General features: G+C 45.8%; 106 protein-coding genes and 1 tRNA gene (1 of these 107 running past the window's edge). 58 read left to right on the top strand and 49 right to left on the bottom strand.

What is annotated here, in order from left to right; translation table 11 throughout:
• The 4 genes in view from B0G85_RS06645 to B0G85_RS06630 are tightly spaced (at most 24 nt apart) and all read right to left on the bottom strand, a layout consistent with a single transcriptional unit that may run on beyond the window.
• Window positions 1-918, bottom strand: the 5' portion of a protein-coding gene (locus B0G85_RS06645; protein ID WP_100379673.1) for a 3-deoxy-7-phosphoheptulonate synthase. The gene continues 207 nt to the left of window position 1, outside the view; 918 of the gene's 1,125 nt are visible here — the first part of the coding sequence; the start codon lies at window positions 916-918; the stop codon falls past the left edge of the window.
• Window positions 919-937: 19 nt separating this feature from the next.
• On the bottom strand, window positions 938-2,428 hold the full coding sequence (gene tldD, locus B0G85_RS06640) for a metalloprotease TldD (protein WP_100379672.1): 1,491 nt from the start codon (window positions 2,426-2,428) through the stop codon (window positions 938-940).
• A gap of 24 nt (window positions 2,429-2,452) precedes the next feature.
• Window positions 2,453-3,289 (bottom strand): carbon-nitrogen hydrolase family protein, encoded by an 837-nt coding sequence (locus B0G85_RS06635; protein ID WP_232725976.1) that lies wholly within the window; start codon window positions 3,287-3,289, stop codon window positions 2,453-2,455.
• Window positions 3,290-3,291: 2 nt separating this feature from the next.
• Window positions 3,292-7,509 (bottom strand): YhdP family phospholipid transporter, encoded by a 4,218-nt coding sequence (locus B0G85_RS06630; RefSeq protein ID WP_100379671.1) that lies wholly within the window; start codon window positions 7,507-7,509, stop codon window positions 3,292-3,294.
• 78 nt (window positions 7,510-7,587) lie between these two features.
• Here B0G85_RS06630 and glnE point away from each other — a divergent pair, with 78 nt between their 5' ends.
• Window positions 7,588-10,401 carry a bifunctional [glutamate--ammonia ligase]-adenylyl-L-tyrosine phosphorylase/[glutamate--ammonia-ligase] adenylyltransferase gene (gene glnE / locus B0G85_RS06625; protein WP_100379670.1) on the top strand — a complete coding sequence of 938 codons (2,814 nt, stop codon included), beginning with the start codon at window positions 7,588-7,590 and terminating at the stop codon, window positions 10,399-10,401.
• Here the strand turns inward: glnE and recN are convergent.
• Window positions 10,398-12,068 carry a DNA repair protein RecN gene (gene recN, locus B0G85_RS06620; RefSeq protein WP_100379669.1) on the bottom strand — a complete coding sequence of 557 codons (1,671 nt, stop codon included), beginning with the start codon at window positions 12,066-12,068 and terminating at the stop codon, window positions 10,398-10,400. The genes glnE and recN overlap by 4 nt on opposite strands.
• A gap of 26 nt (window positions 12,069-12,094) precedes the next feature.
• The gene (locus B0G85_RS06615) at window positions 12,095-13,000 is read right to left on the bottom strand and encodes an NAD kinase (protein ID WP_100379668.1); all 906 of its coding nucleotides are present in this window, start codon (window positions 12,998-13,000) and stop codon (window positions 12,095-12,097) included.
• A 37-nt stretch (window positions 13,001-13,037) separates the two neighbouring features.
• Between B0G85_RS06615 and hrcA the strand changes: the two genes are divergently transcribed.
• The 5 genes from hrcA to dnaJ all read left to right on the top strand — a co-directional run bounded on the left by hrcA (window position 13,038) and on the right by dnaJ (window position 19,103).
• Window positions 13,038-14,048 (top strand): heat-inducible transcriptional repressor HrcA, encoded by a 1,011-nt coding sequence (gene hrcA / locus B0G85_RS06610; protein ID WP_100379667.1) that lies wholly within the window; start codon window positions 13,038-13,040, stop codon window positions 14,046-14,048.
• Window positions 14,049-14,069: 21 nt separating this feature from the next.
• Window positions 14,070-15,164 carry a ferrochelatase gene (hemH, locus tag B0G85_RS06605; RefSeq protein ID WP_100379666.1) on the top strand — a complete coding sequence of 365 codons (1,095 nt, stop codon included), beginning with the start codon at window positions 14,070-14,072 and terminating at the stop codon, window positions 15,162-15,164.
• Between the two features lie 81 nt (window positions 15,165-15,245).
• On the top strand, window positions 15,246-15,794 hold the full coding sequence (gene grpE / locus B0G85_RS06600) for a nucleotide exchange factor GrpE (protein ID WP_100379665.1): 549 nt from the start codon (window positions 15,246-15,248) through the stop codon (window positions 15,792-15,794).
• Between the two features lie 144 nt (window positions 15,795-15,938).
• Window positions 15,939-17,879: a molecular chaperone DnaK gene (gene dnaK / locus B0G85_RS06595; protein WP_100379664.1), complete on the top strand. Its 1,941-nt coding sequence runs from the start codon at window positions 15,939-15,941 to the stop codon at window positions 17,877-17,879.
• Between the two features lie 99 nt (window positions 17,880-17,978).
• On the top strand, window positions 17,979-19,103 hold the full coding sequence (gene dnaJ, locus B0G85_RS06590; RefSeq protein WP_100379663.1) for a molecular chaperone DnaJ: 1,125 nt from the start codon (window positions 17,979-17,981) through the stop codon (window positions 19,101-19,103).
• 14 nt (window positions 19,104-19,117) lie between these two features.
• On the opposite strand, the gene panB is transcribed toward dnaJ, so the two are convergent.
• The 6 genes from panB to B0G85_RS06560 form a co-directional block, all read right to left on the bottom strand.
• Window positions 19,118-19,933, bottom strand: coding sequence for a 3-methyl-2-oxobutanoate hydroxymethyltransferase (gene panB / locus B0G85_RS06585; RefSeq protein WP_100379662.1), 816 nt, complete (start codon window positions 19,931-19,933; stop codon window positions 19,118-19,120).
• Window positions 19,934-19,950: 17 nt separating this feature from the next.
• Complete coding sequence (gene folK, locus B0G85_RS06580) at window positions 19,951-20,478, bottom strand: 2-amino-4-hydroxy-6-hydroxymethyldihydropteridine diphosphokinase (protein ID WP_100379661.1); 528 nt, start codon at window positions 20,476-20,478, stop codon at window positions 19,951-19,953.
• A gap of 72 nt (window positions 20,479-20,550) precedes the next feature.
• A complete protein-coding gene (gene pcnB / locus B0G85_RS06575; protein WP_100379660.1) occupies window positions 20,551-21,951 on the bottom strand; it encodes a polynucleotide adenylyltransferase PcnB in 1,401 nt (466 codons plus the stop codon).
• On the bottom strand, window positions 21,948-22,628 hold the full coding sequence (locus tag B0G85_RS06570; RefSeq protein WP_100379659.1) for a histidinol-phosphatase: 681 nt from the start codon (window positions 22,626-22,628) through the stop codon (window positions 21,948-21,950). Before B0G85_RS06570 ends, pcnB begins: the two co-directional genes overlap by 4 nt.
• 6 nt (window positions 22,629-22,634) lie before the next feature.
• Window positions 22,635-23,393, bottom strand: a complete 759-nt coding sequence (gene hda / locus B0G85_RS06565; protein WP_100379658.1) for a DnaA regulatory inactivator Hda — start codon at window positions 23,391-23,393, stop codon at window positions 22,635-22,637.
• Between the two features lie 12 nt (window positions 23,394-23,405).
• Entirely contained in the window at window positions 23,406-24,395 is a 990-nt protein-coding gene (locus B0G85_RS06560) for an AI-2E family transporter (RefSeq protein WP_100379657.1), read from the bottom strand.
• Window positions 24,396-24,468: 73 nt separating this feature from the next.
• Here B0G85_RS06560 and purM point away from each other — a divergent pair, with 73 nt between their 5' ends.
• Window positions 24,469-25,521 carry a phosphoribosylformylglycinamidine cyclo-ligase gene (gene purM, locus B0G85_RS06555; RefSeq protein ID WP_100379656.1) on the top strand — a complete coding sequence of 351 codons (1,053 nt, stop codon included), beginning with the start codon at window positions 24,469-24,471 and terminating at the stop codon, window positions 25,519-25,521.
• 2 nt (window positions 25,522-25,523) lie between these two features.
• Here the strand turns inward: purM and miaA are convergent, their stop codons facing one another.
• Window positions 25,524-26,540 (bottom strand): tRNA (adenosine(37)-N6)-dimethylallyltransferase MiaA, encoded by a 1,017-nt coding sequence (gene miaA / locus B0G85_RS06550; RefSeq protein ID WP_100379655.1) that lies wholly within the window; start codon window positions 26,538-26,540, stop codon window positions 25,524-25,526.
• A gap of 76 nt (window positions 26,541-26,616) precedes the next feature.
• Between miaA and B0G85_RS06545 the strand changes: the two genes are divergently transcribed.
• Window positions 26,617-27,270: a VTT domain-containing protein gene (locus tag B0G85_RS06545; RefSeq protein ID WP_100379654.1), complete on the top strand. Its 654-nt coding sequence runs from the start codon at window positions 26,617-26,619 to the stop codon at window positions 27,268-27,270.
• 16 nt (window positions 27,271-27,286) lie between these two features.
• Here the strand turns inward: B0G85_RS06545 and B0G85_RS06540 are convergent, their stop codons facing one another.
• Both B0G85_RS06540 and murJ read right to left on the bottom strand, forming a co-directional pair.
• The gene (locus B0G85_RS06540) at window positions 27,287-28,129 is read right to left on the bottom strand and encodes a SirB1 family protein (protein WP_100379653.1); all 843 of its coding nucleotides are present in this window, start codon (window positions 28,127-28,129) and stop codon (window positions 27,287-27,289) included.
• A gap of 5 nt (window positions 28,130-28,134) precedes the next feature.
• On the bottom strand, window positions 28,135-29,688 hold the full coding sequence (gene murJ, locus B0G85_RS06535) for a murein biosynthesis integral membrane protein MurJ (protein ID WP_100379652.1): 1,554 nt from the start codon (window positions 29,686-29,688) through the stop codon (window positions 28,135-28,137).
• 154 nt (window positions 29,689-29,842) lie between these two features.
• On the opposite strand from murJ, the gene rpsT reads away from it, so the two are divergent.
• Window positions 29,843-30,109 carry a 30S ribosomal protein S20 gene (gene rpsT, locus B0G85_RS06530; protein WP_100379651.1) on the top strand — a complete coding sequence of 89 codons (267 nt, stop codon included), beginning with the start codon at window positions 29,843-29,845 and terminating at the stop codon, window positions 30,107-30,109.
• A gap of 80 nt (window positions 30,110-30,189) precedes the next feature.
• On the opposite strand, the gene B0G85_RS06525 is transcribed toward rpsT, so the two are convergent.
• Window positions 30,190-30,510: a DUF3579 domain-containing protein gene (locus B0G85_RS06525; RefSeq protein ID WP_100379650.1), complete on the bottom strand. Its 321-nt coding sequence runs from the start codon at window positions 30,508-30,510 to the stop codon at window positions 30,190-30,192.
• A gap of 155 nt (window positions 30,511-30,665) precedes the next feature.
• Between B0G85_RS06525 and argF the strand changes: the two genes are divergently transcribed.
• The 3 genes from argF to ppnP are packed head-to-tail and all read left to right on the top strand — an operon-like array spanning window position 30,666 to window position 33,219.
• Window positions 30,666-31,604 (top strand): ornithine carbamoyltransferase, encoded by a 939-nt coding sequence (gene argF / locus B0G85_RS06520; protein WP_232725975.1) that lies wholly within the window; start codon window positions 30,666-30,668, stop codon window positions 31,602-31,604.
• A gap of 24 nt (window positions 31,605-31,628) precedes the next feature.
• A complete protein-coding gene (locus B0G85_RS06515; protein WP_100379648.1) occupies window positions 31,629-32,861 on the top strand; it encodes an argininosuccinate synthase in 1,233 nt (410 codons plus the stop codon).
• 52 nt (window positions 32,862-32,913) lie between these two features.
• Window positions 32,914-33,219 (top strand): pyrimidine/purine nucleoside phosphorylase, encoded by a 306-nt coding sequence (gene ppnP, locus B0G85_RS06510; protein ID WP_100379647.1) that lies wholly within the window; start codon window positions 32,914-32,916, stop codon window positions 33,217-33,219.
• Window positions 33,220-33,311: 92 nt separating this feature from the next.
• Here the strand turns inward: ppnP and B0G85_RS06505 are convergent, their stop codons facing one another.
• Window positions 33,312-33,764, bottom strand: a complete 453-nt coding sequence (locus B0G85_RS06505) for a DUF192 domain-containing protein (protein ID WP_100379934.1) — start codon at window positions 33,762-33,764, stop codon at window positions 33,312-33,314.
• A 106-nt stretch (window positions 33,765-33,870) separates the two neighbouring features.
• Window positions 33,871-34,074, bottom strand: a complete 204-nt coding sequence (locus B0G85_RS06500; protein WP_096672093.1) for a cold-shock protein — start codon at window positions 34,072-34,074, stop codon at window positions 33,871-33,873.
• Window positions 34,075-34,350: 276 nt separating this feature from the next.
• Between B0G85_RS06500 and clpS the strand changes: the two genes are divergently transcribed.
• Together clpS and clpA are read left to right on the top strand one after the other, a co-directional pair.
• Window positions 34,351-34,707, top strand: coding sequence for an ATP-dependent Clp protease adapter ClpS (gene clpS, locus B0G85_RS06495; protein WP_100379646.1), 357 nt, complete (start codon window positions 34,351-34,353; stop codon window positions 34,705-34,707).
• The gene (gene clpA, locus B0G85_RS06490) at window positions 34,704-37,019 is read left to right on the top strand and encodes an ATP-dependent Clp protease ATP-binding subunit ClpA (RefSeq protein ID WP_100379645.1); all 2,316 of its coding nucleotides are present in this window, start codon (window positions 34,704-34,706) and stop codon (window positions 37,017-37,019) included. Before clpS ends, clpA begins: the two co-directional genes overlap by 4 nt.
• An 83-nt stretch (window positions 37,020-37,102) precedes the next feature.
• Here clpA and dut read toward each other — a convergent pair whose 3' ends face one another.
• From dut to B0G85_RS06465, 5 genes are read right to left on the bottom strand one after another with little or no spacing between them, the layout of a single operon-like run.
• Window positions 37,103-37,552, bottom strand: coding sequence for a dUTP diphosphatase (dut, locus tag B0G85_RS06485; RefSeq protein WP_100379644.1), 450 nt, complete (start codon window positions 37,550-37,552; stop codon window positions 37,103-37,105).
• A 42-nt stretch (window positions 37,553-37,594) separates the two neighbouring features.
• Window positions 37,595-38,806 (bottom strand): bifunctional phosphopantothenoylcysteine decarboxylase/phosphopantothenate--cysteine ligase CoaBC, encoded by a 1,212-nt coding sequence (gene coaBC, locus B0G85_RS06480; RefSeq protein WP_100379643.1) that lies wholly within the window; start codon window positions 38,804-38,806, stop codon window positions 37,595-37,597.
• 9 nt (window positions 38,807-38,815) lie between these two features.
• Window positions 38,816-39,304: a signal peptidase II gene (gene lspA, locus B0G85_RS06475; RefSeq protein WP_100379642.1), complete on the bottom strand. Its 489-nt coding sequence runs from the start codon at window positions 39,302-39,304 to the stop codon at window positions 38,816-38,818.
• Between the two features lie 27 nt (window positions 39,305-39,331).
• Complete coding sequence (gene ileS / locus B0G85_RS06470) at window positions 39,332-42,211, bottom strand: isoleucine--tRNA ligase (RefSeq protein WP_415836304.1); 2,880 nt, start codon at window positions 42,209-42,211, stop codon at window positions 39,332-39,334.
• Window positions 42,186-43,136: a bifunctional riboflavin kinase/FAD synthetase gene (locus B0G85_RS06465; protein WP_100379640.1), complete on the bottom strand. Its 951-nt coding sequence runs from the start codon at window positions 43,134-43,136 to the stop codon at window positions 42,186-42,188. The genes ileS and B0G85_RS06465 overlap by 26 nt, the downstream gene beginning before the upstream one ends.
• 61 nt (window positions 43,137-43,197) lie before the next feature.
• Between B0G85_RS06465 and purN the strand changes: the two genes are divergently transcribed.
• The 3 genes from purN to B0G85_RS06450 are packed head-to-tail and all read left to right on the top strand — an operon-like array spanning window position 43,198 to window position 46,676.
• Window positions 43,198-43,827 carry a phosphoribosylglycinamide formyltransferase gene (gene purN / locus B0G85_RS06460; RefSeq protein ID WP_100379639.1) on the top strand — a complete coding sequence of 210 codons (630 nt, stop codon included), beginning with the start codon at window positions 43,198-43,200 and terminating at the stop codon, window positions 43,825-43,827.
• Entirely contained in the window at window positions 43,824-45,446 is a 1,623-nt protein-coding gene (locus tag B0G85_RS06455) for an RsmB/NOP family class I SAM-dependent RNA methyltransferase (RefSeq protein ID WP_100379638.1), read from the top strand. Before purN ends, B0G85_RS06455 begins: the two co-directional genes overlap by 4 nt.
• 60 nt (window positions 45,447-45,506) lie before the next feature.
• On the top strand, window positions 45,507-46,676 hold the full coding sequence (locus B0G85_RS06450) for a DesA family fatty acid desaturase (protein WP_198508764.1): 1,170 nt from the start codon (window positions 45,507-45,509) through the stop codon (window positions 46,674-46,676).
• A 109-nt stretch (window positions 46,677-46,785) separates the two neighbouring features.
• Here B0G85_RS06450 and rpmG read toward each other — a convergent pair whose 3' ends face one another.
• The 3 genes from rpmG to radC all read right to left on the bottom strand — a co-directional run bounded on the left by rpmG (window position 46,786) and on the right by radC (window position 48,026).
• Window positions 46,786-46,953: a 50S ribosomal protein L33 gene (rpmG, locus tag B0G85_RS06445; RefSeq protein WP_100379636.1), complete on the bottom strand. Its 168-nt coding sequence runs from the start codon at window positions 46,951-46,953 to the stop codon at window positions 46,786-46,788.
• An 11-nt stretch (window positions 46,954-46,964) separates the two neighbouring features.
• Window positions 46,965-47,198 carry a 50S ribosomal protein L28 gene (rpmB, locus tag B0G85_RS06440; RefSeq protein ID WP_011903570.1) on the bottom strand — a complete coding sequence of 78 codons (234 nt, stop codon included), beginning with the start codon at window positions 47,196-47,198 and terminating at the stop codon, window positions 46,965-46,967.
• Between the two features lie 150 nt (window positions 47,199-47,348).
• Window positions 47,349-48,026, bottom strand: coding sequence for a RadC family protein (gene radC / locus B0G85_RS06435; RefSeq protein ID WP_369405931.1), 678 nt, complete (start codon window positions 48,024-48,026; stop codon window positions 47,349-47,351).
• A gap of 42 nt (window positions 48,027-48,068) precedes the next feature.
• On the opposite strand from radC, the gene B0G85_RS06430 reads away from it, so the two are divergent.
• Complete coding sequence (locus B0G85_RS06430; RefSeq protein ID WP_157799296.1) at window positions 48,069-48,515, top strand: FKBP-type peptidyl-prolyl cis-trans isomerase; 447 nt, start codon at window positions 48,069-48,071, stop codon at window positions 48,513-48,515.
• A gap of 3 nt (window positions 48,516-48,518) precedes the next feature.
• Window positions 48,519-49,469, top strand: coding sequence for a 4-hydroxy-3-methylbut-2-enyl diphosphate reductase (ispH, locus tag B0G85_RS06425; RefSeq protein WP_415836296.1), 951 nt, complete (start codon window positions 48,519-48,521; stop codon window positions 49,467-49,469).
• A gap of 59 nt (window positions 49,470-49,528) precedes the next feature.
• Here the strand turns inward: ispH and B0G85_RS06420 are convergent, their stop codons facing one another.
• Together B0G85_RS06420 and B0G85_RS06415 are read right to left on the bottom strand one after the other, a co-directional pair.
• Window positions 49,529-50,734 carry an acetylornithine transaminase gene (locus B0G85_RS06420; RefSeq protein WP_100379633.1) on the bottom strand — a complete coding sequence of 402 codons (1,206 nt, stop codon included), beginning with the start codon at window positions 50,732-50,734 and terminating at the stop codon, window positions 49,529-49,531.
• Window positions 50,735-50,761: 27 nt separating this feature from the next.
• Window positions 50,762-51,826, bottom strand: coding sequence for a CDP-6-deoxy-delta-3,4-glucoseen reductase (locus tag B0G85_RS06415; RefSeq protein WP_100379632.1), 1,065 nt, complete (start codon window positions 51,824-51,826; stop codon window positions 50,762-50,764).
• Between the two features lie 36 nt (window positions 51,827-51,862).
• Between B0G85_RS06415 and B0G85_RS06410 the strand changes: the two genes are divergently transcribed.
• Window positions 51,863-52,750: an SDR family oxidoreductase gene (locus tag B0G85_RS06410; RefSeq protein WP_100379631.1), complete on the top strand. Its 888-nt coding sequence runs from the start codon at window positions 51,863-51,865 to the stop codon at window positions 52,748-52,750.
• Here the strand turns inward: B0G85_RS06410 and B0G85_RS06405 are convergent.
• From B0G85_RS06405 to B0G85_RS06395, 3 genes are all read right to left on the bottom strand, one after another.
• On the bottom strand, window positions 52,731-54,503 hold the full coding sequence (locus B0G85_RS06405; protein ID WP_100379932.1) for a glutamine--tRNA ligase/YqeY domain fusion protein: 1,773 nt from the start codon (window positions 54,501-54,503) through the stop codon (window positions 52,731-52,733). The two genes, B0G85_RS06410 and B0G85_RS06405, sit on opposite strands and share 20 nt — an antisense overlap.
• Window positions 54,504-54,586: 83 nt before the next feature.
• Complete coding sequence (locus B0G85_RS06400) at window positions 54,587-56,089, bottom strand: tripartite tricarboxylate transporter permease (RefSeq protein WP_100379630.1); 1,503 nt, start codon at window positions 56,087-56,089, stop codon at window positions 54,587-54,589.
• A 19-nt stretch (window positions 56,090-56,108) separates the two neighbouring features.
• Window positions 56,109-56,594 (bottom strand): tripartite tricarboxylate transporter TctB family protein, encoded by a 486-nt coding sequence (locus tag B0G85_RS06395; RefSeq protein WP_232725974.1) that lies wholly within the window; start codon window positions 56,592-56,594, stop codon window positions 56,109-56,111.
• A 101-nt stretch (window positions 56,595-56,695) separates the two neighbouring features.
• Between B0G85_RS06395 and alaS the strand changes: the two genes are divergently transcribed.
• A complete protein-coding gene (gene alaS, locus B0G85_RS06390) occupies window positions 56,696-59,320 on the top strand; it encodes an alanine--tRNA ligase (protein WP_100379629.1) in 2,625 nt (874 codons plus the stop codon).
• An 8-nt stretch (window positions 59,321-59,328) separates the two neighbouring features.
• Entirely contained in the window at window positions 59,329-59,556 is a 228-nt protein-coding gene (locus tag B0G85_RS06385) for a sulfurtransferase TusA family protein (protein ID WP_100379930.1), read from the top strand.
• 78 nt (window positions 59,557-59,634) lie between these two features.
• Here the strand turns inward: B0G85_RS06385 and galU are convergent, their stop codons facing one another.
• Window positions 59,635-60,519 carry a UTP--glucose-1-phosphate uridylyltransferase GalU gene (gene galU / locus B0G85_RS06380; protein ID WP_100379628.1) on the bottom strand — a complete coding sequence of 295 codons (885 nt, stop codon included), beginning with the start codon at window positions 60,517-60,519 and terminating at the stop codon, window positions 59,635-59,637.
• 15 nt (window positions 60,520-60,534) lie between these two features.
• Window positions 60,535-63,438, bottom strand: a complete 2,904-nt coding sequence (locus tag B0G85_RS06375) for a valine--tRNA ligase (RefSeq protein WP_100379929.1) — start codon at window positions 63,436-63,438, stop codon at window positions 60,535-60,537.
• A gap of 24 nt (window positions 63,439-63,462) precedes the next feature.
• Between B0G85_RS06375 and B0G85_RS06370 the strand changes: the two genes are divergently transcribed.
• On the top strand, window positions 63,463-65,847 hold the full coding sequence (locus B0G85_RS06370; RefSeq protein WP_100379627.1) for a UvrD-helicase domain-containing protein: 2,385 nt from the start codon (window positions 63,463-63,465) through the stop codon (window positions 65,845-65,847).
• 32 nt (window positions 65,848-65,879) lie between these two features.
• On the opposite strand, the gene B0G85_RS06365 is transcribed toward B0G85_RS06370, so the two are convergent.
• From B0G85_RS06365 to B0G85_RS06355, 3 genes are read right to left on the bottom strand one after another with little or no spacing between them, the layout of a single operon-like run.
• Window positions 65,880-66,662 carry a BPSS1780 family membrane protein gene (locus tag B0G85_RS06365; RefSeq protein WP_100379626.1) on the bottom strand — a complete coding sequence of 261 codons (783 nt, stop codon included), beginning with the start codon at window positions 66,660-66,662 and terminating at the stop codon, window positions 65,880-65,882.
• The gene (locus B0G85_RS06360; RefSeq protein ID WP_100379625.1) at window positions 66,659-67,636 is read right to left on the bottom strand and encodes a homoserine kinase; all 978 of its coding nucleotides are present in this window, start codon (window positions 67,634-67,636) and stop codon (window positions 66,659-66,661) included. The genes B0G85_RS06365 and B0G85_RS06360 overlap by 4 nt, the downstream gene beginning before the upstream one ends.
• Window positions 67,637-67,663: 27 nt before the next feature.
• Entirely contained in the window at window positions 67,664-68,035 is a 372-nt protein-coding gene (locus B0G85_RS06355) for a hypothetical protein (protein ID WP_232725973.1), read from the bottom strand.
• A 116-nt stretch (window positions 68,036-68,151) separates the two neighbouring features.
• Between B0G85_RS06355 and polA the strand changes: the two genes are divergently transcribed.
• From polA to B0G85_RS06340, 3 genes are read left to right on the top strand one after another with little or no spacing between them, the layout of a single operon-like run.
• Window positions 68,152-70,983: a DNA polymerase I gene (gene polA, locus B0G85_RS06350; protein ID WP_100379623.1), complete on the top strand. Its 2,832-nt coding sequence runs from the start codon at window positions 68,152-68,154 to the stop codon at window positions 70,981-70,983.
• 34 nt (window positions 70,984-71,017) lie between these two features.
• On the top strand, window positions 71,018-71,914 hold the full coding sequence (locus tag B0G85_RS06345) for a dienelactone hydrolase family protein (protein WP_100379622.1): 897 nt from the start codon (window positions 71,018-71,020) through the stop codon (window positions 71,912-71,914).
• Between the two features lie 6 nt (window positions 71,915-71,920).
• A complete protein-coding gene (locus B0G85_RS06340) occupies window positions 71,921-72,694 on the top strand; it encodes a ZIP family metal transporter (protein WP_100379621.1) in 774 nt (257 codons plus the stop codon).
• Here B0G85_RS06340 and B0G85_RS06335 read toward each other — a convergent pair.
• Window positions 72,691-73,521, bottom strand: coding sequence for a sulfurtransferase (locus B0G85_RS06335; RefSeq protein WP_100379620.1), 831 nt, complete (start codon window positions 73,519-73,521; stop codon window positions 72,691-72,693). The two genes, B0G85_RS06340 and B0G85_RS06335, sit on opposite strands and share 4 nt — an antisense overlap.
• Before the next feature lie 64 nt (window positions 73,522-73,585).
• Entirely contained in the window at window positions 73,586-74,692 is a 1,107-nt protein-coding gene (locus tag B0G85_RS06330; RefSeq protein WP_100379619.1) for an aromatic ring-hydroxylating oxygenase subunit alpha, read from the bottom strand.
• A 161-nt stretch (window positions 74,693-74,853) separates the two neighbouring features.
• Between B0G85_RS06330 and xseB the strand changes: the two genes are divergently transcribed.
• Genes xseB through dxs form a run of 3 tightly spaced genes read left to right on the top strand, consistent with a single transcriptional unit; the run spans window position 74,854 to window position 77,965 of the window.
• Window positions 74,854-75,087: an exodeoxyribonuclease VII small subunit gene (gene xseB, locus B0G85_RS06325; RefSeq protein WP_100379618.1), complete on the top strand. Its 234-nt coding sequence runs from the start codon at window positions 74,854-74,856 to the stop codon at window positions 75,085-75,087.
• Between the two features lie 17 nt (window positions 75,088-75,104).
• Window positions 75,105-76,019 carry a polyprenyl synthetase family protein gene (locus B0G85_RS06320; protein WP_100379928.1) on the top strand — a complete coding sequence of 305 codons (915 nt, stop codon included), beginning with the start codon at window positions 75,105-75,107 and terminating at the stop codon, window positions 76,017-76,019.
• Between the two features lie 56 nt (window positions 76,020-76,075).
• Window positions 76,076-77,965: a 1-deoxy-D-xylulose-5-phosphate synthase gene (gene dxs / locus B0G85_RS06315; protein ID WP_100379617.1), complete on the top strand. Its 1,890-nt coding sequence runs from the start codon at window positions 76,076-76,078 to the stop codon at window positions 77,963-77,965.
• Here dxs and tsaD read toward each other — a convergent pair.
• Complete coding sequence (tsaD, locus tag B0G85_RS06310; RefSeq protein ID WP_100379616.1) at window positions 77,962-79,038, bottom strand: tRNA (adenosine(37)-N6)-threonylcarbamoyltransferase complex transferase subunit TsaD; 1,077 nt, start codon at window positions 79,036-79,038, stop codon at window positions 77,962-77,964. The genes dxs and tsaD overlap by 4 nt on opposite strands.
• A 77-nt stretch (window positions 79,039-79,115) precedes the next feature.
• On the opposite strand from tsaD, the gene rpsU reads away from it, so the two are divergent.
• The 3 genes from rpsU to dnaG all read left to right on the top strand — a co-directional run bounded on the left by rpsU (window position 79,116) and on the right by dnaG (window position 81,947).
• Window positions 79,116-79,328, top strand: coding sequence for a 30S ribosomal protein S21 (gene rpsU, locus B0G85_RS06305; protein WP_100379615.1), 213 nt, complete (start codon window positions 79,116-79,118; stop codon window positions 79,326-79,328).
• Between the two features lie 154 nt (window positions 79,329-79,482).
• Window positions 79,483-79,929, top strand: coding sequence for a GatB/YqeY domain-containing protein (locus B0G85_RS06300; RefSeq protein ID WP_100379614.1), 447 nt, complete (start codon window positions 79,483-79,485; stop codon window positions 79,927-79,929).
• 68 nt (window positions 79,930-79,997) lie between these two features.
• Complete coding sequence (gene dnaG / locus B0G85_RS06295) at window positions 79,998-81,947, top strand: DNA primase (protein ID WP_100379613.1); 1,950 nt, start codon at window positions 79,998-80,000, stop codon at window positions 81,945-81,947.
• Between the two features lie 217 nt (window positions 81,948-82,164).
• Here dnaG and B0G85_RS10405 read toward each other — a convergent pair whose 3' ends face one another.
• The gene (locus B0G85_RS10405) at window positions 82,165-82,665 is read right to left on the bottom strand and encodes a hypothetical protein (RefSeq protein WP_232725972.1); all 501 of its coding nucleotides are present in this window, start codon (window positions 82,663-82,665) and stop codon (window positions 82,165-82,167) included.
• Between the two features lie 118 nt (window positions 82,666-82,783).
• Between B0G85_RS10405 and rpoD the strand changes: the two genes are divergently transcribed.
• The 5 genes from rpoD (at window position 82,784) to B0G85_RS10395 (ending at window position 86,304) form a co-directional block, all read left to right on the top strand.
• Window positions 82,784-84,823, top strand: coding sequence for an RNA polymerase sigma factor RpoD (rpoD, locus tag B0G85_RS06290; RefSeq protein ID WP_232725993.1), 2,040 nt, complete (start codon window positions 82,784-82,786; stop codon window positions 84,821-84,823).
• A 13-nt stretch (window positions 84,824-84,836) separates the two neighbouring features.
• Window positions 84,837-84,913, top strand: a tRNA-Ile gene (locus B0G85_RS06285).
• Between the two features lie 337 nt (window positions 84,914-85,250).
• Entirely contained in the window at window positions 85,251-85,721 is a 471-nt protein-coding gene (locus tag B0G85_RS06280) for an excisionase family DNA-binding protein (RefSeq protein WP_100379611.1), read from the top strand.
• A 1-nt stretch (window position 85,722) separates the two neighbouring features.
• Entirely contained in the window at window positions 85,723-85,929 is a 207-nt protein-coding gene (locus tag B0G85_RS10400) for a hypothetical protein (RefSeq protein ID WP_232725971.1), read from the top strand.
• A gap of 6 nt (window positions 85,930-85,935) precedes the next feature.
• A complete protein-coding gene (locus B0G85_RS10395; RefSeq protein WP_232725970.1) occupies window positions 85,936-86,304 on the top strand; it encodes a PIN domain-containing protein in 369 nt (122 codons plus the stop codon).
• Window positions 86,305-86,689: 385 nt separating this feature from the next.
• Here the strand turns inward: B0G85_RS10395 and B0G85_RS06270 are convergent, their stop codons facing one another.
• Window positions 86,690-87,718: a LacI family DNA-binding transcriptional regulator gene (locus B0G85_RS06270; protein ID WP_100379610.1), complete on the bottom strand. Its 1,029-nt coding sequence runs from the start codon at window positions 87,716-87,718 to the stop codon at window positions 86,690-86,692.
• A 225-nt stretch (window positions 87,719-87,943) separates the two neighbouring features.
• Here B0G85_RS06270 and B0G85_RS06265 point away from each other — a divergent pair, with 225 nt between their 5' ends.
• From B0G85_RS06265 to infA, 12 genes are all read left to right on the top strand, one after another.
• Window positions 87,944-88,594, top strand: a complete 651-nt coding sequence (locus B0G85_RS06265; protein WP_100379609.1) for an ABC transporter permease — start codon at window positions 87,944-87,946, stop codon at window positions 88,592-88,594.
• Window positions 88,591-89,379: an ABC transporter permease gene (locus tag B0G85_RS06260; protein ID WP_100379608.1), complete on the top strand. Its 789-nt coding sequence runs from the start codon at window positions 88,591-88,593 to the stop codon at window positions 89,377-89,379. The genes B0G85_RS06265 and B0G85_RS06260 overlap by 4 nt, the downstream gene beginning before the upstream one ends.
• 3 nt (window positions 89,380-89,382) lie before the next feature.
• Entirely contained in the window at window positions 89,383-90,180 is a 798-nt protein-coding gene (locus tag B0G85_RS06255) for an ABC transporter ATP-binding protein (RefSeq protein WP_100379607.1), read from the top strand.
• Between the two features lie 31 nt (window positions 90,181-90,211).
• A complete protein-coding gene (locus B0G85_RS06250; RefSeq protein WP_100379606.1) occupies window positions 90,212-91,276 on the top strand; it encodes an ABC transporter substrate-binding protein in 1,065 nt (354 codons plus the stop codon).
• Between the two features lie 84 nt (window positions 91,277-91,360).
• Complete coding sequence (gene hpsN, locus B0G85_RS06245; RefSeq protein ID WP_100379605.1) at window positions 91,361-92,674, top strand: sulfopropanediol 3-dehydrogenase; 1,314 nt, start codon at window positions 91,361-91,363, stop codon at window positions 92,672-92,674.
• Window positions 92,675-92,682: 8 nt separating this feature from the next.
• Window positions 92,683-93,444, top strand: a complete 762-nt coding sequence (locus tag B0G85_RS06240) for an SDR family NAD(P)-dependent oxidoreductase (RefSeq protein WP_100379927.1) — start codon at window positions 92,683-92,685, stop codon at window positions 93,442-93,444.
• 9 nt (window positions 93,445-93,453) lie between these two features.
• Entirely contained in the window at window positions 93,454-94,461 is a 1,008-nt protein-coding gene (locus tag B0G85_RS06235) for a galactitol-1-phosphate 5-dehydrogenase (protein WP_100379604.1), read from the top strand.
• Window positions 94,462-94,481: 20 nt separating this feature from the next.
• Window positions 94,482-95,630, top strand: coding sequence for an iron-containing alcohol dehydrogenase (locus B0G85_RS06230; RefSeq protein ID WP_100379603.1), 1,149 nt, complete (start codon window positions 94,482-94,484; stop codon window positions 95,628-95,630).
• Window positions 95,631-96,251: 621 nt separating this feature from the next.
• Complete coding sequence (locus B0G85_RS06225; protein ID WP_100379602.1) at window positions 96,252-96,461, top strand: TA system antitoxin ParD family protein; 210 nt, start codon at window positions 96,252-96,254, stop codon at window positions 96,459-96,461.
• A complete protein-coding gene (locus B0G85_RS06220; protein WP_100379601.1) occupies window positions 96,461-96,739 on the top strand; it encodes a type II toxin-antitoxin system RelE/ParE family toxin in 279 nt (92 codons plus the stop codon). Before B0G85_RS06225 ends, B0G85_RS06220 begins: the two co-directional genes overlap by 1 nt.
• 567 nt (window positions 96,740-97,306) lie before the next feature.
• Window positions 97,307-97,510, top strand: coding sequence for a cold-shock protein (locus B0G85_RS06215; RefSeq protein ID WP_100379600.1), 204 nt, complete (start codon window positions 97,307-97,309; stop codon window positions 97,508-97,510).
• A gap of 90 nt (window positions 97,511-97,600) precedes the next feature.
• Entirely contained in the window at window positions 97,601-97,861 is a 261-nt protein-coding gene (infA, locus tag B0G85_RS06210; RefSeq protein ID WP_100379599.1) for a translation initiation factor IF-1, read from the top strand.
• 53 nt (window positions 97,862-97,914) lie between these two features.
• On the opposite strand, the gene B0G85_RS06205 is transcribed toward infA, so the two are convergent.
• Genes B0G85_RS06205 through B0G85_RS06195 form a run of 3 tightly spaced genes read right to left on the bottom strand, consistent with a single transcriptional unit; the run spans window position 97,915 to window position 100,108 of the window.
• Entirely contained in the window at window positions 97,915-99,405 is a 1,491-nt protein-coding gene (locus B0G85_RS06205) for an RNB domain-containing ribonuclease (protein WP_100379598.1), read from the bottom strand.
• Window positions 99,406-99,429: 24 nt separating this feature from the next.
• Window positions 99,430-99,663: a hypothetical protein gene (locus tag B0G85_RS06200; RefSeq protein ID WP_100379597.1), complete on the bottom strand. Its 234-nt coding sequence runs from the start codon at window positions 99,661-99,663 to the stop codon at window positions 99,430-99,432.
• Window positions 99,664-99,682: 19 nt separating this feature from the next.
• Window positions 99,683-100,108 (bottom strand): universal stress protein, encoded by a 426-nt coding sequence (locus B0G85_RS06195; RefSeq protein WP_100379596.1) that lies wholly within the window; start codon window positions 100,106-100,108, stop codon window positions 99,683-99,685.
• A 238-nt stretch (window positions 100,109-100,346) separates the two neighbouring features.
• Between B0G85_RS06195 and B0G85_RS06190 the strand changes: the two genes are divergently transcribed.
• The 6 genes from B0G85_RS06190 to scpB all read left to right on the top strand — a co-directional run bounded on the left by B0G85_RS06190 (window position 100,347) and on the right by scpB (window position 106,443).
• A complete protein-coding gene (locus B0G85_RS06190; RefSeq protein WP_100379595.1) occupies window positions 100,347-101,528 on the top strand; it encodes an MFS transporter in 1,182 nt (393 codons plus the stop codon).
• Window positions 101,529-101,634: 106 nt separating this feature from the next.
• Window positions 101,635-102,144, top strand: coding sequence for a DUF1003 domain-containing protein (locus B0G85_RS06185; RefSeq protein WP_100379594.1), 510 nt, complete (start codon window positions 101,635-101,637; stop codon window positions 102,142-102,144).
• A 595-nt stretch (window positions 102,145-102,739) separates the two neighbouring features.
• Complete coding sequence (locus tag B0G85_RS06180; protein ID WP_100379593.1) at window positions 102,740-103,111, top strand: MarR family transcriptional regulator; 372 nt, start codon at window positions 102,740-102,742, stop codon at window positions 103,109-103,111.
• On the top strand, window positions 103,108-103,746 hold the full coding sequence (locus tag B0G85_RS06175; protein ID WP_100379592.1) for a cytochrome b/b6 domain-containing protein: 639 nt from the start codon (window positions 103,108-103,110) through the stop codon (window positions 103,744-103,746). Before B0G85_RS06180 ends, B0G85_RS06175 begins: the two co-directional genes overlap by 4 nt.
• Window positions 103,747-103,993: 247 nt before the next feature.
• On the top strand, window positions 103,994-105,292 hold the full coding sequence (locus tag B0G85_RS06170; RefSeq protein WP_198508748.1) for an HD-GYP domain-containing protein: 1,299 nt from the start codon (window positions 103,994-103,996) through the stop codon (window positions 105,290-105,292).
• 359 nt (window positions 105,293-105,651) lie between these two features.
• Complete coding sequence (scpB, locus tag B0G85_RS06165; protein ID WP_157799295.1) at window positions 105,652-106,443, top strand: methylmalonyl-CoA decarboxylase; 792 nt, start codon at window positions 105,652-105,654, stop codon at window positions 106,441-106,443.
• A gap of 37 nt (window positions 106,444-106,480) precedes the next feature.
• On the opposite strand, the gene B0G85_RS06160 is transcribed toward scpB, so the two are convergent.
• Window positions 106,481-107,350, bottom strand: a complete 870-nt coding sequence (locus B0G85_RS06160) for a fumarylacetoacetate hydrolase family protein (RefSeq protein ID WP_100379589.1) — start codon at window positions 107,348-107,350, stop codon at window positions 106,481-106,483.
• Between the two features lie 260 nt (window positions 107,351-107,610).
• Between B0G85_RS06160 and B0G85_RS06155 the strand changes: the two genes are divergently transcribed.
• Complete coding sequence (locus tag B0G85_RS06155) at window positions 107,611-109,269, top strand: thiamine pyrophosphate-binding protein (protein WP_100379588.1); 1,659 nt, start codon at window positions 107,611-107,613, stop codon at window positions 109,267-109,269.
• An 84-nt stretch (window positions 109,270-109,353) separates the two neighbouring features.
• Here the strand turns inward: B0G85_RS06155 and B0G85_RS06150 are convergent, their stop codons facing one another.
• Together B0G85_RS06150 and B0G85_RS10270 are read right to left on the bottom strand one after the other, a co-directional pair.
• Window positions 109,354-110,319 carry a tripartite tricarboxylate transporter substrate binding protein gene (locus B0G85_RS06150; RefSeq protein ID WP_232725992.1) on the bottom strand — a complete coding sequence of 322 codons (966 nt, stop codon included), beginning with the start codon at window positions 110,317-110,319 and terminating at the stop codon, window positions 109,354-109,356.
• 270 nt (window positions 110,320-110,589) lie between these two features.
• On the bottom strand, window positions 110,590-110,970 hold the full coding sequence (locus tag B0G85_RS10270) for a hypothetical protein (protein WP_157799294.1): 381 nt from the start codon (window positions 110,968-110,970) through the stop codon (window positions 110,590-110,592).
• 124 nt (window positions 110,971-111,094) lie between these two features.
• On the opposite strand from B0G85_RS10270, the gene B0G85_RS06145 reads away from it, so the two are divergent.
• Complete coding sequence (locus tag B0G85_RS06145; RefSeq protein ID WP_198508747.1) at window positions 111,095-112,216, top strand: choloylglycine hydrolase family protein; 1,122 nt, start codon at window positions 111,095-111,097, stop codon at window positions 112,214-112,216.
• Window positions 112,217-112,703: 487 nt separating this feature from the next.
• Here the strand turns inward: B0G85_RS06145 and B0G85_RS06140 are convergent, their stop codons facing one another.
• A complete protein-coding gene (locus B0G85_RS06140; RefSeq protein WP_100379586.1) occupies window positions 112,704-113,408 on the bottom strand; it encodes a DUF3313 domain-containing protein in 705 nt (234 codons plus the stop codon).
• Window positions 113,409-113,649: 241 nt separating this feature from the next.
• Between B0G85_RS06140 and B0G85_RS06135 the strand changes: the two genes are divergently transcribed.
• A complete protein-coding gene (locus B0G85_RS06135; RefSeq protein ID WP_100379585.1) occupies window positions 113,650-114,915 on the top strand; it encodes a patatin-like phospholipase family protein in 1,266 nt (421 codons plus the stop codon).
• Here the strand turns inward: B0G85_RS06135 and B0G85_RS06130 are convergent.
• Window positions 114,846-115,343 (bottom strand): integrase core domain-containing protein (locus B0G85_RS06130; protein WP_157799293.1); only part of this gene is annotated, 498 nt, incomplete at its 5' end. The genes B0G85_RS06135 and B0G85_RS06130 overlap by 70 nt on opposite strands.

Here is a 115,343-nt window from a genome sequence, read left to right as displayed (position 1 = left end):
AATTTGTTCTGCAATATTTTCAGCAACAACCATTTGACGCTCATGTTTTTTACTAGAGTTAGCATGAGACATATCGACCATTAAGCTGGCCGGCAGCTTTGATGACGACAACTCAGCACAAGCAGATTGCACATATTGCGCTTCGTAATTAGGCTCTTTGCCGCCACGCAAAATCACGTGACAGTCTTTATTGCCCTTGGTTTCTACGATGGATACTTGACCATTTTTATGAACCGATAAAAAGTGGTGTGGACGGCTTGCCGCTTGAATTGCATCCGTCGCTATTTTGATATTGCCATCGGTGCCATTTTTAAAGCCAATCGGTGCAGATAAGCCTGAAGCAAGTTCGCGGTGAACTTGGCTCTCAGTGGTGCGTGCGCCAATGGCACCCCAAGAAATCAGGTCGGCAATATATTGCGGAGAAATAACATCTAAAAACTCACTACCAGCGGGCATACCTAGTCGATTAATTTCCATCAATACTTGACGAGCCATACGCAGACCCTCCTCAATACGATAGCTTTCATCTAGGTATGGGTCATTGATCAAGCCCTTCCAGCCCACTGTTGTGCGTGGCTTTTCAAAGTAGACGCGCATCACAATTTCTAGTTCACCTGAAAAACGCTCTCGCTCTGCAAGTAGGCGTTGGCAGTACTCTAGAGCAGCGTGTGGATCGTGAATCGAACAAGGTCCAATGATGACCAGTAAGCGATCATCTTTGCCATGAATAATGTCCCGAATTCTTTTCCGGGTTTTGCTGATTAGCGCCTCTGTAGGCGTTCCTGCAATTGGAAAGAAACGAATTAAATGCTCGGGCGGAGGCAGAACAGTAATGTTCTCAATGCGTTGATCATCTGTATCCGACGTTTTATCAACGACCGAGTACCAATTAGCGGGATTCGTATTTTGTTGGCTCATACTACTATTTTAAGCCGTATCAGGCGGTACCACCGACAGTTAGGCTATCAATTCGTAAAGTAGGCTGGCCAACGCCCACTGGAACGCTTTGGCCTTCCTTGCCACAAACCCCAATTCCACCGTCTAATTTGAGGTCATTACCGATCATGGAGACCTGTTTGAGGGATTCTGGACCGCTACCGATGATTGTGGCCCCTTTGACAGGATATTGAATCTTGCCGTTTTCAACCCAGTAAGCTTCTGAGGCTGAAAAGACAAATTTACCGCTCGTAATATCGACCTGGCCACCGCCAAAGTTCACCGCATAAAGACCGCGCTTGATGCTGGCGACAATTTCTTGGGGGTCATCTTTACCCGCCAACATATAGGTATTTGTCATTCGTGGCATCGGCAGCGAGGCAAAGCTCTCGCGGCGGCCATTGCCTGTAAGGGGCATCTTCATGAGGCGGGCATTTAAGCTGTCCTGAATATAGCCTTTCAAAATGCCATCCTCAATCAAAGTAGTGCACTGGGTGGGTGTGCCTTCATCATCAATATTGAGTGAGCCACGACGACCTGAGAGTGTTCCATCGTCTACTACGGTGACCCCTTTGGCTGCTACACGTTGACCGATGCATCCTGCAAATGCAGAGGAGCCTTTGCGATTAAAATCACCCTCTAAGCCGTGACCGACCGCCTCATGTAGCAAAACACCAGGCCAGCCCGGCCCCATCACTACGGTCATTGGCCCGGCGGGTGCAGGACGAGAATCTAAATTAATCAGGGCGCCATCTACCGCCTCATCAACATACTGATTAATCAAATCGGTATTAAAGTAATGGTAGTCATGACGAGCACCACCTCCAGATGATCCAGATTCGCGTCGACCATTTTGCTCCGCAATCACATGCACTGATACGCGCACTAGCGGCCGCACATCAGCTGCTAAAAGCCCATCTGCTCTTACCACCATGACGACATCAAATTCACCGGCAAGACTTGCCATTACCTGAATAATGCGCGGGTCGCGGGCTTTGGCACGACGCTCAATACTTTCTAACAAGGCAATTTTTTCTTGGGGCGCTAAAGAATCCAATGGATTTAAATCTGAGTAAAGTTGATTGGAAGTAGGGGTAAATAGCTTTGTAGCAACGGCTTGTTTACCACCTTGTGGGCCAATAACTCTAGTGGATTTTGCTGCTTTGCTTAAGGCATCTAAATTAATTTCATCGGAATAAGCAAAGGCTGTTTTATCGCCATAAATAGCGCGCACACCAACACCTTGATCAATATTGAAACTTCCAGATTTCACAATGCCCTCTTCCAGACTCCAACTTTCACTGCGAGTGTGCTGAAAGTACAAATCAGCATCGTCCAATTGATGGGTAAACATATTCCCAAAGGTGCGGTGTAAGTCTTGCTCAGACAGTCCGGTTGGCTCGAGCAAAATAGATTTCGCCAGCTTGAGAAGATCGGCTTGTTTTTTAGGTTTGGTCCAATCGCTTGGAAATAGGGCTTCCGGTGCTCTCATTTGTATTTGACTGAACTTTCTTTGTTAAAGCTTGCGATGTTGAAGTGCGGGTAACTTAGAGCGTACTTCTTTTAATTTATCTTTGCTGAGGATGCCCGTAATCAATCCGTTACCTTCAGATAAATCACTTAGTACTGTACCCCAGGGATCCACTAGCATGCTGTGCCCCCAGGTTCGCCTTTGATTAAGGTGAACTCCGCCTTGGGCTGAAGATAGTACGTAGCATTGATTTTCGATTGCGCGCGCACGAAGCAAAATCTCCCAATGCTCTTTGCCAGTAGTGTAAGTAAAGGCCGCAGGAATAATATGGCAATCTACTTGGCCCATCTGCCTGTAAAGCTCTGGAAAGCGTAGGTCATAGCAAATACTTAATCCAAGACGCCAATCAACTTGATTGATGTTAATGGTGAAGTGGCCTGGAGTATCGCCTGCTTCAATGGTGGCTGATTCCTCATAGCGTTCCTGTGCACTCTGGAAGCCAAATAAATGGATTTTGTCATAGCGCGCAATTTGCTTTCCATGAGGGTCAAATACTAGTGTGGTGTTTAAGACTTTATTAGGGATACTGGCTACGAGCGGAATAGTACCTGCAACTAAATGCAGATGATTTTCTAAAGCGATCGCGGCAAGCCGTTCTTGAATCGGACCACTTCCAAGTGCCTCGCGTGCATCGACCTTATCGGTATCTTTCAGTCCCATTAAGCAAAAATATTCTGGCAAGACTACGACTTGAGCGCCGCCTTTTGCTGCGGCTTGTACGAGGCCTTCTGCAATCTTGAGATTCTCAGTGATATCGGGGGTCGATACCATCTGTATCGATGCTACTTTGAGTTGCGAGGTATTCATTGAATCATTTTGCATACTTAGCTCGGAAGCGAATTAGAGGCAGGAGTGCCAGTAGGATTCTGTTGTGGCGTGGATGGTAAGTCAGGCTTATCCTGCTCTTTTAATAAATTCTTTGTGCGAATTGTATTCAAGGTCTTTGCGTCTAGTGGTTGACCCTTTTGGTCTAGTGGCACCACTTCAGGATCACGCCAAGAGCCCTGTACTAGGTAGTCTGTTTGCATCGTACGATTAATTTGGCTGGTAATTAAGTACTGCCCTAAAACAGCGCCCAGCCCGATAATAGGGTTGATAGCAAATGCAGCCAGCGAGCCAGCTGTTGCATCAATTGTTGGAAATATCGTAATTCGTAAATCTTGAGTTTTCTGTGGGATATTGATCTGACCAGATAGCGCGACTCGAGCCTGGTCTAGGATCATTGTAAATTGCTCAGCTTGCGCAATGCCTTGGTTAATTTCAAACCTACTAGTGATGGATTTAAAAGGCGTACCTTTGGTTGCTAGATTACCTAAACTGCCCCGCAGGTCTAAGGTGGCAAATTTAAATAAGCTTTGCAAGCTGAGTACGTCAAGTAACTTAGCGCTATCTGTATTGACTTCAAGTAAGCGCCCTTGGGCAAGATCAACGCTTACCTTGCCTGTAAGCGAGGCCTCATCAGGCAAAAAAATTGGCCCAGACCAACTGACATTTGCGTTTAATTTCCCTGTTCCACCCTCTACGGACTGCGGGTTACTCCATCTCGAAATCATACGGCCAAAATCTTTTACATCTACGTTAGCGCTAAGCGAACTCATTTCTCCAGTATTGGAATTTTTACCGACCCATTGACCCGTAATAGTTGAATTTGCTTGCGGGTTATTTACTTGTAAAGACTCGATCTTGACAGTGTCTTGGGTAGTCTTTGTTCTAAGCTTGATCTGGCCTAATTGCGCTTCTTTTAAAGTCAAATCATCGATCGTAATATCAAGACTTGGAATGTTACTAGGGCTTAAGGCCTGTTTTGTTTGACTGGATTGGCTTCCTGTCTTCTTCATTGCTTGAGTCGAATCTAAAGAGGTGGTTTCGACAACGCGTATTTGTTCAGGTACTTTAAGTTTAGATAAGCGCCCAGTGATCAGGCCGCTAGATTGATCGATGTTGCTCGGGGTCCATTGCATTTGACCAGCCAACAAAGGAGCGCTGAGGCGGAGCTGCCAAGCATCATTTTTTTCGACAGCATTTAAGTTGAAATCGTCCCATGCTCGATCAAGTACGATCAATCTTTTAATTTGCGCTGTAACTTGGGTGCTGTCGCTAGATTTTTCTGCGACTTTTACTTCCGGCATGGAATTTTTAGGCTGGCCCGATCCAATAAAGTCCATCCATGTATCGAGATTCAATTCCTTGCTGACAATGTTAATGGCTAAGCCTTGCTGGGGAAGGTTGAGGGGTGAGCCTATGCCGATGGCGTTTTTATAGACGCCGTCACTATCTAAATTGCCCTGTAAAAAGTAATCCTCTCCAAGCTTGGCAGACCAATCTGCGCGTACTAAGTTTAATTTAGTGGCTGGGAATGTGCGTAATTTCAATTGCCCCAACATAGGACTGCCAGCTAATTTATTTGCTGGGCTGGGCGCTAAAATTGCCCAGTTGCGTAAATCAAATGCTAGATTGGTTTGGCTCCCTAGCTTATTAAAGTTTAAAGAGCCTTCGTATTTCGCGGTACCACTCATAGCGTTTAATAGCTTTAAATACGGTGGTGATCCTGGAATAGTGGCAACATAATTTTTGATAAAGCGAGCATCAGTAGTGCCGCTAATATTAAAACTGGCGCTGTCGGTAGTGCTGAGGGCACTTGAGACGTTTAAATTTCCACCAAGAAAGTTAGCTGTCACGTTTTCGAACTCAGGATTCTTTTCGGTAATGCGAACCTTCCCCTTGAGATTTTCCAGAGGTGGAATCGAGCCCCACTGTACTTTATTGCCAGACAAGGTGAGCTTGGCATCGATGTTGGCATTTTCGATACTGGAAAGGGGGAGCTTTAGTCCAAGATCTAGATTGATTGGACCGGATACAGAAAGATCTTTCACTAAACTAGGCTGCTGAACGCCAATAGGCGATACAGCCACGTACTCCATTATTTGCGAGCCATCGCCAATCACTTGGCCATTAATCAGTAGGATGAGCTTTTTTGCACTGACATCCGGTATCTGGGCATGGACATTACTGATGGCGGTATTTTTATAATTGGCACGGTCAATGTCAACAGATAGAGCGGATTGCTTCATGCCGATTTTGCCATTGATATTATTGAAGGCCGACCAGACACCCTGCTTTGTGGGCATCAATGGTGCCGGCTTATAACTTACCCCAACAATCGGTAAATGCAGTGTGAACTCTCCATTTTGTCCGTCAGAAAATGGAATCTGATCTACGCTACCTTTTATGTGGAAGGAACCATCTTGAATATCACCAGAATCAAAGGCCTTCCCAAGATACTCTCTAATTTCTTTATCCATGCCCACTGGAAGATAGCGGTGTATGGTTGCTAATTTAGCCTGAATAAACTGCATATCGAGTGTGATTTGATCGGATTGCTTTGGGCCTGCTGCAAGATAGTTTAAGTCGAGACTCGCTGTTATCTCAGCGTTACTTAATTGCAATTTCTTGGCATTGATCAGCCAAGCTCCTTTTTGCTCAGTCCAACTGATTTCACCTTTTGCGCTATTAAATATAAATGATGACGCTGATAAAAAATCATCTAGATTTAATTTGAGCTTACTGGAATTGATTGTGAGGTTTCCCTGCTTTTGATTGCTAGTCAGGTTTCCAGTCAAATTGGCGATTGAGGGTAGCGATGGGTTAACCCCTGTAAAGCTAATGTTATTGAGCTTTGCACTGATGCTGAAATCGAGCTTAACGCTGGAAAACCAGTTACCTGGTACGGGAAGACTGGCTAGAGCAGATTTATTTTCTGACCAATTCATTTCTAGATTTTCAAGCTCCCCATTAGCTGCAGCAACCTTAACCCATTGACGTATCTTTTTTGATAGAGGGAGGTTTAGGGCAAATAACGAAATATCTTCCAATTGAATTTTAGGGGATGAGAATCCAAATGTTTTAATTTCACCGCTGGCTTCAGGAGTGCGCCAGCGAAAAGTAATAGGACTTAGTGTTTCTAGTGGCTTTGTTGTGAGATCGTTTGTAGCACGCCATGACAAAGTTTTAGTGGTAATTGAATTAAGACCGCGATCAATTTCCTGTACTAAATTTGTTTCGATTCTCCCAAACTCAATCGGAGCTTCATCCTTGTTGAGTTGAAACTTCAGTTGATCGATAGCTAAGAACAATTGACTTTCATTTGCCTTGCCAGCATCTAGACCAATACTACCTTTGGAGGTGAGCTGTCCTTGTAAGTCGTTTAAAGGAAGGGCGATATCCTTTAATAACTGATTGAGGTTTAAAGCAGAGGTATCCCAGGAAAACTGGCCTGTCCAGTTGTGCCAGTTCCCTGCCTGGCTGCCAAGGCGATGGACAAAGTCTGCGTGAACTTGAATTGGGTTTTGGCTCCAGGGTGTCAGTGCCGTTAACTCAGCTTGATGTTTGCGAATACCATTGTTAAAGCGGAATCGCTCTATATCAATAGTCGTTTTAAGTTTTTGGGTTTGTTGATCTTCCCAAATGAGCTTCGCATGATTTATTTCAATATTATTTTGAGCAAGCAGCCAATTTTCAGTTGACAGATCGCCCGAGCTACTATGAATGGGAATGCCTGCAACAGAAATAAATCCTTTGGCATTTCGCTCAATATATAACTGCACACCATTAGCACTAATTTGATGAAAGTAAGGCGTTAAGTAATAAAAAGATAGCCAACTTAATTCGCCTTGAATGCGCTCAATCATCAGCGGCGCAGCAGCGGGTAAGGCGGATGTTGAATATGGCTTAGTGAGCTTGGTGAGCTGAGTGACTTTAAGACCTTGGATAACAAATTTCGGGCGAATACCAGTCCAAGACACTTGAACATCATCCATGGTGACGCTTGCACCTAAGCGGTTGCTCATCATGCTTTCTAGGGTGGACTTGGACTTTTCAATTTGTGGCCACAGCACAAATCGAACGCCAAGGTGCCCAAGTAGCAATAAGGCCAGAATAAGGCTACCGAGAATGAGTGCACGTTTGCGCCAGCGGCTTCTAGAGCCAGGGGCAGGCTTTTGAAACGCGCTCAATAGGCGATACGGGACGAACTTTTTAAGCATGAGTTCTATTATCCGTCAGCCTTTAAGCGGGCACAACGCTTCTGTGGTTTGAGCTCAGAGTCAGATTAAGATAGGGGAATGATGGATTTTTCGACCCAAATTGAATTTCTTAAGCAGCATTCAACCTACGCACAGCGCTGGCTAAATGCGCGTCCAGACTGGGTTGATTGGTTAAACATCAAAAGTAGTCAAGAGATTGACCTTTCTGGTATTCAGGAGCTATTAAGCCCTTGCCTATTGGCTGTGAGTGCAGCAGAGCACAATGAAGCTCAATTTATGGCGGATCTACGGTTAGCCAGACAACGCCTAATGCTCTGGGTTGCCTACCGAGATCTCAATGGATTGGCTGATCTAACTGAAGTGACTCATGCATTAAGTTATTTCGCACAAGAGGCGGTCAACTTATCAATTGCCTATATTCGCCGCGATCTTGGAGAGCGCTTTGGACTTCCATGGAGCGCTGATAGAGATGCAGAGATGCCATTGATGGTTGTTGGGATGGGTAAATTGGGTGGTATGGAGCTCAATTTGTCTTCAGATATTGATTTAATTTTCTTGTATGAGCATGAAGGTGAGACTCAGGGCGCCATAAAAAGTCTATCCCACCACGAATGGTTTACCCGCATGGGTAAGCGCTTAATTAAGTTTTTAGCTGAGCATGATGAGAATGGTTTTGTGTTTCGGGTGGATATGCGTCTGCGACCGAACGGAGATTCAGGGCCTTTGGTCTGTAGCCTTGATATGCTTGAAGAGTATTTACTGGTCCAAGGTAGAGAGTGGGAGCGCTATGCCTGGATTAAGGGTAGATTGATAACCCCATCACCAGAATCGCCAGCATTTACTACCTGTCAACAAGAGCTCGATCAATTGATTCGCCCTTTTGTTTACCGCCGTCACCTAGACTATGGCGTGATTGCTTCTATCAGGGAGCTTCACGCGCAGATACAACGAGAAGCTGAGAAGCGCTCTTCAGCCCATCAGGGGCGCTCAAAAGACATCAAGTTAGGACGAGGAGGCATTCGGGAAATCGAATTTTTAGCTCAAATGTTTCAATTAATGCGAGGCGGTACAGACCCCCGCTTTCGTATTCGACCCACCCTAGAGGTGCTTGATCTTGTCAAACTGCAAGGGGGCTTATCAGTCAAAGAGATTGAGGCACTCAAGGCAGCTTACCAATTTTTGCGACGCCTAGAGCACCGTATCCAAGTTTGGGAGGATCAGCAAACCCATTACTTACCAGAGGATGGGGCTGCACGTACACGTTTAGCTTTGAGTATGTCGGCTCCCGGTAAGCGGCAAGATCAGTCTGCCTTCTTAATGGAGTTGGATACTCACCAGGCAATTGTTGCGCAGTTATTTGAAAAGGCATTTTTATTAGATGATAGTGCGCGCTTAGATACCGGGCTCTTAACGCTGGGGTGGCAGCCAGATGAGCTTATTTTCCCTGAATCTTTAAAGCGTTGGCTGCTGTGGATGGATAGCGTCAAGAGAAGGCAATTACCAGAAAAGAGCCAGCTCATTTTTAGTAATCTCATTTGTAAAGCCGCTCAGAGCCTTCAAGAAGACAATCTTGCTGCTGGAAAAGATATTGCCTTACTTCGCTTTTTTGATTTACTAGAAGCTATTGTGAGACGTAGTGCTTATTTATCCATTCTGTCTGAGTATCCCAAAGCATTACTCAATGTTCTGGCGCTAATGAGGACTTCTCAATGGGGCGCTGAATATCTAACACAACACCCTCACTTATTAGACTACTTATTAAATTCCAGAACAGAGATCGCGCTCATTGAAGAGCCAGAGCAGTATTGGCAAGAAGTCAGCAGCACTCTTAACCTACGACTTGATGATGTGATGTCAAGCGGGGATGGATCTGAGCAAGCAATGGATATCTTGCGCGTGACCCATCATACGGAAACCTTCATTACTTTATTGGCAGATGTAGGTATTGGAGTTGAACAGGCTCTTTCTGTAGAAAAAGTGAGTGATCATTTATCGACCTTGGCGGACTTGATACTGCAGACCACTTTTGAGCGTGTTTGGCCTAGTGTGGCGCAGAAGTTTGGTATACCAAAAGAACCACTGCCGCCGTTTGCCATTATTTCTTATGGCAAATTAGGAGGTAAGGAGTTGGGCTATGCTTCAGATCTAGATGTAATCTTTCTGTATCAGGCCAAGGAAGGTGACTTCACTCATCAAGAGGTTTATACATTGCTAGCTAAAAGGGTCATTAATTGGCTAACTACCTACACCTCAGCTGGTAGCTTATTCGAGATTGATACCCGTTTACGGCCGAATGGTGCCGCTGGATTTTTGGTGACGAGCACTGACGCATTCAAAAAATACCAACTTCGCGAGGGCGGTAATGCCGCTTGGGTCTGGGAACATCAAGCTTTAACCCGAGCCCGGTTTTCTGCGGGTAGTAAAGACGTTGGATTCGATTTTGATGCCGTACGTTCTGAGGTACTCAGTCAGAAGCGAGATATTGGGGCATTGCGTTTTGAGATTGAAGAGATGCGTCGTAAGGTTCACGCCGGCCATCCAAACCCTGGTACTGATTTCGATTTGAAGCATGATGCCGGTGGAATGGTAGATATTGAATTTATGGTTCAGTATTTAATTTTGGCTCATGCACATAGATTTCCTCAGCTTGTTGCTAATTTAGGTAATATTGCGCTATTACGTATTGCAGGTGCAGCTGATTTAATCCCGCTGGACGTTGCGCAAAATGTCGCGAATGCTTATCGACTATTAAGGGCCCATCAACATCGTTTACGTTTGGATGGGGCAGAAAAAACGAGAGTAAATTTGCGCCAAGAGCCAAAACTTATTGAAGCTAGACAGTCAGTATTGAATTTATGGCAAGAACTCTTCAGTGCTCGCCCTGAGATTTAACCTTGCCCTAGTAATTCTCGGGCATGACGGCGAGTGGTATCGGTAATTGTGGCACCTCCTAGCATGCGTGCAATTTCTTCCACACGCTCGGATCTTCCCAGGAGGCTCACTTGTGAAAGTGTTTTGTCATCGGCCTGTGACTTACTCACTTTAAGGTGATGATTGCCTTGTGCAGATACTTGTGGCAAGTGAGTGACGCACAATATTTGATGTGACTCGCCTAGCTGTCGCAGTAATTTACCTACGGTCTCTGCTACAGCGCCGCCAATACCGGCATCTACTTCATCAAATATCAAGGTCGGAGTAAATGATGCTTTGCTGGTAATAACGCTAATGGCCAAGCTAATCCGCGCTAGCTCGCCACCGGAAGCAACTTTCGCCAAAGAGCGCGGCGTACTACCTGAGTGACCGGCGACTAAAAATTCGACTTGCTCAAGACCGTGGGCGCTACCTTCATTTAAGGGGGATAGGGCAATTTCTAGTTGTCCACCTGCCATCGATAAATCCTGCATAGCTGAGGTCACAAGACTACTTAAGTCCTTTGCAGCAATTCCACGTTTTTGTGTCAGTTGTTTAGCTAGCTTGAGATAGGCGGCCTCCTCTTGCTTTACTTTATCTTGCAATGCGCCTATGTTTTGAGAGGCAGTGAGAGCCTCTAAGCGCTCAGTGGTCTCGTTAAAAAGAGTGGGCAGGTAATCAGCTTCAGTGCGATATTTTCTCGCTGCGCTGTGTAAAGCCTGCATCCGATCTTCGACTAGACTTAAGCGTGCTGGATCTAACTCTAATTTTTGTAAATAGCGATTGAGATGATGTACGGCCTCATCAACTTGAATCTGCGCTGATTCAAGGGCTTGGCTAATGGCGCTCAGTGCAGAGTCATGCGCTGCTAGCGCACTCATATTCACGCTCGCCCTAGAAAGTGTTGACTCGACAGAATTTTCAGCTTCACTCAAAACATCAATAGCCTCTTGGCAGCCACCCATAATTTTTGCACCATTTGCTAGGCGCGCATGCTCATTCTGAATGGCGCTCCACTCACCATTTTGTGGCGACAGTTCAGTTAATTCCTCTAATTGCCATTCCAGTCGTTCGCGCTCTCGCTCAATGTCTTGGCCAGCATTTTCTGCCTGCTCGAGACGACGACGCGAGTCTTGAAGGATTTTGAAGGATTGAGAAACTGTATTTACTAATGTGGTGTGATTTGCATGACGATCTAAAAGTTCGCGTTGCGCCCCACTTTTTAGTAGTAGCTGATGGGCATGCTGCCCATGAATATCGACTAGTTGATCGCCCGCTTCTCGTAATTGAGCTAGTGTAGCCACGCTGCCATTAATAAAGGCGCGACTGCGACCATTTGTTTCTACGGTCCTTTTGAGCAACAGACTTTGTCCGTTTTCTTCAAGTGGGAAGCCTTGCTCCTCTAACCAATGATTGAAGTGATCAAGTTGAGTAGCATCAATACTAAAAAGGGCGCTAATTTCCGTACGGTTGCTACCTTCCCGAATTTGGCTGCTGTCAGCGCGCTCCCCAAGTACAAGACCTAGCGCATCCAAAAGGATGGATTTACCGGCACCAGTTTCACCTGTGAGAACAGTAAAGCCAGATGAAAAGTCAAGCTCTAGTTGATCAACAATGACAAAGTCACGGAGCGTAAGTGTTTGCAGCATGCTTTAGCGTATCAATGGACTCGACATCAGAATGTCGATGGATACTCATTCCAATGTAACTTTTCTCGCAAAGTTTTGTAGTCACTATGAGCACGCGGATGCAGTAGGGTGATTGTTTTTTCGGACTGACGTACTTGGATCGTGTCACCAGTTTGCAGATGCGTTTGGGATTGCATATCAAAGTTCACAATAATTTCTCTACCGTCCACCACTTCAATGCTCACCATGATGTCTTGTGGCAAAACAATGGGGCGATTGGATAGAGAGTGCGGTGCTATAGGCGCCAATAAAATACCCGCTACTCGGGGATGCAAAATTGGACCACCCGCTGATAAGGCATAGGCGGTCGAGCCAGTAGGGGTAGAGATAATCAAACCATCAGATCGTAGGTTATACATAAAAGAGCCGTTGACTTTAACCGCCAGTCCCACCATGCCAGAAATTCCGGAGCGGTTCACAACAACATCATTCAGGGCTAAGGAGCGATTGATTTCCTCGCCATTGCGAAGTACTACTGCGGCTAATAAAGTCCTGGTATCAGCCTCATATTCCCCGGCAATAATTTGGGGAAGAATCGTTTGGACACTCTGAATAGGAATATCAGTCATGTAACCCAGGCGACCCATATTGATACCTACCAAGGGGACTTGACTGCCTGCTAGCTGTCGCCCAATGCCAAGCATGGTGCCGTCACCACCCAATACAACGGCTAAATCGATGGCTCCAGCAAATGTCTCAATTTTTTTAGTGGGGTAGGCGGTTAGGCTGAGATGAGCCGCTGTTGAGGCTTCTATGAAGATCTCGCAACCCTGTTGCCCCAGTAGCTTTGCCAGGTCACCAAGGTGCTCTTGCATGCCATCAGCCTGATATTTGCCGACAAGCGCAACCCGGCTAAATGCCTTTTTGATGGAATTTGGGGATGGGCTTAACATATGGTGATTAAACCATACGCATAAAATCCCTTCCACTATGGACGATCGTTCCCGCGCCTTACTTAAAACACTCATCGAGCGATACATCGAGGAGGGTCAACCTATTGGCTCGCGAACCCTCTCCCGATTCTCTGGATTAGACCTATCTGCAGCCACCATTCGCAATGTGATGGCTGATTTAGAGGATATGGGCCTAGTGACTAGCCCCCATACCTCTGCTGGACGTATTCCGACCCCACGTGGCTACCGCTTGTTTGTTGATACCATGGTAACCGTGCGCCCCCTAGAGGAGATCGCTGCCCGCGAGGTAGAAAAAGGGCTTTTGCCGGATTCTCCCCAAAGAATGCTGAACTCAGCAGCGCAGATTTTGTCTAATTTGACGCATTTTGCCGGGGTTGTGATGACGCCTAAGCGGGCTCAGGTTTTTAAGCATATTGAATTTATGCGCTTAGGCGAAGGCAAAATTTTGCTAATTATGGTGACCCCTGAGGGTGACGTCCAAAATCGGATTTTGCCAACAACGCAAGATTACACACCAAGCCAACTAGTCGAAGCTGGAAATTACATCAATGCACAGTTTGCCGGCAAGAGCTTTGCGCAGGTTCGCGCGCATCTCGTTTCAGATCTTGATAACTTACGCACGGATATTTCAGGATTAATGGCATTAGCATTGCATAGTGGCGTGAGTGACTATGGGATGGGTCAGGGCGATATGCTGCTCTCAGGAGAGCGTCGCTTGTTAAATGTAGGTGATCTCAGCGCCAATTTGGATAAGTTACGCAAAATGTTCGATATGTTAGAGCAGAAGTCCGTATTGATGCAATTATTAGACATCTCTAGCCATGCAGATGGCATCCAAATTTTTATTGGTGGTGAGAGTGATTTGTTGCCTTATGAGGATTTGGCCGTTATCAGTGCACCTTATAGTGTTGATGGTCAGATCGTCGGCACCTTGGGTGTAATTGGCCCCACTCGTATGGCCTATGATCGTGTTATTCCGATTGTCGACATCACCTCTAAATTATTATCCGGTGCGTTAAGCTCCTAATTTAATCAAGATAGGCCTTTTGTGAATTCAAACCCCCATTTACGCTCTACCAAAACAGCCGTATTGTTGTTAAACCTAGGGACTCCTGATGCGCCTACTGCAAAAGCAGTTAGAGCTTATTTAAAAGAATTCTTATCCGATCCCCGCGTAGTAGAAATTCCGCGTGTGATTTGGTGGTGTATCTTGAATGGCATCATTTTGCCTATTCGCAGTGGTGCTTCGGCCAAAAAATATGCTTCTATTTGGCTACCTAAATTGGGCTCACCTTTGATGCATTACTCACGCCTACAGGCGAAAGAATTGGGTGAAAAATTTGCTGAGCATGGACAAGTAGTTTTAGTGGATTTGGCGATGCGCTATGGTCAGCCCTCTACGCAGCATGTCCTTGAGGCCTTAAAGGCGCAGGGTATGGAGCGACTTTTACTGCTCCCACTCTATCCACAATATTCAGCAACAACTTCGGCCTCTAGTTTTGATGAGGTATTTCGAGTGCTTAGTACTTGGCGCGATCAACCAGAATTGCGTCTCATCAAGCACTACCATGACAACCCAGCCTATATTTCGGCTTTACGTGATCAAGTGCTAGGCGCTTGGGATAAAAATGGTCGCCCAGATTTTGATAAAGGCGATCGCTTGGTAATGTCATTTCATGGTCTGCCCAAAAGAAATCTAATGAAGGGTGACCCCTACCACTGCGAGTGCTTGAAAACAGGCCGCTTGCTGGGTGAATCTTTAGGACTGGTATCGGGCCAATATTTAGTCACTTTTCAGTCTCGTTTTGGAAGGGCTGAATGGCTTAAGCCATATACCGCTCCAGCAATTGAGCAGCTGGGTAAAGAGGGCTGTCAAAGAATTGATATTTTCTGCCCTGGATTTCCGGCGGACTGTCTTGAAACTCTGGAGGAGATCGCAATGGAAGCGCGCGAGATTTTCTTAGAGCATGGCGGAAAAGATTACCGCTATATCCCCTGCTTAAATAGCAGCCCCAAATGGATTGAGGCGATGTACGAGATTGCTCATCAGCATTTAGCCGGCTGGCCATTGGGTGTGGAATCTGAAATAACTTTAGCAGAGCGCGATCGTCTAGCGGAGTTAGCTAAAGCGAGTATTACTTGAATTTAAGGCACTTGAAATGGAGCGACTAAGCCCCATATTTACTAAAAGCAACCATTCTTATTTAAAAGTGAATTCGTAACTATGACCCAAGAAATACCAAATCCGTCACCTGATCAGGAAAGCGTCGCCGATCAAGCTCAGGCAGAGATCAGTCCCGAGAATATCGAGGTAAAAACGCCAGAGCAGGAAATTGCAGAGCTCAATCAAAAATTGACGGAGATGCAAGATACTTACTTGCGCGCCAAGGCTGAAGGTGAAAACATTCGTCGCCGTGCTGCTGATGATGTAACAAAAGCGCATAAATTTGCAATTGAGGGTTTCGCTGAGCATCTTGTGCCTGTAGCCGATAGCCTGTATGCCGCACTTACCGCTGAGGCAGTCGATGCCAAGGCCTTTAAAGAGGGTTTAGAAATTACCCTCAAACAGTTGTTATCTGCCTTCGAAAAAGGCCGTATGACTGAATTAAACCCGGCTGTGGGCGAGAAGTTTGACCCGCACCACCACCAAGCGATTGCATCCATCGCTTCGGATCAAGAGGCTAATACCGTGATTTCAGTTCTCCAAAGAGGATATTCCATTGCAGATCGGATTTTGCGCCCTGCCCTAGTGACGGTCAGCGCACCCAAGTAAAGCAAAAAAAGTCGGCAAAAAAGGCAGATTTCTGCCTTTTTTGCTCTTTTGGCCCCTTGAAATACTTCTTTTTGACCCAATTTAACCTTTATCGATGTATTCATTGTTTTACGAAACGACACATTACTTAATTTTGGAGCTGTTATGGGAAAGATTATCGGAATTGACTTGGGAACCACGAATTCGTGCGTTTCTGTTGTAGAAAATAATGCACCTAAGGTGCTGGAAAATGCTGAGGGCGGACGTACAACCCCATCTATCATCGCCTACGTTGAAGATGGCGAAGTATTGGTTGGCGCTCCCGCAAAACGCCAATCAGTAACCAATCCAACAAACACAATTTATGCGGTAAAGCGTTTGATGGGTCGCAAATTTACCGATAAAGAAGTGCAAAAAGATATTGGCCTCATGCCTTACAAGATTGTTCAAGCGGACAATGGCGACGCATGGGTTCAAGCGCGTGACAAAAAGATGGCGCCACAGCAAGTTTCTGCTGAAATTTTACGCAAAATGAAAAAGACGGCTGAAGACTATCTTGGTGAAGAAGTAACTGAGGCAGTCATTACGGTTCCGGCTTACTTTAATGATAGTCAGCGTCAGGCGACTAAAGACGCGGGTCGTATTGCGGGTTTAGATGTGAAGCGCATCATTAATGAGCCTACTGCAGCGGCATTGGCTTTTGGCTTGGACAAGCAAGACAAGGTAGATCGCAAGATCGCTGTATATGACTTGGGTGGCGGTACCTTTGACGTATCTATCATTGAGATTGCGAACGTAGATGGCGAGAAGCAGTTTGAAGTGCTCTCAACTAACGGCGATACTTTTTTGGGTGGTGAAGACTTTGATCAGCACATCATCGATTGGATCATTACTGAGTTTAAAAAAGAGCAAGGCGTTGATTTAAGTAAAGACGTATTGGCACTACAGCGCTTGAAAGATGCTGCTGAAAAAGCCAAGATCGAATTGTCGTCTGCCCAGCAAACAGAAATTAACTTACCTTATGTGACTGCAGATGCTAGTGGTCCGAAGCATTTAAACCTCAAGTTAACGCGTGCTAAGTTGGAGTCATTAGTAGAAGAATTGATTAACCGCACGGCAGGTCCTTGCTTAACTGCGATTAAAGATGCGGGCGTTAATCCTGCTGATATTGACGATGTCATCTTGGTGGGTGGTCAGACCCGTATGCCTGCTGTTCAGGACAAGGTCAAAGAAATTTTTGGTAAAGAGCCACGTAAAGACGTTAACCCAGATGAGGCAGTAGCTGTCGGTGCTGCGATTCAGGGTTCCGTGTTGTCTGGTGATCGCAAAGACGTATTGCTCTTGGATGTAACCCCATTGTCATTGGGTATTGAAACCTTAGGCGGTGTGATGACTAAGATGATTCCGAAGAATACGACTATTCCTACTAAGCATTCGCAGGTCTATTCCACGGCGGAAGATAATCAGCCAGCAGTAACCATTAAGTGCTTTCAAGGTGAGCGGGAAATTGCGCTTGCTAACAAATTGTTAGGTGAATTTAACTTAGAAGGTATTGCTCCAGCTACTCGCGGTATGCCGCAAATTGAAGTGACTTTTGATATTGATGCCAACGGTATTTTGCATGTCACCGCAAAAGACAAAACCACAGGCAAAGAGAACAAGATCACTATTAAGGCGAACTCTGGTTTGACTGAAGAGGAAATTCAGCGCATGGTAAAAGATGCTGAGGCAAATGCGGATGAAGATAAAAAAGCCTTGGAATTAGTTAGTGCACGCAATACGGCTGATGCTTTAGCGCACTCTACTAGAAAAGCTTTAGAAGAGCATGGGGCAAGTCTTGAGGCTACTGAAAAAGAGGCCATTGAAGCTGCTCTAAAAGAGCTTGATGAAGCCATCAAAGGTAGTGATAAAGCAGTGATTGAAGCAAAAACTGAGGCATTGGGTACGGCAAGTCAGAAGCTTGGTGAAAAAGCCATGGCTGCCGAACAGGCTAAGGCTGGTGGCGCTCCTGGTGCAGCTCCTGGCGGTACTCAAGGTGGTCAGGGCCCTGCTCCAGATGCGGACGTTGTTGATGCCGACTTTAAAGAGGTTGATGACAAAAAGTAAGATCAGTTTTTTGTGATCTATCCACGTAATTTAGAAGTAATTTAATAACAAGTCGGCCTAGTGCCGACTTGTGTCATTCAGGTTGTTGAGAGGAATGCTGTGTCTAAAAGTAAACGCGATTATTACGAGGTATTGGGTGTAGCAAAAGGCTCTAGTGACGAAGAGCTTAAGAAGGCGTATCGAAAGATGGCGATGAAACACCATCCCGATCGCAACCCGGACAGTAAAACGGCCGAAGCGCAATTTAAAGAAGTCAAGGAAGCTTACGAAACATTAACAGACCCCAATAAGCGCGCGGCTTACGACCAGTATGGACACGCAGGATTAGATCAGTCTATGGGTGGCGGTGGCTTTGGCGGCGGTGGCTTTTCAGATGCTTTTGGCGATATCTTTGGCGACATTTTTGGTCAAGGTGGCGGTCGCCAATCTGGACCACAGGTCTACAAGGGTGCTGATTTACGCTACAACATGGAAATTACCCTTGAGCAGGCGGCTGAAGGTTACACCACCCAAATTCGGGTGCCTAGTTGGAGTGACTGCAAGCCTTGTAAGGGCTCAGGCGCAGAGCCAGGTAGCAAGCCAGAAAGATGTACCACTTGCGACGGCCACGGTCAGGTCAGGGTGCAGCAAGGCTTCTTCTCTATGCAGCAGACTTGTCCTAAGTGTCGTGGCGCTGGTGAATACATTCCAAAGCCATGCAAAACCTGCCATGGCAGCGGTAAACATAAAGAGCAAAAGACGCTAGAGATTAAGATTCCTGGCGGCATTGATGATGGTATGCGAGTTCGGTCGGTCGGCAACGGTGAGCCTGGTGTCAATGGTGGGCCTTCTGGCGATCTTTATGTGGAGGTCAGAGTCAAACCTCACAAAGTATTTGAGCGTGACGGTAGCGATTTGCATGTTCAGATGCCCATTTCCTTTGCAACAGCAACAATTGGTGGCGATATTGAGGTGCCAACCCTCTCGGGGCGTGTAGAGTTTCCAATACCTGAGGGTACTCAAACCGGCAAAACGTTCCGCCTACGCAGCAAAGGCATCAAAGGTCTACGGTCTTCCTTAGTTGGGGATCTTTTTGTGCACATCGCAGTCGAGACACCAGTTAAGCTTACGGATGAGCAGAAAAATTTGCTACAGAAATTCGATGAGAGTCTGAAAACCGGGGGTAACAAACACAACCCGCATCAGCAAGGTTGGTTTGACGGGGTGAAGAGCTTCTTCAGTTAGATCTAGAAAGATACTTATCCGGCAAAGCCATGTTCGGGTCCAGGGAACCTTCCTGATTTCACTTCGCGAACATAGGCTTTGATTGCAGACTCAATGGAGCTATTGCCATCCATAAAGTTTTTGACAAACTTAGGCGGCTTGCCCGGGCTCATCCCCAGCATATCCTGCAATACCAACACTTGACCAGAACAATTCGGGCCTGCACCAATACCAATCGTCGGAATCGAGACAGATTCTGTAATCAGCTTTCCCAATGAGGAGGGAATAGCCTCTAACACAATCATTTGAGCGCCCGCCTGCTCACAGGCGATTGCCTGCTCAAGCATAAGACTGGCTGCATCTTTCGATTTCCCTTGTACCTTGTAGCCACCTAAAAGGTGAACAGATTGCGGTAAGAGGCCTAAATGGGCGCAGACAGGAACGCTTCGCTCCACTAAATATTGAATCACTTCGACTTGCCAATCGCCGCCTTCGAGTTTCACCATATCAGCACCGGCTCGCATGAGTTCTGCTGCGGAATCTAATGCTTGCATTGGATCGCCATAGCTGGCAAAGGGAAGGTCGGCTATAACAAATGCCTGAGTATTGGCACGGGCTACGCATTGCGTGTGATAAGCCATATGCTCAACGGTAACTGGCGTAGTGCTATGGTGACCTTGTATCACGTTACCCAGTGAGTCACCAATTAGGATGACCTCAATTGCGCAGCGATTTAATAAAGCAGACATTGTTGAGTCGTATGCCGTCAACATCGTTATTTTTTCACCCTCAGCATGGAGTGTGAGCAGTTTGGAAATCGTGATTGGCTTATCGCCTTGTAAGTAACCCATGGCGTGAGTTTAATGAATTAATGCGCCTGAGGTCCATAAACTGGTTGTTCATCGCTACTGCAGTTGCGGCAAGCGAGTTTTTCAATACGCTGGTCTGCCACATTCGGTAGAAATGCCTTAAGTTCACCTAGGTTCGGTAAAAAGAAATCAGGGGCAATTTCCAGCAAAGGTAACAGCACAAAAGAGCGTTCAATGATTCTGGGGTGGGGAAGCGTTAAATCAGAATCTTCCTGAGATACCCCTTCAAAAGAAAGGATATCTAAATCTAGGGTTCGCGGCGCATTGGTGTATGGGCGCTCGCGACCAAATTCCTGCTCTACTGCTTGGCACACATAAAGCAGGCCATAAGGGCTTAACTCAGTCTCAATTTCGATTACCGCATTAATGAAATCATTGCCTGTAGCCTGGAATGGGGCACTTTGGTAAAGGCAGCTTTTCTTAACAATTTGAAGTTCACGGCGCTGGGCGAGGCAAATAATCGCATCTGCAATGAACTGACGTGTGTCACCAATATTGCCGCCAAATCCAATAAAAGCTCGTGCCATACGTATTCCAAACAGTAAAAAAGTTGATTAATTGGTATTAAAAAGACTTTACAGAGTTTTTCTCAAGTCTGCTTAGCTTGCCGTATCTTCAGAAGGCGCTGCTATTTTGGCTTTTCTGCGCCGACGCCGCTTGGCTGGTGCAGCAGGATTGCCACTATCGTTCTTCACGTTTGCCATTAAGGCATCTTGACCTGTAGGGTCAGCGCCGATGAAGTCGGTCCACCATTGGCCTAAAGCAGGGTTTTGCTCTCCATTGGCGCAGCGGAGCAGCAAAAAGTCATAACCCGCTCTAAAACGTGGTGATTCAATCAGGCGATATGGGTAGCGACCTACACGCTTTTCAAAGCGGGGCTGCATAGACCAAATTTCTCGCATATCGCTCTCAAAGCGTCTTTGAATCGTCATACCATTACTTTGGCTGGCAATCGTTTCATCCATAGCATCATGAAGTGCGGGAATATTAGAAAGTCCTGCTGCGATATTCTTTTTCCAGTTGCTCAAGAGGTCTGGCCATAGCAAGGTAGCAAATAAGAATCCAGCGGATACGCTTTTGCCTGACTGAATGCGATGATCCGTGTTCTCTAGGGCAATACGTACAAAGTCTTTAGCTTCTTTAGAGCTTACTTTGTTATCCAAAATAGAATCAAGCAGCGGAAGTAGTCCGTGATGTAATCCTGCATTACGCAGACCCTGTATGGCTGCCCAGGAATAGCCTGACATCAAGAGCTTTAGAATTTCATCAAAGAGACGTGCTGACGGGACATCCTGTATGAGTTTGCCTAACTGAGCGATCGGTGCATGTGTTGCGGTATCCAAGGTAAACCCGGTTTTTGCAGCAAAACGAATAGCACGCAACATGCGAATCGGATCTTCTCGATACCGTTTTGCTGGCTCTCCAATCATGCGCAAGGTTTTCTTTTGCATATCGGCCATGCCGCCGTGGTAATCAAGGACAGTTTCGGTGGCTGGGTCGTAGTACATTGCATTGATTGTGAAATCACGGCGTGCAGCATCTTCATGCTGACTTCCCCATACGTTGTCTCGTAAAATGCGGCCATTTTCTGCAACATGCTCACCAGCGTTTTCTAGTAAAGCTCTAAAGGTAGAGACTTCAATAATTTCTGGCTGGCTTTTACCGAAGAAAGTTACGTGCACAATCTGAAAGCGTCGACCAATTAAGCGAGATTTACGAAATAGTTTTTGAACTTGCTCGGGTGTTGCATTGGTTGCCACATCAAAATCCTTAGGGCCAATGCCTAGAGCAAGATCTCTTACTGCGCCCCCTACAATGAAGGCATCATAACCAGCCTGCTGCAAAGTATGCGTGACTTTAACGGCATTTTTAGAGAGTAGGTTTGGGTCAATGCGATGGGATTTTTTAGGCACCCGTTTTGGTGCGCCAGAAGTATGGGCTACGGTATGTCGCACCATAGGGTCACGACGCAAAATACGGTTAATCAATTTTGTAATCATGCAAACAGTTCAAGTATGGGCCAATGACGCTTCAAGGCTTCGTTGCGTAGTCGAGTATCTGGATTAGTAGCAACAGGGTTGCTTACACTTTCCAGGAGTGGTAAATCGTTCATGGAGTCTGAATAAAAATAACTGCAAGGTAGCTGATCTAGTACTAAATGCTGACTAGTAAGCCAATCATGCACTCGGTGGATTTTACCTTCTCGAAAATTCGGAATTCCCTGAACTTCGCCGGTGAAGGCTGCCAGGGGGTCCCCTCCTAATGTGGCTGGTTCGGTTGCAAGTAAATGCTCAATACCAAAGCTTTCTACGATGGGGCGCGTTACAAAGCTATTAGTAGCTGTTACTACACAACATAAGTCCCCGGCATCTTGATGGCGCTTCACTAAATCAAGAGCCTGTTGACGCACTTGGCCGGTAATTACTTCTTGCATAAAAGCATCATGCCACTCTTTGAGTTGAGCGCGAGAGTGCTGCGAAAGTGGCTTTAGGGCAAAGCGTAAAAATGCCTGAATGTCGAGTGTGCCTTCTTTATAGTCTTGATAGAAGCGCTCATTTTGCTGGGCATAGTATTGACTATCGACTACGCCAATGCGCGCCAAGAATTGACCCCACTCGTAGTCGCTGTCGCAAGGCAACAGGGTATGGTCAAGGTCGAATAGGGCAAGTCGGGTCATGAATATTTATTTCGTTTCTAAAAGCGTTCTTACTAGCGGAAGGGTGACAGCACGTTTGGTCTCTAGGGAATATGCATCCAAAGCATCGATTAAGGCCATTAAGCTAGGCATATCGCGATAAAAATGATTGAGTAACCAAGGCAAGACCTCTGGTGACAAAACTAAGCCCCGAGCTTGCGCTGACTGCTCTAAGGCTTGTATTTTCTCATCATCTCCCAATGCATGGGTCTGAAACACCAAACCCCATCCCAGGCGGGTACGCAGGTCTTCCCTCAACTTTAGGGCGCCCGGAGCTGCGTTGCCCGCCATAAAAATATACATTGCTTGGCTAGCTTGAACGGCATTCAAAATACGAAACAGGGAGGCAACTAGGCGGTCATTCAAGCAATCCACATCATCTACAGTGATGACGGACGCCGAATGGCTGGCGCCAAGGTTTGTCAGTTGATCCTCTAATTTGACCCAGGTGCTAGGTTCATTTGGGTTCAATGCAAAGTGCTGGAAACCGAGTACTTGCGCTGCATTGGCTAGGCTATCTAATAGGTGCGTGCGTCCTGAGCCCTCTGCGCCCCACCAATACATCCAGCGTTGATTGAGGGCATTTTCTCCGGCTGGTCTAGCTTGCTTTAATTCCCAAGCTTTCACTACATCTTGGAGTGTGGAGTGGAGAGCAGCATTTTCCCCAGTCAAAAAATTACTGAGGCTGGGTTTAGGTGCTTGGGCAATATCAAGCGCAAATTGGCGTGGTAGCAGATCTTTATTCATTACTGCGATGATTTATCGTTGATACCAGGTGCTTTGCGTATAGCGAGACCAGGCGTACTGAAGAACCACTAATCCGACTGCGCTAATGGGTAGGGCAAGCAGGATGCCAAAAAACCCAAATAATTTACCGAATAAGAGTAGGGCGAAGAGTACTGCTACGGGGTGCAAGCCAATACGTTCACCGACAAGACGGGGCGTTAGAAAGAAGCCCTCTAAAAATTGTCCTAGGCTGTAAATAATGAGCACACCAAGTAACTCATTTCCAGGGCCAAATTGAAGAAGCGCAGCAAAGACGGCTAGGGTGAAGCCAATCGTAATGCCGATGTAAGGAATCACGATCATGAGGGCCGTAAATACGCCAAGTGCGATGGCGCCTTTAATTCCAAGAAAACTCAAGCCGGCACTATAAAAAACAGACATGATGGAGATCACGATGATCATGCCCCTTAGATACTGTGACAACAAGCCATCTGCATGCATTGCTAGATGGTGGACGGTTTCTTGCGCGCGTACAGGCATCAATTTTTTAATTAAGCTAAAAAAATGATCCCAGTCGATTAATAAATAAAACATGACAAACAGAATCAACACGGCATTGACAAAGCCGGCGATAACAGAGCTGCCTGACATCAGCACGGTTTCTACCGTAGAGGACATCAGTGCGTCAGAATTGTCGTTTAGATGCTCCGTAATTTTCTGGGATGCAGTCGCTTTGAGTTGGCTCCAGTCAAAAGTGACATGAAATTGCGTTAATTTGGGCTCAAGCCAGGCTTGTGTGTTCTGGAGCCAGTCAGGAAATTGGGTTTTGATGAGCGGAATCTCTGTTTTGAGGAGCGTAATAAACAGGCTCAAGATGCAAAACACGATTCCCAGACCAATAATCATGGCGATTCCAGCGGCAGCTGCGCGAGGCAGGCGATGGCGTTCAAGCCATAGGGAAAAAGGGCGCAGAGCGTACGCCAAAATAAATGCGGTCAGAAAAGGGGTAAAAATTTCAGTCATCTTACTTGAATCCTCTAGAATTCAATGATTCTAACGACCAAGCCCTGCTTTTTACTAATCTTCTATCGATACTATGACCTCATCTACCAATTCTTCTTCAAATGGCCTTTCCTATCGCGATGCAGGTGTTGATATTGACGCTGGCGACGCTTTAGTCGACAGAATTAAGCCGCTTGCTAAAAAAACCATGCGTGAGGGCGTGCTTGCTGGAATCGGTGGCTTTGGGGCCCTCTTTGAGGTGCCTAAGCGCTATCAGGAGCCGGTATTGGTAGCTGGTACCGATGGTGTGGGAACTAAGCTGAGACTGGCTTTTGAGTGGAATCGCCACGATACGATTGGTCAGGACTTGGTTGCAATGAGTGTGAACGACATTTTGGTGCAGGGTGCAGAACCCCTCTTTTTTCTAGATTACTTTGCTTGTGGCAAGTTATCGGTAGATACGGCGACTACCGTAGTTGCTGGCATTGCTAAGGGTTGCGAGCTTTCAGGCTGCGCACTCATTGGGGGTGAAACAGCGGAGATGCCTGGGATGTATCCTCCCGGCGAATACGATCTGGCCGGATTTGCAGTGGGCGCGGTTGAAAAGTCCAAAATTATTACTGGCGCAACCATTGCCCCGGGTGATGTGGTGTTGGCGATAGGTTCGAGTGGCGCGCACTCTAATGGTTATTCTTTGGTGCGCAAAATTATTGAGCGTGCCGGCGCTAAGCCAAGCGATGATCTTGGGGGTCGGCCATTAGGTGATGTGGTGATGGCCCCAACAGAAATTTATGTCAAGCCACTCCTCAAACTGATTTCTGAAATCAACGTTAAGGGGATGGCTCACATCACCGGCGGTGGTTTAGTCGATAACGTACCCCGTGTCCTCCCTGAAAATACCCAGGCAATACTGCACCGAGATAGCTGGGTCATGCCAGAGCTTTTCAGATGGTTGCAAATGAAGGGTGGCGTTGCTGATGCAGAAATGGTACGCGTATTTAACTGCGGCATTGGAATGGTGGTAATTGTGTCTGCAGAGCAGGCTGACACCGCCATTCAGTTTCTGAAAACTCAAGGCCTAAATGCCTGGAACGTCGGTGAAGTTGTAGAGCGCCCAACAGGGGCACCACAAACGATTGTGATTTAAATCTAGGGTTGTTCTTGTTTAAATAGGATCTTCTGACAATGCTCTAAGGCTGCCTTCAATTCGATAGGGTTGAAGGAGTCAAAGGTCGTTTTTCCAGTCATCGCGCGTAACCAGGTGAGTTGCCGCTTACCAAGCTGTCTAGTCGCTGCAAGTGCCTTGTTACGCATTTTCGCATGGTCAACCTCTCCAGCTAAATACTCCCAAACTTGTCGATACCCTACCGACCGAATCGCCGGCAGATCAGCGTGTAGCGCTGGATTTTTACGTAATGTTTCCACTTCTGCAATGAGTCCGCCGATGAGCATTTCATCAAAACGTTTTTCTAGATTCTGATGTAGGCGCGAGCGGTCATTTGGCTCTAGCGATACCAATTTAATCCATTTAGGAATTACTGAACCTACTCTGCCATCTTCACTTGGGGAATTTGCCAGCAAAAAAGACATCGGTTGACCGGTGATCTCATAAACCTCTAAGGCGCGTTGTACGCGTTGAGAATCATTTGGCTGAAGTCGTGCAGCAGTCGCAGGATCTACTTTAGCTAGTTCATCATGCATTGCAGGCCAACCCATTGCTTTGCCTTGCTCATCTAAACGTGCTCGGATAGTTGGGTTGGCAGGAGGTAGTGAAGAAAGTCCATAGGCCCAGGCTCGCCAATACAACATCGTTCCACCCACAATTACAGGAATATGACCGCGCTGACGAATTTCTTCGCAAAGACGTTTAGCATCATTAGCAAAGCGCGCAGCCGAATAGGATTCGGTTGGCTCCAAAATATCTATTAGGTGATGCCGGACTACTGCTTGTTCAGCGCTGGTCGGTTTTGCGCTACCAATATCTAAACCGCGATATACCAGAGCAGAATCCATGCTGATCAATTCAATGGTGGCGCCTATAGATTGCGCACGCTCGGCTAAGGACATAGCGAGATGGGTTTTGCCTGAACCTGTGGGGCCAACGATACAAAGAGTAGGTAGTTGGTCAGTGGAATGCACAGGCTGAATGTGGAGTTCAGTTTGCATGAGTCATTATAGGAACGAAATTGCTAGAGCGGTATTAATAGGCTGTTAATATTCTTGCATCCAATTACAGGAGTGAATGTTGATTGATACCTTATTGCAATTAAGCGATTTACTGCTACACATCGACCGTCATTTGGATGTGGTGATTCAGCAATATGGCTACTGGGCTTATGGATTGCTGTTTGCGATTGTCTTTGCGGAAACAGGATTAGTAATAGCCCCATTCTTACCCGGCGATTCCTTATTATTTATCGCGGGGGCTTATTGCGCAACCGAGCATTTTAATTTATGGACGCTATGCATTGGTTTGTTGATCGCTGCTATCGCTGGCAACACAGTAAATTACTTTATTGGACGCTGGATTGGCAAGAGAATATTTAGTAGCAAATCACGCTGGATTGATCAAGCCGCACTTCGTAAAACACATTCTTTTTATGAGAAGCATGGCGGTAAAACAATTATCGTTGCACGGTTCTTGCCCATTATTAGAACCTTTGCACCGTTTGTTGCTGGCGTATCAGAAATGAATTTCTCTCGCTTTCAATTCTTTAACATCACTGGTGCAGTGTTATGGGTATTTAGCTTAGTAATAGCAGGCTATTTCTTTGGAAACATCCCGATCATTCGTCAGAATCTAAATGTCATTGTGTTGATTGGTATTGGCGCCGCTGCTTTGCCAATCGTACTTGCCGCCCTGTACAAAATCTTTCAGCGCAAGCCTAAAGATTAATAGTGCCGAGAAGCCGCTAGTGCAGTTTTGTTTGCCCTTCTAACTTGAGGATGTGCTCTCGAATATCGGCGACATCCTCAGCACCCGGCATTTCGCTAAGATAGCGGCGCAGATCAGCAATAGCAGGCCGTATGTATTCCAATTGGGCAAAGATCAGGCCGCGATCACGCACCTCCTCCATTGACTCTGGGAGCAAGATTACCAAACGCTCTTGTATTCCGAGTAAGCGCTCCCAGCGCTCGTCTTCTGAATAAATCATCTTCAGGTTTCGTAAAAAGCGCGAGAGGATTTCTCGTGGGCTAGAGGCACGCAGAAAGATGTTGAGTGGCAGACTAAGTTCATCTCGATACCCTTTTGCATCGAGGTAGGGATCTAGCATTTCCTGTAATTGATTCTTCGATAGCGAGTCCCCATTCAGGGGATCCATGATGATTTCGCCTTGCTTTAAAGAAATGCGCATCATAAAGTGATTAGGAAAAGAGACCCCACGAATATTTAATTCTATTTGCTGACCTAGCTCCATCATCAAGATTGCTAGTGAGATAGGGATACCACGGCGGCTCTCAATCATCTGGTGGAGATAAGAGTTTTCAGGCGCATAGAAATCATTTGGGTTAGGGCCAAAACCTAACTCGGTGTAAAAGAAATGCTTCAGTAGTTGTAAACGCTGCATGGGAGGTGTGTCTACAGTAATGCGGGTCTTGAGTTTTTTGCCCCATTGGTCTAGCTGATCTAATACGCCTTGCACATCAAGATCAGGATAAGCATGCTGGGCAACGGCAATGGCTGCCTCAGTCAAGGGAAAGTGCTCATCCTCGGCAACAAGGGAGGTGAAATAATCAAGTTGTTGTGTGGGCATAAAAGTTATTTTGTAAGACGAAGAAATTTTTGCCAGCGAATTCCTATTAGGCCTAAGGCAAGAAAATAGGTGATCGCAGATGCAGCTAGCCATAGAGACAAAATGCCTATTCTTAACCAGGGTGTAGATTGCAGCGAAATCCAGTTATGGCTACTGGCGCCGTAATACAGCACTATTGTGAAGGGAATTAAGGCGAATAGGAGCTGACTTAAATACTTTAGCCAGGCTGCATTTGGAAGGGCGCCTAGGCGATGCAGTCCTATCCAGAGTAGCGCTGCGTTAAGGCATGCACCCACTCCAATGGATAGGGCTAAACCAGCGTGCCCCAGCCAAGGTACAAACACGAGATTGGCTAATTGTGTTGCCACCAAAACCAATAAGCCAATTTTCACTGGAGTACGAATATTCTGTCTGGAATAAAAACCGGGCGCTAAGATCTTAATGAGGATCAGCCCAATTAACCCAATACCATAGGCTGCCAATGCCCGTTGTGTCATTAATACATCCAGGGCATTAAATTTTCCATAGTGATACAGAACGGTCGCTAAGGGTTCGCCAAAAATGAAGAGTGCAATGGCGCAGGGTGCCGCGAGTAAAAAAGTAAGTTGTAAACCCCAGATCAGTAATTCACCAGCATGCACTAGGTCATTCTTGGCATTCGCTTTGCTCAAGCTGGGTAGTAGCACGGTTCCCAACGCTACGCCTAAGAGTGCAGTGGGAAATTCCATTAAACGGTCGGCATAAGACAGCCAAGACACGCTACCCGCAGGCAGGCGTGAAGCAATATTGGTATTAATGAGCAAGGAGATTTGAGCAACAGAGACGGCAAAGACTGCAGGCCCCATCAGTTTCAAGACGCGTCTGGCGTCTGGATTTGTCATTGCCGCCTTAATTGCCCCCGGTACAAGCCCAATCCGAGGGAGCAGTCCAATTCGTGCAAGAGCCGGAATTTGAATGGCTAGCTGCAACACTCCTCCTAAAAGTACGCCAATACTGAGAGCGTAAATCGGCTGGTCTAAATAAGGGGACAAGAAGATTGCGCTCGTGATGAGTGCAATATTTAACAAAACAGGCGTAAAGGCCGGAATGGCAAAGCGCCCAAAGGTGTTCAGAATTCCTGCGGAGAGGGACACCATTGAAATGAGGCCGATATAGGGAAACATAATGCGCGTCATCACAATACTTGCTTCGTAGGCTTGCCCACCTACAAAACCTGTAGCAATCACTAAAATCAGCAATGGGGCGCCAATAACCCCTAGGAATACCGTGAGCAATAAGGCCCAAAATAAGAGGGTGGCAACGGCATTAATGAGGATTTGGGACTGTTTCAGCCCCCCTTCACTGGAAATTTCACCTAAAATTGGCACAAATGCCTGTGAAAATGCCCCTTCAGCAAAGAGGCGGCGTAATAGATTCGGTAGCCTAAAGGCCACGTTAAAGGCATCTGTCCACTCTGAGGTCCCAAAGCTGCGCGCGATCAAAGTCTCTCTGAGTAGCCCAGTGATGCGGGACAGCATGGTGAGAGAGCTGACTTTAGCGGCAGCGGAAAGCAGGTTCATGGGCTGATTTTCACCTATTTATCAGGTGGCTGGGCTTTTTTGATGCTTTACTGTAAAATCTTGGGTTTTGGTGAGTCAGCTTATAAATTGACGAATCCACGCAGATTTCCAGTTAATCGTATTTTGTAATTTTTTTATAGAGCAAGGTTTAAAGATGGCCAATACCGCACAAGCGCGTAAACGCGCACGGCAGGCAGTAAAACAGAATGAGCACAACTCCAGTTTGCGTTCAAAGCTTCGTACTTCCATTAAGGCAGTTCGAAAAGCTATTGAAACTGGTGACAAAGATGCTGCAGCTAAAATATTTGCTGCAACACAATCAACAATCGACAAGATTGCGGATAAGAGAATTGCTCACAAAAATACAGCCTCACGTCAGAAGTCACGTTTGTCTGCAGCAATCAAGGCCATGGCTGCGTAAAGCGGTTCAGTTTCAGGCAGGCTCTTTAGTGATTTGAGTCTAAGCCCGCTCCTTATCAGAGCGGGTTTTTGTTTTTAAGGCTAGGTTGGTAATTTTGGTTCAAACTCACACGCTTCTTCGATGGGTAGCTGATTGTCTTTAGCAAAATTCAAGACAAAGTCCAGCGCTCTTGGATCAAGCTCTCTTAGCCTGGTGTCAATCACAACGCATTTCACCTGCGCAATGACTACTGGTCTGACATAAGGTGAGTAGGTAAAGCGGGGATCGCCTATGTCACCTGGTGGGCGAAAATGAGCCATTACCCCGCAAAGACGCTCGGCCCAGTCACTGGGGCGAAATGGCTTGCCGGCAGTAGTGATGCCCTGAATAAAAAGCTTTTTGTGGTTTAAGTGTGAGTGGATATGAAGGCGTCGATGTGAACGTAGCAGTAAATTAGTAATACTCAGCTTAACAGTTTGTAATTATCTTAAGTTAATTTTAGTAACTATATTAGTGCAGTTTGAAGTTCCAAAAAATGCAAGCCAAACCTCTAGTAGAAAGCTCAATGATGACATCTATGGCAAAGCCCCCAGTTCCTGGCCAGGTGAGGCATTACTTGCAATTTGCTGACCTGACGTGCGAAGAATACGCTTACTTACTCAAGCGCTCTGCTTGGTTAAAGACGAAGTTTAAGAGTTACGAGACTTGGCATCCATTACATGATCGCACGCTAGCCATGATCTTTGAAAAGCATTCCACCCGTACACGCCTGTCCTTTGAGGCGGGCATACACCAGCTTGGTGGCCACGCTGTCTATCTTAATACCCGCGACACCCAGTTAGGTCGTGGTGAGCCTGTAGAGGACGCTGCGCAGGTGATATCCAGAATGACCGACATCATCATGATCCGCACCTTCGGACAGGACATTATTGAGCGTTTTGCGGCCAATTCCCGTGTTCCCGTAATTAATGGTTTGACCAACGAATATCACCCATGCCAAGTGTTGGCAGATATCTTTACTTTTGTAGAGGCCCGTGGCCCTATTCAAGGTAAAACAGTTGCTTGGGTAGGAGATGCCAATAATATGGCGTATACCTGGATACAGGCGGCTGAGTGCCTCGACTTTCAGATACGGTTCTCTGCTCCAGAGGGATATCAGTTAGACAGCTCAAGATTAACTAGCGCTGCTTTAAATCATTTAACGGTTTGCGCAAGCCCTAAAGAAGCATGCAAGGATGCTGACTTAGTGACCACGGATGTTTGGACCAGTATGGGATATGAGGCTGAAAATACTTCCCGAATGCATGCCTTTAAAGAGTGGATGGTTTCAACACAACTGATGGGGCTCGCTAAACCAGATGCCTTATTTATGCATTGCTTACCGGCGCATCGAGGCGAAGAAGTTTCGGCGGAAGTGATTGACGGGCCGCAGAGTATTGTTTGGGAGGAAGCCGAAAATCGCCTTCATGTCCAAAAGGCGCTAATGGAGTATTTGCTGTGCGGTCGTTTAGATTAATTTATTTTTGATTGAATAGAAATTATGTCTGATATTAAAAAAGTAGTTCTAGCGTATTCCGGTGGTCTCGACACCAGTGTGATCTTGAAATGGCTTCAAGATACTTATCAATGCGAGATCGTGACATTTACTGCCGATCTTGGGCAGGGTGAAGAGCTTGAGCCAGCGCGTGCCAAGGCCTTGCAATTTGGCATCAAGCCAGAAAATATTTTTATTGATGATTTACGTGAAGAGTTTGTGCGTGATTTTGTGTTCCCAATGTTTCGTGCCAATACGATTTATGAGGGAGAGTATTTGTTGGGCACCTCGATTGCACGTCCTTTAATTGCAAAGCGTCAAATTGAGATCGCCCGCCAGACTGGCGCCGATTCTGTATCGCATGGCGCCACAGGTAAGGGCAATGATCAGGTGCGTTTTGAGTTGGGTTATTACGCCTTAGAGCCGGGAATCAAAGTTATTGCCCCTTGGCGCGAATGGGATCTACTTTCCCGTGAAAAGCTCATGGCCTATGCTGAAAAGCACGGTATTCCTGTTGAGATGAAACATAAGCAAGGCGGCTCACCTTATTCCATGGACGCCAATCTTTTGCATATCAGCTATGAAGGCCGTCATTTAGAGAATCCTAATGCTGAAGCTGAAGAGGCTATGTGGCGCTGGACCACCTCTCCTGAAAAAGCCCCAGATGCGGCACAAATTATTGAAATTGAATTTCGTGCTGGTGATCCAGTGGCTATTGATGGCAAGACCTTTAAGCCACATGAGTTGTTAGCTGAGCTCAATCGTATTGGTGGCATACATGGTATCGGTCGTTTAGATTTAGTGGAAAATCGTTTTGTTGGTATGAAGAGTCGCGGCTGCTATGAAACTCCCGGCGGCACAATATTGCTCAAAGCCCACCGTGGTATTGAAAGTATTACCTTAGATCGCGAAGTAGCCCACCTTAAAGATGATTTAATGCCACGCTATGCCAGCCTGATTTATAACGGCTTATGGTGGGCGCCAGAGCGCCTTGCATTGCAGACATTGATTGATCATACCCAGCAGATGGTGAATGGTGTGGTGCGCTTGAAGTTATACAAGGGTTCTATATCAGTGATCTCCAGGGACTCGGCCAATACCTTGTTCGACCAGACTATCGCAACCTTTGATGACGATGGCGGGGCTTATAACCAGGCTGATGCCGGTGGATTTATTAAGCTTAATGCTTTACGCATGAGGATTGCTGAAACGGCAAGACGTAAGCGTGCTCAAAAATAATGATTTATGAGTCATATCAAGATAGCTAACCATCTAATAAGAAAGTGTAAAGATGCAATTTGATCAAGTTTCAGTAGTTAAAAAAGCCAATGTATTTTTTGATGGCAAATGTGTATCCCACACAGTCACTCTTGCAGATGGCACTCGTAAGTCTGTTGGCGTAGTTTTACCCAGCACCTTACGCTTTGATCTCACCGTGAAGGAAATCATGGAAGTGGTCGATGGCAATGCGTTTGTTAGTATCAATGGCGCTCCTGAGCTTGAATTTAAAGCGGGCCAAAGCTGGGAGGTAGAAAAGGGTGGTTATTTCATTATCCGTGCCGAGTCACCTGTGCATTACGTTTGCCACTTTGATTAAGTGTTGAGATAAACCAGTAGTTCAGTAGCAAAAGAAAAACGCAGACCTCAGTCTGCGTTTGTTATTTGTGGCTATTGCAGTGCAAGGCCCAACTACCTGATTTTAGGTAGGCCCTGAATGACCGTGCCGGGCACCAGTACTCTATCTGAGAACCACTGCTTGTTCATTTCCAGGGCATAGCGAACAGCAACCTTGGGGCAGTGATTATTGGTGGTATCTGCCTGCATTTCCTCAATATTGACGATCTTGCCATCATCTGCAAGAAATGCGATTGACAGTGGGATCTTAGTATTGTTCATCCAAAAGCAATGCCCTGCTTTTTGTTCAAAAATAAATAGCATGCCTGAATTACTTGCCATGCTTGTGCGATTCATTAGGCCAATTTCACGTGCCTTGGGTGAGTCCGCCAGCTCGGCTTGTATGCGGTAGATGCCTACTTTTAGTTCGATGCTTTGCAGGCCTATATTTTGTTGCGCAAACACGGGTGCCGTAAATAGGGCGGTAGCCAAAGAGAAAAGTAGTAGTAGGACTTTAAGTGTGCGCATGATGTGTTGGATAGTCAGTACTGAAGCTGTTGATGGTTGGAATAAATTGCAGGCGAAAAAAAACCCAGGAACAAGTCCTGGGTTTTTCATAATGATCTAGGGACGATCAAGCACCTTGGATGTTAGTAGCTTGCTTACCTTTAGGACCTTGGGTAATATCAAACGTTACCTTTTGGTTTTCCTTAAGGGTTTTAAACCCAGGCATTGTGATTGCGCTGAAATGCGCAAACAACTCTTCTTCACCATCATCAGGCTTAATAAATCCAAAACCTTTTGCATCATTGAACCACTTAACAATTCCGGTCGCCATGCGAACTCCATTACATAAACTTAAAACAACCGTGATGAGGGTGAATACTTTTTAATCAGTCTCGCTCTACAACACGCCTAAATAGAACCTTAATAACGTCCTATACCTTGATTGTTTGCCCTTTATGGTGAGGTGTCAAGAGGTAAAGTGAATATAGTTGTTAGTTAACCCCCCTTTTTTTATCGAAAAATGCCCCAATATGCTTTAAACAGGGTTTCATTGATGGTTTTTTTGCCACATTTCTCCTAAACCCCTATTTACATATCTGTGTTTAGAATGCTTCTCATGAGTCGTACAACGAAAAATCCTGCAGTTGGTAACCCAAACAACCCTTATATTGAAGACACTATTCTTCTCGAGAAGCAGGCCGAGAAAGTGAAAGCGCCCTCGATGTATAAAGTTTTACTATTGAATGACGATTACACGCCGATGGAGTTTGTGGTGATGGTAATTCAGGAGTATTTTAATCAGAGTCAAGAGTCGGCTACACGCATTATGTTACAGGTTCATTTGGTTGGTAAAGGCGTCTGCGGTGTGTTTACACGAGATGTTGCGGCAACAAAAGTGCATCAAGTTATTGAACTCTCGCGAGAAGCGGGTCACCCACTACAGTGCACTATGGAGGAAGCATGATTGCCCAAGAATTAGAAGTGAGTTTGCACATGGCATTTGTTGACGCAAGAGCCTCAAGACATGAGTTCATTACGGTGGAGCATTTATTGGCTGCCTTGCTGGATAACGCCTCTGCAGTGGAGGTCTTGAAAGCCTGTGCTGTAAATATTGCAGAGCTTCGCTTACAGCTCAAGAATTTTATTAATGACAATACGCCAGTCGTGCCTGGTAATGATGAAGTCGATACCCAACCCACTTTAGGTTTTCAGCGGGTGATTCAGCGCGCCATCATGCATGTGCAGTCAAGCTCTAGTGGAAAAAAAGAAGTCTCGGGTGCGAATGTACTTGTCGCTATCTTTGGTGAAAAAGATTCCCATGCGGTTTACTTCTTGCAGCAGCAAGGCGTAACGCGCTTGGATGTAGTCAATTTTATTAGCCACGGCGTGCGTAAAGATCAGGCCGAGCAGGCTAAACCTGCAGAATCTACTCCTGATGCTGAGGATCCATCCGCCGGCGGCAAAGAAAGTCCACTAGAACAGTACACTCAAAATCTGAATGTCTTGGCTAAGCAAGGCAAGATTGATCCCCTGATTGGGCGCGATAGTGAAGTGGAGCGCGTCATACAAATTTTGTGTCGTCGCCGTAAAAATAATCCATTGCTGGTCGGTGAAGCTGGCGTTGGTAAAACAGCGATTGCCGAAGGTTTGGCATGGCGCATTGTCAAAGGGGACGTCCCCGATATTTTGGCCGACGCTACCGTCTACTCTTTAGATATGGGTGCGTTATTAGCGGGCACTAAATATCGCGGTGATTTTGAGCAACGCTTGAAGGGGGTGCTGAAGTCCTTAAAAGATAACCCCCATGGTGTTTTATTCATTGATGAGATTCATACTCTCATTGGTGCTGGCGCGGCCTCTGGCGGAACGTTAGATGCTAGTAATCTACTCAAGCCTGCCCTATCTAATGGGCAGCTGAAGTGTATTGGTGCGACTACGTTCAATGAGTATCGTGGCATTTTTGAAAAAGATGCTGCCTTATCCCGTCGCTTTCAAAAAGTCGATGTGGTTGAGCCAACTGTAGATCAAACGGTGCAAATTTTACGTGGCCTCAAGTCTCGTTTTGAAGAACATCATAGTGTTAAATATGCTTCAGCTGCTTTAGTAGCTGCAGCTGAACTATCTGCACGCTACATTAATGATCGTCATTTGCCTGATAAGGCGATTGATGTGATTGATGAAGCGGGTGCCGCACAACGTATCTTGCCTAAGTCTAAGCAGAAAAAAACAATCGGCCGTCAAGAAATCGAAGAAATCGTGGCAAAGATTGCGCGTATACCGCCACAGTCTGTTTCAGTTGACGATCGTAGTAAGTTACAAACCTTAGATCGTGATATCAAGAGCGTGGTGTTTGGCCAGGATCCTGCGATTGAGGTCTTGGCTAGCGCGATTAAGATGACTCGCGCTGGACTTGGAAAAATTGATAGGCCCATTGGCTCCTTTTTATTCTCTGGCCCTACCGGTGTTGGTAAGACCGAGGTGGCTAAGCAGCTTGCCTACATTTTAGGTATTGAGCTTGTGCGTTTCGATATGTCTGAATACATGGAGCGCCATGCAGTAAGCCGGCTTATTGGCGCCCCTCCAGGCTATGTTGGTTTTGACCAAGGTGGCTTGCTGACTGAGGCGGTAAATAAAAAACCCCATTGCGTGCTTTTGCTGGATGAAGTTGAAAAAGCCCATCCAGATATTTTTAATATTCTGCTGCAGGTAATGGACCACGGCACTTTAACGGATAACAATGGTCGCAAGACGGACTTCCGTAATGTCATCATCATCATGACCACTAATGCTGGTGCAGAGGCTATGCAGAAGTCAGTGATCGGCTTTACCAATGCCCGTCAGTCCGGTGATGAAATGGCGGATATTAAGAAATTCTTTACCCCAGAGTTCCGTAATCGTCTGGACGCAATTGTTTCTTTTAAAGCATTGGATGAGAGCATCATTATTCGTGTTGTAGATAAGTTCTTAATGCAGCTAGAAGAGCAATTGCATGAGAAGAAAGTCGACGCATCATTTAGTCCGGCATTACGTGCGCACTTAGCCAAGCATGGGTTTGATCCGCTGATGGGTGCAAGGCCAATGCAGCGCATCATTCAAGATACGGTACGTAAGGCCCTGGCTGATGAGCTGTTATTTGGTAGGCTGGCACAAGGTGGCCATGTGGCAGTCGATATTGATGCTGACGGTAAGGTGCAATTAGAGTTTGATGCTCCCGTAGTTTCCGGTAAAGCGCCAAAAACTCCTAAGGCTGATGTTGCCCCGGCTGAAGAGATGTAAAAGCTTTCTTAAGAGTAAAAAGGTCGCCTGAAGGCGACCTTTTTTATTGTCCGTATAGTCCCAGCGCTGCTGTGGCACAGAGTCTAGGCTCTTCCAGTGCTACCGAAGCCACCAGCACCACGACTACTTTGCGAAAACTCCTCAACGACTTTGAGTTCCACCTGCTGGACTGGCATCACTACTAGCTGGGCAAGACGCTCCATTGACTCTAGTCGGAATTGACTTGATCCACGGTTCCAAGTGCTCACCATGAGTTGGCCTTGGTAGTCAGAGTCAATTAATCCTACTAAGTTGCCCAGTACGATGCCATGCTTGTGGCCAAGACCTGATCGAGGCAGAATAAAAGCAGCATATCGAGGGTCTTCAACATAAATTGCTAAACCGGTTGGAACGAGCACAGTTTGACCTGGGGCAATGTCGATTGCTTCATCGATGCAGGCCCGTAAATCGAGACCTGCACTACCGGGCGTGCCGTAAGCGGGTAACTGATCGCGCATGCGTTCATCGAGAATTTTGATTTGAAGTGATTGCATGGGATTTCCTAAGGCAAAAGATGAGAATGTTTGCGAAGTCTTTTAAATCTTTTTCGCAACCAGCTGAATAAGCTGGCGTGCAAGATCTAATTTTTCGGCTGTAGCTATTTTCTTGCTGCCACGTTCATCAATCACTAGTAATTGATTTAGATCGCTGCCAAACGTATCTGGGCCGATATTGCCTACGATCATCGGGATGCCTTTACGCTCACGCTTCTCTTGGGCATGGGCTTTTAAGTCAGTAGATTCTGCTGCAAAGCCAACGCAGTAGGGATATGGTTTACCGGCCTTAATCTTGGCAGTCTTAGCAACTTCTAAAAGGATGTCAGGATTAGCAGTGAACTCTAGGGTTGGGACTTTATTACCATTACGCTTGATTTTGTCTTTAGCGGGCTTAGTAATACCCCAGTCAGCTACGGCAGCTACTGCAAAGAACACGTCATAGTCTTGAGTGTTCATCACAGCGATATGCATTTCTTTAGCGCTTACTATATCGCTGCGAATGATCTTCCCAGTCGCTAGTAGTGGCGTAGCTAAGTCGCAAGGGCCAGCAATCAAATGCACCTCTGCACCAGCTTCGATCGCTGCTCGTGCAATTGCAAAACCCATTTTTCCGGAACTGCGATTCGTTAGTCCTCGCACAGGATCAATTGCTTCAAAGGTAGGGCCAGCAGTTATTAACACTTTCTTGCCGGCTAGACTTTTCTTTTGAAAGAATGCAATCAGTTGCTCAGTGATTTCTACTGGCTCTAGCATGCGACCTAACCCAACTTCACCACAGGCCTGGAAACCGCTAGCAGGACCCAAGAGAGTGGCATCATCCTCCGTAAGGCGCTGCACACTTCTTTGTGTGGCAGCATGCTCCCACATTTGTTTATTCATGGCAGGCGCAATCAGTAGCGGGCAATCCCGAGCCAAGCAAAGCGTACTGAGCAAGTCATCTGCAAGACCCAAGGAAAGCTTTGCCATGAGGTCGGCACTTGCTGGCGCAACTAAGATCGCATCTGCAGTCCTGGAGAGTTCAATATGGGCCATATTGTTAGGGATAGTGCTATCCCATTGGCTGGTGTACACCGGGTTACCCGTCAAGGCTTGCATCGTCACTTGCGTTACAAACTGCTGGGCAGCTTGTGTCATGACCACCTGAACGCTTGCACCCTCTTGCATCAGCAAGCGGGCTAGTTCTGCAGACTTATACGCTGCAATCCCTCCAGAAATACCCAAGACGATTTTTTTATTCAAAAGTGATTGCATGGCGCCAGCTTAAAGGGGATTAGTCGATTTGCCAAATGATCTTCGCAGCTCACCCCAAATCATCAGGCCAGCACCAATGCAGATGGCGCTATCGGCAATATTAAATGCAGGCCAGTGCCAGTGTTGGTAATGCACGTCAATAAAGTCCACCACAGCACCATACATGATGCGATCTAAGACGTTGCCTAGGGCGCCACCCAAAATGAGGCTCAAGGCCCAACAAAGCAGCCTATCTTCTCGGCTCTTATACAGTAGCCATAAAATATATACGGAAGCGAGCAAGCCAAGAATGGTAAAAAACCAGCGTTGCCAACCAGAACTTTGAGCAAGAAAAGAGAAAGCGGCGCCGGGGTTCATGAGAAGCAGCCAATTTAAAAATGGAAGAACTGGCTCTGGCACACCCATTTGTAAGTTACCTAATGCCGACCATTTGCTGAGTTGGTCTAAAAGTAAGGTAATGGTTGCAATCGCTAGGTAACGCAAGAAGGATAGACTCATGACGTGTGGAATTGTATTGATGTGGGCCTAGGCGAACAAGCGGGCTTCGCCATCACCAAAGAGATTGGCAATACAGCGGCTACATAGCTCGGGATGTTCAGTATTAATGCCAACATCATGGATGTGGTGCCAGCATCGACCACACTTCTTGTACTGACTTCCGCGAACAAGCACCTCTAAGCCACCACTGCTCAGTTCAATATTGGCGGCGGAGGTAATGGTGACAAAGCGCAAATCGTCTTCTAAAGAGTGCAGAATCGCAAAGTCAGCATCTGCCACTTTAATAGTAAGCTCAGCTTGTAAGGAAGACCCAACATTACCTGCCTCTCGCTCAAGCTCAATGGCCTTAGTAACTTCAGAACGAATTTCTCGAACGCGACTCCATTTAGCCAATAGCTCACAAGCGTGATCAATGGTTGGGAAGGCACCGAATTCTTCCATGAAAATGGATTCAGTGGCGGTGCTATCCACACCCTGGGGTAGCGTTGTCCAAGCTTCTTCGGCAGTGAAGGATAGGAAGGGGGCGAGCCACTTTAATAAGTTGCGAGTGATGTGAAAGAGTGCATTTTGCGCTGCACGACGCTCTTTGGAATCGGGTGCACTGGTGTAGAGCCGGTCTTTGAGAATATCCAAGTAAAAGCCACCCAGATCTTCCGAGCAGAAGCTCAGTATCTTCACTACTGCTGGCTGGAACTCATATGCCTGGTAATGGGCCTGCACTTCATCTTGTAATTGCTTGGCCATGGCGACCGCATACCGATCGATCTCTAGCCAGTCGCTTGGAGGCATAGCATGTTTGCTGGGATCAAAGTCCGATAAGTTAGCCAATAGGAAACGCAAGGTGTTGCGGATACGGCGATAGCTTTCCGTTACCCGCTTGAGAATCTCATCTGAAATAGTCATCTCACCAGAGTAGTCAGTGGAGGCTACCCATAAACGAATGATTTCTGCGCCCAATTTATCGGCGACTTGTTGAGGGGCAACAACATTGCCTACTGACTTACTCATTTTTCGGCCTTGACCATCCACAGTAAAGCCGTGGGTTAAGAGCGCTTTGTAAGGAGGCTTGCCATCAAGCATGGCCCCAGTCAGTAAAGAGGAATGAAACCAGCCGCGATGTTGATCCGAGCCCTCTAAATATAAATCAGCTAAACGACCATCAGCATTTTCAGATTCAGGGCGATAGAGCTTCTCACGATGTGAGCCACGAATGACATGCCAATGGGTTGTTCCAGAATCAAACCAAACATCTAAAGTGTCACGATTTTTCTCATAATGAGTGGCTTCGTCACCTAGTAGTTCTGCAACTTCTAATTTCTGCCAAGCCTCGATACCTTCTTTTTCTACTCGCTTAGCAATGTCTTCTAAAAGCGCAACAGTCCGCGGATGTGGCTCACCACTTTCTTTATGGACAAAGAAGGCCATGGGAACACCCCATTGACGCTGGCGTGACAAGGTCCAATCAGGACGATTGGCAATCATGCTGTTTAAACGTTGCTTGCCCCATGCAGGGAAGAACTCCGTAGCTTGGATGCCCGCAAGCGCTGTCTCACGTAAGCTAGCTTTGCCATCAGGCGGTTTCTTATCCATGCTGGCAAACCACTGTGACGTTGCCCGGTAGATAATCGGCGACTTATGGCGCCAGCAATGCATGTAGGAATGGGTATAGGTTTGATCCCGAAGCAAGCTGCCTGCTGCGCGCATTGCTTCTACAATCTTTGGATTGGCCTTCCAAATATATTCGTTAGCAAATAATGGAAGCCAAGAGGCATATACGCCGTTACCCATGACAGGATTGAGAATATCGTTATCTGCGAGCTGATTGGCTTTGCAAGATTTAAAGTCTTCCTCGCCATAAGCGGGGGCGGAGTGGACGACACCAGTACCCGTATCTAGAGTGACGTACTCAGCTGGATAAATAGGAGAAAGACGTTTATAGCCAACATCTAAAGATGCCAAGGGATGCCAAAAAGAAATATTGGCTAATTGACTGCCTGAGCAAGATGCAATTACATTGCCTTCAAGACCGTAATCCGTCAAACAAGTCTCAACGCGATCTTTAGCCAAAATCAATAACTTGTCACCAGTGTCCACTAAGCCATAGGTAAGTTCAGGATGTACATTAAGCGCTTGATTGGCGGGAATAGTCCATGGAGTAGTAGTCCAAATGACAATCATTCCTGGCTTGTTTGGTAGCTCATCAATGCCAAATGCACTGGCAATGCGAGTGCGTTGCGCATCATCAAATGCAAAGCCGACATCCACAGTGGGATCAGTCTTATCTTGGTACTCAACTTCAGCCTCAGCGAGCGCTGATCCGCAATCAAAGCACCAGTTCACGGGTTTTAAGCCGCGATAAACATAGCCTTTTTCCCAGATTTTTCCCAGAGCGCGAATCTCGTCCGCCTCATTGCGAAAATTCATAGTGAGGTAAGGATCACTCCAGTCACCCAAGACGCCTAAGCGCTCAAAGTCTGTCTTTTGTTTGTCAATTTGAACTTGCGCATATGCACGCGCTTTGGCTTGTACTTCAGCCGTCGGTAAGTTTTTGCCAAATTGCTTTTCAATTTGGATTTCAATTGGCATGCCGTGACAATCCCAGCCTGGCACATAGACAGAGTCAAATCCCATTAACCAGCGAGATTTAATAATCATGTCTTTTAAAATCTTGTTTACTGCATGACCAATATGGATGTCACCGTTGGCATAAGGAGGACCATCGTGCAAGATAAATTTTGGTTGATGTGCATGGGCTGCACGAATTTTTTCATAGAGCTTATTTTTCTGCCATTGCGCAACCCATTGAGGCTCACGTTTAGGAAGATCACCTCGCATTGGAAACGATGTCTCCAGTAGGTTAACGGGGTAAGAGTTTTCTTTTTCAGACATAATTTTTTTTCTGGAAATAGTTTCTGGCATGCGCTGCATCTGATGCAATCGCTTTGGTAAGGGCGTCGAGATCGGCGTACTTTGCTTCATCTCGAATTTTTTCTAGCAGCTCTACGGTAATCACTTTTCCATAGATATCAGCGTTGTAATCGAAGATGTGGGTCTCAAGTAATACACGCCCTGCATCTTCTACGGTTGGTCTTACCCCAAGGCTAGCAACAGCCGGAAGTGGTTGATCACTCAGACCCAATACTTGAGCCACAAAAATACCGCTGGTAGCGGGCTTACGATGATGAAGATGACTGGCGACAGCTAAGTTCAGTGTGGGAAATCCTAAAGTACGCCCCAACTTTTGACCATGAATGACGTGCCCTGAAATGCCATAAGGCCGCCCTAGTAGTTTACTGGCACGTTCCATTTCACCATTCGCTAATGCTTGGCGCAATGCAGAGCTAGAAATACGAATTCCATTTTCAGAAACGGTATTAATACTCGACACTGCAAAGCCATATTTTTCACCAGCGGTTTTTAGACTTGCAAAATTACCAGCCCGTTTTGCGCCATAACAAAAATCATCACCAATCAAAATCCATTTTGCATTGAGTCTTTTAACAATAATTTCAGAAACAAATTCTTCTGGCGTGAGGCGTGCAAAAGCAGCATTGAAGTGTTCCACTACCACTCGATCAATTCCGAGCTCGGCAAAGGCGGCCAATTTGTCACGTAAATTTAAAATACGCGGAGGAGCTTGCTCAGGAGAGAAGAATTCTTTGGGGTGCGGCTCAAATGTCATGACGCAGCTGACTAAGCCTCTTGCTTTAGCATCTACCTTCAGTTGCTGCAGAAGGGCAGCATGACCCCGATGCACGCCATCAAAATTGCCAATGGTTAGAGCACAAGCGGGTCCTGCAAAAAAAGAGGTGGGGCCTCGAAATACATTCACTGAGCGTTCACTTCACGTTAACTTAGTCGCTTAAAAGGTAGCCTTCAATTATATTGTGGGCATGCCTTCAATCGTCACCTTAATCTCTGGCCGCGGATCTAATTTCGAGGCTATCGTCAAAATAGCCCAAAAAGAGCAATGGCAGGTCACATTCGCCGGGGTAATTGCCAACCATTCTGAAGCCAAAGGCCTTGATTTTGCTCGCTCTCAGGGTATTCCAGCCTTTATTGTTGAGCATCGGGAGCACCCCTCTCGCGAATCCTTTGATGCCGCTTTAATTGAGAAAATAGATGCCTTAGGGGCTGATTTAGTGGTTTTAGCCGGTTTTATGAGAATTTTGACGCCAGCCTTTATTCGCCATTTTGAGGGGCGATTGATTAATATTCACCCTGCATTGCTACCAGCCTTCCCAGGATTGCACACCCATCAGCGCGCTTTAGAGGCCGGAGTGTCAGAACATGGGGCAACCGTGCACTTTGTCACTGAAGGGGTAGATGAGGGGCCGATCATTTGTCAGGCCTCAGTTCCAGTCTTGGTGGGCGATGATGAAAAGAGCCTTTCGGCTCGAGTTTTAGCTGCTGAGCATCAAATTTACCCGCGGGCCGTAAAATGGTTCCTCGATGGACGATTGCGAATAGACGGTAATCAAGTTCAGTTACAACCACCGGAGTCGCAATTAATAAAATTATGAGTAAAGAACGTTCCCCCCGCAGCACTAGCTCCAGCCCCAGATCAGGGCCACGTTTAGGCGCCCAAAAGAGTTACGCCACGAAATCCAAAGACCCTTTGCGCCGCCCTGAGCGACGCAATGCGAGTGGCAACATCATTGCCCCTGAAGGGCAAAAAAACTTTTCCAATGCAAGAGCATTGCCACAGCACGCTATCCATTTAGAGCGCTTACTTCCTGAGCTATTGAGCTTCGAGCAACCAGCTGATCGTGTTGTTAGTCGTTATTTTCGGGCTGAACCCCAATTGGGCAATCGAGATCGTGCTTTGATTGCAGAGAGCGCTTTTGCTATTTTGCGTCGTAAAAATGAGTTCTCTCAATTTGCTGTAAGTGGCGAAGGGTCGCAAGCAAGACGTTTAGCCCTATTGGGTTTACTGTCTGCTCTGACTGAGGGTGGTCTGGGTTCTGCTAATCGCGCAGAAAGTGGTATTGCTGATTTAGCGCATGTCCTTAAGACTGGTGAGTATGAGTGGTTGCAACGCTTTGCGACGATCGATCCTACAACCCTCAATCCATTGGTGAGCAATAATTTGCCCGAGTGGCTCTGGGATGCTTTTGGCAAATATCCTGGCGAAGAAACCCGTGAAGCATTGGCTAAATGTTTGATGCATCCCGCATTGCTCGATTTACGTGCCAACACAATGAAAACCACTCGCGAGCAGTTGCTCGTTGAGATGAATGCGTTAGGCGGACGTTATCAAGCGATTCCGACCCCTTATGCGCCTGATGGTGTTCGTATTATGGGTAAACCTGCATTGCAAAATACGGCAGGTTTCAAAGCAGGTATGTTTGAGGTTCAGGACGAGGGTAGCCAGTTATTGGCCCATCTGCTCGCACCAAAGCGTGGCGAGATGGTGGTGGACTTTTGTGCCGGTGCCGGCGGTAAGACTTTAGCTATTGGAGCGATCATGCGCTCTACAGGGCGTTTGTACGCTATGGATACATCAGAGCGCCGCTTGGCTAATTTAAAGCCAAGGCAGGCTCGTAGCGGCCTTTCTAATGTACATCCGGTATGGATTGATAGTGAGAATGACTCTAAGATCAAACGCCTAGCCGGAAAGATTGATCGAGTTCTGGTAGATGCGCCTTGTAGCGGCATGGGAACGCTGCGCCGCAACCCTGACTTGAAGTGGCGTCAAACACCCACAGGTGTCTTAGAGCTGAATCAAAAACAGATGAACATCTTGAGTTCTGCTAGCCGCTTACTGAAACCAGGAGGCCGACTGGTTTATGCCACATGCAGCTTATTACCCCAAGAAAATCAAATGATTGCAGAAGCGTTTTTGGCAAAACACCCTGATTTTGAGGTGGTTCCCGCTGCACAAGCACTTCGCCCCTTATTTTCTAAGGAAGTCATGCCTTTGGGTTGTAGTGCAGATAATCCTTATTGGCAATTATGGCCGCATATCCATGGGACAGATGGCTTCTTCGGCGCCGTGTTTCAAAAAAAGGCCTCTGCAGTAGTGCCTAAATCAGACGCTAAGCTCTTAAAAGAGAATGCTGAGATAGCGATTGATGCTGCGGTACTTGAGGCAAAAGACCCGCCCGTTAAACCCAAGAAAGTTGGTAAAGCACTAAAATAGAGGTTTAAACCTTTCATTAGGAACTCTCTTTTGGATACTGTTTCATATTCAGGTTTTGATATGTTGCTCCACTGGCTTGCCAGTGGTTACTTGGATTGGTCTTGGTGGCAAATCCTGGTCTTCACTTTAGGGGCAACGCACATTACGATTGCTGCAGTAACGATCTTTTTGCACCGATGCCAGGCGCATCGTGCATTAGATTTGCACCCAATCATGTCTCACTTTTTCCGTTTTTGGCTTTGGCTGACGACGGGTATGGTGACTAAAGAGTGGGCAGCTATTCATCGCAAGCACCATGCTAAGTGCGAAACCGTAGATGATCCTCACAGCCCTCAGGTATTGGGTATTGCTACTGTCCTCTCTCGTGGGGCAGAGCTATACAAAGCAGAATCTCGCAATCAGGAAACTTTGGCAAAGTTTGGCCACGGCACGCCAGACGATTGGCTCGAGCGTCATGTTTATGCCAAATATTCTTGGCAGGGCGTAGCGCTGATGCTGATTATTGATGTGTTCTTGTTTGGTGCTATTGGATTAACAGTCTGGGCAGTACAGATGCTGTGGATTCCGATTACAGCCGCTGGCATCATTAATGGCATTGGTCATTACTGGGGTTACCGTAACTACGATTGTGCAGATGCTGCGACCAACATCTTTCCATTGGGCATTTTGATTGGCGGTGAAGAGCTGCATAACAACCATCACACCTTCGCCACCAGCGCCAAGTTGTCCAGTAAATGGTACGAATTTGATATTGGTTGGCTCTACATTCAAATGATGAGTGCTGTAGGTCTAGCCAAGGTCAAAAAGACCTCACCTAAGCCAGTATTGAGTCACTTACGACCTGCAGATCAAAGTACGCTTGAAGCCATTTTGATCAATCGATATGAAATCATGGCGCGCTACAGTAAGACCTTGCGAAGCTTTTTTACCAATGAAGTGCAGCACATGCAAGTATTGGCAGCACACCTAAAAGATGCGCGTGATTGGCTGAGCAAGGATGAAGCCCGATTGTCTGAGGCAGAAAAACATAAGCTTGAAGAGTTGATGGCAAGTAATGCGCAATTGCGAAAGATGATTGAAATGCGACGTGATCTACAGTCAATCTGGAGCCGCTCTAACGCTACTGGCGATCAGTTAGTTGTTCAGCTACATACTTGGTGTCAGCGCGCTGAAGAGAGTGGGCTCAGTAGCCTGCGTGACTTTTCATTGCGGTTACGCCGTTACGGTTAGGCGCCACTGCCTGAGTAGCGCTTTAATTTAAGCGATAAAAAACCCGCTGATGAAGCGGGTTTTTTGTTTGGTGAAGTAACTAAAACTCAATGCAGCTTTACTTAAACCTTTACTTCAGCTTTGTTTCTTTATAAGCAACGTGCTTGCGAATAGTGGGGTCATACTTCATGAGCTCCATTTTCTCAGGCTTTGTACGCTTGTTTTTGGTAGTCGTATAGAAGTGACCAGTACCAGCTGATGACTCTAACTTGATTTTTTCTCTGCCGCCTTTAGCCATTTTTGTGCCCCTTAAATTTCGCCACGTGCGCGTAGATCAGACAACACAGCATCAATGCCGTTTTTGTCGATTACACGCAAACCAGCATTGGTTAAGCGCAAGCTAATCCAGCGGTTTTCAGATTCAACCCAGAAACGACGATTTTGCAAATTCGGCAAAAAGCGACGCTTCGTTTTATTGTTTGCATGGGATACATTGTTGCCAACCATCGGCTTCTTCCCAGTGACTTGGCAAACTTTTGCCATGACGTAACTCCATTAATTGCGAAAAGAAAAGATTGTATCAGTCTCAGCTGGTTTTGATCTACCCCTATTTCACTTTAGTTTTGAGGATGGCATCAAAAGACTGTCATCAACCCCTTAGATTTTACTTTATGTTAGTAATTACTTTGATTTTTAATCAATATTCATAAGACCTTCATCCGAAAATGAGAAAAATCCACTGGTACTTACAATGCAGTGATCTAAAAGTGAAATATCGACTAATTGCAGGGCTTTGCAAAGCATTTGGGTTAATTCTTGATCGGCGACACTGGGAAGAGGGCTGCCGCTTGGATGGTTATGCGCCACGATTAGTGCGCTAGCGTTGCGAGCTAGGGCTTCCTTCAAGATCTCTCGGGGATAGACGGTTGTATGGGTTAGCGACCCTCTAAAGAGCTCCTGACACTCGATCAGGTGCAGACGGGAATCTAAGTGAAGGCAGAGGAAGATTTCATGGGGGAGGCGCCCAAATTTGGCCTGTAAAAACTCTCTTACATAGCTGGGTGATGAAAAGATGGAGTCTTGAGTCAGACTTTCTTCCAGACTTCGTTTGACCAGCTCATAAGCCGCCTGAATCTGCGACCACTTAGAGATGCCCATGCCATGAATTTGGGTAAATTCTTCGGGGGTGCAGGACAGAAGGCGGGGTAGGCTACCAAAATGGTACAAAAGATCCTCTGCAAGTGCCACTGCGGTTTTGCCTTTTACCCCCACCCTTAAGAAAATAGCGAGTAGTTCAGCATCTGTCAGTGCTGGCGCACCCAAAGCCCTTAGCTTCTCGCGAGGTTGCTCCATTTTTGGCCAGTCTGTAATGGGGGTATGCGCAGATAGGTCGGGTCTAGATACAATAACCTTATGACTAAGCTTATTGTTCTGCCCAACTCCTTCTTGACCCTCAACTATCGCTTGACCTTGCCCAGTGGGGAGGATTACATCAATACGTTTGTCGATCGTCCTGCGACGGTGATGATGGGGTCGGGTCAATTTGCGCCTTGTTTTGAAAGTGTCTTAATAGGTTTAGGTGTGGGTGAAAAGAAAAGTGCTTTGCTGCCGCCAGAAGAAAGTTTTGGTGAGCGCAAGGAAGAGTTAATTCAGTGGGTTTCCTTGGGTGCCCTCAAAGAGGGACGCGATGACGATGCACAATTTAATCCGGGTGATGTGATTGAGTTCAATGCCCCCGGAGGCGCGCAATATGCGGGAGTATTGCAATCGATCAATGAAGAGGGCGCCTGGTTTGATTTCAATCATCCGTTGGCTGGTAGACCAGTGACCTTTGAAGCTGAAATTGTTGCCATTCTTTAACTGATGCTCTCCATGATGAATCCAGACTCTCCAGAAATTTTGATGGCCCAGCCGCGCGGTTTTTGCGCAGGCGTTGATCGCGCAATTAATATCGTCAATGAAGCATTGACTCGCTTTGGTGCACCGATTTATGTTCGCCATGAGATCGTGCACAACGCTTACGTAGTCAATGAGTTGCGCGAAAAGGGTGCCGTGTTCGTGGATGAACTGCATGAAGTTCCCAAAGGCGGCATTGTGGTGTTTAGTGCACATGGGGTTTCTCAAGAGGTTCGCAGGGACGCCCAATCGCGTGGACTGCAAGTCTATGACGCTACATGCCCGTTGGTCACGAAGGTGCATCTTGAAGTGGTCAAGATGAGTAAGGATGGATTTACGATTTTGATGATTGGTCATGCTGGGCATCCAGAGGTGGAAGGTACGATGGGACAGGTAGAGGCCGGCCTGCATCTGATCGAAAAAGTGAGCGATGTAGAAAAACTGCCTTTTACTCAGAGCGAAAAAATGGCTTTTGTTACGCAAACGACCCTCTCTGTAGATGAAACAAAAGAAATTATTGAGGCATTAACAATCAAGTTTCCCAGTATTGTTCAGCCCCGCAAGCAAGATATTTGCTATGCCACACAAAATCGTCAGGATGCCGTGAAATTTATGGCGCCCCAAGTTGAGGTGGTAATTGTGGTGGGTAGTCAGGCAAGTTCAAACTCTAATCGCTTGCGTGAATTGGCGGAAAAGTTAGGTGTTTCTGCTTACATGGTCGATGCGCCAGAACAGCTGCAGGCAGAATGGTTCGCGGGTAAGAAGCGGGTAGGGCTCACTGCAGGAGCATCGGCACCGGAGAGCTTGGCACAATCGATTGTTGCCAAGATTCAATCGTTTGGGCCCCGAAGCATCCGAAATCTAGAGGGTGTTGTAGAAGATGTTACTTTCTCATTACCTAAAAATTTAGCGGATTAGTAAATTAGTAAATTAGTAAATTAATAAAAATGAAGGGGTCTGAATTTAGACCCCTCTTTTTATTTGGTGGCTAGCTGAAGTAGCTCTCGCAACATAGCGCACATTTGCCGTATCTCATCATCACTCACATTAAGTGCGGGCATGAAGCGCAACAAATTAGGCCGTGGTGAATTAATCAGCAAACCTTCGGGATTGCGATCACGTGCCAGCTCTACTAATTTAGGGCCAATATCACTGCTCAGTTTTAAGGCCCGCAATAAGCCTTCCCCACGCTCACCATCTAGATGAAACTCTTTGGAAAGAATCAGCAATTCTTTACTGAGCAACTCGCCTTTAGCGCGCACAGACTCTAAAAATCCCGGAGCAAGCAGTTGCTCAATGACACTTGCACCTACAGCAGTCATCAGCGGATTGCCGTTATAAGTTCCACCTTGGTCGCCAGGCACAAAACAGGCCACAGCATCGGTAGCCATTAATGCGGCTAAGGGCACGCCCCCGCCAATACCTTTACCCAGGGTCATGATATCTGGCGCGATGTCGTAATGTTGGTAAGCAAATAATTTACCAGTTCGCCCGCAGCCGGCCTGCACCTCGTCAACTATCAGCAGAATGTTATTTTCTTTGGTGAATTGACGCAGGCCTTGCATGAACTCTGCAGTAGTGGGGATGACACCGCCCTCGCCTTGAACGGGCTCCAACATGACTGCCACAGTTTTATCGGTCACTAATTTTTTGACGGACTCCAGGTCATTTAAATCTGCCTTCGGAAATCCTGCTACCTGAGGGGCGAACATCGTATCCCAACCCGGCTTTCCAGACGCACTCATCGTAGCTAAGGTGCGACCATGAAAACTGTGGTCAAAGGTGATAATTTCAAAGGCACCCGATTTATTAATTTGCCCCCATTTGCGAGCTAACTTAATCGCCCCTTCATTGGCCTCAGCACCACTATTGGCGAAGAAGACTTTGTCAAAGCAACTGTTATCAGTCAGTAGATTCGATAAACGAATCATAGGCTCGTTATAAAAGGCAGGGCTTGGATTGATGAGCTTTTTGGCTTGCCCATTCAATGCTTCAATCATGCCGGGGTTACTGTGACCAAGACAGTTCACGGCCCACCCTTGTAAAAAATCTAAGTAGCGCTTGCCGTGGTTATCGGTCAGCCAAGAGCCCTTACCCTCAACCATGGTTAATTCTGGCCGTGGGGTGATGAACATCACAGATTGTGCATCGATTGATTGGTCTGACTTGTCTGACTTATGCATATTACTAGTAGTTTCTCATGATCATGATTAGTTTGCCGCTAAGTCTGCTGTTAGGCCAGAGGCTAAGTCAGCAGCACTCGTAAAGGAGTCAGCAAAGAACTCCTCCTCAGGCAAGCCACATTGTGTATGGAAGTCCTGACGGGCAGCGCTGACCATCACAGGGGCTCCGCACGCGTACACCTGAAAGCCTGCTAGGTCAGCATGGTCTGCCATGACCGCTTGGTGAACAAAACCGGTACGCCCAAGCCACTGGTCTTTTGGAAGGGCATTGGAGACGACAGGGATGTAGCGGAAATCTGGAATGTCTTTGACCCAGGCCTTACAGAGTGCATCTAAGTAGAGATCTCCTGGGCGACGGCCACCCCAATATAAGTGAATCGGTCTGAGAATCTTCTTGTACTGCATTTGCTCAATGATCGATTTGATCGGCGCAAAGCCTGTTCCTGCTGCAACAAAAATAATCGGCTTTTTGGAGTCTTCCCTTAGAAAAAAGCTACCTAAGGGGCCCTCGAAGCGCAAGATATCCTTTTCTTTGAGGGCTGGCTCGGTTGCCCCAAAGACAAAGTCCGTAAAGAGGCCGCCTGGTAAGTGCCGAAGATGCAACTCTAGTGGGCCATCTTGATCAGGAGCATTTGCAATAGAGTAGGCGCGGCGCTGACCATCTTTTAATAAAAATTCGACGTATTGTCCTGCCAAAAACTGAAAACGCTCGCTCGCTGGAAGCTGTAGCTTTAGTATCGCAACATCTTCACTAGGCTTATTAATAGAATTAACGCGGCAAGGTACTTTACGAATTGCGATATCGCCAGCCCCTTGAACCTCGCGCGCTTCTATCAGAATGTCAGACTGTGGATGGGCGCAGCAAAACAAAATAGCGCCCGCAAGCTCATCAGCAGGGCTCAAGGCTGCAGCGCTATGCTGACCATGCTTTACATGGCCCTCTAGAATTTTGCCCTTACAAGACCCGCAGGCGCCGTTCTTACAGCCATAAGGCAAGGTAATGCCATGTTGTAGAGCCGCCTCAAGGATGGTCTCATCTTTGTTAGCACTAAATTGTTTGCCGCTCGATTTGAGCGTGACTTGGTAAGACACTCTCACTCCTTTCAATAAATCGTTACGATATGACTTATGCAATCTTTTGGTAAACCCCGAATTCTGATGATCGGCTGCGGCGACATTGGTATGCGTGTCGCTAAGCAGTTATCCCAGAGTCATCGCGTATTCGCCTTAACTTCCCAGAAAACCCGTTTTCAGGAATTGAGAGACGTTGGCGCAATTCCGATTTTGGGGAATCTAGATAGGCCCGAGAGTTTGTGGCGTCTCAGTGGCTTAGCAGAAACCATCATTCACTTAGCGCCACCCCAAAATACAGGTCTGCATGATTACCGAACTCGCAACCTAATCCAAATTTTATCCCAAGGCGGCAATGCTGTCAGGCGTCTGATTTATATCAGCACCACAGGCGTCTACGGCAATCATCATGGGGGCAAGGTGAGTGAGCTCACCCCAGTAAATCCGCAAAGCGAGCGAGCTAAGCGACGAGTCCATGCTGAGCGCACTTTGCGCCTATGGGCACCTGCTCATGGGGTTGCTTTAACTATTTTGAGGGTGCCTGGCATTTATGCTCTTGATCGTTTGCCGTTAGAGCGCATTCAGTCGAGGACCCCCGCCTTATTGCTAGCGGAAGATGCTTATTCCAATCATATTCAAAGTGATGATTTGGCAAGGTTGATTTGTGCTGCTGTTTATCACGGTAGACCGCAACGCGTGATTAATGCCTGTGATGGTGAAGAAACCAAGATGGGGGATTATTTTGATGAGGTAGCAGATGCCTTTGGGCTCGATAGGCCTCCACGATTGCCCTCCGCAGAAATAGAGAAAATAGTATCCCCCATGTTGTGGTCTTTCATGAAGGAGTCCAGGCGAGTAGGTAATACGCGACTGAAAGAATTGAAAACGCCCCTACACTACCCCACCGTGGCAGTATTTCTTCAAACTATTTCCAGGAATCTTTAAGGCCTACTGTGCGGTTAAATACGGGCTTACCTGATGCTGAGTCCAATTGATCTGCAATAAAGTAGCCATGGCGTTCAAACTGAAAGCGCTCCCCCGCTTTTGCCTCTTTCATACAAGGCTCTAAATAAGCGGTGATTGTTTGTTTTGAATTTAGATTAATCGCTTCTAAGAAATGCTTATCCCCACTATCTGGATGTGGATCATTAAATAGATGATCGTATAGCCGAACCTCAGTAGGGATCGCTTCCGCGGCACTAATCCAGTGAATATTACCCTTTACTTTGTAGTTATTTGAGCCGGGGGTCCCACTCTTACTATCGGGGAAGTAGGTAGCATTAACTTGAGTCACATGGCCATTGGCATCGAGCTCATAGCCTGTACATTCAATAACAAAGCCATGACGTAAGCGAACACGTCCACCTGGCTGATCACCCACTGGTGGGAAGAGCCTAAAGAAACCCTTCACAGGATCCTGCATAAAGTCATCTGCCTCAATCCACAAATCACGGGTGAACTGAAATTCCCGATTGCCCCACTCGGGATGTTGTGGATGACATGGCGCAGAGCAAGGTTCACAAGCTAAGACATCAAAGTTTTGAATCACAAGTTTTAGGGGTTTGAGGACTGCGGTAGCTCTTGGCGCTTTCGACTCTAGATCATCTCGCAAGGCTTGATCTAGGGTGCTCATATCAATCCAGCTATCTGCTTTTGAAACGCCAATGCGCTCACAAAATAAGCGAATACTTTCAGGGGTATAGCCTCTGCGTCGAATGCCGACGATAGTTGGCATGCGAGGATCATCCCAGCCATCCACCCGTTTTTCTTCTACGAGTTGCAGTAATTTGCGCTTACTGGTGATGGTGTAGGTGAGATTAAGGCGAGCAAACTCATACTGGTGTGGCACTGGGGTTTTAAAAATGCCCAACTCCTGTAAGGCGCTAATAATCCAGTCATAGAGCGGCCGATTATTTTCAAACTCGAGCGTGCAAATGGAGTGCGAGACGTTCTCTAGCGCATCTGAAATACAGTGCGTGAAATCATATAAGGGATAGATGCACCACTTACTGCCAGTGCGGTGATGCTCCGTATGACGAATGCGGTAGACCACAGGGTCACGCATCACGATATTGGGATGCGCCATATCAATCTTGAGTCGAAGAACATGCTCACCATCCTGATAGCGTCCATCTTGCATCCCCCTAAAAAGGGTAAGATTTTCTGCTGGTGTCCGTTCGCGATGAGGGCTATTTTTTCCTACTTGGCCAAAGTTTCCGCGATTTGCATGAATTTCATCGGCACTTTGACTATCGACATACGCTTTGCCATTCTCAATGAGTGCTTGGGCGAAGGCATAGAGCTGGTCAAAATAATCACTAGCGTGATAAAGATGGGTGCCCCAATCAAATCCAAGCCATTGGACTGCATCCAAAATACTATCGGCGTACTCGACATCCTCTTTTACGGGGTTGGTGTCGTCAAGGCGCATATTGCAGCGGGCACCACCGGCTTGCTGCTTGTAATCATTTGCTAGACCAAAGTTCAGGCAAATACTTTTGGCATGACCAATATGAAGATAGCCATTGGGCTCAGGCGGAAAGCGCGTAATGATGGAGGGAATTGCTTGTCCATTTCGGTCAGTGCGCTGTTGATAGGCCCCACTAGCCAGATCATGGTCAATGATCTGTCGCAAAAAGTTTGAGGGCTCGGCAATGACGCCGATCGTGGACTTGGGTGGTTTGCTCTCTTGGGACATAGAAGCATTGTAGAGAAAAGCCTTACCCATAAAGAAAAAGCCCGCAAACAGCTGCGGGCTCGTTCTTGGAAAGCGCTCGAGAATTAATCTTCTACGAAGGCTTCTTCACGGGTTTTCTTGACGGATGGCAAAGCCACAATCACAACTAATAGGGCTGCTGCAATGAGCAATCCCAAAGACAGTGGACGGGTTAAGAAGGTCGTAAAGTCACCGCGGGAAAGCAATAGGGCACGACGGAAGTTTTCTTCCATCATGGGCCCCAGTACAAATCCTAGTAATAGTGGGGGTGGTTCGCAACCTAATTTGAAGAAGAGGTAGCCAATCACGCCAAAGGCTGCTGTGACATACACGTCAAACACCGTGTTGTTCACTGTGTATACGCCGATACAGCAGAACACCAGGATAGCTGGATACATGAGTCGATAAGGAATGGACAGAAGCTTGACCCAGATACCAATTAACGGTAAGTTCAAAAGGATCAACATCACGTTACCAATCCACATAGAAGCGATCAGACCCCAGAACAAGGCTGGGTTACTGGTCATGACTTGAGGGCCTGGTTGAATGTTATGAATGGTCATAGCGCCAACCATCAAGGCCATCACGGCATTGGGTGGAATACCTAATGTCAGCAATGGAATGAATGAGGTTTGAGCTGCCGCGTTATTGGCTGCTTCTGGGCCAGCAACACCTTCAATCGCGCCTTTACCAAACTCATGGCTGTACTTAGATGATTTTTTCTCAACAGAGTAGGCACCAAAGGCTGCTAAAGCGGCGCCGCCGCCTGGCAAAATTCCCAGGATGGAGCCAATAGTAGTGCCGCGCAAAATAGAGGGGATCATCCGCTTCACATCTTGCTTAGTTGGGATCATGGTGGTCATCTTGTTTAAGAAACCCTCATCTTCCCCGGTCTTCTCTAGGTTGCCCATAATTTCAGCAAAACCAAAAACACCCATCGCCACACTGACAAAACCAATACCGTCGCTCAATTCAGGAACATCAAAGGCGTAACGAGACACACCGGAGTTGACGTCAGTACCAATCAATCCCATTAAAAGGCCAAGAATGATCATGCCAATAGCTTTGATTAAAGAGCCGGATGCCAGTACTACCGCACCGATTAATCCCAATACCATCAGAGAAAAGTATTCCGCAGGACCAAACTTAAAAGCCAGTTGAGAGAGGGGTGCGGCAAACGCTGCTAAAACTAAAGTGGCTACGCAACCAGCAAAGAAAGAGCCCATACCGGCCGTAAACAAGGCTACACCCGCTCTACCTTGCCTGGCCATCTGGTAGCCATCAATTGCCGTGACCACCGAGGACGTTTCTCCGGGGATGTTGAGCAAAATCGCTGTGGTTGACCCGCCGTATTGTGAGCCATAGTAAATGCCGGCTAACATAATTAAGGCAGCGATTGGGGGTAATGCGTAGGTTGCAGGCAGCAGCATCGCAATCGTGGCGATTGGCCCAAGACCAGGTAAAACACCAATCAGAGTGCCTAAAACGCAACCGATTAGGCAATACAGTAAGTTTTGTAGGGTAAATGCGGTATCGAAACCGAGGGCTAAATTAGCAAATAAGTCCATTTTTTAGTATCTCGGTTCGTTATTGTTGAAGGAAGAAAGGCAGTAGTGGGAATTGCAGCTTCAATCCCAAAACAAAGACGGAGTAGGTAAAGGTAACTAAGAAGGCAGCATTAATTGCAGTGCCCTTCCAAGTGAATTCTTTGCTTGCACTAGCGGATACGAATACCAAAACAATGATGGCAATTAAGAACCCCATTTTTGGTAGAAGTACACCGTACAAGACTACCGCACCCGTAATTTGAGCGATGATCTTCCAATTAAACTTCGGAATGGCCTCAATCGCAGCAGTTGCTCTCATGGACTTGACGAGGATCAGTAGACCCAATAGGGTCATTAGTATTCCAAGGTAAAAAGGAAAATAGCCTGGCCCCATTTTGGCCGCTGTTCCCATTGAGTATTGCGTAGCGACGATAGTAAAGAAAAGGCCAATGACCATATACATGATCCCTGCGCCAAAATCCCGTTGATTGCGAATAGTCAAGTTTTGCTCCTTATGTATTGGCATGAGTGCCAATCTAGTATTAGTGTTTTGCGATTGTAAGCTAGGAATGGGGTTGTTTAGCAAGGGTTTGCCCCTAAAGTGGTGCCAATGAGATAATTGACACTATGAAAGTCTCCCAAATTCGCCAGGCTTACCTGGACTACTTCGCCCAAAAAGGCCATCAAATTGTCCCTTCTAGCCCTGTAGTGCCTGGGGATGACCCCACACTACTGTTTACTAATGCGGGGATGAACCAATTTAAAGATGTATTTTTGGGTTTTGATAAGCGCTCTTATAGCCGTGCAACGAGTGCCCAGAAATGCATTCGGGCCGGTGGCAAGCACAACGACTTGGATAACGTGGGCTATACGGCACGTCACCATACCTTTTTTGAGATGCTGGGTAATTTCTCTTTCGGTGATTATTTCAAACAAGAGGCGATTGGTTTTGCTTGGGAATTGCTGACAGAGGTATTTAAGCTGCCAAAAGATAAGTTACTGGTGACTATTTATGCCGAGGACGACGAGGCGTTTGAGATTTGGAATAAACAGATTGGCGTTCCAGCCGAGCGCATTATTCGTATCGGCGACAACAAAGGCGGACGTTACGCTTCTGATAACTTTTGGATGATGGGCGATACCGGCCCATGCGGCCCCTGTACAGAGATCTTTTATGACCACGGTGAGCACATTGCCGGTGGTCCTCCGGGCAGTCCAGATGAGGATGGGGATCGTTATATTGAGATTTGGAATAATGTCTTCATGCAATTTAATCGCGATGAGGCTGGCAATATGCATCCGCTGCCTAAGCCAAGCGTTGATACAGGCATGGGCCTAGAGCGTATTGCAGCAGTGCTTCAGCAAGTACACTCAAACTACGAGATCGATCTTTTTGTTAATTTACTCAAAGCAGCCAAAGAGGCAGTGGATGGTGCCGGCGCCGAAAATTGTGATGCTACTAGCCCCTCTTTAAAGGTGATTGCGGATCATATTCGTGCTTGTAGTTTTATTGTGGTGGATGGCGTTATTCCTGGCAATGCGGGGCGCGGTTATGTTTTGCGTCGTATCGCACGCCGCGCAATTCGTCATGGTTATAAGCTAGGCGCACGCAAACCATTCTTCTATCAGCTTGTTCCTGCGCTCGTCAAAGAGATGGGTGAGGCCTACCCAGAACTACTGGCGGCTAAAGATAAAGTGAGTGAGGTCATTAAGCAGGAAGAGGAACGTTTCTTTCAGACTATTGCTAACGGCATGGAGATTCTAGAAGCCGCATTAGTGGGTGGCACCAAAACAGTGGACGGCGATACAGCATTTCGTTTGCATGACACTTTTGGCTTCCCTTTGGACTTGACGGCTGATGTTTGCCGCGAACGCAATGTGGCAGTTGATGCAGCAGGTTTTGAATCAGCAATGCAAAAGCAGCGTGATCAAGCCAGGGCATCGGGCAAATTCAAGGTGGCACAAGGGTTGGAGTATGCAGGCAAGCCAACGCAGTTTCATGGCTATGACACCTTAAACCATGAGGGTGCGATAGTGACCGCTCTTTACTTAGATGGCTCAACAGTGCAATCAGTCAAGGCTGGTGATGCAGTAGTTGTCGTTTTGGATAACACGCCTTTCTATGCCGAATCTGGTGGGCAGATTGGTGACCAAGGCGAACTGCGTAATGAAACAATGCGTTTTGCAGTAGCGGATACCTTTAAGATCCAGGCTGATGTCTTCGGCCACCAAGGCGAGATGCTTGAAGGCGAAATCAAAGTGGGTGATGTATTGGCTGCGTCAGTGAATGTAGAGCATAGAGCCGAAGTCATGCGTAATCACAGCGCAACCCATATATTGCATAAAGCTTTGCGTGAAATATTGGGCGATCATGTCCAGCAAAAAGGCTCTTTAGTAGACGCTAATAAAACCCGTTTTGACTTTACCCATAACGCGCCGATCAGCGCAACTGAGCTACGTCAAATTGAAAGTATTGTTAATACAGAAATCTTAGCAAATACGGCTACCTCTGGAAAAGTCATGTCTTTGGATGACGCACAAAAAACCGGTGCCATGATGTTATTTGGCGAAAAGTATGGCGACGAGGTTCGCGTATTAGAGATTGGCACCTCAAAAGAACTGTGTGGCGGTACTCACGTATCACGTACGGGTGATATTGGTAGTTTGAAAATTGTCTCTGAGGGTGGTGTTGCTGCAGGTATTCGTCGGGTAGAGGCAGTAACTGGAAAGCATGCCTTATCTTTCTTGCAAGCCATGGAAGATCAGATTGGGCAAGCAGCCGCGATCTTAAAAACACACCCGGCTGATTTAGTAAATCGCGTTACACAACTTCAAGAGAGTTTGCGTCAGGCTGAGCGTGAGTTAGATAAAGCTAACTCTAAGTTAGCCTCTAGCCAAGGCGATGAGTTAGCAACCCAAGCGGTGGATGTCAATGGCATTAAAGTATTGGCGGCTCGTATAAATGGCGCTGATGCTCAGGTGCTTCGGGAGACTATGGATGCCCTAAAGGCGAAGTTAAAAACGGCAGTGATCGTATTGGCCTCTGTGCAGGGCGATAAGGTGAGCTTAATTGCAGGCGTCACCGCAGATACGATCGCTAAAGTGAAGGCAGGCGATCTAGTGAACTTTGTTGCCCAACAGGTTGGCGGCAAAGGCGGCGGTAAGCCTGAAATGGCGATGGCCGGCGGTACTGAGCCTGGGCAATTAGGCCAAGCCTTAGCAAGTGTGAAAGATTGGGTGGCAGGTAAATGAGCGATGGGATTGAATTTGACCTTGAGGTCGATGCTGTTGGGATGAATTGTCCGCTTCCTATTTTGCGCACCAAAAAAGCATTAGCAACGATGCAGTCTGGCCAGATTTTAAGAATCAAGGCGACAGATGCCGGCGCAGCGCATGATTTTCCTGCATTCGCTAAGCAGACCGGCAACGAACTTCTTTCGAGCACCACTGAGGGGGATGTCTTGATTTTCCGAATGAAGAGAAGATAGCGACGCTTAAAATTGATCCCTCAAAAAACAGGAATGTCGCAATGCATTCCTGTTATGTTCTTAGGCTAGGCTAGTGCTTTACAACAAAGAGCGACCCTTTAGGTAAGCTGCAAAATCATCCTTAACCTCGGGATGGCGCAAAGCAAATTCAACGGAAGCCTTCAAATAGCCCAACTTACTGCCACAGTCATAACGTACGCCATCATACTCATAGGCAAATACAGGCTCTACTTTTAAAAGCGATGCAATGGCATCCGTTAGTTGAATTTCACCACCAGCACCTGGCTTGAGATTGCGTATGTGATTAAAAATATCAGACGAGAGAACGTAGCGACCAACTACTGCCAGGTTGGATGGTGCATCCTGAGGTTGTGGCTTTTCTACGATGCCATTGAGTCGATAAATACCTTCAGCAACTTCGGTGCCGGCAACAACACCATAGGAGCTACTTTTAGCAGGATCAATTTTTTCAACTGCAATAACAGAGCCATTTTGCGCATCAAAGACACTGAGCATTTGCTTTAGGACTGGCGGCTGACCATCTAATAAGTCATCCGCCAGAATGATGGCGAAGGGCTCATCGCGAACTAATTTTTCTGCGCACAATACCGCGTGACCCAAGCCTAAGGCTTCTGGTTGGCGAACATAGACGCAATCTACATGACTTGGTTTAACGCTACGCACGATTTCTAGGAGGGCTTGCTTATTTTTAGCTTCAAGCTCAGCTTCTAGCTCGTAAGCTTTGTCAAAGTGATCCTCAATAGCCCGCTTACTGCGACCCGTCACAAAAATCATTTCAGTAATGCCGGCGGCAATTGCTTCTTCAACGGCATACTGAATTAAGGGCTTATCTACAACATTGAGCATTTCCTTGGGACTCGCCTTAGTAGCGGGTAGGAATCGTGTTCCCAGGCCCGCAACCGGAAAGACAGCTTTAGTAACGACTTTAGTGTTGAGTGGCATCTGATTTCCGATCTTTTATTTGAGGCGCTCTAATTGTGCAACAAGCTTCTCATGATTTTGCTCAAAACCAGCTAAACGCTGTTTTTCTTGCGCTACTACCTCTTCAGGGGCTCGAGCCACAAAGCTTTCATTGGTTAATTTGCCGCGCGCTTTGGTGATTTCATTAGCCAGACGGTCAATCTCTTTGCTAAGTCGAATTTTCTCGGCTGCCACATCCACTTCAATTTTCAATAGGAGCTTCAGATTGCCTACTAAGGCCATTGGCGCATCTGGCGCATCTTTTTCTAAAGCAGATTCATCTTGATAAATTTTGACTTCAGACAGCTTAGCCAGAGCCATGATGTACGGGCTGGCGTGTTTTAAGAAGTCTTCGGGACCGCTAATCCATAGGGGAACCTTCAGTGCAGGAGAAACTTGCATCTCCCCACGTAAGTTTCTGCAGGCGTCCACAATCGCTTTAATTTGTACAACCCAAGCTTCGCTTTTCTCATCGATCTTGCTTGTTTGAGCGATAGGGTAGGGCTGCAGGGCAATGGTCTGCTTTTCTTGTTCCGCTAGTACCTTGCCAACCTTAGGTCCAACCGTTTGCCACAGTGTTTCGGTGATGAACGGAATTAAGGGATGCGCCATACGCAAGATTGTTTCTAAAACTCGAAGTAAGGTTCGGCGTGTGGCACGTTGTTGTGCTGGAGTGCCGGTCTGCAGCTGTACTTTGGCTAATTCTAAGTACCAGTCACAGTATTCATCCCAAACAAATTGATAAATACTGCCGGCGATATTATCAAAGCGGTAGCTTTGGAAGCCTTTGGCAACATCTGCCTCGGTTTTTTGGAGAATGGACACAATCCAGCGATCTGCTGGAGAAAAATCTAGCTGTCCCTCAGGACCACATTGCTCGTTACATGGCGCAAAGCCGTTATCTTCATCATTGCCGGGGCAATTCATTAAAACAAAGCGAGTGGCGTTCCAAAGTTTGTTGCAGAAGTTGCGATAACCTTCACACCGTTTCTGGTCAAAGTTAATATTGCGACCTAATGAGGCCAACGAAGCAAATGTAAAACGCAAGGCATCAGTACCAAATGCTGGAATGCCCTCCGGAAACTCTTTTTTAGTTTTCTTACTAATGCTTTCTGCCTGCTTGGGATTCATTAAGCCTGTAGTACGTTTGCTGACAAGCTCTTCAATAGTGATGCCATCAATTAAATCAATGGGGTCCAAGGTATTACCTTTGGACTTACTCATCTTTTGTCCTTCGGCATCCCGTACTAAGCCATGAACATATACCGTATGAAACGGTACCTTGCCAGTAAAGTGGCAAGTCATCATGACCATGCGCGCGACCCAGAAAAAGATAATGTCAAAACCCGTTACCAGTACGGATGACGGTAGGAAGTGATTGAGGGCGGGCGTTTGCTCTGGCCAACCCAGTGAACTGAAGGGGACTAAGGCGGAACTAAACCAAGTATCCAAGACGTCTGGATCGCGATTGAGGGGGCCTGTATAGCCTGCTGAGATAGCCTTTGCTTTTGCTTCCTCTTCTGAGCGCCCTACAAAGATCTGACCATCATCACCATACCAAGCGGGAATTTGATGACCCCACCAGAGTTGACGAGAGATGCACCAATCTTGGATGTTTTCTAACCACTGGGTGTAAGTACTAATCCAATTCTCGGGAACGAGTTTGATATCACCCTTGGTCACAGCATCTAATGCGGCACCTGCGATTGACGAGCCTGGTTGATATTGATTGTCAGGGCTTGGCTTGGATACCGCAACAAACCACTGATCGGTCAGCATCGGCTCAATGATAGTTTGTGTGCGATCGCCGCGTGGCACCATCAGCTTATGGGGCTGTACTTTTTCTAGTAGTCCTGCCGCATCTAAATCAGCAACAATTTGTTTGCGAGCAGCAAAACGCTCCAGACCTTGATAGGTAACAGGGGCATTTTCATTAATTTTGGCATCTAAAGTCAGAATATTAATGAGCGGTAGTTGATGCCGTTGGCCAACCGCATAGTCATTGAAGTCATGGGCAGGAGTGACTTTAACCACGCCAGTTCCAAATGCTAAGTCAACATAATCATCGGCAATGATCGGAATCTCACGATTACACAGTGGTAGATGTACAGACTTTCCAATCAGATGTTTGTAGCGCTCATCTTCTGGATTGACCATCACTGCAACGTCACCTAGCAAGGTTTCTGGGCGAGTAGTCGCTACCGTTAAGTGACCCGAACCATCGGCTAGGGGGTAGCGGATGTGCCACATCGAGCCATCCTCTTCTTCGCTCACAACCTCGAGGTCTGAAACGGCTGTACCCAGTACTGGATCCCAATTGACTAAACGCTTGCCGCGATAAATGAGCCCTTGCTCATGAAGACGAACAAAGACTTCTACAACAGCCTTAGACATCTTGCTATCCATCGTGAAATATTCTTTACCCCAGTCGATCGAGGCGCCCAGGCGACGGATCTGTCGGGTAATAGTGGAGCCAGAAGTCTCTTTCCATTCCCAAACTTTTTTCAGAAACTGTTCACGCCCTAAATCATGACGCGATATTTTTTGTGCGTCGAGCTGACGTTCAACAACGATTTGTGTGGCAATTCCGGCATGATCGGTGCCGGGCACCCATAAGGTGTTTTTGCCAGACATTCGCGCATGACGAACCAAGCCATCCATGATGGTTTGGTTAAAGGCATGACCCATGTGTAACGTGCCAGTGACATTAGGCGGTGGGAGTTGGATTGAAAAATCCTCCTTACCTTCTACCAGGGTGGCATCGGCAATACCTCTACTCTCCCATTCTGGACCCCAATAAGCTTCTATCGGGGCGGGTTCATAGGATTTAGCCAGCTCATCTGGTGCGCTGGCTGCAGAAACATTTGTTCCTGAATTGGGGGTATTAGAAGCATTTAGCATATGAGGCAAATTATAATTGGGACGATGCACTCAGACTTGCTCTTAAACCTCAACCCAGAACAGCGCGAAGCCGTCACGCTCCCGCCCGTAAACCCAAATGGCCAAGCCCAATCAGCCCTGATCTTGGCTGGTGCAGGAAGCGGAAAAACCCGCGTCCTCACTACCCGTATAGCTTGGCTCATCCAAACAGGCCAGGTTTCTCCTATTGGTGTCCTAGCGGTGACCTTCACAAATAAGGCAGCTAAAGAGATGATAGTGCGTTTAAGTGCCATGCTGCCAATTAATACGCGCGGCATGTGGATTGGCACTTTCCATGGTCTTTGCAACCGTTTATTGCGGGCACACCATAAAGATGCCGGTTTACCGTCCACTTTTCAGATTTTGGATACTCAAGATCAGTTGTCAGCCATAAAGCGTCTATTAAAGGGCTTAAAGGTCGATGATGAGAAATATCCTCCAAAGCAACTCCAATACTTCATTGCGCATGCCAAAGAGCGTGGGCAGCGTGCTCGTGAGCTTTCTGTCGGGGATGACTTTCAGGCCAAGATGGCGCAGCTATATGAAGCTTATGATGCCCAGTGTCAGCGTGAGGGCGTAGTGGACTTTGCAGAGCTGCTCTTGCGTAGCTATGAGTTACTTAAACACAATGAATCTATTCGTACACATTATCAAGAACGCTTTCGTCATATTTTGATTGATGAGTTTCAAGATACCAATGCATTGCAGTACGCTTGGCTTAAATTATTATCCGGTCATGAAGCCGGACAGGTGAATGTGAGTAGTGCCGGTAGTAGCGCTGTCTTTGCCGTAGGTGATGATGATCAAAGTATTTATGCTTTCCGTGGTGCTGATGTGGAAAACATGCGCCTTTATGAAAATCAATACCATCCGATGATGGTAAAGCTTGAGCAAAACTATCGCTCCCATGGCCACATTTTAGATACAGCCAATTTCCTAATTTCAAATAATACTGACCGTCTGGGTAAAAATTTACGTACCGATGCCGGCCATGGAGAGCCGGTTCGTATTTACGATGCGCCAAGCGATCATGCGGAGGCTGCCTGGCTTGTTGATGAAATCAAAGCCTTAGTTAGTAGCGGCATCAAGCGCACTGAAATTGCACTCCTTTATAGAAGTAATGCGCAGTCGCGCATCATCGAGCATGCCTTATTTTCTGCGGCGATTCCTTATCGTGTGTATGGTGGCCTGCGCTTCTTTGAGCGCGCAGAGATTAAACATGCATTAGCTTATATGCGTCTTCTAGAGAACCCAAATGACGATACTTCGTTTTCGCGTGTAGTGAACTTTCCAACGCGGGGTATCGGGGCTCGATCAATTGAGGCCGTTCAGGATGCAGCGCGTGTGCAGCAGTGCTCTCTATATTTGGCGGCATCTACTTTGGATGGTAAATCCGGCGCCTCCCTCAGTGGGTTTGTGCGCCTAGTAGATCACATGCGTGAAGCCACTCGTCACAACACCTTACCCGAGACGGTAGAGTTTGTGATTCAAAATAGCGGGTTAATTCAGCATTATCTTTCAGAGCGTGAAGGTCAAGATCGTGTCGAGAATCTGCAAGAATTAATTAATGCGGCAACGGCATTTATTGCAGAAGAAGGTTATGGCCAAGATGCCGCCGCAGCGCTGTTGCCCGGCGAAGGTGCGCCTGGGGTAGTTGCAGTATCGCCATTAGCAGCCTTTTTATCCCATGCTTCCTTAGAGGCGGGCGATAACCAGGCTCAAGCTGGCCAAGATGCAGTGCAGTTAATGACAGTCCATTCCGCAAAAGGCCTGGAATTTACAGCGGTCTTTATTACCGGTCTGGAAGAGGGCTTGTTTCCGCATGAAAATAGCGTCAATGAGCAAAATGGTTTGGAGGAAGAGCGTCGCTTAATGTACGTAGCGATTACCCGGGCTAAAGAACGCTTATATCTTTCGCATACCCAGTCCAGAATGCTGCATGGCCAAGTGCGCTACAACATGCCGTCACGTTTTTTAGAGGAGTTGCCATCAGATTCACTGAAGTGGCTTACTCCTAAAGCAAAAGAAGCGCGTTGGGGCGGTAGTAGTAGTGGCGGTGGCCGAACAGGGTCTGCTTGGCAAGATGGCTATACCCGTCAGCGTGATTCCGAGACGAACGACTTTTTTGACTCTGGGCGCGAGAATAGACAGCCAGCAAAACAGATTGGCAGAGTCGGTTCAGCCTCGACAACGGTCAAAAGAATGGCATCACCGCCGCGCGGAAACTATCCCTTCACAATCGGTCAGAATGTGTTTCATACAAAGTTTGGTGAAGGACGGGTGACCGGTCTGGAAGGTAATGATGCCGATGCCCGAGCTCAGGTGAGCTTTAAGCGCAACGGTGTTAAGTGGCTACAGCTCAGTATTGCCAAGCTTACTGCAATCGAATGAGATGGGCGAACGAGAGGGGCTCTAGCCTGAACCTAGGCAATCAATACAGCAGATTCTTTTTCAGCAAAGCAGGCCTTCCATGTGGCAAAGAAAGAGCAGTGCATTACTGTTAATCCTGCCATCGAGATTGGGGCAACGATGAATGAGGCTGCTTGACCTATGTCTAGACTATCTAAAATTAAGCCAATCGTTAAGGGAATAGCAATCAGCACTGCGCCCCAAATGGCAAGGTATAAAAAGAATGCCCCTCGGTTTGTCCAGCAAGCAATTACGCTAGAGAATAGGGCTTGTGGCACTGGCATATCTTCCCAAGCTACTAATACTGGTGAGAACCACATCAACATTGCTACGGGAACATAGAGTAGTCCACCGAAAAAGAGAATCAGATAAATCTGTCGCACCATCTCAGGTGTCATCGTCTTATCGCCAGTCATGAGGGGGATTAATAATTCAAAATCGACCAACAGGCTTAGGATGAAACTGAGGACAAGAATGAGCGCTGCGTATATCAGACCTAGTTGCAAAATGCGCTTACGTACGAGGGGTGTTGATCGCAGTGCCGACAAATAAACCGAAGGACGAATACGCTCTTTTTGAATAGCCAGACGACAAGCGGTCATAAAGCCTACGGATAAAGTCGGGGTTACCAATAAAACAGCAAACATTCCGATCACCGGTATGAGGACAGCTAACTGCGCCGCGAAAATATACATAAATACCAGCATCAGAAAGCCGATCGGATTTTGTTTAAAAAGCCAAATACCTTGGCGAATCCAGGTGTAGCCTTCTTTAGGGTGAACGGTATTGAGTTTCATAGTGTTTTGCGGCTGATGAGCATGTTTTCAAAATGACGTGGATCGTGGGGTGTAAGCATTTGGGCATCTCTGGGTAAATAAAAATCCCATAAACGAGAAATCCAGAATCGTAGTGCAGCAGCACGCAGCATTAAGGGCCAGCTTTGCTGCTCTTGCTTGGTTAATGGGCGAACCGATTGGTAGGCCTCCATCAGGGCATTGAGGTGGGTAGGGTTGAAATCCTGCTTGTTGTCCGCTAAGCACCAATCATTGGCGGTGACCGCTAAATCAAATAACCATTTATCGGTGCCTGCAAAATAAAAGTCAAAGAAACCTCCGAGCACATCTTGAGAAGTGTCACTTGCACCCTTCGAATCAAAGAGTACGTTATCCCTAAAAAGATCGCAATGGCTCGCACCCTGGGGAAGCTGAGCATAATTTGCACTGGAAAAGAAGTGCTCTTGAGCGGCTAGTTCCTTGGTGAGTAAGGTTTTTTGAGTATCACTTAAATGTGGAAGTATCTGTGGAATGGTGTGCTGCCACCAAGAGAGGCTACGTAGATTTTCTTGTGTGTGTATGAAGTCGGTGCCAGCTAAGTGCATCTTCGCTAACATCTCACCGACCATCGCACAATGCTTAAGCTGCGGCTCTAGCCTTGATAAACCCGGTAGCTTACTAACGATCGCTGCTGGTTTACCTTTTAATGAAAATAAAATCTGACCATGCTTGTCGACCAAGGGCTTTGGTACCGGAATACCTTTATCGGCCAAATGGCACATCAACTCTAAGTAGTAGGGTAATTGCGCTGCCGACAGTCTTTCAAAGATGGTTAAAACAAATTGCTGAGCTTTCCCATCAAGCTCAGTATCGAGAAAGAAGTTGGAGTTCTCAATTCCGCCTTGAATACCCCGAACATCAGTGACTTGCCCAATTTCAAAATCAGTGGCAATCCAGTCAGAAATATCACTCGGTTCTATGGGGGTGAATACGGCCATAACTTATGAGGAGGTAAAAGAGCAATATTAAAAAGGGATAGCGATGCTAGGCACGCTAATCAGGTCTGATTCTTTTGCAGGGCCAGGCATGACGGTAGCGGGGGGTGCCATTTCATAGGTGGTGAAGCGTGTTTTTACATCCACTTGGGTTGGTGCATTGGTATCTTTGTACTCAGTAATTTCAGTACCGCCAGCCTCTTTGTGTTGAAAGCTAGGTTTACGGCCTTCAGGGGCTGTGGTTGACTGAGATGCACTTGCTGGAGGGGCAAGAGGTTGGCTATTAATACGTTGAAGCTCAGACGGGCTTAAAGCCTGGCTATTGCTCTGTGCCTGGGCAGAATGGAGCCCAATAGTGCCAAAAGCCAATAAAAAGCCAGCTAAAACAAGAGCATGACTCATTGAGGATGTGATTAGGTGGGGTAAAGCGTGCATTATTTTTACCTTTTAAGGCCTATTTTTAGGTCTATTTCAGTTGAACTCGTGGATTAATAGTAACTAGATTGTACGATTGCGGTATGACTAAACATAGACTCTTGTTGGTAGACGGCTCTAGCTACCTATATCGCGCCTTTCATGCCATGCCGGACCTCCGAAATGGGGCTGGAGAACCCACTGGGGCAATTTATGGGGTGGTCAACATGATGCGTCGGGCCAGATCCGAGCTTCAGGCTGACCATATTGCCTGTGTTTTTGACGCTAAAGGTAAAACTTTCCGCGATGAAATGTACTCTGAGTACAAAGCGCATCGCTCACCAATGCCGGAGGACTTAGTCAAGCAGATAGAGCCGATTCATGCAATGGTGAAGGCTTTGGGTTGGCCAGTATTAATGGTTTCAGGAGTTGAGGCAGATGATGTCATTGGCACGCTCGCATGCCAAGCCACAGCAGCCGGATGGGAAACGATTATTTCTACAGGAGATAAAGACTTAGCGCAGCTAGTGAACGCGTCTGTCACGTTGATCAATACGATGACCGATGAAAGGCTCGATATCGAAGGAGTCATTGCTAAATTCGGCGTGCCACCAGAGCGCATCGTAGACTACCTTTCCATTATTGGTGATACGGTTGATAACGTTCCGGGAGTGCCAAAGGCGGGCCCTAAGACCGCCAATAAATGGTTAGCTGAATTTGGTGATTTAGATCAGCTGATGGCTAACGCCGATCAAATTAAAGGCGTTGTGGGTGAGAATTTACGCAATACTTTGCCGTGGTTGCCGCAAGCGCGCCAGCTCATTACCGTTAAAACCGATTGTGATTTGTCTGCCCATCTACCTTGCCTAGATGACTTGCACGCCAAGCCAGAAGATGCCACCCGGTTACGCGATCTGTTTGAACAATACGCTTTTAAAACTTGGTTGCGCGATGTGGAGAAACAGCTTGGTGGGGCTCCTGGATTGGAGGTTGGAGGAGGGTTTGATCTTGCGGGGAGCCCGATTAAGGCTACCCCTCATTTGAGCGATCAGGGCGCTAGTAAAAAATTGGGCGCCATTGCGCTAGCTCCAACTACAGCACTGTCTCAAGAGACCGCTGAGCTACAAGGTGCCATTGCAAAAGCATATGAGTGCGTAGTAGATGACGCCGCATTTGAGCGCTGGATGCGAAAGATTGAAGCCGCACAACTTACTGCAGTTGATACAGAGACCACCAGCTTAGATGCCCTTGCTGCAGAGTTAGTGGGTATTTCACTCTGCGTCACCCCTGGTGAGGCTTGCTATATTCCCGTAGCGCATCGAAATGGTGAAACTCAGCTCAAGCGCGAGGATGTTTTAGCTCGTATGAAACCCTGGCTTGAAAATGCTGCTGCTCTAAAGGTAGGTCAAAACCTGAAGTATGACGCGCATATTTTGGCCAACTATGGCATTACCTTGCAGGGTATTGAGTTTGATACTTTACTCGAATCCTATGTGCTTGAATCTCACATGCCACACAATATGGATAGCCTTGCAGATCGACATCTTGGCATGAAGACTGTTCGTTATGAAGAGGTTTGTGGTAAGGGTGTTCATCAAATTGGCTTTGACCAAGTTGACCTCAGTATTGCTACCAATTACGCCGCTGAAGATGCAGACATTACCTTGCGTCTGCATGCGACGTTGTGGCCGCAAATTCAAGCAAGTCCTGGCTTGCTGTATGTCTATCAACAGATTGAGATGCCAGCAATGCGCGTTTTAGGAATCATGGAGCGTAATGGGATTCGGATTAATACAGCGCTACTTTCAAAGCAGGGCCAGGAAGTTGGTAAACGGCTACTTGCCTTAGAGGGTGAAATTCATACATTGGCAGGGCAGCCCTTTAATATTCAATCTCCAAAACAAATTGCAGAAATTCTGTTTGGACAGCTAGCACTTCCAGTAATAAAGAAGACGCCATCTGGTGCCCCCTCAACAGACGAAGAAGTACTGCAAAAGTTAGCTGAAGACTACCCTCTACCGGCACGTATTTTGGACTACCGAAGCTTAGCCAAATTGATGTCTACGTATATTGAGAAACTGCCGCGCATGGTAGATCCTAAGACAGGGCGAGTGCATACCCATTTTTCACAAGCTACTGCCGTAACGGGACGCTTGGCTTCGAGCGAGCCTAATTTACAGAATATTCCTGTGCGCACAGAAGAGGGTCGGCGTATTCGTGAGGCTTTTATTCCGGCAGAGGGTTGTAAGTTACTGTCTGCAGATTATTCGCAAATTGAACTGCGCATCATGGCCCATATTGCCGAGGATGAAAATTTGCTAGCGGCTTTCGCTGCAGGTAGAGATGTTCACCAAGCAACTGCTGCAGAGATCTTTGGAGTTTCGTTAGAAGCAGTCACTTCAGAGCAGCGTCGTTATGCCAAGGTAATTAATTTTGGCCTGATTTATGGCATGAGCGCCTTTGGTTTGGCTGGTAATTTAGGGATTGAACGCTCTGCGGCACAAATTTACATTGCCAAATATTTTGACCGTTATCCGGGTGTAGCTCAATATATGGAGCGTACTCGTCAAGAGGCTAGAGAAAATGGGTATGTAGAGACTGTCTTTGGTCGGCGTCTGTGGTTGCCAGAAATTAAGGGCTCTAATGGACCGCGTCGCCAGGGTGCTGAGCGTGCGGCCATTAATGCGCCCATGCAAGGAACGGCCGCTGACCTGATTAAGTTAGCGATGGTTGCCGTGGAAAACTGGCTTGAAAAGGAGCAGCTCAAGACCCGCATGCTGTTGCAGGTTCATGATGAACTGGTATTTGACGTACCCCTGGATGAGCTCGAGCTCTTACAGGAAAAATTACCTGATCTGATGTGTAAAGTAGCTGATTTAAAGGTTCCTTTGGTAGTAGGTATTGGGATTGGCGATAATTGGGAAGAAGCGCATTAATTTATTTGGATCATTCATTAGGGGGCACAGAAATATGACTGCGAAAAAGAATCAAGATTTAACACCGGTATCGAGCCATAGAAGAGGCTTTATGAAGGCTTCAGCAGTGAGTGCTACCGCTATTGGAATTGGGTTTGTTACCGCGTCAGAGCCTGTTATGGCCGCTGCGATTGAGACTGACTTTAAGGGCATCAAAGCTGGTGAGCAGATGATTCCCATTGGTAGCTTTCAGTTACCCGCTTATGTTTCTCGTCCAGAGAAGTCTAAAGGGGCCCTACCGATTGTGATTGTAACGAGTGAAATTTTTGGTGTGCATGAGTACATTGCTGATGTCACCCGCCGTTTTGCCAAATTAGGCTACCTAGCGATTGCCCCAGAATTTTTTACTCGCGCGGGCGATCCTAATACATACGGAACGATTGCAGAAATTCAAAGTAACATCATCGCCAAGACTTCAGATACTCAAGTGTTAAATGACCTTCAGGCGGCCTTGGTGTGGGCTGGCAAGAATGGGGGCGATCTCAAAAAAGTCGGCGTGACGGGTTTTTGTTGGGGCGGTCGGATTACTTGGCTTGCGGCTACGCTTCCGCAAGTACGTGCGGGGGTAGCTTGGTATGGTCGTGTGATTGGTGAGAAAACAGAAAATAGTCCTCGTCATCCAGTCGACATTGCTGCAGAGTTAAAAGCCCCTGTTCTAGGTCTATATGGCGCAGCAGACACGGGTATTTCTTTGGAGAGTGTTGAGCAAATGCGCGCAGCCCTCGTAACAGCGGCAGCAAAAAATCCCGCAGCTAAAGCATCTCGTTTTGAGATTTATCCAGATGCACCTCATGCCTTTCATGCGGACTATCGTGCAACGTATCGCGAGGGCCCAGCAAAAGATGGTTGGGAAAAGTGCTTAGCTTGGTTTAAACAAAACGGAGTGGCATAAGCGTTTATGACAGTACTGCAAACCATATTGCTCGTGACTGCATTGGCAGGTACGGCTAGCGTCATGGTTGCCGCTAGTTTTTCGATGGCCTTCTTATCTAAGATGGTTCACAACATGGTGAGCGTCTCTGTAGGTATTTTATTGGCTACAGCTTTGCTCCATTCGCTTCCTGAAGCTTTCATGATGGAGGGGGTTAATCCACAATTGCTCTTTGCTACTTTGCTTGCTGGTTTATTAGGTTTTTTCTTCCTAGAAAAGATTTCCTTATTACGCCATAGCCATCACCATGAGGGCGATGGACATGATCATCACCATGGTCACGATGCTGAGGTTGCTGGGCGTAGTGGCTGGATGATTCTAGTCGGAGATGGCATTCATAACTTTGTGGATGGAGTGCTGATTGCCGCAGCATTTATGGCGGACTATCAAGTAGGTATTTTCACGGCCATCGCGATTATTGCCCATGAAATCCCCCAAGAGATTGGTGATTTTATAGTGTTATTAAATGCAGGATTTTCACGAACACGGGCTTTGCTCTACAACCTCATTTGCGGTCTAGCTGCGGTTGTTGGTGGTGTGCTGGCTTATTTCTTTTTAGAAAAAGCCCATGCTGCGATGCCTTACTTACTCGTGATTGCCTCGAGTAGCTTTATTTATATTGCGGTGAGCGATCTGATTCCGCAAATGCATCGCCGCCCTCACTGGCTGGAGTCATTACGGCAAACGGTTTTAATTGCGTGTGGCGTAGGGCTCGTTATTTTGCTGTCTGTATTGCACTAAAGTGCGATGGGCCGACTCGGATCTGCGCACCACTCACTCCAACTGCCTGCATATAAGCGAGAGCCTTTGAGGCCGGCAATCTCCATAGCCATTAAATTATGACAAGCGGTGACGCCAGAGCCACATTGGTGAATGACTTCAGCGGCTTTGGTTGTTCCCAGTAAGCCAACAAAATTCTGATAGAGCTGTTCGGGTGTTTTAAAACTTTTGCCAGATAGATTGCTTCTAAAGCAGTAGTTCAACGCGTTGGGTATATGGCCACCTACCGGATCTAGGGTTTCGTTTTGCCCCTGAAAGCGATCATTCGCACGCGCATCGATTACAGTATTTTTCTTCGTCTGAAGATTTTTCAGAACCGCATCGACTAAAATCAGGCCAACAAAAGGCATCACTGGGGCTGCCGTACTCGAAGGGCTTGGTTTACGGGGGATATTGCCAATGGGGCCATTCCAGGCATCGAGTCCACCATCGAGTACCTGTACTTTGGTATGGCCTGTTGCTTTGAGCATCCACCAGAGGCGGCTGGCATAGACCGAACCTTGATTGTCATAAGCGACTACTAGAGTGTTAGCGTCGATTCCTAAGCGGCTTTTGGTGAGGGCCCAAGCCTGGGGTGTGGGAAGGGGGTGGCGGCCGTTATTACCATTTTTATCACCCGAAAGATCTTCATCTAGATCGACATAAATCGCGCCGGGGATATGACCTTCTAAGTAAGCTTTTTGCCCGGTGGTTGGGTCTACTAAATCAAAACGGCAGTCGCAGAGTAAAACATTCTCTCCGCTATTGAGCGCTTCTTCTAATTGATTTGCAGTGATGAGTGGTGTCATGTAATACCTCTAAGGAGAAAAAATACACAAAGACGATGCAATAAAAAAGAAAAGGCTAGTTAAATTATGCGCCTTGAAAATTTAAAGCACGGCGATACCATTCATGAAAATGCTGCATGCCATCTTCCATGGGACTTTGGTAGGGACCTACTTCATTTTCGCCGCGCGCTAACAGGACTGCACGTCCTGCATCCATACGCTCTGCAATCTCATCATCCTCCAAGCAGGTTTCCATATAGGCGGCACGTTCAGCCTCAACAAACTCGCGCTCAAACAAGGCAATTTCTTCAGGGTAGTAGAACTCAACAATATTGCGTGTTTTATTGGGTCCTAGGGGATGTAGTGTTGAGACACACAGTACGCCTGGATACCATTCCACCATTACATTGGGGTAGTAGGTTAACCAGATCGCACCATGGCGAGGGGTTTTGCCTTCGTAATGGCGCAGCACGGCTTCATGCCATTTTTGATAGGTGGGTGAACCAGGCTTTTCTAAGTTTTTATGAATACCAACAGTTTGAACGCTGTGCCAGTCACCAAACTCCCAGTGCAGATCTTCGCAAGAAACAAACTTCCCCAGGCCCGCATGAAAGGGTTCAACGTGGTAGTCCTCGAGGTAGACCTCAATAAATGTCTTCCAGTTGTAGTTGCACTCATGCACTTCGACATGATCCAGAATGTAACCTTCAAACTGAAGATCTCCGGCAACTCCTAAATTAGCCAAATCAGAGCGCACATCGCGAGGGCCTTCAAATAAGAGGCCTTGCCAATTTTGCAAGGGGGACTTACCTAAATTAAGACAGGGCTTATCTTCAAAATGGGGTGCGCCCAATAGGCCGCCTTCTAAATCATAGGTCCAGCGATGTAATGGACAAACAATATTGTCTACTTTGCCCGATCCATTAAGCATCAAAGCTTGGCGATGGCGGCACACATTGGATAGCAATTCAATGCCCTGTTTGTTGCGAACGAGGAGGCGACCTTCGTTTTCTGAGGTGAGGGTTTGATAGGAGCCCACTTCAGGAATCATGAGTTCGTGACCTACATAGCCTGGCCCCTGCTTAAATAGCAATGCCATTTCACGCTGATAGAGATCAACGTCAAAATATGCCGAAACCGGCAGTTGTAGATTGGACGGCGCAAGTTGCTGCGCGGTAGCCAGATTAGTCATTCTCCCCACCCCCGAAAACGTCAGCCGAAGCTAAGCGGAATAACCAATCCAACCATCGACGGATCGATATTGGAAAGGAAGGGGTTGATTATACCCATCCGACCCCCTCTCGCTTTAATATAGAGGGCTATATTTGACAGACATTTGAAGGATCAAAGCGCATGCCAACTAAGAAATCTGAGGGTGAAAAGTCCTATCTTGAGGTTCAAATTGACCCCAAACTACGCTACGAGCACGCTGTAAAAGAGTTAGAAATGCTGATTTCTGACATGGAGTCTGGCAAATTTTCCCTAGAGGAGACGCTCTTGGCCTATCAACGGGGCGCTGCATTATTAAAGCATTGCCAAGGTATGCTGACACAAGTTGAGCAACAAGTTCGCGTGTTTGAAGCTTAAGAAGTATTGCGATCTTGATCAATCAACCCTTTCAATTTGAAGATTGGCTCCGCACTCGGGGGCTGAGGACGGAATCGGCCTTAGATGCCTTGCTCGATGGCGCCAATACGCATCCGCATCGCCTGCATCAAGCGATGCGTTATGCCGCCCAAGGTGGCGGTAAGCGCATCCGTCCATTATTGGTCTATGCGGCTGGAGAGTTGGGCACAGTGGGCGGTGAGTCTTTAGATGCCGCCTTAGATGCTGCTGCAGTAGCTATTGAGTGCATTCATGCGTATTCATTAGTGCACGATGATTTGCCCTGTATGGACGATGATGATTTGCGTCGGGGCCGACCAACCGTGCACAAAGCGTTTGATGAAGCGACTGCTTTGCTGGTGGGTGATGCTTTGCAAACGCGAGCCTTTGAAGTATTGGCCAATGCCAATACCAATGCCAATGGTGATGTACAGGTTCGCTTGAGCATGATTCGCTCCCTGGCTAGTGCATCCGGTTCACGCGGTATGGCGGGAGGTCAAGCGATTGATTTAGAGAGCGTGGGTAAAAAATTAGATTTAGCAGGCTTGAAACAAATGCATGCCATGAAAACAGGTGCTTTGTTGTCATGTGCAGTCAGTTTAGGGGGTATTGCTGCGCAACTGAGCTCAACCCAAATGCAACATTTAGCGACTTACTCTGAGGCCCTAGGGCTAGCGTTTCAGATTGTGGATGATATTTTGGATGCCACTGCCGATAGTCAAACATTGGGCAAGACGGCCGGTAAAGATGCGGCGAATGACAAGCCAACCTATGTGACCTTGATGGGTTTAGACTATGCACAGCAAGCTGCAAATGAATTACAAGAAATCGCTATAGTGAGCTTAGCTAGCTTTGGTGATGAAGCTCGGGCACTGAAAGCGTTGGCTGGGCTGGTGGTTAAAAGAGATAAATAGAGATAAATAGAGAAAAAAAGAAGCAAATAGAGGCAAACAAGATTACTAAAGATTTGATGACGTTAAATTCCATTCATTCCCCTGTCGACTTAAAAAAATTAGCGCGTGATCAGCTGCCTGCTTTGGCGGATGAGTTACGCCAGTTTGTAATAGATTCTGTTTCTAAAACTGGCGGACATTTGTCTTCGAATTTAGGAACAGTGGAGTTATCGATTGCCTTGCATTATGTGTTTGATACTCCGCGTGATCGCATTGTTTGGGATGTGGGGCATCAAAGTTACCCTCATAAAATTCTGACGGGTCGCCGTGATCGCATGCATACCTTGCGTCAGTTTGATGGACTCTCCGGTTTTCCACGTCGCTCTGAAAGTGAATACGATGCCTTTGGTACAGGGCACTCTTCCACGAGTATCTCTGCTGCCATGGGAATGGCGCGCGCGTTTCAGACTAAGGGCGAGAAGCAAGTAGCGGTTGCGGTGATTGGCGATAGCGCAATGACGGGTGGTATGGCATTTGAAGCGATGAATAACGCGGGTGTTTATGAAGACTTACCTTTGGTAGTCATTCTGAACGACAACGATATGTCGATTTCTCCAGCGGTGGGTGCACTCAATCGTCACCTGGCGAGATTACTCAGCGGTAATGTCTACTCGGCAACAAAGCGGGGTATCGATAGCGTTTTATCGATAGCACCGCCTTTACGTGAGTTTGCTAAACGCCTAGAAGATCATGCAAAAGGCATGGTTTCTCCATCGACCATTTTTCAAGAATTTGGCTTTAATTATTTTGGTCCGATTGATGGACATGATTTAGACGCCTTGATTCCGATGTTGCAGAACGTGCGTCGCCTGGCCCTAGAAGGCCGTGGACCACAGTTTTTACATGTAGTGACTCGTAAGGGTCAGGGCTATGAACTAGCCGAGGCTGACCCGGTTCTTTACCATGGGCCAAGTAAATTTAACCCAGAAGAGGGTGTAAAAAAATCAACCACGCCAGCATTAAAAACCTTTACACAAGTTTTTGGTGATTGGTTGTGCGATATGGCCAAGGCAGATCCATTGCTAGTAGGTATCACGCCAGCGATGCGCGAAGGTTCTGGTTTGGTCGAATTCGAAAAGCAATTTCCGGAGCGCTACTACGACGTAGGTATTGCTGAGCAACATGCCGTGACCTTTGCAGCCGGAATGGCTTGCGAGGGTATGAAGCCGGTTGTAGCGATTTACTCTACGTTCTTACAGCGCGCTTATGATCAGCTCATTCACGATGTGGCTATTCAAGATTTACCGGTCCTGTTTGCTTTGGATCGCGCGGGCTTAGTGGGTGCTGATGGTGCGACCCATGCTGGCGCATATGACATCCCGTTCTTGCGGTGTATTCCAAATATGCTAGTGATGACACCAGCAGACGAAGCAGAGTGCCGCAATTTATTAACGACTGCGTTTAAACAGCCGCATCCCAGTGCAGTGCGTTATCCGCGCGGCTCTGGTGTGGGCACAATTCCCTCGACAGAATTACCGGTAATTCCATTGGGTCAGGGCGAGCTACGCCGTCGATCTAATGCTATTACCGGTCAACGGGTAGCCATCTTGGCGTTTGGTACCTTGTTATATCCAGCGCTAGAGGTGGCCGAGCAAATCGATGCCACAGTAGCCAATATGCGTTTTGTCAAACCCTTGGATATCGAGTTACTCAAATCATTGGCGCAGGATCATGATTATTTTGTGACTATTGAGGATGGGGCCATTCAGGGTGGAGCAGGCAGCGCTTGCTTAGAAGCTTTTAGCGCAATGGGAATTTATAAGCCAGTATTGCAATTGGGGATTCCAGATGTCTTTGTTGAGCACGGTGACTACAGGCTTCTCATGAGTCAATGCGGCCTAGACTCCGCTGGGATTGCGAAGGCAATCACGCAGCGCTTTCCTGCTATTGCATTGACCGCCACCTAGCTTAAGTTGTTGCTAGCCAAATCCCAACGGGGTTTGATATCAAAAGCGCCGGATGTGGTGGAGCCATTATTGTTTTCTAGCATGCGCAAGGCACCGGCAAAAGCAATCATTACACCGTTATCGGTGCATAGCTCTACGGGTGGGTAGTGCACCTCAAAATGATTCTTTTTGCCGCTGATAGTTAAAGCGCTGCGTAATTGTTTGTTTGCTCCAACACCGCCAGCAAGTACTAGGTGTTTGCAGCCGGTTTGCTTGAGGGCCTTTTCTGATTTACTCACTAAAACTGCCACCAAAGAATCTACAAAACTTCTGGCTAGATCTGCATGAAAGCTTGCCAACGCAGATTGATCTGCTGCGCCACCGCTTGCTTCAAATTTCTTAACCTGTGTCAGGACGGCTGTCTTGAGCCCAGAAAAGGAAAAATCCAAATCTTTTGAGTGCAGCATCGGTTTGGGAAGTTCAAAACGTCCAGACTGCCCCTTTTCTGCTAGCGCAGAAATAGCGGCGCCGCCGGGGTAATCCAGACCGAGTAATTTGGCCGTTTTGTCGAACGCTTCTCCTGCTGCGTCATCTAAAGTTTCACCCAAAAGTTGGTATCTACCAACCCCGCTAACCAGCATCAACTGAGTGTGCCCCCCAGAAACCAATAAAGCAATGAAGGGAAATTGGGGTACGGATTCTCCCAGTAATGGAGACAGCAAGTGGCCCTCTAGATGGTGAATGCCAATAGTGGGCAGGCGCAGTCCTTGGGCTAATGACTTGGCAAAAGTACTTCCCACTAAGAGCGCGCCAGCCAATCCAGGACCTTGGGTATAGGCCACTGAATGAATTGCGCTCAACTGGCATTGGGCTTGCTTGAGTGTTTCTTCTAGCAAGGGCAAGACCCGTCGTATGTGGTCTCTGGAGGCCAGCTCAGGGACAACACCGCCATATTCGCGGTGCATGGCCATTTGCGTGTGTAGCGCTTGCCCTAGGATGCCCTGATGGGCTGGAGCGCCGTTTTCCCATGAAGTAGTGTCGTAGAGGGCTAAGCCCGTCTCATCGCACGAAGTTTCTATACCTAAAACAATCATTTTTTACTTTGTCGTGCTAGAATCCGTGATTCAGTTAATTTATCGATTTATTTCGAGCATATACGAGTTAAACAAGTATGACTACAGTCCGCCTCCGTGAAAACGAACCTTTTGAAGTGGCATTACGCCGTTTCAAGCGCACCATTGAAAAAAATGGCCTATTGACCGACTTGCGTGCCCGTGAGTTTTACGAGAAGCCAACGGCTGAGCGTAAGCGTAAGAAGGCTGCCGCTGCTAAGCGACACTACAAGCGTATTCGCAGTCAGATGTTGCCTAAAAAGCTGTTCTAAACGCATTTAAAAGCGCTCTTCACTGAGATGCTTTGAAGCCCGCTGACGGTGAAACGCAGCGGGTTTTTGCTTTTTAAGTTGTACTGCAAAAGCCAATTACTCAATGCACAATGATGATGTGCATACAGCGTTCAATTAATAGGGAGTCAATGCGATGGGCCTCAGAGATCAAGTTACTGAAGATATGAAGAATGCAATGCGTGCAAAAGAAACTGCACGACTTGGCACGATTCGTTTATTACTGTCTGCTATTAAGCAACGTGAAGTAGATGAGCGCATCGTAGTCGATGATGCTGGGGTGGTGTCCACAGTAGAGAAGATGATCAAGCAACGCAAAGACTCCATCTCTCAGTTTGAAAAAGCGGGGCGCGATGATCTAGTCGCGATTGAGGCTGCTGAAATGATTATTTTGCAAGCCTACTTACCAGCTCAGTTATCCGATGTAGAAGTCGAGGCAGCTGTAGCTGCTGCTGTGGCATCTACTGGCGCTACGGGCCCGCAAGATATGGGTAAAGTTATCGGCGTTCTGAAGCCTCAGCTCGCCGGTAAGGCGGATATGGGCAAAGTATCTGGTTTAGTAAAAGCAGCACTCGCTCAGTAAGCAGATCAGCAAGTAAATTAGTAAGCAGATAAGTAGATAGGCAGACTAACAAGTCCTTATTCACCACCATGGCGCTCATCCCACAATCCTTTATCGCCGACCTCTTAAATCGGGTTGATATTGTGGAGATCGTTGGGCAGTACGTGAAGTTAAAAAAAGCGGGCGCGAATTTTCAAGGTTTGTGCCCCTTTCATGCAGAAAAATCACCCTCATTCTCGGTATCGCCCACTAAGCAGTTTTATCACTGCTTTGGTTGTGGAGCCCATGGCTCTGCCATTAGTTTCTTGATGGAGTATTCGGGGCTCGGTTATGTAGATGCGATTGAAGATTTAGCACGCTCTGCAGGTTTGGACGTTCCACGCGAAGAGCGCACTGCACATGATGTTGCTCGTCAACAGCAATCGATGGCTTTAAGTGAGGTTATGAGTAGCGCTGCAGATTGGTATCGCCAGCAATTAAAGGGCGCCACCCGTGCCGTTGACTATCTCAAAGGTCGCGGTCTGACTGGTGAGATTGCCAAACGCTATGCATTAGGTTACGCGCCAGATGGCTGGCAAGGACTTGAGGCTGTCTTTGGCACTTATGCCAATGATGAAGTAGCAAAAAACTTATTAGATGGCGGTTTGCTGATTCAGAGTGAACAGGTTGAAGGCAATTCAACGGCACGCCGCTACGATCGCTTTCGGGATCGTATTATGTTTCCGATTCGTAACCCTAAGGGTCAGACGATTGGTTTTGGTGGTCGCATCCTAGATCAAGGCGAACCTAAATACTTAAATTCACCAGAAACACCGCTGTTCTCAAAAGGCAATACGCTCTACGGACTATTTGAAGCTAGACAAGCTATTCGCGCTCAAGAATATGTGCTGGTGTGCGAGGGGTATATGGACGTTGTCGCCCTAGCTCAACTCGGCTTCCCAAATGCGGTAGCGACATTAGGCACGGCTTGCACCGCTAACCATGTACGGATGTTATTGCGCCAAGCCGATCGTGTTGTTTTCTCATTTGATGGTGACTCGGCAGGGCAACGTGCAGCGCAGCGTGCCCTGGAGGCTTGTTTGCCACTGATGTCTGATGATAAAGAAATTCGCTTTCTCTTTTTACCGACAGAGCATGACCCTGATAGCTATGTCAGAGCATACGGCGCCCCTGCTTTTGAAAAGGTCATTAAAGAGGCAATGTCTTTATCGAGCTTCTTTTTTAAGATCGTCAGCCAGGAGCATGAGCTCACTACACCAGAGGGTAGGGCACAAACCCATCATGCTGCAAAACCGCTGTTACTGTCGATGCCACCAATCGCGCTACGTACGCAAATTCTGCGTGAACTCGCTCTTCGCACCAACTCTACCCCTGCAGAGCTCGAATCTTTTTGTGGTCTGACCGTAGTTCCAGCTCCGGTGCAACAAGGCACTTACTCCAGCACCAATCAACGCGCTTCAAGCTTTCATCAAGGCAATGTCAATAATCGTACTCAGGGCGCGCCTTGGCAGGCATCCAAGGGGTCTGCTAAAAGAATAGCCACTCTGAATATTGCACCGCCACAAGCGCCAACAGATTTAGCAGAGCAGATGTTACGGGTCTTAATTCAGTTTCCGCATCTAGGAAAAGCGCTCACTCCAGATCAACGAACATTGGCTTTAAAGGCATCAGCGCTGCGCTCTGAAAAAGCGCTGGCTCTGATGCAAGATTTATTGATTCAATGCGATTTAGTAGAGCTCATTCCTAGTGAAAATGGTAAACCACCTACCGTGGGTGCGGGAGCCTTTGCCCTTTTTCAGGATCAACTTTCTCGCAGTAATCTTGCGCCTTTGTATGAGGTGCTTCGAAAGCGGGTAATGGGCTCTGATCTAGAGCTCGAGGGTGCGACTGCTGATTTGGATGGGGCATTTAAAAAGCTTGAGTTAACTCAGCTCAAAACCGAAATGACAGAGATCGCCCAAAAGATCGCTGGTAGCACCGCTTCCGATCAAGATCGGGCGCGATATCGCGAGTTAGGTGAAAGATTAAAATTCTCATAGGATTTTTCTGATTTAACCCTAGAAATACCGGAAATTTACCCCATATTTATAGAGTAACTAGGGAGTAAAAAGTCACATTCGACTATAATCCTCTATTCCAATGAAAAAACCGATTTAATTCAGCCACTTGCGCTTTATTTTGAAGAAATTTTGGGCAAGTAAACACCGTGGCTGGATACCATCAGTCGAGATCAATCATCAGCAACGTGAGTAAGCGCTAATAAATGCCCAATACTAAGAAAAAACCAGTTAAATCCGCTGCAAAAGCACCAGCTAAATCTGTTAAGGCCGCAAAGCCAGCAGTGAAAGCAAAACCGGTAGCAAAAGCGAAGGCCCCAGCAAAACCCGTTGCCAAATCCAAGGCACCAGTAAAGCCAGTGTTGAAAGCAAAAGTAAAGACACCAGCAAAACCGGTGGCAAAAGCAAAAACACCTGCTAAGTCAGCAACTAAGTCAGCATCTAAGCCAGCGGCTAAGTCAGTAGCGAAGCCAGCGGCTAAGTCAGTAGCGAAGCCTGCAGTAAAGGCTAAGGCGCCAGTCAAAATAATCAAGACTGCTGTGAAGGCGGTTACAAAGCCAGCTGCAAAAACAAAGGCTCCGGCTAAACCAGTTGCTAAGGCTGTAGCAGTAAAGGCGGTAGTGAAGGCCGCTAAAGCACCAGTAAAGCCAGTAGCAAAGTCAAATACGAAGCCTTTGGTAAAGGTAGCAAAGCCAGTCAAACCAGAGCCAATCAAAAAAGCAGCAACGGTAATCGTTGCTAAGGTAGTGGTTGAGAAGCTTGCTAAAGAACCTAAGGCACCTAAACAAACGAAAGTAGTTAAAGAGGCCAAAGCAGCAATGGAAGTTATTGAAGATGTTGTAGTTGAAGAGACTAAAAAAGGCCGCAAACCAAAAGCAGATGCTCCAGTAGAGAATGCTGAGCCAGTATTAACTGATCGCCAAAAGGCGCGCGAGCGTAAGGCAAAAGAAAAGGCACTATTAAAAGAATTTGAAGAGCAGAAGCTGGGCTCAGAAGAGCAGCAAGAGTTACGCCGTACTCGTCTGAAGAAGTTAATCAAGATGGGTAAGTCACAAGGGTATTTAACCCATGGTGAGATGAATGACGTGATGTCTGACGAGCTGTCAGACTCTGAAGCATTAGAGACGCTGATTAGCTTATTAAGTGATATCAACATCACGATTTACGAGCAAGCTCCTGATGCAGAAACACTATTGCTCAATGAAAATGCCTCTGGCGGAGCAACAGAAGAAGAGGCGGAAGAAGAGGCTGAAGCTGCTCTATCAACCGTTGACTCCGAGTTCGGGCGTACTACCGATCCAGTCCGCATGTATATGCGTGAAATGGGTACAGTAGATCTTCTGACTCGCGAAGGCGAGATCGTCATTGCGAAGAAGATTGAAGCAGGTCTAAAAGAAATGGTGATGTCCTTAGGTGCCTGTCCTGTCACTATTGGTGAAATTCTTGCTAATGCGGATAAGATCATTTCTGGTGAGATCGAGATCGATCAATTTGTTGATGGTTTAGTGGATCCAAACGCGGAAGATATCAAGCTTGGACCAGAAGTGCCAGAAGTTGACCCAGATGCGGAAGAGACTGGCGAAGAGGGCGAAGAGGAAGATGATGGCGGTGCTGGTGTTGCTACTGCAAATGCGAAACAGTTAGAAGAGCTCAAGCAAATTTCTTTAGAGAAGTTTGCGATTATTCGCACACAATCCGAAAAGATGCGCCGTGCATTTGAGAAGGAGGGTTATAACTGCCCAGCCTACATCAAGGCACAAGAATTGATTCTGAATGAGCTGTTGGGTTTCCGTTTAACAGCAAAGAGTGTCGAGAAATTATGTGACACGTTGCGCTCCCAGGTAGACCAGGTATGGAAGCTGGAACGCGGTATTGTCAGCATATTGGTAGACAAGATTGGCGTTAATCGCGGCGACGTCTTAAAAGATTTTCCAAAGATGTCAATGAATCTCGAGTGGACTACAAAGCTACTGAAAGAAAACAAGCCTTACACGGCTTTACTGCAACGTAATGTGCCTGCGATTCAAGAACTTCAGCAGAAGTTAATTGATATGCACATCCGCGTAGTGTTGCCTTTGCCAGAATTAAAAGAAGTGAATAAGCGAATGGCTGCTGGTGAGAAGCGTACTCGTGAAGCAAAGCGTGAAATGACGGTAGCTAACTTACGTTTGGTAATTTCGATTGCTAAGAAATACACCAACCGTGGCTTGCAGTTCTTGGATCTAATCCAAGAGGGCAATATCGGTTTGATGAAAGCGGTAGATAAGTTTGAATACCGTCGTGGCTATAAGTTTTCTACCTATGCTACTTGGTGGATTCGTCAGGCAATTACCCGTTCTATTGCCGATCAGGCACGTACGATTCGTATTCCAGTGCATATGATTGAAACGATTAATAAAATGAATCGTATTAGTCGTCAGATTTTGCAAGAGACTGGTCATGAGCCTGATGCTGCCACTCTAGCCCTCAAGATGGAAATTCCTGAGGACAAGATTCGCAAGATTATGAAGATTGCTAAAGAGCCAATCTCGATGGAAACTCCTATTGGCGATGATGCCGATTCTAATTTAGGTGATTTCATTGAAGACAGCAATACATTAGCTCCGGCCGAAGCAGCCCTACATGAGTCGATGCGTGACGTTGTAAAGGATGTATTAGATTCATTAACACCGCGTGAGGCTAAAGTACTGCGCATGCGTTTTGGTGTAGAAATGAGTACAGACCATACTCTTGAAGAAGTAGGTAAGCAGTTTGATGTTACGCGTGAGCGTATTCGTCAGATTGAAGCCAAGGCCTTGAGAAAGATGCGTCATCCTAGCCGTAGCGACAAACTCAAGACCTTCCTAGAGGAAGATTGATCCAAAGACTAACGGGCCCATAGCTCAGTTGGTTAGAGCAGAGGACTCATAATCCTTTGGTCCCAGGTTCAAGTCCTGGTGGGCCCACCAATAAAATCAATGACTTAGCGTGAGAACGCTAGGTCATTTTTATTAATGTGTAGTCGGTGTGTAGCAAATATGACCTCTAGACCCCAATAGATAGATGGCCCCAGCCAGGACATCTTAACTATTAGTGCATTTAACTGTACCTGAAATTAGTAATCTTCTTCATCGGCCTCCTCATCTTCAGTAGTTCCCTTATACCTTTGCATAACCCGCTATTTCCGGTATGAAGCGTTGTAAAGATGTTTCACTTATTGCACTTATTTCGTATAGTAGTATCATTATCAAATAGTTTTAGGACGCACTTAATTTTTAGGTCTCTAGGATTAAAAGGGGAATTGCGATGACTACGCTAGATAAAGCAAGACAAGTGGTGCCTCCACCAATGTCACAAAAGGATATTGAAATGGCCAGGGTTGCACAGAGATGCATTATGGAATCTCTAGATCACTCCAGAGCTGCAGCAATAACTTTAACTACAGATTCAGGAGAGCACCCTTCAGTAGATTTACCTCCAGCAGCTTTAAGATTTATTGGGCAGCTTTTAGGCGCGATGAGTGAAGGGCGGCCAATCACATTGGTTCCTTCAAAACGCGAGTTCTCTACGGTTGAGGCAGCCAACTTTATTAATGTTTCACGCCCATTCGTTATCAAAGAAATAGAGGCTGGAAGATTAAAGCATCGTATGGTCGGCACGCATCGTAGAGTTGCATTTGAAGATTTAGTTGAGTACATGAATCTTATGCAACAAAAGCAACAGTCTGCATTAGACAAAATGGCAGACAACGCACGTGAATTAGGCTTAGATTACTAAGATGGCGGGTAATGCAAGATATACCGCAGTTCTAGATGCATGCGTTCTATATCAACTAGCTATTGCAGACTCTTTAATGAGCATTGCAGTGACGGGATTATTTGCGGCTAAATGGACTACAAAAATTGAAGAAGAGTGGGTGCGGTCACTCGAGAAAGATCGCCCTGAGCTAAAGGGTAGACTTGGCAGTAGAAGAGATAATATGTGAGAGGCTGTGCCGGATTGGGAGATTTCTGAAAATGCTTGGAAATCAATTGCTATCTCTTTAGCTCTTCCAGATCCAAACGATGTTCATGTTTTAGCTGCTGCTATTGCGGGGCATGCTGATTGCATCGTTACACGAAACCATCAAGATTTTCCTGCGAGCATTATGGCTATACATGGAATAGATATTTTGGACCCAGATGAGTTTATTGTTAATCAGTGGGACTTGGAAAACGTATCCGTAATGGCAGCATTTAAAGGTATGAGGGCAAGAAGAAAAAAACCAGCTGAAAGTGTCGAGGATTTTGCTCGGACTCTCGAAAAGAATCGCTTGCCAGCTACGGCACAAAAAATTCGAGAAGCAGCAGCTCTTATTTAATACCTAAGTGTTACTTAAAGTAACGCTGGCTCACTGCACATAAGACTACACACCGACGCTGACCAACCGTAAATCACCTTTTTAAATGGTTCTATCATGGGCTTCTGCTCTCATAATCCTTTGGTCCCAGGTTCAAGTCCTGGGGGCCCACCAGAACAGCATGCCTCCATTAGAGATAGTGGGGGTTTTGTTTTTTGAGCGTTACAAGTTGTAACGGTCATTTCTTACCACTGAATACAACCTTATTGAGTAGTTTAAGGATCAACACTTTCAAACAGGGTACAAGCGTTACTTTAGGTAACGGTTATGCGACAAAATTAGTTCGTATAACGCTTGAGATTTCACGTCACCCGTATATATTCTAGAGACCAAGAGTAGACATAAATTAACACTTTGGGGCTTTCGATGTGGATTCGCGAATAATCAAATTGACATTAGTTTTAATTTTTTGGGGTAGGGAGGTAACTCTATTAATTTGTGCTGTAAGATGATTTGCGGCATTAGACCACATTCCAATAGCATCTATATGAATAGTCGTAAGGCTTGGAAGGAGATGTCTTGAAATCTCTAAATCATCAAACCCAATAATAGAAATATCCCCAGGAATATGCAGCCCCTGTTTTTGTGCTTCAAGAAGTGCCCCCAATGCCAATACATCATTACCGCAAATAATTGCAGTAATCTTGGGGTTTTTAAGTAACAATTTTTTAAATCCGAGGCGCGCTTCCTCAAGTTCATAGGGGCACTCCACTATTACCTCTTTTTTTAAATAAATTCTGCTCTCTGACAACAATTCTAGAGCTCCAACGACTCGATCATTTGCACGATCATTATTAGCGGTGATGCCTGTTAAAATTCCGAATTGCTTATGGCCTTGACTTAGTAAGTATTTAACGCCAAGCTTTATAGCTTCACGATTATCAAATCCTGAAGCATAGCCATTAAAGGGGGCGGATAATGAGCCAACATGTATGTAAGGAATATTGCGTGTTTTAAGAAGTTTTAATGCATCTCGTTGTTGGCTGGTTCCAAAGAGTGCAATACCCTCCACTCCTCTTGTAAGCAAGTTGGTTATTTGTGTAGCTTCAATAGCAGGATCATAGTTGCTACTGGCCACTAATAGTTGGTATCCCGATTGGTTTAATTGCCTTTGAAATTCCGCAAGTCCTTGTGCAAAGATGGCGTTGTCAAGTGTAGGGACCACCACACCAATTGTTCCCGAGCGCCTCAACATTAGAGAGCGAGCCCCCGCATTAGGTATGTAACCTAATTTTTTTATTACATCGCTAATTTGTTCTCTAAGAGCTTCACTTACGGTATTAGGTTGATTTATTGATCGCGATACAGTCGCAGTAGATACTTTTGCTGCAACTGCAACATCATTAATCGTGATCGATTTAATATTTTTCTTCATCTTAAACTTAGGGAAAATCCTAATTTAATTTGGTCAATTAGGGCAATTTGGTTCGCAAATTGTGGTTAGAATGAAAGCGCTTACATAATTTTAATATTCTATAAGGAATTAGAAATTTTTAGTAAATTTTCAGCCCTCTTTTTATTTTCTGTAATTTTGTTTACCACCTGGTTTGGTTTAACTGAGTGGACAGGCATTGTCTCGGGCGCAAGATTTCCATCTCCTATGGAGACTTGGAATTCATTCAAGATTATTGCAATGCAGGGCTATGGTAATGGAAAGCTCTATCAGCATATCTTGCAAAGCGTGATTTTAGTTACATCTGGTTTTTTGGTCTCATCGTCATTAGGTATTCTATTAGGTATCTTAATGGGAGCTAATAAAAAGATTGAGGCTTTTGTAAACCCAATCTTTTTGACATTAAGGCCGATTCCTCCGTTAGCTTGGATTCCATTAGCAATAGTTTGGTTGGGCCTTGGGAATTCTGCCAAGATTATGGTGATTTATGTTGCTGCATTTGTGCCAGCTGTTATTAACAGTTTCACTGGTGTTAGATCAATTGAGGCTCCTCAACGTGAGGCGGCAGCAATGCTCGGAATCGGTCGCCTTGCTTATTATCGAGAGGTTCTCATTCCAGGAGCTCTACCATTTATCTTTACAGGTCTTCGCCTCTCGCTCCAGGCTTCTTGGACTACTTTAGTAGCTGCAGAATTAGTTGGCGCAACTTTAGGGTTGGGGTCAATTCTTAATCAGGCAGCCCAAGATATAAATCCTGCCATGATTTTGGTGGGCATGATTAGTGTCGCAATTTCTGGGTGGTTGATGACTCAGCTATTGGCAAAGGCTGAGAGCTATGCTATGCCTTGGAGGGCATGATGGCAAATAATGAGTATTTAAATCGGGGTGAATCTGTACTGTGGACGAGCATGGGAATCGCGAGTTTTATTAGTTTTTGGTATTTGATGGTTACGTTAGACCTTGTTCCAAAACAATTTTTACCATACCCACATGAGGTATTGAGTAAATTCATTCATTTACTTACTGAGCCTTTTTCCGGATTTACCTTATGGACACATATTGCATCAAGTTTTCTACGATTTAGTTATGGATTCTTGTTAGCGGCATTAATTGGTATACCGCTTGGTTTATTAATGGCTTTGTCTAAGTATGCAAATCAGCTCATTACTCCATTTTTTGAAAGCATTCGATTTGTTGCGCCAATAGCCTGGGTTCCATTTGCCGCCCTTTGGTTTGGTACAGGCATTGGAGGGCCGATATTAGTGATTTTTATGGGAGCCTTCCCACCAGTACTAATAAATACCTATCGCGGTGCAATTCATGTCGATAAAAAATATCTAGAAGCGGCAAGGATGTTGGGCGCAAAAAAATTTCGTTTGATAGCTGAGGTTTTATTTCCAGCATCAATTCCTTCGATTATTGCTGGTCTCAGAATTTCTGCTGGATTAGGATGGCAATCTCTTGTTGGTGCTGAATTGATTGTTGCGTCGAGTGGGGTCGGTTACATGATGGTCAAGGGTCAGGCCAGCATTCAAACTGATATTGTAATGAGTGGAATGATTGCAATAGGGCTTATTGGATTATTGATTGATGTGCTTTTAAGGCAGGCTGAAAAGTTTGCTATTCACTATAAAGAAATTTGATTTATGGCAGATATTATTTTCGATTCAGTGCAGCGTAGTTTTAAGCAGGGCGGCAAAGAATTTCTAGCTGTCGGCGATATTAACTTTACAGTTAAAGATAAAGAATTTGTTGCTATTGTTGGTCCGTCAGGGTGCGGCAAAACGACTTGCTTGCGTATGGTTGCAGGTCTTGAAATACCAACTAAAGGAAGGATATTAGTTGGCGATAAAGAGGTGAAGGGCCCGGGGCCAGATCGCGCAGTAGTATTTCAGCAATTTGCTTTGTTTCCATGGAAAACAGTTCAGCAAAATATTCAGTTTGGCCTTAAATCCATGAGTATGAGCATCGCAGAAAAACAAGAAAAGACTGCACGTTTAGTTTCTCTTATGGGATTAGATGGGTATGAGCAAGCTTATCCCCATCAACTATCTGGTGGTATGCAGCAACGTGTGGCAATTGCTCGTGCCTATGTCTTAGAGCCAGAAGTGCTTTTGATGGATGAGCCATTTGGCGCATTAGATGCGCAAACAAGAGTTGTTATGCAGGAAGAGCTTGTAAGACTTGCTCGCAAGAATCCTAAAACAGTTTTATTTATTACTCATTCAGTTGAGGAGGCGGTTTATCTCGCAGATCGAGTAGTAGTAATGTCAAGAAGACCAGGTCTGATTCGCGATGTAATTGAGATTAAGCCTATTCGTGAAAAAGAAGGTTGGGATACATATTCTCGAATTGAGGATGTCATGGATTTAAATTCTTTTGTAAAGTTACGTAGTCAGATATGGAAGTTATTAAGGGAGCAAAGCTTGGGTGTTGATCATTGACTTATTTTTGAAATATTAAATGGAGATACAAATGCAATTAAAAAAAACATTAACTAGAGTTTTAGGGGCAACGGTACTTTTAGCAGCTAGCATAGGCTCAGTACAGGCCCAGGCTAAGCCGGCCCTCACAGAAATTAAGATTAGTTATCAACCCGCTCTATATTGGGCACTTCCTTTTTTTGTGGCAACTGAAAAAAATTGGTGGGGTGAGTTAGGTCTAAAGCCTGAATTTAGCACTTTCCCAGCAGGTGTTCCCCAGATTGCGGCTTCTGCCTCTAAATCTTGGGATGTTGGTGGTACAGGATCCGTGCCAGCGGTTCTGGGCTATGTGCGCTTTGGAATTAAAACTATTGGAATCAGTAATGACGAGTCTGCAGGAAATGCACTATTAGCTACCCCTAAGGCAGCTGAAGCGTTTGCTACAAATCCCCAATCTTTGAAGGGGCAAACAATCGTTCTTACGGGAAACTCTACAGGCGATTATGCCGTTCAGTCATGTCTTAAAAAGTACGGCTTAGCAAAAACAGATGTAGTAATTAAAAACATGGGTCAGGGTGAAATTATCTCTGCGATGTCTTCCGGTAATGCAGACTTCGGTGGTTTGTGGGCTCCGAATATTTACACATTAGAGGAAAAGGCGGGCGCTAAGGTTATATGTAGTGGAAAAGATGGAGGCGCCTTTGTTCCTGGAGCATTAATTGTTCGTGGAGACTATGCCAAAGAGAATCCACAAAATGTAGCAAAATTCCTAGCGGTTTACATGCGCACCTGGAAGTGGATGAATGCTAATAAGCCACAAGCTATTGTTATGATGAAGAAGTTCTATGAACTAGGTGGTGTGTCAATCTCTGAGGCTTCAATGAAAAAAGAGTTTGATACTCGCCCCAACTACGATCTTGCAACCGAGTTAAAAATAATGGATAGCACTAAGGGTTTATCTCAGGCTGATGTCTGGTTTAATTCTATTGCAGCATTTATGCAGTCCACTGGCGCTATTCAGGCCGTACCAGCAGCAAATGAATATCTCACCGATGAATTTTTAAAGATGGTTAACGCGGATAAGAAGCTTCGTGAATTTGCAAACAATAGTAAATAGTTTTTATTAAATCTTTCTGAAGGATGAGGGTAACCTCATTTTTCAGAAATCATGTGTAAGCGCTTACAAAATGAAAGGTTATAAATGTCTGTAAATTATTTAAAAAAAGCTGCTAAGACTCCAGAGTCAGAAACTGCAGCTGCGCAGCAAGTTGTAACTGAAATGCTCTCAAATATTGAAAAGAATGGCGAGTCCGCTGTTCGCGACTACTCTTTGAAGCTTGACAAGTGGTCCGGCGATATTGTGATGTCAAAGGAAGTAATTGACACTATCTTGATGGATGTACCAAATTCTGTAAAAAAAGATATTGATTTTGCGGTGAAGCAGGTTTATGACTTTGCTATAGCTCAGAAAAATAGTATTCATGATTTCTCTACAAGCTTACATACTGGTGTGACAGCTGGTCAAAAAGTTCTTCCTGTTAATGTTGTCGGCTGCTATGCACCTTCCGGCCGTTATGCTCATATCGCTTCTGCCTATATGACGGTAGCAACTGCAAAAGCTGCTGGGGTAAAGACAATAATTGCATGCTCTAGTCCATATCGAGGGGGCGGCATGCATCCTTATGTGCTTTATGCATTTAGAGCTGCCGGGGCAGATGTCATTATGACCTTGGGTGGAGTGCAGGCAATTGCATCAATGGCCTACGGTTTGTTTACGGGAAAGCCGGCTGATGTAGTTGTTGGTCCGGGAAACAAGTTTGTAGCGGAAGCAAAGCGCTCTCTATTTGGAAAGGTGGGAATTGATGTTTTTGCTGGCCCTTCAGAGGTTGGTGTAATTGCAGATGAGACTGCGGATCCGCAGATGGTTGCTAGTGATCTAGTTGGTCAAGCAGAGCATGGTCATGAATCTCCCGCTTGGTTATTTACAACTTCTGAGGCTTTGGCAAAAGAGGTGATGCGGCTAGTCCCTCAAATGATTGAGTCATTACCACCAACAGCCAAAGATGCTGCAGCATGTGCTTGGCGTGATTATGGTGAAGTCATCCTATGTAATACTCGAGAGGAAGTAGCAAAAATTTCAGATCAATATGCAAGTGAGCATCTAGAGGTACATGCTAAGGATTTGGACTGGTGGCTTAGTACTTTAACCTGCTACGGATCTCTATTTTTAGGCGAGGAAACTACCGTTGCTTTTGGAGACAAGACCAGTGGGCCAAATCATGTATTACCAACTAAAGGAGCTGCTAGATATTCTGGGGGACTGTCTGTTCATAAGTTTATGAAAACACTTACATGGCAGAAGATGACACGTGAGGGTAGTAAGGAGATGGCATTAGTAACAGCTAGAATTAGCCGCCTAGAGGGAATGGAGGCTCATGCTCGAACGGCTGATGATCGTTTGGCCAAGTATTTCCCTAATGAACAGTTTGATCTAGGAACTCCAGTTGAGGTATGAGTGAGCCAATGAACCAATTATTTAATTTGCACGGAAAAGTTGCCCTAGTTACGGGTGGTAGCAGTGGCTTGGGTGAGGCGATAGCATTGGCTTTAGGTTTGGCCGGTGCAGAAATTGCAATTGCAGCACGTAGGGAGGAATTGCTTACCCAGGCATCCGATCAATTAGGTGCCCAAGGAATAAAAGTCTCATCCTTTGTGGCTAATTTATCTGATCTAGAGCAACCTTTAGACCTTTCAATGCGAGTACTGGATAAGCTAGGTAAGGTTGATATTCTCATCAATGCTGCTGGTATAAACTTGCGCGAATCATTTTTGGAAGTTTCGCCGACAAGTTGGCAAGAGCAGTTGAATGTCCAACTGGCCGCACCTTTTTTTATGACTCAGGCTCTTGCACCTCAGATGAAGAAAAATGGCTGGGGAAGAGTAATTAACATAGCCTCTTTACAAAGTTACCGCGCTTTTCCAGACTGTGCTCCTTATGGTGCTGCCAAAGGTGGAATCCTTCAATTAACAAGAGCTATCGCTCAAGAGTGGTCACCATTTGGTATTACTTGCAATGCAATTGGCCCAGGGTTTTTTCCAACAGCGCTAACTACGCCAGTCTTTAGCAATTCAGAATTAGTAAATATGCATGCTAAAAAAACTGCAATTGGTCGCAATGGTCAAATGAGTGATATCAGTGGACTTGCTATTTTTTTGGCTAGTGATGCATCAGCATATGTGACAGGACAAACCATCATGCTCGATGGTGGATATACGGCGATATAAGGAAGATTAATGATGAAAGCGCTAGTTTATACCGGGCCCAATGAGATGAAAATCATGGATCAGCCTTATCCCTCTCTTGAGGCTAATGAGGCAATCATTAAAATCGAATCGGTTGGAATTTGCGGTAGTGATATGCATGCATTTCACGGACATGATCCTCGAAGAAAGCCAGGACTTGTATTGGGGCATGAATTTTCTGGGACAATCGAAGATCTTAGTTCATCTCTTTTTTCAAAGGGTCAAAGAGTTACAGGAAATCCATTGATCACCTGTGGGATTTGTGAATACTGTAGGCAAGGCAGAAACAATTTGTGCGAAAACCGTACCATGGTTGGGATGACTAGGCCTGGCGCATTTGCCCAGTATATGAGTATTCCTGCAAGCTCACTGCTTGCCATTCCTGAAAGCTTAAGCATGGATGCTGCCGCACTAACAGAGCCTGCAGCAACGGCAGTGCATGCTATTAATCTTTCAATGCGAGCATTGCATCGGCCAATTCAAGAATGCAGAGTATTAATATTGGGAGGGGGCGCTATTGGTATGTTATCGACTCTTTTGCTGAGGCATTATGGTGTTTATGATGTTACGGTGGTAGAGGTTAACCCCCTACGTCGACAAGCTATTTCGCAACATGTTAAATGCACAATAATTAATCCAATTGAGGAAAAAATAGTAGAAAACGCTTATGAGTTTGTGATGGATTGCGTTGGCTCCGCTGTGACTAGAAATTCTGCGATGGTAGCAGTGAGGCCGGGTGGCGTAATGATGCATGTTGGTTTGCAAGACTGGTCTAGTGAAATTGACATGAGAAAACTAACTCTTGCAGAAATTACACTACTTGGAACTTATACTTATTCAACTGTAGATCTTCAGGCTACAGTAAAGTTACTAGAGCAACATGCATTTGGAGACCTATCTTGGGTTGAAAAAAGATCCTTGGATGATGGCCCTGAAGCATTTGATGATTTACATGCTGGAAAAACTGCCTCAGCAAAAGTGTTGCTAAAACCTTTCTAAACTCCATTGGGTCTAAGCTAATGCAATTTGATTTTTATTCTACACACTCTATTATCGTAGAGAGAGGAGGCTCGGCCTCGCTTGCAAAAAGAGTACTCGAGCGTGGTGGTAAATCTGTACTTATTGTTACTGATGTCGGCGTTTTATCTGCGGGATTACTTGAAAAATCATTGCCACAATTTGCAGCTTTAAATCTTATTGTTCATATTTTTTCTGATGTACAGGCTGACCCCTCTGTTACAGTCATTGAGGCGGCTATTACTATTGCTCGGGAATGTAAAGCAGACTATATCGTTGGTTTTGGAGGTGGCAGCTCTATGGATGTTGCTAAGCTAGTCGCATTACTAGCCTCTGGAAAAGAGAAATTGGTAGATATTTTCGGTATTGGTATGGCTAAAGGACCACGCTTACCATTAATTCTTGTTCCCACTACAGCTGGAACGGGCTCTGAAGTCACCAAAAGCTCGGTGGTAACTGTCAGTGAAAGTGAAAAAAAAGGTGTTCTATCACCTATTCTGTTGCCAGATTTAGCACTCTTAGATGCAGAACTTACACTTCGGCTTCCTGCGCACATAACGGCTGCCACTGGAATTGATGCGATGGTCCATGCAATTGAGGCCTTTACAACAAAACACTTAAAAAATCCAATATCTGATTGCATGGCGAGAGAAGCATTACGACTACTATCAAACAATATACATAAAGCAGTTGAATCTGGGGGCGACATCATTGCACGCGAAAATATGTTGCTAGGAGCATGTCTTGCAGGCATTGCCTTTACTAATGCTCCCGTAGCAGGTGTTCATGCATTAGCCTATCCACTTGGCGCAAGATTTCATATACCTCATGGCCTATCAAATTCTTTAATGTTGGCGCCTGTGATGCGCTTTAATATCAATGTTGCGCACTCAATGTATTCAGAGCTTGGTAAGATTATTAAGCCAGGCTTGCAAGGCTCAACTCTTGAGCAAGCAGAAGAATTAACTGACTATCTGGGTGATTTAGCTGGTCAGTTAGGCTTGCCACAACATTTGACAGAGTTTGGGATTGCTGAAAATGATATTGATCAGCTAGCGAGTGACGCTATGTTGCAGACTCGTTTACTTATAAATAGTCCTCGTGAAATTAATTTGAGTGATGCTGTAAATCTTTATCGAGAAGCTTTGTAGATTTTATAAAAAATATATCCATATTTTTGAATTTATTTTTTGAACTGATGGGTAGGGCGGAGCTCGAGATCAAGATCGAAAATTTTTGACGCAACCGTTACAACCTGTAACGGTGCTAAGGGTAAGTTAGGTGCTAGATGGCGGCTGTCAAAAATCAGTAGTTCAGAAAATCTTAGCAATGATCACCTAGTCACGCTACATCCAACTAATCACTACACAAAACGCTACACATCGATATTTAGGAGACGTAACCTCTTGAAATCCTAGTCGTTTTCTTTGAGTATCTGCTCTCATAATCCTTTGGTCCCAGGTTCAAGTCCTGGTGGGCCCACCAGAAAAGCAAACCCCCATTAGAGATAGTGGGGGTTTTGTTTTTTGACCGTTACAACTTGTAACGGTCATACCTAGGCACTGAATACAACCATATTGAGTAGTTTTAGGATTGATTGATTCGGGCAGCAAAGTGAGTGATGACTATCAAAGCAAGAAGCTAGCGAAAAAGATCTAAGACATTTATGCCGCCTCTAGCTCCTATTCAGAGGCCGCTTGATTGCTATCTTTAAAAAAGTTCCCAAAAGGAACTCATTAAGCTATAATGGAACCATCTAATGGAGAATTGCTATGTCTATTAATGTGAAATTATCAGAAAACCTGGTTGAGCAAGCTAAGGTGTATGCAAGTATTGAGCATCGTTCAGTGCCCAAGCAGATTGAGTATTGGTCGCAAATTGGCAAGATCGCCCAAGAAAATCCAGATCTACCGTTTTCTTTAATTCGTGCGATCTTGATTGCAGATCAAGAGCCCGTGATTGGTGAGTACGTTTTTAGTTAATGCGCTTACTTGTTACGGCTAGCTTTGCAAGGGCTACTAAAAAACTGCATGCTCCACAAAAAGTAGACCTGGATACGGTGCTTAAACGTATTTGTAAGGACCCATCTATTGGGGAGGCGAAGGTAGGTGATTTGCTGGGGGTCTATGTTTATAAATTTAAAATATCTCAGCAACAGGTTTTATTAGCCTATCGTGTTTTGGATCAAGAAAGCATTAAGCTTTTAACATTTGGTCCGCATGAAAACTTTTATCGGGATTTAAAGCGTCAAGACGAATAGCCTTTTTAAACTCATAGCGAAAGTTGTGCCTTATGCGCGGAAACTGCATAAGGGATGGTGTCAAATTCGGTGAAAGCTAAAGGTAGCTCAAGTATTGATTATCCAAGCCAACGCCGAGCCAAGCTTCAGCATGAAAGTGCTGTTGAAGGTGTAGACACTAGACGGCACCCATCTAAGTAAGGATTTATCAATTATTATTTGATGAAGGCATAGTCCAGGGAGTAGTGAAAGCTACACAAACCGGAATCCTTTGGTCCTAGGTTCAAGTTCTGGTGGGCTCACCAGAAAAGCATGCCCTCATCAGAAATGGCGAGGGTTTTATCTTTTGAGCGTGACCCTATATCGCCCTTACAGCTAGTCCTGAGGGCGGTTCACCCTGAATAAACACAGTTTTTATTGGGATAGAGTAAAATGTCAACAGCGATCTTCAAGCTAATAGTGTTGTTGTACTAGTGATTAATACCGCAGTCTTGCGATAGTTTTTCTCAGCATTTCCCCGCCATTCTTGACTTTCGCCCTATGTGGGGCATAGCCTCCTTTTTTTATTTTTTTAAGGAATAGTCAGATATGGCAAACGGAATTGTGAAATGGTTTAACGACGCTAAAGGTTTTGGTTTTATTACCCCTGATGCTGGTGGTGAAGATCTATTTGCTCATTTTTCAGCAATTAATAGCAGTGGCTTTAAATCATTGGCTGAAGGCCAGCGAGTTACTTTCGATGAAACGATGGGACCAAAAGGTAAGCAGGCTTCAAATATTCAACCAGCTTAATAAGTTAAGCGAATCTAAGACTTTAATAAGTCGCCTCTTAAAAAGCCCAGTTTTGCTGGGCTTTTTAATTTCCACTCTAGAAAGAATGAAATGGCAAAAGAAGAATTATTAGAAATGGACGGGATGGTTGATGAGATTCTGCCTGATTCTCGCTTTAAGGTGACTCTCGAAAATGGCCATCAGTTGATTGCCTATACCGCCGGCAAGATGAAGAAAAATCACATTCGTATATTAGCTGGCGATAAGGTCACTTTAGAAGTCTCTATGTATGACTTAAATAAAGGCCGAATTACTTTTCGCCATCTTGAGAAACGACAGAATGTCATCAGCAGGCCCATTAGGCATTATTAATTGTCAGGATAATCCTCCCTGGGCCTACTTGATTTAAAAGTCGAATTTTTAAATTATTTACTTGCCAGTGCGAAGTTAATAAAGCCCATCTCAACATTGGTAGAAACTAGCTGCACATGTACCTTTCTACCAATGTCGACTAGTTGAGTACGACTCATCAGCATGCCTTCTGCCGGGGGATTAAAGATGCGAACCCAACCATTATTGGGTGCTATGCCGGTAATGATGCCATCGAAAGTTTTGCCAATATAAGGCTCTAAAAAGAGGGCAGCCTCTGATTTTCTAACTCTGCGCTCTACCTTACGGATAGCATCTTCTTGCTTAGTACAGTGCTCTGCCAACCCTTGCAATTCTTTGGTTTCATATGCAAGAGGTTTTCTTTGAAGAATGCTTTTAATCATTCTGAGGGTAATCAGATCTGGATAGCGTCTATTAGGCGCTGTTGAGTGGGTGTAGTCTTGTACGGCTAGTCCAAAGTGACCAATGGCTTCAGCCCCAGGTCTTTCAAGTACGTATTCGCCTGGCCCCATGAGCTTAACAACGACTAAAGAGAGATCTGGAAAGCGGATTGGGTCTACCTTTAATCTTCTGGCTAGAAATTCAGATAAAGCTCTGGAGTCAGGATCAGCTGGTAAGGTATCGCCATATTGTCTTGCAAGCTCAACGATTCGAAGCCAACGATCTGGACTGCGAACGACTCTTCGTAAGGAGGGCACTTGATGCTTAAGGAGAAAGTGTGCCGTACTTTCATTAACGGCGATCATGAACTCTTCAATCAGTTGACGGCCGCGATTTTGGACTTGCTCCTGAATACCCACAATTTTATTATTCTTGAAAATTGCCTTAGGCTGAAAGATCTCCAAATGTAGTGAACCAGCATCATGTCGTCTTTTACGTAGCAGTTGGGCCACTCGATCTTGAGCCCGTAGTTGCTCTTCCATACCCTTAACGCTACATAGGGCTGCAGGAGCTGAACCTATTCCTTCAATCCAAGCAGAGATAGCGTCATAAGCTAACTTAGCTCTGTTCATGACTTTAGCTCTATAAATAAGCGATTCTTGAACTATCCCATCTTTGGAGATAATCATTTCTGTGACTAAGGCTAGGCGAACCTCGTCTGGATTTAAAGAGCTAAGGTTGGTAGATAGCTTTTCAGGGAGCATTGGAAAGATGCGCGCAGAGGTGTAGACCGAAGCAGTATTAATTTTGGCATGATCATCGATGGGAGAATCTTTCTTGATCAGCACATCAACATCTGCAATCGCTACCAATATCTTGGTAGTACCGTCTGGGAGTGCTATTGATACAGTGAGTTGATCTAAGTCCTTGGAGTCATCATTGTCTAAAGAGCACCACAGTAAATCAGTGAGATCTTGAATGGATGGATCATCATCTTGCCCAGGCGCGGCAATCAAATCGAGCTGATTGTGCACTTCCGGAGAAAATTCAGGCTCTAGGCCGCGCTCTTGCATGGCAATGCTGGCAATATGCGCTAGATCGGCACGAGTAAATTGATGGTGGCGATGCGAGCTTATCTTAGTCATATCTTTGGGTCGGTTAAACCGTAGTTAGCGATATTTTTTAGCCAGAGCCTCTAATTCAAAAGGCTGGTTAGCAGATCTGAGATCATCAAGCTCTGAAATGAGTTTTTGAAGTTGAGCACTTTTTAGTGGTCTTAATTTATCCTTACTAAAACCATACTGATCAACCAAAGACCGTATTCGGGCTTGATGAATTTGATATCGAATAAGCCAATAGAGTCCAAAGAGAAGTGGAGAAAATAATAATAAGAAAAGACTCATGGCCCTGGCTAAATTGGGACTACTTAATTAAAAGAACTGGCTGCTTAGCCAAGCTTGAAACCCTTTGCGTTACAGAACCTAAAATAACGTCCGCAATCCCAGTGCGTCCCTTACCCCCCATGATGATGAGATCAAATTTACCTTTGTTGGCAAAGTTCACTATCGATTCAGAAATATGTCCCAGCTCAATAACAAAGCTGTGCTTAATACCAGAATCATTCAAAATCTTTTGGGTTGGCTTTAGTTCTTTTTGACTTGTCTCAATAAGGTAATTTTCAACCTCAGTTTTGCCAACAAAATTCTTAATGCGATTTAATGGCTCGTCATCATGAACATTGATTAAGGTCAGTGTAGGCTTTTTCTCAAGCTGTTTCGCTAGAGTTATAGCGTACTTTACAGCCTTGAGGGAAGTTTTGGAGCCATCAACGGCAACTAATATTTTCATTTTTTTTCCTTTTCTAGTAACCACTCTACTAGCTTATCCTCCTTCAATTGTTAAGTAAAGTGATGATAAAAATTAAATAGCTATAGTATTTTTTATAGTTCTTGAATACCGCCTCCAGTTAAAATTGCAAAGTAGTAGATTATTGATTCACCTTGTTTGCGATTTATCTGGTTACCACCGATAGCCCAATCTACAAACACCACTTGAAGAGACAAAATAAGGGTAAATTGCACCTATTATGTTAAAAACTCTTTTTGCCCTGCCTCGCACCGTTTGGCTTATTGGGCTTATTAGCTTTGTAAATGACTCGGCTAGTGAAATGCTTTACCCGCTCATGCCAATGTACTTAGCAACAGTATTAATGGCTGGGCCAAAAGCGCTGGGCATTATTGAGGGTATTGCTGAGGCTACTTCTAGTATCTTTAAGTTAGTGTCTGGCGTCATTGTTGACCGCACTAAAAAAGCCAAGCCATGGATTGTGTTGGGCTACACGCTGGCTGGTATTGGTAGACCTCTCATTGTGTTGGCCAATTCATGGTTGTGGGTTTTAGCGATTCGCTTTACAGACCGCATGGGTAAGGGCTTAAGAAGTTCACCCAGAGATGCGCTCTTAGCGGAAACTGTTCAAGAAAATCAACGGGGCATTACTTTTGGCCTACATCGATCGATGGACAATGCAGGCGCAGTAGTTGGCCCGCTATTAGCCGCCATGTTTTTATCTTTAGGAGTACCACTGAGAGATATATTTCTGTGGGCAATAGTGCCAGCAGTGATCACAATTACCTTGGCTCTATGTATCAAAGAGCCGTATAGAGAAGCTGTTCCTCAGGCAAATCGTTTTAGTTGGTCATTAGAGGGAATGCCCAATCAATTTAAGAGGTATCTCGTTGTCGCCGGTATTTTTGCATTGGCAAATTCATCAGATATGTTTCTCTTATTGAGGGCTAGAGAGGCAGGGGTTCCGCAAGAACAAATCCCCTTGCTTTGGGCGGCTATCTCACTCATTACAACGTTGTTTGGAGCGCCTTTATCAGCCTTATCAGATACCTTTGGACGTAAACGTTTTATTTTGATTGCTTGGATAGCGTTTGCCTTCTTTTATTTTGCAATGGGATTACCCGGAATTTCTGTCTATCAAATATTTGGCCTCTTTGGAATCTATGGTCTATTTAAGGCTGCAACAGAAGGAGTGGAGAAGGCATTCGTAGCAGATATGGCACCTAAAGGATTAGCCGGTACAGCATTTGGTTGGTTTAATTTAATCACTGGGCTGATGCTGTTTCCAGCTTCATTTATCTTTGGCTGGATATACGAATCCGTTGCTCCGCTTTATGCTTTCTTATTTTCTGGCAGCTGTGCTTTGGTGGCTTTTATATTGATGGCACTATGGGTGACTAGAGCTGAAGAAGTCGAAACTTAGGCTAACTTAAAACACATCATCCAAAAAGCTTACACAGCTGAGTTTATTTACTAAATTAACTAAAACATAAACATAAACATAAACTAAAACTAAAGGGAAAGTTACCATGATCTCTCCAACACACGACGAGTTACTCATCTTAGAGTCATTAAGAGCGCATCGGCGTAAGCATAGACAGCGCATTAATAAGACGGCTACTTCTCATTTTCAGGAAATCCCAATACAGCTTACTGTGGGGCAGAAGATTTCAGATGCCGTAGCGCGAACAGTGGGATCGTGGCGATTTATCATCGGACAAAGTATTTGTATCTTTGCATGGATTTTGTATAACGCCTTGTTTGGGGCTAGCCCATGGGATCCTTACCCGTTCATCCTGTTAAATCTGATGTTGTCCTTTCAGGCGGCATATACAGCGCCCGTCATTATGATGAGTCAGAATCGCTTATCTGAAGTAGATCGCCAGCAGGCTAGCAGTGATTTTGAGATCAATATTAAAGCCGAATTAGAAATAGAGCTGCTTCACCAAAAAATTGATATGCTCAAAGAAAAAGAGCTTTTGGCACTGACTAAAGCAGTAGAGGCTCTCAGTATAAAGATCGAAAGCTACAGACCCTAGTTTGATACCCCGTTATCAATTAGGTATATAACCTCGTAGATTTAATGAGTAGTTTGGGTAACTGCTCCCCTAGGCAAATACCCCTCAATAGCTTTTGTATTTTTTTGAAAAAAAGCATGTGATGTCAGACCTTAGAGTAAATAAAAAAGTGCTGAGTAAGATACTTTTCTAATTATTAGCACCCCTGTATTACTTGCAATTTTTTTATAAATGCCCCCTAAAGCACCAAACCCAATACTCATCTAGAGAGATGTAATTCTTGGGTTATTCAAATGCCCCATTCCATTATTTAAGTAGAGCGTTTTACTGGGGATTAATAAGTTGTATCTATTCAAATAATTAGAGAGTAGGATAATAGTAGATCAAGGCTGATAACTGTTACAGCACTTGATTCCTTCAGCCAAACGTAACAGTCGTCCTCTCTAGCGAATTAGAGCGGGTCTCATTCCCATAAATTATTCTAATTAAAACTTTTTTATTTAAGTTTTCTTTTACGCTATTAAACACAGCAATTTTTAGCACTGAAAGAGGCCGTATAAATGTCCAATATTTTTTTTCATTTAATCATTACTCAAGTAATTGAAGTGGCATAAGTATGTCAATGTATCTGCGATTCCTTTCTGCCGTATTAGCAGATAAGTCTTCCAGCCCATATAAGCAGTTGGACGCTACAGAGCTTCAGTTACTGGAGCATGCTCTGCTTGCGGATAATCGTGATGAACAATTACTGGTTGGAGACATACTCTATTTAAGAAAATTTGGTTCACAAGCCACGCTCCATGGCAGAATCAAGAGCTTGGTAAGACATGGCTACTTTAAGTTGGTTTTGGATAAAGAGGATGGACGCAAGAAGCACATCATTCTTACAAAAATGGCGCACAAGTATGACGGTCTGATGTCAGAGCACTTAGCTAGTGCAGCTGAAGGTATCTACGGAGAAAAAAATGTTTCAATATCTTCCAAATGAACAATAAGCAAAGTATTTTAGTGTGGGATGTACCCACTCGTGTTTTCCATTGGCTCTTGGTGATTTGTTTTGCTGGTGCCTGGCTGACTTCGGAAAGCGAGCGCCTACAAATGATTCACTATGCATTTGGTTATTCTGCCTGTGCGCTAGTGTTATTTCGTATGGTTTGGGGCGTCATTGGAACGAGATACGCTCGCTTTTCTCAGTTCATTAAAGGCCCCAAAGACATGATTGGGCACCTTAAGGTCTTATTGAGCGGTCATCAGCATGACACACCTGGACATAATCCAGTCGGAGGCATGGTGATGATTGGACTAATGTTGATCATTCTCTTTATCGGACTCACGGGCTACTTGAGTGTTAAAGAGTTTCTTGGGGATTTCATGAGCGAGGCGCACGAAGTAATTTCGAGCCTAGCCTTGGCATTAATAATTATTCACGTTGTCGCCGCAGTCATCATGAGTTTGGTTCAAAAAGAGAACTTAGTAAGAGCAATGGTGAACGGCAAAAAACAGGGCCTCCCTGAGCAAGCAATTCGGTTCCCCCAATATTTGATAGGGCTCATTTTGGTATTGGGATGGGGATACCTCTTCTATTTGGTTGTTAGTGGGGCAGCCCCGAGCTTAACTCAGTAGATAGAGCCCAACATCCAGTTTTTAGGTCTATTCCGTCGTAGATTTAAAACGTTTGAGCTGAACTCAAGCCTTACTTTAAGTAACGATATAAGTCGCCGCATTCAATCATAATGTACTCTGAGACATTGACTTCATTATTTGTTTTGACTGCTTAGTCCATTGATGTACATTAAAAGTAATCATTTCTTTTTACCTTATGCCATTTACAAATTCATCAGATTTGCCCTCAGGAGATCTTAGTTTAGCTATGATGGAAAGGGAGCGTATAAGTCATGAGGCTCTTACAGCGGCACTTAATTTAGCGCTACATACATCAGATGAGATTTCAATAGCAGCAGAAAAAGCGGCAGAACTAGCAAAACTTCTCGCTATCAAGGATGCGCAAGATGCCTCCAAAATCGTAGCGCAAGCAGTTTCAGAGGCTGCTAATGTTTCGGCTTTATCGGTAGATAAGGCGGCAAAATTAGTCATCGTTGCAGTGCAAAAAGCAGCAACAGCTTCTTCGCAGTCATCAAGAGCCCTTGCTGACACAATGCATCTGGTTGCTCAGACAGCTAAAAAACTAATAGAACAAGATGTATCCAAAGCGATGGAGATAATTACTACAAGCATTGAGAGGGCAGCAAAGAACTCAGAAATAGCGGCAACTATATCTGCTTCTGAAGCTCTTGATGCAGTAAATCGTGCTGTGGAGCTCACAAACGAATCCGCAAAGATTGCTGCTGATCTAGCTGAAAAGGCGGCAGAAGCAGCGCAACAAGTCATTGCTCACAATACGGCGCGTGCTGCCGAAAAAGTTGCTGCTGCTGTTTTGGATGCGGCCAGTAATGCTAAACAAGTTGCAAAAAATACATTGACACAATCTGCTGAGCAAATGGAAAAAGTTTCATCAGTACTGAAATCTTCAGAGCTGATGCGCTCGATTGCAGAAGATGAGGTTGCGCGTTATATCGCTAAGCTAGAGACGGCTGTAGAGAGTACGCTTCGTGCAGTATCGCTGATGGTCGAGCAACGCGATCCCTATACTGCTGGACATGAGCGAAGAGTGGGAGAGCTTGCCGCAGCGATCGGTATAGAAATGGGTCTTGGTGAACACATTGTTAAAGGGCTTCGTTTTGCAGGATATGTGCATGACATTGGGAAAATAGGTATTCCTGCCGAAATACTTTCAAAGCCTACTAAACTGACCGCACCTGAATATCAACTAGTACAAACGCATGCTCAGGCTGGATACGAAATACTGAGAGATATCGATTTTCCTTGGCCTATCTCCTCAGTCATCCTGCAGCATCATGAAAGACTGGATGGTAGCGGCTACCCAAATAAGTTAAAAAAAGAGGCAATTTTGCTTGAGGCAAAAATCATAGCTGTTGCTGATGTAGTTGAAGCGATGTGTTCACATCGACCCTATAGACAGGCTCTTGGTATAGAGGCTGCCCTTAATGAAATTACTAGCAATAGTGGTAAGTTATTTGATCCTCAGGTAGTTCAAGCGTGTGTTAGGCTTTTCCGTAATAAGGGATATACCTTAGAAGTCAAAAAATAACTCGATTTATTGTGGCAAGATTAATTTTTATGCCTATTCAGTTATTGTTGCTTTAACCTATGCCAGGCTGTCCGAATTTGCATCAGTCCTTCAAGTCAAAACCTGAACATAAACGAACAAGCGCATTACATAGCCCTTTACTCAGAGCTCAATTTTGGCCTCAATTCATTTATTTATAAGGTGAGTTAAGCAATTACGCTTGGCCTCAAGGTCAAGCTGGCTAAAACATGGAGTGATCGATGTGCGCCTCAGTAGTGAGGTAGGTCAAAAATTCAAGTCACACCGGTAGATAAGAGTCGCCCCCTTCATAATTAGATATGATGGGCCCTGGATCAGTAAAACCAATGGGGATTAGACCTATGAATTACTCTTATATTAAAGTCGAGCATTCCGGATTGATTGGCACCATTCGCTTTGACCACTACATCAAGCGTAATGCCTTAAGTGAGCCTTTGATCGAGGAAATGGAAGATGCATTGTTGGAGTTTGGTCAGCAAGATATCCGGGTAGTTGTATTACGATCGGATAGCAAACAGCAGGTCTGGTCTTCTGGACATGACGTGCTTGAGTTACCAAAATCTGAAAGAGATCCCTTGCCAGCCTCAGATCCAGTAATGCGATTGATGCAAGTAGTGCGTGCCTTTCGTGCCCCAGTGATTGCTATGGTAGATGGAACGGTATGGGGTGCCTCAACGGATTTGATTATGAGCTGTGACATGGCGATTGGAGATCATGATTCAACCTTCGCCATTACGCCTGCTAAATTAGGTTTGCCTTACACAGCTAGCGGAATCTTGCACTTTATGAGTCGGATGCCGTTGCATGTTGTGAAGGAAATGTTTCTCACAGCTGAGCCGATCGGAGCGGATAGAGCAGTTCAAGTGGGTATATTGAATCACTTGGTAGCTGCCAGCGAGCTCGAGTCAAAGACTTACGAGATCGCCAAAACAATTGCCTTACGCTCCCCGCAGGCTAATAGCGCCTTTAAAGCTCAGGCACAAGTTTTAGCCGACTCGGCATCTCTTAATCCATTGGTTTTTGAATATCTGCAAAGCTTACGCAGAGATGTCTTCTTGGGAAGCGACTACCGAGAGGGGATTTCAGCATTTTTAGAAAAACGCCAACCCCAATTTACTCAGGCAAAGAAGTAATTTCCTGAAATCATTTGGCATTCATTATTAGCTTGACTCATTCGTCTGCGATCGTATTGCTCAGTATGCCAATGGATTCAATTTCAATTTCACAGATATCCCCTGGCTTCATAAACACAGGGGGATTTCTAGCGTAGCCTACGCCAGCAGGGGTTCCAGTAATGACTAAATCTCCCGGCTCTAGAGTCATGCATTCAGTAATTAAAACAATCGTTTCCGCAACTCCCCAAAGAAAATCTTTGGTGTTCGCGTTTTGCATTACCTGGCCATTTAGGCGGGATTGAATGTTCAAGCCATGACATCCAGGGGGTAGCTCATCGGGAGTCACTAAATAAGGGCCAAATCCACCCGTCTTGTCAAAGTTTTTGCCGATAGTCCATTGGGTTGTTTTACGCTGATAGTCTCGCAGGCTGCCATCATTAAAGATGCTATACCCAGCAATACAGTCAAGTGCATTATCTAGGGTGGCATACCGTATTTTTTTGCCAATTACAAAAGCAAGCTCTGCTTCGTAATCGAGTTTATCTGAAACTCGGGGTCGAATCATTGGGCTCGCATGGGCTGTAAGAGAGCTTGGTCCTCGCATAAAAAAACTGGGATATTCAGGCCTCGCGTTTCCGCCCTCTTTAGCATGATCTGCGTAATTTAAGCCCATGCAAACAATTTTCCCAGGCCACTCAATTGGAAGCTTATAAAGAATATCCTTAATATTCCCCTTGACTGAGTCAGACTGACTCATTGCTTTTGCAGCTCGACCTAATAAATCTTGTGATTGAATCACTTCTAGTAGGTTATTAGGGATCTGTAAATCTGTAGCACATAAATCGATATATTGAGTGGGCTGATCTTTTAATAGCGCCCCGATTCTGCTTTGGCCTGTTGCATCTTCAAAGTTAAATAGTCTCATCTCAATCTCTTAGCAATTTTTTTGATCGTGTTGGGTGGTACAAACTTAGAATCTCAGTATAGGGGATCTTGGTGGTGTCCCAGCAATCATCCTCGATATCACTGAACCTTATTTATTCCTGAGGGCACCTTGAATGGGGCTGCCAAGATCGCTCAACCCAGAATTACCCGAGGGGACTGCAAAAATGTCATAATTTTCAAAACGCTAGCTTTATATTGATGTATTGCAAAGCAACTTATAACAAAGAAAGTAAGAACGCAATGGGGACACCAAATCAGTTGCTCAATGGCGGGCAGATCCTAGCCAATGCCCTTATAAGGCAGGGGGCGGAGCTTGGCTTTGGAGTTCCGGGTGAAAGTTTTTTACCACTATTAAATGGCTTAGTTGATCACCCAAAGTTTCAGTTTGTGACTTGTAGGCAGGAGGGCGGTGCTGCCTATATGGCTGAGGCCTATGCGAAGCTAACCGGTAAGCCTGGCATTGTGATGGTGACACGCGGTCCGGGCGCCTCTAATGCCATGATCGGTATTCATACTGCATATCAAGACTCAACCCCAATGGTGTTATTGGTTGGTCAGGTGGGTACAGATATGGTCGAGCGTGAAGCCTTTCAGGAAATTGACTATCGCCGTATGTATTCTGAATGCGCAAAATGGGTTGGGAGTATTGATCGCGTAGACCGCATCGATGAATTTGTTTCGCATGCTTTTCATGTCGCGCAAGCAGGGCGTAAGGGGCCTGTAGTGCTCGCTTTGCCAGAGGATGTGTTGTACATGATGGGGTCAGAGCATCCAGTTGCAGCGGCCCATATTGTGCAACCGGGCCTTGACCAAGAGGCATTTTTGCAGGCTATGAGTCATTTTTCAGCCGCCAAGAACCCGATGATGATTGCGGGTGGTGGTAATTGGAGTAAGGTGCCTTGTGACCATTTAAAAAAATGGGCTAATCGCGAAGGCTTGCCTGTAGCGACCAGTTTTCGTTCGCAGGATCTGATTGATAACCTAGATCCTTGCTTTGCTGGTGATCTTGGAATTGGTGCAAATCCTGCCCTAGTGAAACGGATCAAAGAGGCTGATGTCTTATTGGTGATTGGAGAGCGTTTAGGGGAGATGACGACGGCAGGCTACTCCATACTGACTCCTCCACAAATCAAAGCGAAACTGATTCATGTACTTTCCGGGCCTGAAGAGCTCGGTCGCGTGTATCGCCCAGACTTTGCAATCAATTGCAGCCCCGACCATTTTTGTAAAGCCTTAACCGAGATAAGTATGGGCGGGCAATATGATCGCCAAGCGATGACTACTGCCCATACTGAGTATTTAACATTTTCAGCCCCGGTAACTGTACCCGGTGATTTGCAATTAGCGCAAATCATGTCCTCATTAAAAGAGCTTATTCCGCGCAATGCCATCGTCACAAATGGAGCAGGTAATTTTGCTACCTGGGTACATCGTTTTTATCCCTATGGTGATATGCGGACTCAGCTAGCCCCCGCGAATGGTTCAATGGGGTATGGTTTACCAGCAGCGATTGCAGCTAAATTAGTGCACCCAGATCGGGTTGTCATTGCAGTATGTGGTGATGGTGATTTCATGATGAATTGCCAGGAGCTTGCAACAGCAGCCCGTTACGGAGCCTATCCCATCATTCTTGTGGTGAATAACAGCATGCTGGGAACGATTCGGATGCATCAAGAGCGTGAGTTTAAGTCGCGCGTTATTGCGACTGAATTAACCAATCCAGACTTTATTAAGTTTGCTGATAGTTTTGGCATCCCGGCATTTCGTGTGAGCAAGACCGAGGAGTTTGCTGCTGCATTTTCAGAGGCCATGGCTAGCAATCAGGGCGCACTGATTGAGTTAGTGCAGGATCAAGAAGTGATCTCGCCTAGCAAGCTATTATCGCAACTAGGCCAGTAAACGATTGATAGAGCGGTATTGTTTGAGAATAGAAAAGAGGGGCCAAGCCCCTCTTTTGTACTGCAGTCGCTTGATTAGAGTTGATTAATCTACTTTAGCACCAGAGTCTTTCACCACCTTAGTCCACTTGGCAATTTCATTTTTAATAAAAACTGAGAATTGGGTGGGGGTGTTGCCAACCGGCTGTGCACCCATAGCTAAATACTTTTCTTTTACGGTTGGGCTATTAATAGCCGCCATTAGGGTAGCGCTGTCTTTATTTAAAATATCAACAGGCATGTTGGCAGGACCCACAACACCAAACCATGAGGTCGCCTCGTAGCTTGGTAAGTTAGCTGCCTCTGCAATAGTTGGTAGGTCTGGAAATGCAGGAGAGCGTTTAGCACTCGTGACAGCTAAAGCCTTTAGGCGCCCAGAGCGAATAAAGTTGATGGAGGAAGGCAGGTTGTCGAACATAATATCTACGTTACCCGCTATCAAGTCGGTTACGGCGGGCGGACTGCCCTTATAGGGTAGGTGCACCATATAGGTTTTAGTCATCGATTTAAAAAGCTCTCCAGCCATATGGATCGAAGTGCCATTACCACTGGAAGCCATATTGACCTTACCCGGGTTTACTTTTGCATAAGCGATTAAGTCATTTACAGAATTTATCTTATTTTTAGCTGCAAATTCTGGGTTTATAACCAGCACATTAGGTAGCTCTGCAACTAGTGTGATTGGGGTAAAGTCTTTAATAGGGTCAAAGGGTAATTTGCCGCCACCCTGGGTATAGAGCGGGAGATTGATACCATGTGTTCCAACTGAAGCCATGAGCCAGGTATAGCCATCCGCTGGTGACTTAGAGGCAATTTCAGCGCCTATATTACCGCCTGCTCCTGGCTTGTTGTCGATGATCACATTCCACTTAACCGTATTGAGAAGTTCATTTTGCAATGGGCGAGCGATGTTATCAGTTGCCCCACCGGCTGGAAAAGGAACAATAAATCGAATGGGCTTATTGGGATAATCAGTTTGAGCTAGAGCAATAGGAGTGCCACCAGCGAGCATAGTTAATGCAATCAAGAGTGTTCGAATGACACCAGAAAGATTGAAAAAAGCAGCTTGATTTGTTTGAGTGATTTGAGTCATTGATGTCTCCAGTCGATCAATATTTTTCTTTGGTTTTGTTGTGAATTGCTATTAATTAAGGCCCATACTTGATAAAGTATTTATATACTAAATCATTGCTGAAAACTAGGTTGATCTATTGGGAGTTACGTATTTGGTTGCGCTTAGCAGCTATTCAAACCAGGAAAGTTAGCCAGCAAGGAATATCCCTTACAGGTGCACTATTAGCTCGGGGATCAGCGGCCTTATGCGCTCTTCGACATAGTAGCCACCATATTCCCCATAGCGTAAATATTTGTTGTTGCATGCGCTGCACTGATAAATATCGCAGCGGTTATAGGGGTGATATGTGGGTGCTATTGGAGCATCATCAGACCAGAGATTGGTACCTTCCGGATGATATTCATCCCACATTTCGGGGGCGTCCTCTGGCCTCAAGGTTCCGACTAATTCCAATAAGTGAAGATCAAAGCCTCCGGGAATAGACTCCCAACCAGGGCTTTGAAGTGTCACGCAGACCTGACAATCCAGGGATATAGAGCTGCTATTAGCTAGCGCTGAAAGCGCCCAGGAGTTTAGAAGATTTGACATGTGTAGATTAACCTAGATCATAGAGTATCTCCCCATCCTTAGGTTTTCCTTAAAAAAGAAGGTATTCGTTTCTCATCAATGTTATGCTTTTCGTATCGAGTTCCACCCGTCTTCAGGAGTCCCAATGAAACAAACAATCATTAAAAAAATAGTAGCTACCTCAGTCTCGGCTACCTTGGCATTTGCTCCGCTAGTAAGTCATGCTTGTACCGCGGTCAATATAGTTTCAAAAGATGGCTCGGTTGTAGCTGGAAGAACCATGGAATGGGCTTTTGATATGAAGTGGCAACTTACCGCTAATCCCAAGGGTACCCCCATCTCCCTTAGTGCCCCAGCCTCCCTAAAATTGCCTGTAACAACCTTGGCCAGTAAGTATGCGTTTGTCGCAATTGCACCTGGCGTATTGGCTGGACCTCCTGCATATTTGGAGGGTCAAAATGAATCGGGACTTGCAATGAGTGGCAATTTTTTACCTGGTTTTACTCAATACCAGGCAGTTACTCCGCAGGATAAGAATTATGTTTCTATATTGAACTTAGGTGGATTCATTTTGGGCATGTTCGGCTCAGTCAAGGAGTTACGCAATGAGCTTCCTAAATATAAGGTGTGGTTCGATCCAAGCGAAGTCAAGGGATTGCCAACTCCACCATGGTTACACCTTGTACTCACAGATCGTGGTGGAGACAGTATTGTTGTTGAATTTGTTAAGGGTCAAATGGTGATCCACGATAATGTGGCCGGAGTGTTGACCAATGCGCCAACTTATGACTGGCACTTGAATAATGTGCGTAACTATCTATCGCTCACCTCTACTGCAACAGCAGCTGTGACTGTCGGCAATACGAATGTCACTGAACTAGGGCAGGGTGGTGGCTTACTAGGTTTGCCAGCGGATTACACGCCACCATCTCGCTTTGTCAGGGCAACTTATTTAAAGCAGTTTGTCTATCAGCCAAGTAATAGTACTGACGCTATGCAAGCTGCTGGCCACATACTGAATAATGTCGATATTCCCATTGGTGTAGCGCGATCTTCAGATGGTAAGAGTGTGGTTTCAGACTACACACAGTGGGTTAATCTAAAGGACTTAAAAAATAATCGGATGAAAATTGCAAATTATGCAAATCGCACAAACTTCATCGAAATTAACCTGAATGAGGTCTTTAAGTCTGGCATAACAAAAACTTGGCAAATTGATAAATTACCGTATCCACAAAATGACGTGACAACAGATTTTTTAAAATAAGTTTTCTGTTAAACCACCTTCGGATAGATTTTCTAGAAATTAAAATACCAATCTGTGGATTGGTATTTTTTTGGCTATAAGAAGCGTATTTTTTCGCTAGAATCAACAGGCGATCAATAGGATAAATAGACTTTGTATCTGATGTAGTGTGCCCTTAGGTAATTTGATGTGGATAGCTTACAAATATGACTCGATAGTGTGGACAGGGCAGGCTTAGATATCGAGGCGACAAAGCAAGTATTTGCTAGCGATGAGCATGCTCTTAAAGTGTGATATTCAAAACTTAAATATACAAATACTGGTGTGAGTGCGGTACCAGTAGTGATGTTCAATACTCAATACTCAATATCAGGAGCTCAAGCTCCTGATGCATATGAGGAAGCTATTCCAGCTGCTATTTAAAAAATAAGCTCACGAGCGGCATATACGCCCTTATCACTAGTCATGAGGGCGTTGGTCACTTTATCGCGGAAGTTATTAACTCAGATTACTTCTCTGGTAGGAAAAATAGAACAGCTTCATTGCTAGTATTTTTATAGGTGCCTATCGATGTCTGGACAATCGTTTTTGCCATGGCAACAAAAGATTGTGATGATCCAGCGATGGTTCGAAACGGCTGACCCTGCATAGTAACCACACCTTCCCCCAGTAATATATTGGTAGCACTATCGACTAGCTTACTCTCCACCAGCATAGCTGGAGTTTTTGCATTGACGCCTGCCGCATAAGTACCTGCAGTCAGTGCCATACCAACCGGAGTGAAATTCCAGGGCTGCAAAGAATTGTTTGTGCTCTCTGCGCCAGTAATGCCAACGGAAATGCGCACAACATTAGGCCCTGGTTTTGTAACAATTTGAATATCACCCCGATTTTTAATCATCTCCATCATTGAGGCCTGTAAGGCAGACTTTGCTTGATTGATCGTATCTTGGGTAATTTCTTGCGTGGCATTTTGATTTAAGTAAACGGGATCTAGGATCACAGCTGTATACGATCCGGGCTTGATGTCTGCCTTACGATATCTCCAGATACGCACATCGGCATTGGTTGTTGTCATTGCAGTTAAGAGGGAGTAATCCGGTAAAAACCCAGATTGAGGCATGGATTCACTTGCTAACTTTGTTGTGGTGCTGCAACCACCGAGAAGTGTGAGTGCTGTGAGTATAAAAAGGAAGGCGAATTTTTTTTTCATAATGTTGGGTAATGTGAACGCTAGTGAAATGGTGCTGCAGGCTTGTAATAACTATCTTTATAAATAAGACTTGATAATCAAGCCTACTGAAACCTACAAAATAGACGCCTCTTCTAAAGTTAAGTTACGTTTATTCCAGATATATTGACTGAATAGGGAATAAAAGCTTTAGTATTTTGGATAAGTAAATTCCAGCTTCTGTGCCATAGACTAATTAATATTGAATAATGCGGCTCCTTTTATGAATACAAGTTACTTAAGTCGCTTACTCATTCTGATATTTATAGTAGCCGTTTGTACTGCCTGCGCTACCCGGCCGATTAATCCCTCGATTACCAAACCAGAGGGTGACTCTAAGTTGGGCTTTAAAGATATACCGCTTGTCTCCATGCAAGACAAGGATCTAGTCATCCTAGCTTTTTCTGGAGGTGGGACGCGATCCGCGGCTTTTTCTTATGGCGTATTAGAAGCTTTGCGTCGAACACAGTTGCGGAATGCCCAGGGTGAGCAGGTGCGCTTACTCGATTCTGTAGACATCATTACGAGTGTTTCCGGAGGGAGCTTTACGGCTTTGGCATATCGTCTATATGGCGAAAAATTATTTGAAGAGTACGAAACTCGATTTTTAAAGCGGGACATTCAGGGCGAACTAATTGGTAGAGCGCTCAATCCCATTACTTGGCCTAAATTGGTTTCCAGTGGTTGGAATCGCTCAGAAATGGCGGCTGATCTCTATGATGAAATTCTATTTAATGGTGCTACCTTTGCAGATTTTAAAAATACCAAGGGCCCTGTAGTTGCTCCGTCTGCAACCGACATTACTAGTGGCTCCCGCTTTTTATTTTCTCAAACAGATTTTGATATTCTTTGTAGTGATATGAGTAGTATGCGTATCGCTCGTGCAGCTGCTGCCTCCTCAGCTGTGCCAGTCTTACTGTCTCCCATCACATTAAATAACTATAGTGGTCAATGTCCATCACCTAATTCGGAGTGGCTAAATTACTTTACAAAAACACCCAATCCATCCAGGGCTGCCTCTCGAACTCTGGAGAGGGTAAAAGAGTTAGAGGGTTTAAGTCAGGAGCCTTATTTGCATTTAGTCGATGGTGGCGTTTCTGATAATTTAGGCTTAAGAGGGGTTCTTGACTTTATTTATCAACTTGAGGCACTTCAAGAGTCCGGTGCAGATACTAAGCTCAATGAATTAAAGAGAATTGTGGTGGTCGTGGTTAATGCTTTATCAAATCCAAAAACAACTTGGGCTGAATCGGAGTCACCACCCAGTTCTATTTCTGTGTTGCTACAAGCTTCTGGGGTTCCAATCGATCACTATTCTGGCGAGCAAATTGATGAACTTCGAGATACTCAGGCGCGCTGGCGTACTTTGCGTCAATTACACGATGTGCCAGTGACCTGTCTGGTTTCTTCGGACCATTTTCATTTAGAAACATGGGCTCCAGGGTTTAAGTTATTGCGCCATTCAGATACGAACTCTAGCGGGGTTTGATAATCCAAACTGGAGTGCGGTCTGATTAAATTGTCCCTAAAGGGATTTCCTTTGGTCATTTGCTTACGCCAAGTTTCAATAATCACCTTGGCATGCTGCCTGCTGTAAAACCAGTTCAAAGCTAAACATTCATCTCGGAACTTGCCATTAAAGCTCTCGTTAGTACCGTTTTGCCAAGGCTTGCCTGGTTCAATATGTAGGTTATGTAGACCTTTGGCTACAGCCCATTCCAACAAGATAGTACTAATAAACTCCGGGCCGTTGTCACTTCGTAGAACTTTAGGGTAACCCCGCTTTGCAATCACTTCTTCTAATATCTGCACCACTCGCTTACCTTTAATTGAGCCGGCTACATCAATATACAAACTCTCCTTGGTGAACTCATCGATCAAGGTTAAGCACTTGAGCTTTTGACCATTGGCACAAGC

Source organism: Polynucleobacter brandtiae (genome assembly GCF_002797575.1).
Classification (GTDB): domain Bacteria; phylum Pseudomonadota; class Gammaproteobacteria; order Burkholderiales; family Burkholderiaceae; genus Polynucleobacter; species Polynucleobacter brandtiae.
This window is presented reverse-complemented; position numbering and strand designations above follow the sequence as displayed.

Excerpts from the sequence above, each read along its gene's own strand:
- B0G85_RS06195 (WP_100379596.1), bottom strand. The coding sequence starts at position 100,108 with ATGAAAATATTAGTTGCCGTTGATGGCTCCAAAACTTCCCTCAAGGCT.
- B0G85_RS06545 (WP_100379654.1), top strand. The coding sequence starts at position 26,617 with ATGTTGATTGATACCTTATTGCAATTAAGCGATTTACTGCTACACATC.
- B0G85_RS06185 (WP_100379594.1), top strand. The coding sequence starts at position 101,635 with ATGATCTCTCCAACACACGACGAGTTACTCATCTTAGAGTCATTAAGA.
- scpB (WP_157799295.1), top strand. The coding sequence starts at position 105,652 with ATGAATTACTCTTATATTAAAGTCGAGCATTCCGGATTGATTGGCACC.
- B0G85_RS06405 (WP_100379932.1), bottom strand. The coding sequence starts at position 54,503 with ATGTCCCAAGAGAGCAAACCACCCAAGTCCACGATCGGCGTCATTGCC.
- B0G85_RS06345 (WP_100379622.1), top strand. The coding sequence starts at position 71,018 with ATGACTGCGAAAAAGAATCAAGATTTAACACCGGTATCGAGCCATAGA.
- B0G85_RS06540 (WP_100379653.1), bottom strand. The coding sequence starts at position 28,129 with ATGCCCACACAACAACTTGATTATTTCACCTCCCTTGTTGCCGAGGAT.
- dxs (WP_100379617.1), top strand. The coding sequence starts at position 76,076 with ATGACGTTAAATTCCATTCATTCCCCTGTCGACTTAAAAAAATTAGCG.
- B0G85_RS06280 (WP_100379611.1), top strand. The coding sequence starts at position 85,251 with ATGACTACGCTAGATAAAGCAAGACAAGTGGTGCCTCCACCAATGTCA.
- B0G85_RS06330 (WP_100379619.1), bottom strand. The coding sequence starts at position 74,692 with ATGACTAATCTGGCTACCGCGCAGCAACTTGCGCCGTCCAATCTACAA.
- B0G85_RS06400 (WP_100379630.1), bottom strand. The coding sequence starts at position 56,089 with ATGGACTTATTTGCTAATTTAGCCCTCGGTTTCGATACCGCATTTACC.
- B0G85_RS06255 (WP_100379607.1), top strand. The coding sequence starts at position 89,383 with ATGGCAGATATTATTTTCGATTCAGTGCAGCGTAGTTTTAAGCAGGGC.
- B0G85_RS06205 (WP_100379598.1), bottom strand. The coding sequence starts at position 99,405 with ATGACTAAGATAAGCTCGCATCGCCACCATCAATTTACTCGTGCCGAT.
- B0G85_RS06420 (WP_100379633.1), bottom strand. The coding sequence starts at position 50,734 with ATGCATAAGTCAGACAAGTCAGACCAATCAATCGATGCACAATCTGTG.
- galU (WP_100379628.1), bottom strand. The coding sequence starts at position 60,519 with ATGCCACTCAACACTAAAGTCGTTACTAAAGCTGTCTTTCCGGTTGCG.
- B0G85_RS06140 (WP_100379586.1), bottom strand. The coding sequence starts at position 113,408 with ATGAAAAAAAAATTCGCCTTCCTTTTTATACTCACAGCACTCACACTT.
- ispH (WP_415836296.1), top strand. The coding sequence starts at position 48,519 with ATGCTCTCCATGATGAATCCAGACTCTCCAGAAATTTTGATGGCCCAG.
- B0G85_RS06375 (WP_100379929.1), bottom strand. The coding sequence starts at position 63,438 with ATGCTAAATGCTTCTAATACCCCCAATTCAGGAACAAATGTTTCTGCA.
- B0G85_RS06560 (WP_100379657.1), bottom strand. The coding sequence starts at position 24,395 with ATGACTGAAATTTTTACCCCTTTTCTGACCGCATTTATTTTGGCGTAC.
- B0G85_RS06450 (WP_198508764.1), top strand. The coding sequence starts at position 45,507 with ATGTTGCTCCACTGGCTTGCCAGTGGTTACTTGGATTGGTCTTGGTGG.
- B0G85_RS06150 (WP_232725992.1), bottom strand. The coding sequence starts at position 110,319 with ATGCTCGCTGGTGGCACTCCTATTGCTCTAGCTCAAACTGATTATCCC.
- polA (WP_100379623.1), top strand. The coding sequence starts at position 68,152 with ATGACTAAACATAGACTCTTGTTGGTAGACGGCTCTAGCTACCTATAT.
- panB (WP_100379662.1), bottom strand. The coding sequence starts at position 19,933 with ATGGGTTACTTACAAGGCGATAAGCCAATCACGATTTCCAAACTGCTC.
- B0G85_RS06370 (WP_100379627.1), top strand. The coding sequence starts at position 63,463 with ATGCACTCAGACTTGCTCTTAAACCTCAACCCAGAACAGCGCGAAGCC.
- B0G85_RS06505 (WP_100379934.1), bottom strand. The coding sequence starts at position 33,764 with ATGCGCACACTTAAAGTCCTACTACTACTTTTCTCTTTGGCTACCGCC.
- B0G85_RS06190 (WP_100379595.1), top strand. The coding sequence starts at position 100,347 with ATGTTAAAAACTCTTTTTGCCCTGCCTCGCACCGTTTGGCTTATTGGG.
- B0G85_RS06395 (WP_232725974.1), bottom strand. The coding sequence starts at position 56,594 with ATGCCAATACATAAGGAGCAAAACTTGACTATTCGCAATCAACGGGAT.
- B0G85_RS06340 (WP_100379621.1), top strand. The coding sequence starts at position 71,921 with ATGACAGTACTGCAAACCATATTGCTCGTGACTGCATTGGCAGGTACG.
- dnaG (WP_100379613.1), top strand. The coding sequence starts at position 79,998 with ATGGCGCTCATCCCACAATCCTTTATCGCCGACCTCTTAAATCGGGTT.
- B0G85_RS06160 (WP_100379589.1), bottom strand. The coding sequence starts at position 107,350 with ATGAGACTATTTAACTTTGAAGATGCAACAGGCCAAAGCAGAATCGGG.
- alaS (WP_100379629.1), top strand. The coding sequence starts at position 56,696 with ATGAAAGTCTCCCAAATTCGCCAGGCTTACCTGGACTACTTCGCCCAA.
- B0G85_RS06430 (WP_157799296.1), top strand. The coding sequence starts at position 48,069 with ATGACTAAGCTTATTGTTCTGCCCAACTCCTTCTTGACCCTCAACTAT.
- tsaD (WP_100379616.1), bottom strand. The coding sequence starts at position 79,038 with ATGATTGTTTTAGGTATAGAAACTTCGTGCGATGAGACGGGCTTAGCC.
- B0G85_RS06515 (WP_100379648.1), top strand. The coding sequence starts at position 31,629 with ATGTCTGATATTAAAAAAGTAGTTCTAGCGTATTCCGGTGGTCTCGAC.
- rpsT (WP_100379651.1), top strand. The coding sequence starts at position 29,843 with ATGGCCAATACCGCACAAGCGCGTAAACGCGCACGGCAGGCAGTAAAA.
- pcnB (WP_100379660.1), bottom strand. The coding sequence starts at position 21,951 with ATGATTACAAAATTGATTAACCGTATTTTGCGTCGTGACCCTATGGTG.
- B0G85_RS10400 (WP_232725971.1), top strand. The coding sequence starts at position 85,723 with ATGGCGGGTAATGCAAGATATACCGCAGTTCTAGATGCATGCGTTCTA.
- B0G85_RS06500 (WP_096672093.1), bottom strand. The coding sequence starts at position 34,074 with ATGGCGACCGGAATTGTTAAGTGGTTCAATGATGCAAAAGGTTTTGGA.
- B0G85_RS06270 (WP_100379610.1), bottom strand. The coding sequence starts at position 87,718 with ATGAAGAAAAATATTAAATCGATCACGATTAATGATGTTGCAGTTGCA.
- clpA (WP_100379645.1), top strand. The coding sequence starts at position 34,704 with ATGATTGCCCAAGAATTAGAAGTGAGTTTGCACATGGCATTTGTTGAC.
- recN (WP_100379669.1), bottom strand. The coding sequence starts at position 12,068 with ATGCTGCAAACACTTACGCTCCGTGACTTTGTCATTGTTGATCAACTA.
- B0G85_RS06155 (WP_100379588.1), top strand. The coding sequence starts at position 107,611 with ATGGGGACACCAAATCAGTTGCTCAATGGCGGGCAGATCCTAGCCAAT.
- murJ (WP_100379652.1), bottom strand. The coding sequence starts at position 29,688 with ATGAACCTGCTTTCCGCTGCCGCTAAAGTCAGCTCTCTCACCATGCTG.
- dut (WP_100379644.1), bottom strand. The coding sequence starts at position 37,552 with ATGCAATCACTTCAAATCAAAATTCTCGATGAACGCATGCGCGATCAG.
- B0G85_RS06180 (WP_100379593.1), top strand. The coding sequence starts at position 102,740 with ATGTCAATGTATCTGCGATTCCTTTCTGCCGTATTAGCAGATAAGTCT.
- hrcA (WP_100379667.1), top strand. The coding sequence starts at position 13,038 with ATGGACGATCGTTCCCGCGCCTTACTTAAAACACTCATCGAGCGATAC.
- B0G85_RS06455 (WP_100379638.1), top strand. The coding sequence starts at position 43,824 with ATGAGTAAAGAACGTTCCCCCCGCAGCACTAGCTCCAGCCCCAGATCA.
- dnaK (WP_100379664.1), top strand. The coding sequence starts at position 15,939 with ATGGGAAAGATTATCGGAATTGACTTGGGAACCACGAATTCGTGCGTT.
- miaA (WP_100379655.1), bottom strand. The coding sequence starts at position 26,540 with ATGCAAACTGAACTCCACATTCAGCCTGTGCATTCCACTGACCAACTA.
- glnE (WP_100379670.1), top strand. The coding sequence starts at position 7,588 with ATGATGGATTTTTCGACCCAAATTGAATTTCTTAAGCAGCATTCAACC.
- B0G85_RS10270 (WP_157799294.1), bottom strand. The coding sequence starts at position 110,970 with ATGTCAAATCTTCTAAACTCCTGGGCGCTTTCAGCGCTAGCTAATAGC.
- B0G85_RS06240 (WP_100379927.1), top strand. The coding sequence starts at position 92,683 with ATGAACCAATTATTTAATTTGCACGGAAAAGTTGCCCTAGTTACGGGT.
- B0G85_RS06250 (WP_100379606.1), top strand. The coding sequence starts at position 90,212 with ATGCAATTAAAAAAAACATTAACTAGAGTTTTAGGGGCAACGGTACTT.
- B0G85_RS06265 (WP_100379609.1), top strand. The coding sequence starts at position 87,944 with ATGGAGACTTGGAATTCATTCAAGATTATTGCAATGCAGGGCTATGGT.
- B0G85_RS06410 (WP_100379631.1), top strand. The coding sequence starts at position 51,863 with ATGCAATCTTTTGGTAAACCCCGAATTCTGATGATCGGCTGCGGCGAC.
- coaBC (WP_100379643.1), bottom strand. The coding sequence starts at position 38,806 with ATGCAATCACTTTTGAATAAAAAAATCGTCTTGGGTATTTCTGGAGGG.
- tldD (WP_100379672.1), bottom strand. The coding sequence starts at position 2,428 with ATGAGAGCACCGGAAGCCCTATTTCCAAGCGATTGGACCAAACCTAAA.
- clpS (WP_100379646.1), top strand. The coding sequence starts at position 34,351 with ATGCTTCTCATGAGTCGTACAACGAAAAATCCTGCAGTTGGTAACCCA.
- B0G85_RS06135 (WP_100379585.1), top strand. The coding sequence starts at position 113,650 with ATGAATACAAGTTACTTAAGTCGCTTACTCATTCTGATATTTATAGTA.
- rpmG (WP_100379636.1), bottom strand. The coding sequence starts at position 46,953 with ATGGCTAAAGGCGGCAGAGAAAAAATCAAGTTAGAGTCATCAGCTGGT.
- B0G85_RS06260 (WP_100379608.1), top strand. The coding sequence starts at position 88,591 with ATGATGGCAAATAATGAGTATTTAAATCGGGGTGAATCTGTACTGTGG.
- B0G85_RS06300 (WP_100379614.1), top strand. The coding sequence starts at position 79,483 with ATGGGCCTCAGAGATCAAGTTACTGAAGATATGAAGAATGCAATGCGT.
- B0G85_RS06200 (WP_100379597.1), bottom strand. The coding sequence starts at position 99,663 with ATGAGTCTTTTCTTATTATTATTTTCTCCACTTCTCTTTGGACTCTAT.
- B0G85_RS06230 (WP_100379603.1), top strand. The coding sequence starts at position 94,482 with ATGCAATTTGATTTTTATTCTACACACTCTATTATCGTAGAGAGAGGA.
- B0G85_RS06170 (WP_198508748.1), top strand. The coding sequence starts at position 103,994 with ATGATGGAAAGGGAGCGTATAAGTCATGAGGCTCTTACAGCGGCACTT.
- purN (WP_100379639.1), top strand. The coding sequence starts at position 43,198 with ATGCCTTCAATCGTCACCTTAATCTCTGGCCGCGGATCTAATTTCGAG.
- B0G85_RS06175 (WP_100379592.1), top strand. The coding sequence starts at position 103,108 with ATGAACAATAAGCAAAGTATTTTAGTGTGGGATGTACCCACTCGTGTT.
- B0G85_RS06630 (WP_100379671.1), bottom strand. The coding sequence starts at position 7,509 with ATGCTTAAAAAGTTCGTCCCGTATCGCCTATTGAGCGCGTTTCAAAAG.
- B0G85_RS06360 (WP_100379625.1), bottom strand. The coding sequence starts at position 67,636 with ATGGCCGTATTCACCCCCATAGAACCGAGTGATATTTCTGACTGGATT.
- B0G85_RS06615 (WP_100379668.1), bottom strand. The coding sequence starts at position 13,000 with ATGTTAAGCCCATCCCCAAATTCCATCAAAAAGGCATTTAGCCGGGTT.
- infA (WP_100379599.1), top strand. The coding sequence starts at position 97,601 with ATGGCAAAAGAAGAATTATTAGAAATGGACGGGATGGTTGATGAGATT.
- hda (WP_100379658.1), bottom strand. The coding sequence starts at position 23,393 with ATGAATAAAGATCTGCTACCACGCCAATTTGCGCTTGATATTGCCCAA.
- rpmB (WP_011903570.1), bottom strand. The coding sequence starts at position 47,198 with ATGGCAAAAGTTTGCCAAGTCACTGGGAAGAAGCCGATGGTTGGCAAC.
- B0G85_RS06335 (WP_100379620.1), bottom strand. The coding sequence starts at position 73,521 with ATGACACCACTCATCACTGCAAATCAATTAGAAGAAGCGCTCAATAGC.
- ppnP (WP_100379647.1), top strand. The coding sequence starts at position 32,914 with ATGCAATTTGATCAAGTTTCAGTAGTTAAAAAAGCCAATGTATTTTTT.
- hpsN (WP_100379605.1), top strand. The coding sequence starts at position 91,361 with ATGTCTGTAAATTATTTAAAAAAAGCTGCTAAGACTCCAGAGTCAGAA.
- B0G85_RS06215 (WP_100379600.1), top strand. The coding sequence starts at position 97,307 with ATGGCAAACGGAATTGTGAAATGGTTTAACGACGCTAAAGGTTTTGGT.
- argF (WP_232725975.1), top strand. The coding sequence starts at position 30,666 with ATGGCAAAGCCCCCAGTTCCTGGCCAGGTGAGGCATTACTTGCAATTT.
- B0G85_RS06225 (WP_100379602.1), top strand. The coding sequence starts at position 96,252 with ATGTCTATTAATGTGAAATTATCAGAAAACCTGGTTGAGCAAGCTAAG.
- xseB (WP_100379618.1), top strand. The coding sequence starts at position 74,854 with ATGCCAACTAAGAAATCTGAGGGTGAAAAGTCCTATCTTGAGGTTCAA.
- B0G85_RS06235 (WP_100379604.1), top strand. The coding sequence starts at position 93,454 with ATGATGAAAGCGCTAGTTTATACCGGGCCCAATGAGATGAAAATCATG.
- lspA (WP_100379642.1), bottom strand. The coding sequence starts at position 39,304 with ATGAGTCTATCCTTCTTGCGTTACCTAGCGATTGCAACCATTACCTTA.
- B0G85_RS06570 (WP_100379659.1), bottom strand. The coding sequence starts at position 22,628 with ATGACCCGACTTGCCCTATTCGACCTTGACCATACCCTGTTGCCTTGC.
- B0G85_RS06220 (WP_100379601.1), top strand. The coding sequence starts at position 96,461 with ATGCGCTTACTTGTTACGGCTAGCTTTGCAAGGGCTACTAAAAAACTG.
- rpsU (WP_100379615.1), top strand. The coding sequence starts at position 79,116 with ATGACTACAGTCCGCCTCCGTGAAAACGAACCTTTTGAAGTGGCATTA.
- B0G85_RS06355 (WP_232725973.1), bottom strand. The coding sequence starts at position 68,035 with ATGAGTCATGCTCTTGTTTTAGCTGGCTTTTTATTGGCTTTTGGCACT.
- grpE (WP_100379665.1), top strand. The coding sequence starts at position 15,246 with ATGACCCAAGAAATACCAAATCCGTCACCTGATCAGGAAAGCGTCGCC.
- purM (WP_100379656.1), top strand. The coding sequence starts at position 24,469 with ATGACCTCATCTACCAATTCTTCTTCAAATGGCCTTTCCTATCGCGAT.
- B0G85_RS06365 (WP_100379626.1), bottom strand. The coding sequence starts at position 66,662 with ATGAAACTCAATACCGTTCACCCTAAAGAAGGCTACACCTGGATTCGC.
- B0G85_RS06635 (WP_232725976.1), bottom strand. The coding sequence starts at position 3,289 with ATGCAAAATGATTCAATGAATACCTCGCAACTCAAAGTAGCATCGATA.
- B0G85_RS06145 (WP_198508747.1), top strand. The coding sequence starts at position 111,095 with ATGAAACAAACAATCATTAAAAAAATAGTAGCTACCTCAGTCTCGGCT.
- folK (WP_100379661.1), bottom strand. The coding sequence starts at position 20,478 with ATGGCACGAGCTTTTATTGGATTTGGCGGCAATATTGGTGACACACGT.
- rpoD (WP_232725993.1), top strand. The coding sequence starts at position 82,784 with ATGGAAGTTATTGAAGATGTTGTAGTTGAAGAGACTAAAAAAGGCCGC.